Origin of the sequence: Nonomuraea sp. WAC 01424 (assembly GCF_003947315.1) — a bacterium.
GTDB lineage: Bacteria > Actinomycetota > Actinomycetes > Streptosporangiales > Streptosporangiaceae > Nonomuraea > Nonomuraea spiralis.
This window is the reverse complement of record NZ_QHHZ01000026.1, coordinates 1-111,865: the sequence shown is the minus strand read 5'-3', so window position 1 is coordinate 111,865 and position 111,865 is coordinate 1. Positions and strand designations below refer to the sequence as shown.

Below are 111,865 nucleotides of genomic sequence, written 5' to 3'. Positions count from 1 at the left end.
TCAGCCATCCCGCCGTCGAAGGCAGCGGCACCGCCGGTTCCAACCCGTTGGAGACGGCGCTCAAGGCGGGCGAGTTCGTGCTCGGCTACCGCGACGAACTCGGCGGCATCCAGTCCACGCGGCCCGAAGTGCTCGGCCGCAACGGCTCCTACGTGGTCTTCCGCAAGCTCCACCAGCGCGTGGCCCTGTTCCGGCAGTACCTGAGGGACAACTCCACCGGCCCCGAGGACGAGGAACTGCTGGCCGCGAAGATCATGGGCCGCTGGCGCGGCGGCGCGCCGCTGGCGCTCAGCCCGCTGCGCGACGACCCCGCCCTCGGATCCGACCGCACCCGCAACAACACCTTTCTGTACGAACGGGACGACCCCACCGGCTTCATCACCCCCTGCGGATGCCACATCCGCCGGGGCAATCCTCGTGACGCCTCGGTCGCCGGAGAGCCGCGGCTGCACCGCATGATCCGGCGCGGGACGGCGTACGGCCCGCCGCTGCCCGAAGGCGTCCTGGAGGACGACGGGGCCGACCGGGGCCTGATGTTCACCTTCGTCGGGGCCCATCTCGGGCGGCAGTTCGAGTTCGTCCAGTCGCAATGGATGAACGACGGCGTATTCTTCGGCGCGGGCGACGCCAGGGACCCCGTCGTCGGCGCCGCCGACGGTTCCGGCGACTTCACGATCCCCCGGCGTCCCGTACGGCGGCGTCTGGTCGGCCTGCCGCGCTTCGTCGTCACCCGCGGCGGCGAGTACTGCTTCATGCCGGGGCTGACCGCGCTGCGCCGGCTGGGCGAGCTCACCGGCTGACCTGGTTCTTACTCACGCAGCGTGACCGTCTTCATCATGCGAAATGCCGGGCCGGGTTACGCGACTTTCCCTCGAAAGAGCGGAATGATCGAGGAAACCGGTATGCCCGTAAAGAGAATGGTCACATTCGTGGGTGATCGTTTGCTATGTCGGTCGGGCTCTTCACAAGTGCGCATAGCTACGTTCTGTAATCGTGAAGATACGCTCTGGCTTGTCGGGGCCGGTGACCAGAACACCTGGCCCCAAACGACGTGCAGCCATATCCAGCATGCTCCTGATGAGCGCGATGGCAGTCGCGCTCCAGCCCGCGCAGCCGGCGGCCGCGCAACCGGTGCCGATCGTCGATGACGATTTCACCGGAGCCACCGCGATCCCGCAGTTCATCGGCGTGGGGTCGGCCTGTCTGACAGGTGCTCCGGCAGCCCCGCCGCCCGGTCCGGGCAACCATCCTCTCGGCGGATGCCCGGCGGACGCCGCGGGTCCCGTGCCGCCGACCGGAGGAGCCCCGTTCGGCTACCTCCAGCTGACCAGCGCCGATCTGGACCAGACGGCCGCCGCACTGTACAACGAGGCGATCCCGGCCGAGCAGGGCGTGGACGTCACCTTCGACCAGTGGCAGTACGGCAGCGACACGCTGGTGCCCGCTGACGGCATCTCCTTCTTCCTCATCGACGGCTCGGTCACGCTGAACCGTCCCGGCGCGTTCGGCGGCAGTCTCGGGTACGCGCAGAAGCTGCCCGACGACAACCCGGCCAACGAGTTCGAGCCCGGCGTCGACCGGGGCTACCTCGGCGTCGGCCTGGACGTCCTCGGCAACTACTTCGGGGACTGGGAGCAGCGCGGGCGTACCTGCGCACAGCGTTCGCCGGCCGGTACGGCGTTCCGGATCCCGGCTCCGGGTCCCAACATGGTGACCCTGCGCGGGCCCGGCAACGGTACGGCGGGCTACTGCTTCCTGACCGCCACCACCGACAACTTCACCACCACCGGGCCGTGGCCCTCGACGTTGCCGGGCGAGCTCCAGGGCCCGACCATGTCGGTGCCGAACGACCCGGAGGAGGCGCAGGAGGTCCTCGAGGAGTCGCGCCGCAGGGTCAACGTACGGATCTCGCCGGCGCCGAACCCCGTGGTCACGGTGTCGATCGACTTCAACGACGGCAACGGCATGCAGCAGGTGCTGACCACGCCCGCGCCGACGCCGGTTCCCGCGACGTACAAGTTCGGGTTCGGCGCCTCCACCGGTCTGTTCAACGACGTCCACCTGATTCGCAACGTGGTCGTCCGCCCGGTGGTCGAACGGCCGGAGCTGGACCTCACGAAGCGCGTCGCCGCGGGCGCCGACCTTCCGGACCAGGTCCCGGTGGGCACCGAGGTGCCCTACGAGTACGTGGTGACCAACACCGGCAACATCAACATCACCGACCTGGCGATCGAGGACGACGTGGTCGAGGAGGTGATCTGCCCACGTAGCACCTTGGACGTCGGGGAGCGGATCATCTGCCGCGGCACGTACACGGTCACCGAGGAGGACGCCGAGCGCGGCTTCGTCACCAACACCGCCGTCGCCACCGGCATGGCGGACTCGAACGAGGTGACCTCGCCGCCGTCGGAGGTGACCATCGAGGTCTCGGACGAGCGCGCGACGCTCGACCTGAACAAGACCGTCGACGACTCCCGGATCTACATGCCCGGTGACACGGTCACCTATCGCTACGTCGTCACGAACAACTCGGGCCAGACCCTGACCGATCTCCGGATCGACGACAACCTGGTGGAGAACGTCGTCTGCGAGAGCACGACGCTGGAGCCGGGCCGGTCCACGACCTGCACGGGCACCTACACCGTCACCGAGGAGGACGCCGAGCGCGGCACGGTGCTCAACATCGCCGTGGCGAGGGGCAGGAGGGACTCGACCGAGGTCTCGTCGCCGCCGTCGGAGGCCATCATCCGCGTGGAGAACGAGCGCGGCATGCTCGAACTGGAGAAGAGCGTCGACGACTCCCGGGTGTACCGGCCCGGGGACAGGGTGACCTACCGCTACGACGTCAGGAACAACTCGAACGAGACGGCGGACAACCTCCGGATCAACGACAACCGCGTGCGGAACATCGTCTGCGAGACCACGACCCTGGAGCCGGGCCAGTCCACGACCTGTACGGGCACCTTCATCGTGCCGTCGCGTACCGGTGGGAGGCCGGACTGCCACCGGGGCTGCCGCTTCACCATCACCAACACCGCCGTGGCGAAGGCGGGAAACCTGACCTCCAACCCGGCGAGGGCCACGATCCGCGTGGTGCAGAAGCCGCACGACATCTGCCCGCCCGGGAAGAACAGGCACCACTGCCGTCCGGGGAAGAGGCCGCACCACCCGGGCCACGATCACGGCCACGGTCATGACCACGGCTTCAAGCCCGACCACGGCTTCAAGCATGACCATGGGCTCAAGCCCGACCACGGCTTCAAGCCCGATCACAGGTTCCAGCCCGATCACAGGTTCCAGCCCGACCGCGGCTGGGAGCCCGAGGAGCAGATCAGGCAGGAAATGGATCAGCCCTCCTACGAGACGCGCGAGCCTGAGCGCGACTACGAGATGGACGACCCGTACGCGGGGATGGACGACATGGAAATGGCGTGGGACTCCTCCCGTTAGGCCGTTCCTTCAGCAGTTCACGTCCACCTGATGGCCCTTCCCTTCTCGGGAGGGGCCATCTTGCTGTCCCGGCACGCCGGTGCTCAGCCCCAGGGGCCGACCTCCTTGAGGAAGACGATCCCGTCGATCCCGGCGAGCTGGTCCGGGTCCAGCGGGAAATAGGCGAAGTCGTGGGAGACCCGCTTGGCGGGCGCGGCACCGGACTCAGCGGCGGACTCAGCGCCGGACTCGACGACGGACTCGGCCAGGCGGCGGGCGTCGACGACGGAGTGGTCCCACGGGAGCGTGGACAGGATGCCCTCGACGGTGTCCGGGGGCGGCGTGGCGCCCGCGGCCGTGCCGAAGGCGGAGGCCAGGAAGGCGTACCGGTCGCCGAGGCGGGTGGCGGTGATCGCACCCGCGCTCCACCACTCCAGCCGCTGCTCGCCGAGCGGCATGACGCTCTTGGCACGCTGCAGGTGGAGGTTGGCGGAGAAGACCAGGACCGGGCCGTGCTCGGCGACGGCCTGGAGGTTGGCCGCCATCATGGCGTCCCGCAGCGCCGACAGCCGGGTCCAGCGTTCCGGGGAGTCGTCGGCCATCCAGTGGTGGTAGCGGAGCAGGCCGACGGCGGTGCGCGCGTACAGTTCGGCCCGTTCCCTGTCCCGCGCGCCCAACTGCGGCGTCTGTGTGTCGAGCAGCGCCGCCAGGTCGTCGGCGATCACCCGCAGCCGCTGGGCCTCGGCGGACCGTCCGATCGACCGGGACGGGTCCATGGCCGCGGCCTCGTCGGCCCACCGGTCGTCCTGGCCCAGGAGCGTGTCGAGGGTCTCCCTGGTCACCACGGTGTCGCGGAGCGGGCCGCCGAGGAGGGCGTGCAGGCCGGTGAGGGCCTGGCGCGGGCTCGCCGCCCAGTACTCCAGGGGGCCGTCGAACCCGAAGAACCGGATCTTCTCCTCATGCTCCTCGTTGTAGGCGCGCATCCAGCGTACGAGCTCGCGGTTGGCCGGGGAGGCGCCGAAGTTGTGGCTGAAGCCGCGTTCCACGACGTCGTCGAGGGTGCCCGTGCCGGTCGTGACGTACTCGTCCACGACGAGGCCCATGAGGCAGTCGCTCTCGATGGCGAAGGCCCGGTAGCCCTCGTGCTCGACCAGGTGCCGGAAGATCTCGTTGCGCAGTTCGCCCAGCTCCCCCACGAAGTGCCTGGCCTCGCCGAGGCCGAGCAGCAGCGGCCGTACGGGAAGCGAACGCAGGAAGTCCGAGATGCCCGCGCCGTCGAGTGGCCGGGCGATTTCCATGATGTCCATTCCTTCAACGCTATCGCTGAACTTTCGGTGTAAACCTGGACGCGAAACCGCCCCGAGAGAGACGGAAAACCTTCAAACGAAGGCTCAAGATTTGAACAGTCTGTTCAAAACGTTGCGTTGACATCAGACCGTTCCGCAAGGCATCGTGGGCTCATGTCCACGAGTGCTGACCATCACCCCTTCTCGCCGCCGGACCCCGAGCAGGCGCGGGTCCGGCGCGTCCACGCGTCCCTGTTCCGGATCGCCGAGCGGCACGCGGCCACCGACGAGCAGCGCGCCCGGCAGGCCCACCCGTCCGCGATCGGCCCGCACGAGGCCGTACGGCTCGTGTCGTTCCTGCTCAGCGGGGCCGCCGCGCCGCACGACGGCGAGCCCGAGGTGGACCACGCCGACATCACCGCGGCGTTGAGTCTCGTCCCGCTGGTCCGCGGGGAGCTGGACGCGCTGGAGGCCGGGCTGCTGCGGATGGCCCGGGGGCGCGGCATGACCTGGCAGGAGATCGCCTTCGGGCTGGGGCTCGGCACCGCGCAGGCCGCCCGCCAGCGCTGCGAACGCCTCGCCGACCGCACCGACCCTGAGGACTCAGGTACGGGGGCGGTTCCACCAGAGGGACAGTGACAGGGCCACGACGACGAGGAGCGCGCCGCCCCCGGCGAAGGCGGCGGCGGTGTCCACGCGCTGGCGGATGACGGTGAAGGAGCCCGGCAGGGCGTTGAGGGCGGTCTGGAGCTGGCCGGCGTTCTCGGCGCGGTGGTAGGAGCCGCCCGTCGTCCGGGCGATCTCCTTCAGGGTGGGCTCGTCGATGACACGGGGGTTGCGGCCCCTGTCGAAGCCGCCGCGCCCGCCGTACCCGCCGCCCCACGCGCTGAAGCCGCGGCCGTCGAACTGCGAGTTGTCGCAGACCATCGGGACCGGGTTCGTGGTGCCGAAGCCGATGGTGAAGACCCGTACGCGGCGCAGCGCCGCCTCCTGGGCGGCCGTGAGCGGGTCGACGCCCTGGGTGTTGGCGCCGTCGGTGAGCACGACGATCGCCGCGCCGGCGTACCCCCGGTCCGCGGTGGTGGGGGTGGCGCCGGTTGCGGCCACCGACGGATCGACCTCGGCGATCGCGTCGATCGAGGTGAGCATGGCCTGCCCGATCGCGGTGCCGCGGTCGACGGTGAGGTTGTCCAGCGCCTCGATCAGCGCGTCGGTGTCGTCGGTGGGCGGTACGAGCAGGCCCGCGGTGCCGGCGAAGGTGACCAGGCCGATACGCGGGCCGCCGCGCTGCGACTCGATGAAGTCGGCGGCGGCCTTCCTGGCGGCGGTGAGGCGGTTGGGATCGACGTCCGTGGAGCACATGGAGCCGGACGTGTCCAGCGCGAGCAGGATCGTCGCCGACCTCATCGGCACCGGCACCGACGCCTGCGGACGGGCGGCCCCGACCGCCAGCAGCGCCAGCCCGGCGACGAAGAGCGCCACGGGGATCCGCCGCGTCCAGCGTGTACGCCCGGGAAGCGCGGCCCGTACGAGCGCGATCGAGGTGACGCGGACGGCGGCCCGCCGGCGGCGGCGACGCGCCCACCAGCGGACCGCGAAGATCAACGGGATGATCAGGGCGGACAGCAGCGCCCACGGCCATGACAACGACATTCAGATCACCCGTCCGGACCGCAGTACGGTGAGCGCCGCTCCGGCCCCGAGCAGCGCGAGGGCCAGCCCGATCAGCCCGCCGGCGAGCGGCAATGGCTCGTCGGAGACCGTGAGCCGCAGGTCGATCGTGCCGGCGACGCCGTCGAGCCGGGCGGCGTCGGAGGCGGGGTGGTAGCCGCCGCCGGTGGCCCGCGCGATCGCGGTGAGGGTGTCCGCCTCCAGCGAGGTCTGCAGGTGGTAGCCGTCCACCTGCACGGTCGCCCCGGCCTCGGTGCCGACCCCGACGGTGTGGATGTGCACGCCCGCCTTCTGGGCCACGGCGGCGGCCTGCTCGACGTCGCCGCCCCGGTTCTGCCCGTCGGAGAACATCACGATCGTCGCCGACGGCCAGTAGCCGATGTCGGGCGCGGCGCCGTCGCGGCCGATGACCACCTGCTTGCCGGTGATCGCCGTCAGCGAGGCCGTGATGGCCGGTCCGAGCGAGGTGCCGCCGGTGATCCTCAGCCGGTCGATGGCTCTGAGCGCGACGGAGTGGTCGGCGTCGGGCCGCGCGGTGGTGAGCGCACCCCGTTCGAACGCGACGACCCCGATGTCCACGCTGTCGGGCTGCGCCGCCACGAACGCGCGGGCCGCCCGCTGCGCGGCGGCCAGCCGGGTGGGCGCGACGTCGTCGGCGCCCATGCTGTTGGAGACGTCCACGGCGAGGATGACCGTGCCCGCCGTCCGCGGGACCGGCACCATGGCCGCGGGCCCCGCGGCGGCGATCGCGAGCACGCCGACGCCCGCGACCGTCAGGCCGGTCCCGAGGTACGCCCCCCGCCCGCGCGCCAGGACGACCCCCGCCGCGACCAGCGCGGACCTCCGGCGGCGCGCCGAGACGACGGCCGCCCAGGCGAGCGCGGCCGTGACGAGCAGCCCGGCGGCCAGCAGCAGCGGGGACGACAGGGTCAGGCGGTCGCCGATGATCTCGGTCATGGCGACCGGTCCCGGGTCCGGGCGACGACCTCGACGAGCGTCTCGGCCAGGTCGCGGTCGGTGCCGACCCGGTGGACGGGCACCCCGGCCCGGCGCATGCCCGCCGCGAGCCGGGTGTCGCGGGCGTCCACGGCCTCCCGGAAACGCACCCTGAGCAGCGGGTCGGTGGAGTCGACGACGAGCTGCTCGCCGGTCTCGGCGTCCTCGACCACGATCAGCCCGGCCTCGGGCAGCGCGTCGTCGGCCGGGTCCACGATGCGCAGGGCGACGACCTCGTGCCGCCGGGCCAGGCGCTGGAGCGAGCGTTCCCAGTCGCCGTCGCCGATGAAGTCCGACAACACGACGACGAGCGCGCGGCGGCGCGCGAGCCGTCCGGCGGCCTCCAGCATCTCGGCCAGGTCCGTGGTGGCGCCGGGACGCGCCGCGGCGGTGCGTTCCAGCTCGGCGCCGATCCGCAGCGCGTGCCGCCGGGAGGTGCCGGGCGGCACGACGCGCAACATCCCGGTGTCGAACAGCAGCGCGCCGACGCGGTTGCCGCCGCGCCCGAACAGCCGGGCCAGGACGAGCGCCAGCTCGGCCAGTACGTCGTGCTTGCCGCGCCCCGGCCGGCCGGCCAGCATCGACGCCGACCGGTCGAGCACCAGCCATACCGTCAGCTCGCGGTCCTCGGTGAACACGCGCAGGTGGGGCTCGTTCAGCCGGGCGGTGACGTTCCAGTCGATGTGCCGGGCGTCGTCGCCCTCGGTGTAGGGGCGCAGGCCGGTGAAGTCGATGCCGGCGCCGCGGTGGGCCGTACGGTGGGCGCCCTGGAGGCGGCCGTCCAGCCGGCGGACGACCTTCCACTCCAGGCGGAGCAGGAGTTTCTCGGGGGCGGTGGCCATGTCTCCTCAGCGGTTCCGCAGGACGACGTCGGGCGCCCGGACGGCCCCGAGCACCCTCGTGATGATCGTGTCGGCGTCGACGTCGTCCGCCAGGGCCTCGTAGGACAACACCAGGCGGTGGCGCAGCACGTCGAGCGCGAGCTCGGTCAGGTCGTGCGGCAGGACGTACTCGCGGCCGCGCAGGAACGCCAGCGCGCGGGCGCCCGTGACGAGCGCGATGGACGCGCGCGGGCTCGCCCCGTACGTGACGTACCGTTCCAGCTCGCCGAGGCCGGCGGTGCCCGGGGAACGGGTCACGGCGACCAGGCGTACGGCGTAGTCGACGACCGCCGGGTCGACGTACACCTGCCGGGCTCGGGCCCGCATCGCGACCAGGTCGTGCGTCGTCACTGTGGGCTGCGGCGGCTCGGGCGGGCGCAGCGCCCGTTCGACGATCGCCTGCTCCTCGCTCTGCGTCGGGTAGTCGACGACCACCTTCATCATGAACCGGTCCACCTGCGCCTCGGGAAGCGGGTACGTGCCCTCCGACTCGATCGGGTTCTCCGTCGCCATGACCAGGAACGGCTCCGGCACCTTGAACGTCTCCCGGCCGATCGTCACCTGGTGCTCCTGCATCACCTCCAGCAGCGCGCTCTGCACCTTGGCGGGGGCACGGTTGATCTCGTCGGCCAGCAGCAGGTTCGCGAACACCGGGCCGAGTTCCGTCCTGAACTCGCCTGACTGCTGGTGGTAGACCCGCGTGCCCACGAGGTCGGCGGGCACCAGGTCGGGGGTGAACTGGACACGCTGGAAGCTTCCGTCGATCGCGGCGGCCAGTGAGCGTACCGCGAGCGTCTTGGCCAGGCCCGGCACGCCCTCCACCAGCAGGTGACCGTCGGCGACCAGCGCCACGGCCATGCGCTCCAGCAGCGCGTCCTGGCCGACGATCGTCCGTTTGACCTCGAACAGGACCTGTTCGAGCGGGTGAGCGGGGGGCTCGGTCGAGGTCATGACGTCCCTTCTCTCGGCGCTTCGGTCAGGTGGGTGCGACCGCGGTCACTTCCGCGGTCAGAGCTGGGGTCCGTCGCCTGGTGGGCCGTCGCCGTCGTCGCCGCCCAGGGCCGCGCCGATCGGCACCGCGAACGCGATCCCGGCGAACGCCTCGTCGCCTCCCGGGTCGGCGATCGAGACCACGATCCCGACGACGAGCCCGCGCGCGTCCAGCAGGGGCCCACCGGAGCTGCCCGGATTCACGGAGGCGTCGAACTGGATCAGCCCGTTCAGGTCGCCGTCCTTGGCGGTACGGTCGGCGCGGCGGTTCAGGCCCGACACGACGCCGGTGGAGACGCTGTAGGTCAGGCCCAGCGGGTTGCCGATCGCCACGACGGGCGCCCCGACGGCCACGGCCCCGCCGAGCGTCGCCGGGACGACGATCTCCGGCAGCTTCACCGGTTTGAGAGTGGCGACGTCACGTTTGGGGTTCGACGCCGTGACGACGGCCTTCGCCCTGGTCCCGTCCGCGAACGTGAGGTCGATGTCCTTCGTGCTCTTGACGACGTGGTGCGCGGTCAGGATCGTCCCGTCCTCGGCCGCGATCACTCCCGTGCCGAGCGACTTCCCGGCCTGGATGACCACCACCGACGGCCCGACCCGTTTGAACACGTCCGTCACGGTGAGCGTCGCGCTCGGCGTCGGCGTCGGGCTCGGCCCGGCCGCGGGTGATTCGCCGCCCCCGCCGCCGCCCAGCCAGTACGCCAGCACCGCCACGACGACCAGCACCCCACCCCCGACGACAACGCGCCGAGCCTTCCCGGCCACGACCCGCCGAGGCCCCTGAGCCCCTTGAGCCTCGGCCGTACCGTCGTCCTGCGGCACGCCGTCCATGCCTCCCATATTCAGGAATCACACCGAAAACCGCCATAAAGCGCGCCTAAGAACTCTCTGAGAACCCGCCCACCCCCGCATTGGCCGCTTCCGGACGCCGGCCGGCAGGTCCGTCATGACGAGGGCCGGGTACGGGTGGAGGCGTCCGCACCTCCCATGGGAAGGGGTACGTCGTGAACTCCCTGCTCAAGCGCACGGTCACCGTCGTCGCGTCCACCGTCCTGGCGACCTCGGCCTTCGTCGCTCCGGCCATGGCCATGGACGCCAACTACACCTGCTCCAGCGGATCGCGCATCCTCATCTCCGACCTGGTCGGCTACGTCATCGTGGCGAGCGGATGCACCGGATCGGGCACCGACACCTACGGGACGATCACCATCCCGTCCGGCAGCTACTTCTGCCAGAGGGTGACGTACAGCCCGGCGATCAGCTTCGTCAACGGGCAACGCTGCTGAGACCCGCCGGGACGACTGCGATGCCGGACATCGATGCGAAACCGCCTCCACGCCTGGCCGCGACCGAACGGGAACCTCCCGGTGCCGCCGACCGGCCGCCGCTGGTGTTGCTGCACGGGCTGGGATGCGAACGCGGCCAGTTCGTCCGGCAGTGGGAGGGGCTGCGGCCGGAGTTGCGGCTGCTCGGCCTCGACCTGCCCGGCCACGGCGGCTCTCCGGGGCTGGAGAGCGGGACGTACTCGGTCCGGGCCATGGCGGACGCGGTCGCGGCCGACCTGGACGCGCGGGGCCTGCGAGGGGTCGTCCTCGGCGGTCACAGCGCCGGCGGCCTCATCGCGACGCTGGTCGCCGTGACCCGGCCCGCGCTCGTCTCCGGCGTCCTGGTGCTGGACAGCAACTTCGCGCTCACCGCCGCCGACAGGCGGGTGAACGAGGCACGGGCGCACGAGTCCGCGTCGGGCGACTGGCGGGGCCACTTCCTGGCCGCGATGAGCGACGCCTGGGGGCCGGGAGGTGCGGGCGGCGACGGGCGCACGGAGGTCTTCCGGTCGCTGGAACGCACCCCCGAGCAGGTCGTACGGCCGTTGTGGCACGACATCCTGCGCTTCGACCCCACGGACCTGTGCAGGCGGTGCCCGGTGCCGATGCTCTACGTACGCAGCCGGCGGGACACCGACCTGGCGGTCCTGCGTTCGCTGAACCCGCTGATCTCCGTGGTCGACCTGAGACCGCGCTGCCGGGGGCACTGGCCGCAGTTGCAGTGTCCCGACGTGGTCAACGACCTGATCCACACCTTCCTGACCGAGCTGACCGAGGACGCCTGATGGACCTCTCAGTGCTGATCAATGTCGGGGCCGTGATCGTCTCCATCTCGGCGGTGGTGGCCTCGTCGCGCATCGCCCGCCACCAGTTCAGGGCGCAGCGGCACGGGAACCACGTCGAGCCGCTGATCGACCTGCTCAAGGAGTTCAGATCGCTGGAGTTCCACCGCAGCTACGCCTTCATCCGTGACGAGCTGCCGAAGCTGCCCAGCGACAAGGGGATCTCGGGCCTGGACGACGACGTTCAGCGGAAGATCTACGACATCGGCTACTTCTTCCAGCTCTACGCGATCCTGGCCCACCTCGACATCATCGACAGGCGGTTCGTGAGCACCCTGCTGCACCGCCGGTACGTCGAGACGTGGCGCTCGCTGAGGCCGTTCGTGCACAAGGAACGCGAGCTCCAGGGCCTGCCCGAAGGGACGATACTCAACATCCTGGAGCATTTCGCCGCCGACCTGCTGGCCCGTCCGCCGGCGAACATGCGCACGCTGCTCGCCCAGAGCCGGCGCCGCTGACGCCGGGGGTCAGGAATCGTCCGTCTCCAGCAGGCGGTCGAGCCTGATGGCCAGGTCGAGGGTCTCGCAGCGGAGGAGGTCGAGCCGCCTGCTGATCCTCGACCGGACCGCGTCGACGTGCTCGTCGGACTCGCCGCCCAGGCCGAGCAGTTCGTCGGTCAGGGCCGTCACGCCCTGGCTCACCGCGGTCCGGAACTCGGCCACGTCGGCCCGCGCCTCGGCGACGCCGAGCGCCGCCTCCGAGCAGTCGGCGCCGCCGCACAGCGTCGCCTCCAGAGCCTGGATCCGGAGCTTGATGTCCAGGATCTCCGCCTCTACATCCACTTACCCCTACCTTTGCCGGCAGTCGGTAGGGAGCCGGCCCGGAAGGGGGAGGTGAACCGGGTCCCACTTGTTGTAAGCACATAGTGGCTACCCGTGTATACCCGAGACGACCGCCGGCAGGCAATGGGCGCCGGGCCCGGCCCGAGGCGCGGTGACGGCTCAGGCCGGGCCTCTCGCCGGGGTCAGTACACGATCGGGTTCGGGTCGTACGCCGGCGCCTCCTGCGGGCAGCCGGCGGCCGGCTCCTTGCAGCAGCGCGGCCGGTTGGACGTGAAGTGGTCGTTCATGTGTCGTCGCAGGGCTGCCAGCTCATCGCCGAGCGCGGCGAAGTCCTGTCTCATCTCCGCTCGGATGTCGGCGATGTCGGCCTGCATCTGGCTGATGCCGGCGGTCGTCGCGGTGACGTCGCCGCCGGTACGCTCGCCTGCCCTGAGCCTCCGCAGACGCAACAGCAACCTGAGGATCTGTGTTTCTAGGTCCACATATTCCTGCCTTCGCGCAGCTTGAAAGGGTCCCCGCACCGGACGCGGAAGCGGGCGCCCCACGGATGAGAAAACGGTGACACACGGCACGCCCGCCCGGGAATGATCTTGGTCGCGCCGGGTGGTGTTCCTTTACACCGGCGCCCAAGTTTCTTCTCTGTCGGCGGATATTGGCCACCGAAAGTGACGGGCCGAAACAGGTCCAGACAGGAGGAACGAGGGTGGAGGAGACGGCGTCCGTGGCCGTGCGTCACGTACGAGCCGACGCCGCCGGCCCGGCGCCGGATTTAGTCCCCTCAAAGGAGCCATGTCCCGACATAGGGCCACTCCTGTGCTCAACGACCCGTCACCTGTTCGCCTTCCGGAAAAATCTTCTTGCGCATTTCCCGGCAAATCCGCAGATCAGGGACCGAGAACAATGCGAAACGCCCTCCACGACAACGCCCGATCAAGCATCCTGAGCATGTCATCACGCTCCCCCACACCCCCCGTTTTAAGGAGCCTCCGTGACCCGGTTCGCCGTCGACCACACCCGCCACGCGCTCATCGCCACTTGGGGTACGGGGATCGGCGACATCGCCACCACCGTGGCGGAGCAAGTGCCGTCGAGTCCGGACGTCCTCCGTCTGGCCACGAGCCTCACGGAGCTGTCGCACGCCTGCTGGCGCTGCTACACCCACCCGTCCAGCGCCGCCGACCAGCACGGGCCGAACAGCGTCGGCTGGCAGCGTCAGGCCGAGCGCGACGCCTTCGCGGCGGTCATCCCGGCCCTGATGGCGCCCATCCGGCCGGCCAACGGCGCGCTCACTCTCTACTCCACCCGGGTCGAGGAGGTCGCCCACCGCGTGGGCCGTACCCTGCACACGATCAACCAGGCCCGGCTGGCCTCCTGCGTCGCCACCGACGTCACCGCCGAGCTGGCCGCCATCGAGAACGCCGAGCTCGGCGATCCGGCCGCCCTCGCCCAGCAGGCCGTCATGCTCAGCCGCGAGGACGCCTCGCCCCTTCAGGTCGCCCAGGCCGACAGCCTGCTGCACCAGCATCCGTTCGGCACCGAGTCGCTGTTCACGAAGATCGATCCGACCGCCGCCGCGATCGCGGCGGCCCACTGGCTCTACGCCGCCACGACCGTCAGCGCCCGGCACACCGGCCTGCACCCCATGCAGACGATCTCCGAGGTCGACAACATCAAGGCCCCGGCCCAGGAGAGCCTGACCGAGGTCATCTCCGCGATGGGCGGCGGCGCCTCGCCCCGCCACGCGGTCATGCCCATGATCCGCAACGCGCTCCACGTCGCCGAGGGCCACCTCTACGGCGTCACCGAGGCCAAGAACCGCATCGGCGTGGCCGAGGAGCTGATCGCCCAGGCCCGCACGGACCATCCCGAACTCGGCCTCGGGCCCAGCACCGTCTACCTGCCCATCACCCCGCTCAACCCGGCCCGTCCCGCCCTCGACCTGCTGGAGAACCTGCTCTACGGCATCCGCAGTTGCTGGCTGACGTTCGCGCAGCACGCCGACGCCCCGGCCCGCCGCGAGCCCAACCGCCCGCGACGCTCCCACCGCCACACGGAGGTCTTCCTCTCCGAGGTCAGGAAGAGGGCCGCCCTCGACCGCTCTCAGCTGCTGTAACGGACGCGCGGCCGTCCCGCTGTCGAGCACGACGAGCCGGGGCGAGGCCGGGCCGTCGCGCTACCATCGAGCATGTCCGAGAACACCGGGACACAACCCCCGTTACCGGCGCTCACCCAGACCCTGGTCGGCCCGCCCGGCAGGGTGCTGCTTCCGCTGGTCGCCGTGGTGGGGCTGATCGTGCTGCATCACACGAGCATGCCTGGCGGAGGGCCGGTCATGCTCCTGCTCGCGGGGCTCGCACTCGCCGTCGGCGTCGGGGTCGTCTGGATCGCCCGGTTCGTGGTGGCGCTGCTGCGTTCGGACGGACGTCCCGGGCTGCGTCGTCACTGGTTCCGCTGGGTGGCCGCGCCGCTGATGGGCGTGATCGTGGGCGCGCTGGTGTTCACCGGGGCGCCGTTCGGTGTCCGGTTCGCGCTGTCGGAGGCGGGGCTGGAGGAGTTCGCCCGTACGGTCGCGGCGGAGCGCGGGCCCGCCCGGTACGACGACCGATGGGTGGGCCTGTACCCCCTGACGGCGATCGGGCGGATGGAGGGCGGGGCACGCTTCCTGGTGAGCGACACCGGCCTGCTCGACCAGTACGGCTTCGCGTGGAGCCCCGGTGGCCGGCCGCCGGAGGAGTCCCACACGGCGTACACGCACCTCGAAGGCCCCTGGTACGTATGGGAGAGCCGGTTTTGAGGCTTCCGGGGTCGGTGGGCGGATGGGTGTTCACGGTCGTCGCGCTGCTGGGGCTGCTCGTCTTCGCGGGTGGGGGCGTCCTCTGGCTGATGCTGGTGGTCGCCGCGCAGGCGGCCATGATCGTGGCGGTGACGAAGGCGTACCAGGACGCGGCGCGGTGGCGGGCGCGGGAGGAGGAGCCCGGGGATGGCGGCGAGCGGGGATGAGCTGATCCCGTACGTGCGGGAGGCGTTCGGGTGGGACGGGCACGTCACGATCTCGCCGGGGCCGCGCGGCGCGCTGGGGCAGATCTGGCGGGTTGAGGCCGGTCCGGCGCGGTACGCGCTCAAGGAGATCTTCGCCGAGCCGCCGTCCGGCGCGCTGCTGGAGGCGGAGCTGGCGTTCGCACGGCGGGCGGCCGAGGCCGGGGTACGGCTGCCGGGCAACCGGGCCGACCGTCACGGGCGGCACCTGATCACCGCACCCACCGGGGTGTGGTTGCGGCTGTACGACTGGGTCGACCTGCGGCCGGTCGAGCTGTCCGCGCCGGGCACGCCGTACGAACTGGGGACGTTGCTCGCGCGCCTGCACACGTGCGCCCCGGCGGCGGCGCGCGAGCCGGACGGCGGCCCGCCCGCCTCCTGGTACGACCGCCTGGCCGACGGACCCGACTGGGACGCGGTGACCGGCACCGGCGCGGCGTGGGACGGCCGGCTCGCCGAAGTGCTGGACCGGCTGCCCGAGTTGTCGGCGGCGGTCACACCGGCCGATCCGGGCGAGCTGATCGTCTGCCATCGCGACCTGCACCCGGAGAACGTGCTGACCGGCCCCGGAGGCGACCTGGTGGTCGTCGACTGGGACAACCTCGGCCCGGCCGCGCCCGGACGGGAGCTGGCACGGGCGCTGTTCGACTGGTTCTGCGACGGCCCCGACCCGGACCTCGGCGCGATGCGAGCCATGTACGAGGCGTACGTGCGCGCGGGCGGCCCGGGGCGGGTGCGGCGGATGGCGGACTTCTCGATGCTGGTCGCGTCCCGGCTCAACTTCCTGCTGGTCCAGGCGCGGGTGGCGGTCGACGCGGAGGCCGAGCGGCGGCATCGGGACTGGGCCGAGCGGGAGATCGACGAGACGTTGCGCATCACGCCGACGCCACGGCTGCTCGCCGACGTGCTGGAGCGCGTCCGGGAGTGGGGCGAGCCCGGCCCGTCCTGAGGCGCCCGGCAGCAGGCTGATTACCGATGAGGTGTCGGCAAGGGCGATCAGGGCAGGAATCGGGCACTCGATCTGGGCAGGTTCCGGGGCAGACCTGTGAGAAGGGGGCGCCGATGCGGAGTGACGGCGAGCTGATGCTGGGCGGCATGCTGGCCGCCAACCACCTGACCGCGATGGAGGACCTGCCGCAGGTGGTCGCCGAGCACGCCGCCCTGGTGGGCTTCTCCGACACCGTCATCTATGTCACCGACCTGCAGCAACACCTGCTGATCCCGATCCCGGAGCAGCGGGACGTCTCGGGCGAGCTGCTGGTGCCGCTGCGGATCGACGGCACGCTGGCCGGTCTCGCCTTCCGCAACGCGCAGGTCGTCCAGGCGCCGACCGGGCCCGACGGCACGGTCAGGCGGTTGTGGCTGCCGCTCCTCGACGGCACCGAGCGGGTCGGCGTGCTCGGGGTGACGGTGGTGGAGAGCGGCGAGGTCGCGGAGTGGCGGGCCAAGCAGCTCGCGTCGCTGATCGCGGTGCTGGTGATCAGCAAGCGCCCGCACAGCGACTCCTACGCGCGGCTGGTCCGCGCCCGGCCGATGACCCTGTCGGCCGAGGTGCTGGTGCCGCTGCTGCCGCCTGGGACGTTCGCCGACGACGAGGTGGTGGTCAGCGCCGTGCTCGAACCGGCGTACGCGGTGGGTGGCGACGCCTTCGACTACGCCGTCGACGGCGGGAAGCTGCACGTGTCCGTCTTCGACTCGATGGGCCACGACACCTCCGCCGGGCTGACGGCCACCATCGCCGTCGGGGCGGCCCGGAACAACCGGCGGCAGGGCGCCGATCTCGTCCTCACCGGCGAGGCGATCGACGCGGCCATCGCCGAGCAGTTCACCGGCCGGTTCGCCACCGGCATCCTGGCCACCCTCGACGTGGGCACCGGGTGGCTGCACTGGGTGAACCGGGGCCATCACCCGCCGCTGGTCATCCGCGCGGGCCAGCAGGTCGCCACGCTGTCCGGCGAACCGGACCCGCCGATGGGCTTCGGGCTGCGGCCGGACACCGGAGAGCTGCGTTACCAGCTCCAGCCCGGCGACCGGCTGCTGTTCTACACCGACGGGATCATCGAGGCGCAGAGCCCGGACGGGGAGCTGTTCGGGCTGGAGCGCTTCATCGACTTCATCATCCGACACGAGGCCGACGGCCTGTCGGCGCCCGAGACGCTGCGGCGGCTGATCCAGGCCATTTTGGAGCACCAGCACGGGCGGCTCCAGGACGACGCCACCGTGCTCATGGTGGAGTGGCGCAGCAGCAGGCATCAGCGGCTGGTGATGTGAGGCCGTCAGGGCTCGCCGACGGCGACGAACCCGGTGTCGGGGCGGTAGTTGGGCGACTGGTGGCGGAAGTAGGTGTTGTAGACCTGGCAGTAGCGGCCGCCGCGGGCCAGCAGCTCGGCGTGGCCGCCCTCCTCGACGATGCGCCCGTGGTCGAGCACGATGATGCGGTCGACGTGCTCGATCGTGGACAGCCGGTGAGCGATGACGATCGAGGTGCGGCCGGCCAGCACGACGTCGAGCCCCTCCTGGATCTGGGCCTCGGTCAGCGGGTCGACGCTGGCCGTCGCCTCGTCGAGCACGACGATCGCCGGGTCCTGGATGAGCAGGCGGGCCAGCGCGACGAGCTGCCGCTGGCCCATGGACAGGGCCCGGCCGTGCTCGCCGACGTCGGTCTCCAGCCCGTGGGGCAGCGCCTCGATCCAGTCGCCGCCGCCGACCGCGGCCGCCGCGGCCAGCACCTCGTCCTCGCCGGCCTCAGGCCGCGGGTAGCGGATGTTGTCGGCGACCGTGCCGCTGAACAGGAACGGCGCCTGCGGCACCGCGCCGATCTGCCGCCGGTACGCGCCCAGGTCGAGCGAGCGGATGTCGTGGCCGTCGATCAGCAGGCGGCCTTCCTGGAACTCGTAGAACCGGGTGATCAGCTTGCCCAGCGTGGACTTCCCGGCGCCGGTGTGGCCGACCAGCGCGACCGTCTCGCCCGCCTCGATGGCCAGGTCGAAATGGCGGAGCACGGGGCTGGCCGCGTCGTAGCCGAAGGTGAGGTCGTCGAACTCGATGCGCCCGGCCAGCCGGCCCGGGTCGGCCGAGCCGGTCTGCGACACCCGGGGCGGGGCGTCGATCAGGGCGAAGACCCGTTCGGAGGCCGACAGGCCCTGCTGGAACTGCGACCAGAAGGCGGCGATGGAGGTCAGCGGCATCCAGAAGAGCGACACACCCTGGAGGAAGAGGTACCAGTCGCCGGCCGACAGGCCGCCGCCGAGCACCGACGTGCCGCCGAACTGGACGAGCGCGACCGTCGCGAGCCCGGCCACGAGGAACAGCAGGGGGAAGATGGCCGAGAAGACGAAGCCCTGCCGCAGCGTCACCCGGTAGCTCTGCTCGTTGATGGGCCGGAACTCGTCGTAGACCTGCCGCTCCTGGCGGAAGTTCTTCGCCACGGCGATGCCGCCCATGGTCTCCTGCAGATTGGCGTTGACGCGGCCCAGCGAACGCTGGGCGCGGCGCGTGCTGGACCTGGCCATGCGCCGGAACACCAGCGCGAGGCCCATCACGATCGGCGCCACCAGCAGGGTCAGCAGCGCGAGCTCGACGCTGCGCAGGAACAGCAGGACCGTGACGAAGCCCACCATCAGCACCTGGCTGATCAGGTCCATGGTCAGGGTCGAGACCGTGGCGAAGTCGTCGGTGTCGGAGGTGACGCGGCTGACGATCCGGCCCGAGGGGGTCTCGTCGTAGAAGGACAGGTCGCGTTCGAGCACGGCGTCGAAGGCGTCCTCGCGCAGGCGGAGCACGACGTCGCCGGTGACCCGCGCGCTGTACCACTGGCGGACGAAGTTGAACGCCCAGCTCAGCGCCCCGGCGAGGAGGATCCCCGCGGCGAGGAGCCAGCCGACGCCGCCGATCGTGCCGTCCTGGATCGCGTCGACGCCCTCGCTGGCCAGCAGCGGCAGGGCCGCCTGCGCCGCCGAGACCAGCACGATCATGGTCGCCACCAGGAGCATCGCGCCCAGCTTCGGCCGGAAGTAGGCCAGGATCCGGCGCAGCAGGTCGCGGTCGGTGTAGGTGCGGTCGTAGTCCTCGGCGTCGAGGCCGTCCATGATGAAGCCCATCAGTGGACCCTTTCCTGCTCGTCGAGCGTGCCGTCGCCGACCGGGACCTCGTCGTAGTGGGCGAAGATGCGCCGGTAGAGGGGACTGCTGCGGATCAGCTCGTCGTGGGTGCCGAAGGCGGCCACCTCGCCGCGCCGCAGCAGCAGGACCTTGTCGGCCCAGCGGATCTGGGAGAGCCGGTGGGTGATCAGCAGGGTGGTACGACCCTCCTGGATGCGGCCGATGGCCTGCTGGATGCGGTCTTCGGTGGCGGAGTCGATGGCGCTGGTGGAGTCGTCGAGCACCAGGATCGCCGGGTCGGTCAGCAGCGCCCGCGCGATGGCCAGCCGCTGGCGCTGGCCGCCGGACAACGTGATGCCGCGCTCGCCGATGACGGTGTCGTAGCCGTCGTCGAGCTCGGCCACGAACTCGGCGGCCTGCGCGTCCTCGGCGGCCTTGACCACGGCCGCGCGGTCGGCCCGCTGGCCGAGGCCGAAGGCGATGTTCTCGGCCACCGAACGGGAGAACAACACGATGTCCTGCTCGATCGTGGAGATCTGGGAACGCAGCGAGTCGAGGTCCCACTCGCGTACGTCGACGCCGTCGACCAGGATCCGGCCCGAGGTGACGTCGTAGATCCGGGGCACCAGCTTCGTCAGCGTGCTCTTGCCCGCCCCGGTCTCGCCGACGATCGCCACCGTCTCCCCCGGCCGCACGGTGAACGTCGCCCCGCGCAGCACGGGCTCGCCCTCGCCATAGCCGAACGTGACGTCGTCGAAGACGATCTCGCCGCCGATGGGCGCGGCGTGCCCGGCGGCCGGCTGCTCCAGCTCGGTGTCGGCGTTGACGATGTCGAGGATCCGGCGCGAGGACACGATGCCGATCTGGACCAGCGAGAACGTGAAGATCGAGATCTGCGTCGGGAAGCCGAGCATGCCCATCAGCCCCATGAACGCCACCACGTCGCCGAGCGTGAGCACGCCCGCGGCCTGGAGGTAGAGCGCGTGCCACAGCGCCCCCGCCATGGCGAACGCGAACAGCAGCGTGGGCAGGTAGCGGGCCTGGACCAGACCGTTGCGCACGAAGGAGTCGCGGTAGAGCCCGGCGAGGGCCCGGAAACGCCGCCGTTCCTGCTCCTCCTGCGCGGTCACCTTGATCACCTCGATGCCGCGCACCGCCTGGCTCAGCCCGGCGTTGAGGTCGCCGAACTCGTCGCGCATGCGGGTGGCCACCGGGTTGAGCTGGCCCATGTAGTGTCTGAGCGCGATCACGAACAGCACCCCGAACACCACCGGCACCAGCAGCAGGCGCGGGTCGATCGCGGCGATGAAGACCAGGGGCACCAGGCCGGTGAGCCCGGAGTCGACGATCAGGTCGACCCCCGGGCTGATCATGATCGAGAGCTGGCGGATGTCGTTGGCCGCCCGCGCCATCAGGTCGCCGACCCGCTGCCGGTTGTGGAAGGTCTGGCTCTTGCCGAGCAGGCCGACGTAGAGCTCGTCGCGGGCGTCGCGCTCCAGCCGCTTGGCCAGCACCTCGCTGCTCATCCGGGCGACGAGGTCGAGCAGGCCGCGGGCCGACACGATCGCCAGCAGCGCCAGAGCGACCAGGCCGAGCGCGGCGGCGGGCTCGCCCCGCCCGCCCAGCACCGCGTCGAAGGCCGAGCCGGTGAGCAGCGGGATCAGCGCGTTGAGCACCACCATCACCAGCGAGCCGCCGAGGAAGCCGATCAGCGGGAGCGGGTGGCGGCGCAGATGGGACCAGAGCCAGCGGACCGGGCCGCGCCGGTTGTAGCGCGGGCCGTCGACGGAGAACTCCGAAGTGCCGGTGGTCACGGTGAAACCCCTTGGCCGAGGGCGGGTGAACGTCGAACTCGTTTTCTATCACCGGCCACCGACAGAATCCCACGCGTTTTCCGGCCGCCCGTCCGGTCAAAGGACAGGCGTCGTCACGCAATGAGACAGTAACCTTACCCACCGTGGACCCTTTCCGTCATCAGGCCGACCTGCTGCCGCTCGTGACCCTGCAGCCCCCCGTGCGCCTCCTTCCGGCCGACGATCTCGCGGCCGTGGTCCGGGCGACGCCGATCGTCCACGACCTGCTGCGCATGGCCGCCGCCGCCGGTGACGCGGAGGCTCCCCGGCCGGAGCAGGCGCGGATGTGGAGCGTGGCGGAGGACAGCCGGCTCGTCGACGTACGCGACGGGGCCGCCATGACCGGCCCCGCGGCCGAGACCCTGCTCTCGGGGCCCGCCGACGAGGTGCTCGACACGTGGGGCGACATCCTCTACTCGCTGTTCGCCCCCGAGGCCGACCCCGCGGCCCTCGACCCCGGCACGAGCACCCTGCTGATGCTGCTCAGCCATCGCGATGCCCTGCCGGTCGCCGAGATCCCCGAGCTGACCGACCAGGCGGCCGACGAGCTGGCGGAGCTGCGGCTGATCAGGCGCGACGGCTCGTCGGTGTCGCTGACGCCGCTCGGCACCTGGAGTGCGCTCGACCTCTTCAGGACCCTCATCGGGCAGGACATCCCGGTCCACGGCGCCACGGCCGGGGTCGACGCCCCCACGCTGCTGCGGGCCCTTCGCACGTACAGCGACGAGGAGCGTGTCGAGGAGGTGCGCCTGTGGCTGGGCGCGCGCGATCCCGCGCGGGCCGCCGAGGAGATCGCCGGGGTCCTGCTCGACGTCAGCCCGCTGAGCCGGGCCGTCGGGCTGACCGTGCTGCTGGAGGACCTCGGCCGGCCGGGTCTCGACGTCGCCGCCGCGCTGCGCGAGGTGCCCCGGCTGGGGGCGCTCATCCGGGCGCGGGAGAAGGAGGACCACGGCCTCCCGCCCGCCCCGGTGGACGTGGCCTGGGTCTACGCCGACATGACCGTGGCCGCGATGGAGATCGGCGGGCCGGCCGAGTCGATCCTCCAGCTCTCCGGAAACCTGGAGGTCGACGACGTGCTGAGCATGCTCGGCATGATGACCTGCAGCGACCACCCCTACACCACGCCGATGTTGCGCTTCCTCATCGAGCACCACCCGGCGCCCCGGGTGGCCTCGGCCGCGCGCGTGGCGTTGCAGCGCTGGCGCGGGGTGCACGTACGGCCGCCGGGCGAGCGCGGGCGGCTGCCGCGCAAGCCCCGCAAGCCGGGCAAGACGACCGGGGCCCAGAAGCGACGCCGCCGCTGACCCACGCCGCCCTGGGGGTGTCCCTAGTGCGGGCGGTGTCCGGAGCCGGCCCTGTCCAGGGGGGCGGCCGTGTCGAGGCCGGCGGCGGGGCTCAGGGGGAGCATGACCTCGACGCGCGTCCCGCCGCCCGGCTCGCTGTTGACGACGCAGATGCCGCCGAGCTCGGCCGCCCGTTCGCGCATGGAGCCGAGGCCCACGCCCGCGCTGTACGTCGCCGGCAACCCCCGTCCGTCGTCGGCGACCAGCACGCGCAGCACCGAGTCCCGCTGGAGCACGATCCGGGCGCGGGAGGCCCTGGCGTGCCGCCGGATGTTGGTCAGCGCCTCCTGGACGATCCGGTAGACGGCCACCTCGACGGCGGCGGGCAGGTCGGTCAGGCCGCCCTCGACCTCCACCTCGATCTCGGTGTCCGGGGAGGACTGCCCGGCCAGCTCCCGTACGGCGCGGGCCAGGCCGAGGTCGTCGAGCGCGGGCGGGCGCAGGCCGTACACCAGCTCGCGGATGTCGTCGGTGACGGCGCCCATGCCGGTGTGCAGCTCGCGCAGCAGTTCGTCGGCGGCGTCGGGGGACTTCTTCAGGCTCATCCTGGCCATGTTGATGGTCATGGCCATCGCCGAGAGGGTCTGGCCGAGCCCGTCGTGCAGGTCGCGGCGCAGGCGGCGGCGTTCCTCCTCACGCGCCGTCAGGATGCGTTCCCGGGAGCGCTGCAGGTCGGCGGCCATGCGTACGGCGTGCGCGACGTCGGCGGCGTACGGCGTGAGCGTGGTGAGCACGCGCTCGTTGTGCGCGGCCGGGAAGCGGCGCGGGCCGGGCGGGCCTACGAACAGGCGGCCGACGAGCTCGCCGTGCCACACCAGCGGCACCTCGCGGGGGTCGGGGCCCACGCGGCCGCTCTCGACGTAGCGCGGCTCGCCGTCGGCGACCTCGACGGCCACGCCCTCGACCGCCAGCCCGTCGCGCAGCACGCTCACCACCGAGGTCAGCGCCTTGGCCGGGTCGCCGCGCCGGACGGCCTGGGTCAGGCGTTCGGCCAGCACGGAGGGGTCGCCGACGCTGCCGTACAGGAGGTGGTCGACGGCGCGTTGCAACACGCGCCGCAGCGGCTGGAAGAACGCGCCGGCGAACAGTGCGGCGGCGATGCCGGCGATCTCGTCGTAGCCGGACACGACGAGGCTGGACAGCGCGCCCGCGCCGAAGTAGACCGCGCTCACCACGGCCACGAGCCCGGCCGCGACGAAGGCCCGGCTGATCACCGTGTCGATGCCGTAGAGCCGGTAGCGCGTCACCGAGAACGCGACGGCGACCGGGATGAGCGCCGCCCACACCACGCTCGGCCATAGGAACCCGGGCAGGAACGCGGACACGATCAGGAACACGACATAACCCGCGAACGCGAACAGCGGCCACCCGATCTGCCGCCTGCCGACCGGGTCGGCCCGCCGCAGCCGCAGCGCCAGGGAGAGCGCCGTGAGCGCCATGGCGACGTAGATGCCGGTCCAGGCGACCGTGGAGACGCCTTCCAGGTACGGCCCGAGCGCGCGGACCTGGAGCGGGTTGGGGATGACGGCCGGATACGGGTAGCTCCCGAGGGGCGGGGTGGGCCGGAGCACCGCGCGGAGCAGGTCGAGCCCGAGCGAGGACGCGCCCAGCAGCAACACCCACCGCCAGCGCGGCGAGGGCAGCCGGCCGTCGGGCGAGTAGAGCGGCAGCAACATGGTGAGCGCCAGGCCGCACACCGCCCACCCGACCTGCGTGGGGTAGCGCATGAACCCGGCCGTCGCCAGGTCGCCGTCGGCGGCCAGGCGGAACATCAGCGCGCTCGACAGGTCGCTGACCGCGGCGGCGATCCCGCCCACGACCATCAGCCAGGCCATGTTCAGCCGGGGCCGGTGGAAGATCAGGAACGCGCCGACCGCGGGGAAGGTCAGGGCGGCGGCCGTCTGGGGCGTGGCGGTCCTGTCGGGTGTCCACGCCTCCGGCAGGTGGGCGTAGAGGAGCAGCGCGGCGATCGTGAGAACCGGGGACGCCACCGCCATGACGACGGCCGCGATCCGCGCGAGCGTGACGCCGCGCCCTCCGGGGCCGTGCCCGGGGTCGTTCCCGGAACCTTCTGCTAGCTTGGCCTCTTCGGCGATCTCGGCGAACCCAGCCATCTCATCACCGCCTCCCCCGACACTTGAACAGGATTATGGTCCCTGGAATGGGATAATCCGCCCATTGTGTCCGGGCCGTTACCGTTCGGCGGCCAGGGCCGCCCGGCGTCCCCCGAGGCGGTGCGTGGTTTCCTATACGCATGCCCGAACCTGATCTCGTGATCGACGGCGGCGACAAGATGTGCGTCCAACTGCTCATCGAGCTGCGCGGGCACGTGCTGCGCGCCGGTCCCGGCGCCGTGATCCACCTGATCGCCACCGACCCGGCCGCGCCCGTCGACCTGCCCGCCTGGTGCCACCTGACCGGCCACGCCTACCTCGGGCCGGTGCCCGGAGCCGAGCGTCCGACGTTCGCGGTGCGGGTGGCGGACGCCGCCAAGCAGACCGAGCCCACCCGCCCCTGGCACGCGGCCTGAACGGTCACTCCTCCGGCGGCTTGACGTCCCGGCCTCACGGCGGACACGCGGCGGAGCGGTTGCTTGCCTTGATCGAGGGTGAGGGCGTGCCGCCCTTCGGGGGCCGGGCGCTCGTTCCCATCCCGCGCGGCAACTCGGGCCCGACGCCCGCCTGACCTCACATCGCCCCACGCAGGATCGGCGCAGCGGCGACGACCGCGTTCACCCCGGAGGCGAAGGCCACGCGGGCCGCCTCGGCGACGCCGGGCCCATCCATGGCGTCCCATCGGGCTCCGGGCGGGGTGCCGGTCCGGCGCGGGCGTGGGCGCCCGGGCTGGCGCGGGGGCGGGCGCGGGGCCTGGGGGTGCTTACGGCACGTGCCGGGGATCGGGCGGGCGGCTGGCAGACCGCGCGTCCTCGTCCACGGCACGTGCCGTCCCCTCCTCATCGCGGCACGCGACACGGGAGCCGCCCCAGCGTCCCCCGCGCTCGGGACGACTCCACCCGGTAAGAGCGCGAAGGTGCACGCATGAGTACATCCCCACCCAAGATAATCCTTGACAAATATTTTTGTCGGTAGATACGGTGGGCATCACGAAACGGAGGACACCATGAGCAGCATGATCAAATCCGCGGACGGCACCCCCATCGCATACGAACGCGCAGGCCAGGGCCCGGCGGTCATCCTCGTGGACGGCGCGCTCAGCTTCCGGGGCTCCAGCATCAACGGCGACCTCGCCACGGCACTGGCCCCCGACTTCACGGTCTACACCTACGACCGGCGAGGGCGGGGCGAGAGCGGCGACACCGCGCCGTACGCGCCGGAGCGGGAGATCGAGGACCTGGCCGCGCTCGCCGAGGAGGCCGGCGGCCGGGTCCGCCTGTACGGCACCTCCTCCGGCGCCGCCCTGGCCCTGGCCGCGGTCGCGAACGGACTGCCCGTCGAGCGGCTGGCCCTGTACGAGCCGCCGTTCGTGGTGGACTCCACCCGCCCGGCGCTCGGCGACGACTACGTCCGGCGGCTCGGCGCCCTGGCGGCCGGCGACCGCCGGGCCGAGGCGGTCAGGCTCTTCATGCGCGAGGGCGTCAACCTGCCGGCGATCGTGGTGGCGATGATGCGGTTCATGCCCGCCTGGGGCAGGCTCAAGGCCGTGGCCCACACCCTGCCGTACGACACCGCGCTGGTCGCCCCCTACCAGCGGGGCGAGCCGTACCCGGAGGACGAGTGGGCGGCGGTGACCGTTCCGGCGCTCGTCATCGACGGCGGCAAGAGCCCGCAGTGGATGCGCAACTCCGTCGGCGCGCTGGCGAAGGCCCTGCCCGGGGCCGACTACCGCACGCTCGACGGACAGACCCACATCGTCAAGCCCGAGGCCCTGGCGCCGGTACTGAAGGAGTTCTTCGCATGAGGTTCACCTGCACGATCGAGCTGAACGGCAAGACCGCCACAGGCATGGAGGTCCCGCCCGAGGTGGTCGAGGGGCTGGGCGCCGGGCGACGCCCGGCCGTGACCGTCACCCTGAACGGCTTCACCTACCGCAGCACCATCGCGCCCATGGGCGGGCGGTTCATGATCCCGCTCAGCGCGGCCAACCGGGAGGAGGCGGGGGTGGCGGCCGGGGACACGGTGGCGGTCGAGGTCGAGCCGGACACCGCGCCCCGGGAGGTCGCGGTGCCCGCCGACCTGGCCAAGGCGCTCGACCTGGTCCCGGCCGCCCGGACGTTCTTCGACGGGCTGTCGTACTCACGCAAGCGGCGTTACGTGCTGCTGGTCGAGGGCGCGAAGAAGCCGGAGACCAGGCAGCGGCGCGTCGAGGACGCCGTCGCCAAGCTCGCCGCCGGCATCGCCTGAACGGCACGGCCGGGAAGGCGGCGGGGTCAGGCAAAGGCGAGGTCAGGCGAAGGCGAGGGCGAGCCAGTCGCGCCAGGCCGCCTCCAGGGCGGCGCCGTCCACCGGCGTGTACGCGTGATGTTCCACCACCGCCGCGCCGCGGGCCTGGATGAACATGTAGAGGCCGTCGTCCGTGCGGACGGCCACGAACGTGCCGGGGTCCGTCACCCACTCCACGACCCCGGGCTCCGGCTCGCGCCCCGCGATCGCGACCGTCACCTTCTCCCCCGCCACCGGCCGTCCGGCGAGGCCGAGCGCGGCGCCGAGCGCGGCCCAGAAGCGTTCCTCCGTCGCGTTCGGGGCGACCAGGAACAGGTTGTGGGCGGAGATCCTGCCGGGGAAGTGCTTGAGGTAGACGGCCAGCTTGTACAGGTACTGGAGGTCGCCGCGCTGGAGGTCGTCGTACTCGGACTCCCAGTCGTCGCCGAGGAAGCCGCTGTGGACGAAGCGGAGCACCGTGCTGGCCGAGCCGCGGCCTTCCAGGAGGTACTCGAAGGCCATGAAGGTGCCGTCGGGGTTCTCCACACCTCGGTGGGCCAGGCGTCTGCCGGGCTCCCAGGCGGTCACCACCGACTCGGTGGCCTCGTCGGTGCCGAAGGTCTGCGTGCCCGTGCCGCCCACGCGCGGTTCGAGTTCGGTACGGCCCATGAACCACGAGTCGATGCCCGGCCCCTCCGCGATGGCCCGCCAGACCACGTCCGGAGCGGCGTCCAGCGGGATCTCGTGGCGGATCTCGAACTCGTGCGGCATGCCTGTCTCCCTGTCACGGCCTCGGGCTGTAGTGCGGCTGAGGGTTTCACCGACAAGTTCAATTGTCAAGGATTGCCGGCCGGGGCCGCCCCAGGGAGTGAGCGGCATCCCTCTTGAGAGCGAGGCGGAGGATCGCTCGGCACGGCGATCACATCGGGAGCGGAAAACCGCAGGATAAGTGCATCGCACCACCCACTGAGGAGAACCCCCGATGAACACCCGAAGCGCTTACATCGCCGCCCCGCTGCTCGTCCTGGCGTACGGCCTCATCCGGATCGCCGACGGCTTCGACGGAACCCGAGGGCCCGGATTGGCCTGGACAACCGGCCATCTCGCCTTTTCAGCCGCTCTCATCCTGTTCATCGTGATATTTCGGGATATGTGGCGGATGCTCGACCGCAACCGCATCGCCACCACCAGTCTCGTGATCGGACTGGTCGGCATCGTGTGCGCGTTCGCCCAGTTCGCGATCGACATCGTCGTAGGGTTCATGTCCGCCGACCACGACGCGATGTCAGTGCTGTGGGAGCAGATCCAAGCGGTCCCGGGAGTGTCGCCGGCCGTCTACTCCGTCGGCCCGGCCCTGTTCTACCTCGCCCAGCTCGCCCTGGTGATCCACCTCGCCGTCCGCCGGCAGGTCAAGCCCTGGATGCCGGTCCTCGTCCTGCTCAACGTCGTCGTCCCCCTCGTCAGCCTGGACCTGATCCCGGTCGGCGCCGTCATCATGCTGGTGGCGTTCTGGCCGCTGGCCCGCCGCCAGGCCAAGTCCGGTGCCCGGCACACGCTCGTCCATGCGTGAGGAACAATGGGACCCCGTGTCCGATCTGACGCTTATCGACCTACTTCGTCGCAGGCTCCGAGCGCTCCCCCACCTCTGGGTGGACGGGGCGCTCGCCCTGTTGATCGTCGTCGTCCAGGTCTGGCCGCTAGCCTCCAGCCTCGACCCGTACGGCGGCAGATGGGACTGGTGGGGCTACGCGAGCGCGATCGGCGCCTCGCTCCCCCTCATCTGGCGGCGCAGGTGGCCGGTGGCCATGCTGATCACCAGCCTGTCGGCGGGCGCGCTCTACGACCTGTCCGACAACGTCGCCCGCCAGCCCGTCTGGTACGGCGCCCTCGTCGCGTTCTACACGGTCGCGGCCTGCAGCCCCCGCCTGCCCCGGATCATCATGCTCGTCGCGACCCTCGTCGGCGGCCTGGCCTTCGTAGGGTCATGGGAGACCGCGATGCGCGGGGTCGCCCTGTTCACCGCCGCGTACGCCATCGGCAGGGCCGCGGCCACGTCCCGCGCCCATGCCGCCGAGCTGGCCGAGCGGGCGGCCCGGCTGGAGAAGGAGCGTCAGTTGGAAGCCGAGCGCGCGGCCGAACGTGAGCGAGCCAGGATCGCCCGGGACATGCACGACATCCTGGCCCACGCGGTGAGTCTCATGGTGGTCCAGGCCGAGGCGGGGCCCGTCGTCGTACGCAGCAACCCGGCCAGGGCCGAGGCCGCCTTCGACGCCATCGCCGCCGCGGGACGCGACGCGATGGTGCAGCTCCGCCGCATGCTCGGCGTACTGAAGGAGGATGAGCCGGAGGCGCCGCGGGCGCCGCAGCCGACCCTCGCGGACCTGCCCGCGCTGGCCGGGCAGGTGGCCGGAACGGGCCTCGACGTGCGGTTCGCCGAGTCGGGCGAGCCGCGCGCGATCGGCCCCGACAGCGCGGTGGCCGCCTACCGCATCACGCAGGAAGCACTCACCAACATCGTCAAGCACTCCGGCGCCGACCACGCCGAGATCCGGCTCACCTGGGAGGACGACCACCTGATGATCGACGTCACGGACAACGGCCGCGGCGGCGGCCGGGCGCTGCCCTCGGGTGGCAACGGGCTGATCGGCCTGCGCGAGCGCGCCGCTGCGTGCGGCGGCAGCGCGACCGCCGGCCCGCGCACGGACGGCCCCGGCTTCGCGGTGTCGGCGCGGCTGCCGCTGGGGGCCGGCCGATGAGCGTGCGCGTCGTGGTGGCCGACGACCAGGAGCTGGTCAGGGGCGGGTTCGCGATGATCCTCGACGCCCAGCCCGACATCTCCGTGGTGGCCGAGGCGAGCGACGGGGTCGAGGCCGTCGCCGCCGTACGGGCCCACGAGCCCGACGTGCTGCTGCTCGACATCCGCATGCCCAGGATGGACGGCATCGAGGCGGCCAGGATCGTGTGCGCCGAGACCGGCTGCCGGGTGCTGATGCTGACCACGTTCGACCTGGACGACTACGTGTTCGACGCGCTGCGGGCGGGCGCGAGCGGGTTCCTGCTGAAGGACGTGCGACGGGACGACCTGGTGAGCGCGGTGCGCGTGGTGGCCGCGGGCGAGTCGCTGCTGGCTCCGACCGTGACCAGGAGGTTGATCGCCGAGTTCACCTCCAGGCCCGTGGCGGCGGGCACCCCGGCCCGGACGCTGGAGTCGCTGACCGCCCGCGAACGCGAGACGCTGCAGCTGATCGCGCGCGGGCTGTCCAACGCGGAGATCGCCGAGGCCATGGTGGTCAGCGAGCACACCGTGAAGACGCACGTCAGCAATGTGCTGAGCAAAATGGGCCTGCGGGACCGGGTGCAGGCGGTGATCGCGGCGTACGAGTCGGGGCTGACCGTTCCCGGGGCGTAACGCGAGGTCCGGGCGGGTAAGCGGCCCATATGACTGAGGGTTTCGACACGAACACGCTCTGGAACGAGTTCCATCGCGCGGTCAACATGAACTCCGAGGAGCTGCGCGGCTACCTGCTGGCCGAGGCCTCGGACGAGGAGGGCTTCCCGCCCGACCCCGACATGGGCATCGACGAGCTGGGCCGGGGCGTGCTGCACGTCCTGAGCAAGCGGAAGGGCGACCTGACCAAGACCGACCTGGACGTGATGCGCCAGGTGATCGAACTGGTCGAGACCATGGGCGACCGTACGGACGACGACTCGCGGCGCGAGCTGATGTCCGTCGGACACGACCCGCTACGGGCGTAACGTCCCGAATTCAACGAATGATGGATGTGGGACGACGCAAAGTGATGGAATGGACGGAGCAGACTTCATCCGAGGAGATCCGTTGAGAGACAACCTCGACCTCGCCGCGAGCGCCCAGCAGCTGGCCGACGCCGCCCCGACGGGATCGATCGACCGTGCCGCGGCCTCGTCCGTGGCGATCACGCTGGCCACGACGCGTGACATCGCCGACGCGCGGCAGGCCCTTGACGGGTTGTCCCCCGCGGAGGTGCGGCAGGCGGCGCTCGACCTGTTCGACCGCCTCGCGGCGAGCTAGCCCGCGCGCGTTCAACCGCCGAGCCGGGCCCGTACGGCCCGCCGCGCCCGTTCCGGGGCCATCGGGTCGCGATGGAGCTGGATGGCGTGGTTCGTCGCCATGAGCAGCCCGAGTAGCTCGAACACGAGCTGGTCGGGGTCGGTGCCGGGCGGCAGGTCGCCCGCGTCCGCCGCGCGGCCCGCCTCCTTGCGCAGCCGCCCGCGCCAGGCGTCGAACAGCGACACGACCGCGTCCCGGACGGCTCCCGCGCGCCCGTCGAACTCGTGGGAGGCGGCCACGAAGAAGCAGCCGCCCGGGAAGACCTCGCGTTCGAGGTAGGAGATCCACGCCTCGCAGAGCACGCGCAGCCTGGGCAGGCCCGGCTCGGCGGGGATCGCGGGCGCCCACACCTCGGCGCGGAAGATCTCCCCCGCCCGCCCGAGTACGGCGAGCTGCAACGCCTCCTTCGTCCCGAAGTGCCCGATCACGCCGGACTTGCTCATCTCCAGCTCGAAGGCCAGCCGGCCGATGGTCAGCCCTTCGAGCCCTTCGGCGGAGGCGATGGCGACCGAGCGCTCCAGGATCGCCGTACGGGTGCCGAGTGCTTCGGCGGCGGACTTGCGCATGCGGGCACTTTAGCGTCCGAACGTTCGGTTGCTATAGTCCGGCCGCATGAACGGATCCCGCATCCTCGCCACCGGTCACCACCAGCCCGCCACGATCCTGACCAACGACGAGCTGGCCGCCATGGTGGACACCAGCGACGAATGGATCAGACAGCGGGTCGGGATCCGTACCAGGCACGTGGCCGGTCCCGACGAGAGCGTGACCGACCTGGCCACGCACGCCGCCGCCAAGGCCCTGGCCGCGAGCGGCCTCGACCCGGCCGCCGTCGATCTCGTCCTCGTCGCCACCTGCACGCAGACCGAACGCGCGCCGAACGTCGCCTCCCGCGTCGCCGCCCGGCTGGGCGTGCCCGGCGGCGCCCTGATGGACGTCGGCGTCTCCTGCTCCGGCTTCACCCACGCGCTGGCGCTGGCCGACCACGCCATCCGGGCCGGCGCCGCCACGAACGCCCTGGTCGTGGGCGCGGACCGGATGACGGCCGTCACCGACTGGACCGACCGGACCACCTGCGTGCTGACCGGCGACGGCGCGGGCGCGGTCGTGGTCGGCGCCGCCGCCGAGGCGGAGATCGGTCCCGTCCTCTGGGGTTCGGCGCCCGAGCTGGGGGACGCGGTGCGGATCGAGGGCGAACCGGCCCGGTTCGCGCAGGACGGGCAGACCGTCTACCGCTGGGCCACGACGCGGCTTCCCGACATCGCGCGGCAGGTGTGCGAGCGCGGCGGGGTCCGGCCGGAGGAACTGGCCGCCGTGGTGCTGCACCAGGCGAACCTGCGCATCGTCGAGCCCCTCGCCCGCAGGCTCGGCGCGGTCAACGCGATCGTCGCGCGGGACGTGGTGGAGTCGGGGAACACCTCGGCCGCCAGCGTGCCGCTCGCCCTGTCGAAGCTGCTCGAACGGGGTGAGGTGGCGAAGGGCGCGCCGATGTTGTTGTTCGGATTCGGCGGGAACCTGTCGTACGCGGGCATGATCGTACGCTGCCCGTGACGCCGGGCGCTGCCCGGTCCGTACGGTGCGTACGGTAGGGGCATGCGGATCGGGGTTCTGGGGCCGCTCCAGGTGGCTGGGGCCGAGATCGGCGGCGCCCGCGTACGCGCCCTGTTCGTACGGCTGGCGCTCGACCCCGGCCGGGTGGTGACGGCCGACCGGCTGATCGACGACCTGTGGCCCGGCGAGCCGCCCGCGCATCCGACGGCCGCGTTGCAGTCCCTGGTGTCGCGGGCCCGCCGGGAGGCCCCCGGGCTGATCGCCTCCCATCCCGCGGGCTACCTGCTGGACGTGCCGCCCGCCGAGGTGGACTCGTGGGCGTTCGAACGGCTGGTACGGGCCGGTGACCCGCGCGGCGCGCTGGCGCTCTGGCGCGGGCCCGCGCTGGCGGACGCGGCCGGTCTGCAGTTCGCCGCCGCGCCCGCGGCCCGCCTGGAGGAACTGCGCCTCACGGCCCTCGCCACCGCGATCGCCGCCGACCTGACGACCGAGCAGGAGGGCGAGGGCGGCGGGCCGGGGCTGGTGGCCGAGCAGGGGGGCGTGTCGGAGGGCGGCGGGCCGGGGTTGGTGGCCGAGTTGGAGGGGCTGGTCGCGGCGCATCGGCTGCGGGAGCCGTTCCATGCCCTGCTCATGCGGGCGTTGGTGGCGCGGGGGCGGCGGGGCGAGGCACTGAAGGTCTTCGAGCGCATCAGGGCCGATCTCGCCGCGGAGCTGGGCGTCGACCCCGGCCCCGAGCTGCGCGAAGCCCATCTGGCGGCGGTGCGGGAGCCCGCTCCCGCACCGCGGGGCAACCTGCCCGCCCGGCTCACGAGTTTCGTCGGCCGTTCCGGCGACGTCGCGAGGCTCCGGGAGCTGCTGGGCGGCCAGGACGCGCGGCTGGTCACGCTCGTCGGCCCCGGCGGCGTGGGCAAGACCCGCCTGGCCGTGGAGGCGGCGTCGGCGCTCGACGTGCCGGACGGGGTGTGGCTGGTCGAGCTGGCCTCCGCCGCCGGGGTGCGGGCGGCCGTCGAGAGCGTGCTGAGAACGACCGACGTGATATGTGCGCTGCGCGGCACCTCGCCCCTCATCGTCCTGGACAACTGCGAGCACGTCGTCGAGGAGGCCGCCGTGGTCGCGCGGTGGCTGCTGTCGGAGGTCTCCGGGCTGCGCGTCCTGGCCACCAGCAGGGAGCCGCTCGACGTCCCCGGCGAGACGCTGCACCCGGTGCGGCCGCTGCCCGAGGCCGTCGAGCTGCTCAGGGAGCGGGCCGCGGCGGCCAGGCCGGGGCTTGGGCTGGGCGAGGCGGACGCGGCGCGCATCTGCGGCGAGCTCGACGGCATCCCGCTGGCGATCGAGCTGGCCGCCGCCCGGCTGCGTACGATGCCGGTGTCCGTACTGGTCCGGCAGCTCGGCGACCGGCTGGCCTTCCGCGGGGGCCGTACGTCGGAGCCGCGTCACCGCACGCTGCGCGACGTCATCGACTGGAGCTGGAACCTGTTGTCGGCGCGCGAGCGCGAGCTGCTGCGCGGGCTGACGGTCTTCTCCGGCGGCGCGACGTACGAGGCCGTCGCGGAGATCTGCGGCGGCGACCCTGACGATCTCGCCTCGCTCGTGGACAAGTCGCTCATCTCCGTCTCCGGCGACCGCTACGTGATGCTGGCCACCATCAGGCAGTACGCCGCCGCCGACCTGCCCGCCCTCAGGCAGGCCCACGCCGGCTACTACACGCGGCTGGCCGAGACCGCCGAGCCCCACCTGCGTACGGGCGAGCAACTCGCGTGGCTGGAGGTGCTGGACGCCGAGCAGGACAACCTCGACGCCGCCCTGCGTCACTCCGACGACCCGCTCAGGCTGGTGCTGCCCCGGTTCTGGCCGTGGATCATGCGCGGGCGGCGGCGGGAGATGAGCGAGCAGGCGGCGGCCGTGTTGCGCCGTACCGGCGAGGTGCCCCCGCCGGGGCGCGAGCTGGCGCACGGGCTGTGCCGGGTGCTCACGGGCGGCGAGCCGTCCCCGGCCGTGCTCGACTCCGACCATCCGGCCGCGCTCAACTTCTGGGCCATGAGCGGCGCGCAACGCCCGCCCGGCGACGTCGTCGAGCTCACCGAGCACACCGTCGAACGCCTGCGCGACTCCCCCGACCCGTGGACGCGCTCGGCCGCGCTGCTGGTCGGCGGCATCGTCCGGTTCGAGTACGGCGCGGTGGCCGGCGCCGAGGACCTGCTCGGCCCGGCGCTCGACGGCTTCCGCCGCACCGGCGACCGCTGGGGCCAGTGGGCCGCGCTCTACTGGCTCTCGCTGGTCGCCGAGAACCGGGGCGACTTCGCCGCCGCGCTCGCCCTGGCCGAGGAGCCCGGACGCCTGGCCACCGAGTTGTCGGGGCTGGACGCGCCGCTCGGCCCGATGACGTTCCTGCTGCGGCTGGGCCAGCTCAGGGCGCGGGCGGGCGACCACGAGGGGGCCGCGGCCACGCTGGAGGAGGCGTGGTCATCGGCGCTGCGGGCCGACGACGCCGTGACCCAGGCCAGGGTCCTGCACGCCCGTGCCGAGCTGGCCCGGCGTACCGGCGACAGGGCGCGGGCGGCCCGGCTGCTCGACCGGGCGCTGTCGCTCGGCAGCGGGGAGGGGCCGGCGCAGTTCAGGGCGTTCATGCACGTCGAGCTGGCCCGTGTGGCGGAGCCGGGGCCGCCGCTGCGCGCGGCTCTGGAGCTGATGGAGACCTGCGGTGACCGGACGGCCCGCGCGACCGTGCTCGAAGGCGTGGCCGAGCACCTGCGGCCCCGGGCGGCGGCCGAGCTGCTCGGCGCGGCCCGCGCGCTGCGCGGCGTCGGCGACTCCGCCGATCCCCTGCTGGCCGCGCTGGACGGGCGGTGCCGGTCCGCGCTCGGCCCGGACGCCTTCCACGACGCCCTGACCAGGGGAGCCGCGCTGCCGTCCCCGGAGCGACACGCGCTCGGACTGCTCGCCTGAGAGCGTCCTGCGCACGGCATCCCGTCACCGCACGTAAGGTCGGGGAAGGGGCCGCGGAACCGACGACGAAACCCCTGGTTCGCGGCAGTCCGGATGAGCACAGAACACCTTCCGGTTTCGCGGCGAATACGCCAGGGTTGTGGCAACTTTCACCGCAATGTGAGGAGATCTGTGGCCAATCCAAGTGTGGTCGACACCCGGGGCAGTGACTTCGCCCGACTAGCCCGCCGAATCTCGGACGCCGGTCTCCTCGACCGGCGTCCCGTTTATTACGCGGTGCGGCTCAGCATCGTCGTCGTCGCGTACCTCGGTTGCTGGGCGCTGTTCGCCTGGGTGGGCGACTCGTGGTGGCAACTCCTCGTCGCGGTGGCGCTGGCCGTGGTCTTCGCGCAGATCGGCTTCGTCTCCCACGACCTGGGCCACCGGCAGGTGTTCAGGACGCGGCGGCCGAGCGACGTGACCGGGCTGCTTCTGGGCAACCTCGGCATCGGCCTGGGCTGGGGATGGTGGACCAGCAAGCACAACCGCCACCACGCCAACCCCAACCACGAGGACCACGACCCCGACGTCTCGCCCGCGGTCATCGTCTGGTCGACCGAACAGGTGGAGCGCAGCAGCGGCCTGCCCCGCTTCCTCGCCAGACACCAGGCGTTCTGGTTCTTCCCGCTGCTCACCCTGGAGGCCTGGCACCTGCACGTGGCCAGCTTCAAGGCGCTGCTCGCGCCCGCGACCAAGCGGCCGTGGATGGAGCTGGTGCTGCTGACCGGGCACGTCGTGCTCTACTTCGGCGCGGTCTTCACCGTGCTGCCGTTCGGCAAGGCCCTGGTGTTCCTGGTCGTCCATCAGGGGCTGTTCGGCCTCTACCTGGGCTCGACGTTCGCGCCCAACCACAAGGGCATGCCCGTCCTGACCAAGAACGACAAGCTGGACTTCCTCCGCAAGCAGGTGCTGACCTCCCGCAACGTCAGGGGCGGCCTGTTCACCGACGTGGCGCTCGGCCAGCTCAACTACCAGATCGAGCACCACCTGTTCCCGAACATGCCCGCGCCCAACCTGCGCAAGGCGCAGCCCATCGTCGAGCGTTACTGCGCCGAGGTCGGCGTCAGCTACCTGCAGACCGGGCTCTTCGACTCCTACGGCCAGGCCCTGCGCCACCTGCACGAGGTGGGCGCGGCGCTGCGCCGCTGACCCTCACCCCTCTTCCTTGACCCGCCTCTCCAGATCGGCACGGCGCCGTTCGAGCTCGGCGATCAGCTCGGACTGCTCGTCGGCCTGGGCGATCATGGCCGAGATCTCGATCTGGTCGGTCGCGCCCATGTCGCCCACCTGGTCGCGCACCTCCTGGTTCTCCGCCTTCAGCCGGGCCAGGTCCGCTTCGACCTGCCGGAGCTCATCCTTTGTACTCATCCCGACCAACTACCCCATCAGCCGCGTGACCATACAGAATGGAGCACATGCGCAGGTTGTCGGCGAGCACCACGGTGTCACTCGTGGTGGTCGCCGTGGTGCTGGCCGGCACGCTGGTCGCCGCGTTCACCAGCGGCCGGACCCCCAACGTGCTCGATGTGGTGCTGCCGGTCGTCTCGTGCGGCGCGCTGATGTTGCGGCGGCGCCTCCCGGTCGCGTCGCTGATCGTGGTCGTCGTGTCGGTGTCGGTCTACTACCCGTTCGCCCGGCTTGACGGGCCCCTGATCGTCCTGGTGTTCGTGGCCCTCTACACCGCCGCGGACCAGGGCAGGCTGGTCGCCGCCATCGCCACCGGGGCCGCGGTGTTGCTGGCCATGGGGTTCGGCGAGGCCCGCGGGGTCCGGCACGTGGACGACAGCATGTTCGGCGCGATCACCGGCTGGGTGGTGGCGGCGATCGCGTTCGGCGGGGTCACCAGGAACCGGCGGGCGTACCTGCTGGAGGCGCAGCAGCGCGCGCTGGACGCCGAGCACTCCAAGGAGGAGGAGGCCAGGCGGCGCGAGAGCGAGGAGCGGCTGCGCATCGCCAGGGAGCTGCACGACGTGCTCGGGCACAACATCTCCATGATCAACGTGCAGGCGTCGGCCGCGCTGCACGGGCTCGCCAAGCGTCCGGAGAAGGCCGAGGCCGCGCTGCGGACGATCAAGGAGACCAGCAAGGAGACGCTGCGCGAGCTGCGTACCACGCTCGGCGTACTGCGCCAGGTGGACGAGGACGCGCCGACCGCGCCCGCGGGCAGCCTGGCGCGGGTGCCGGAGCTGGTGGCGACGTCGGGGCTGGAGGTCGCCACCGACCTGTCCGGGCCGCTCGACGCGCTGCCGACCGAGGTCGACCTGGCCGCCGCCCGCATCATCAGGGAGTCGCTGACGAACGTCGCCCGCCATTCCGGTACGAAGAAGGCCACGCTCACGGTCAGCAACTCATCCGGAAATATCATGATCCGGGTGGATGATGACGGCCCGGGCGCCACGTACACCGATGGCAGCGGTTTCGGCCTCCAGGGCATGCGCGAGCGCGCCACCGCGCTCGGCGGCGACCTGGAGGCGGGCCCGCGCCCCGAGGGCGGCTTCCGCGTCGTCGCCCGCCTGCCACTGAACGGAGCACGATGATCCGCGTACTGCTCGCCGACGACCAGACCCTGGTACGAGCCGGGTTCCGGTCGATCCTCTCCGACGAGGACGACATCGAGGTCGTCGGCGAGGCCGCCACCGGCGCGGCGGCCGTGGCGGGAGCCCACGAGCACCGGCCCGACGTCGTGCTCATGGACATCCGCATGCCCGAGCTCGACGGTCTGGAGGCCACCCGGCGCATCGCGGGCGATCCGCGGCTCGACGGCGTCAAGGTCATCATCCTGACCACCTTCGACCTCGACGACTACGTCTACGGCGCGCTGCGCGCCGGCGCGGGCGGGTTCCTGGTCAAGGACACCGAGCCGGCCGAGCTGATCCACGCGGTCCGGGTCGTGTCCAGGGGCGACGCGCTGATCTCGCCCTCGGTGACGCGGCGGCTGATCGCGGAGTTCGCCGGCCGCGTCAAGCGTCCGGAGCCGGGCCCCGAGCTCAACGCGCTCACCGAACGCGAACGCGAGGTCATGGGCCTGGTGGCGGCCGGGCTGTCCAACGACGAGATCGCCGCCCGGCTCGTGCTCAGCCCCGCCACGGCGAAGACGCACGTCAGCCGCATCATGACCAAGCTCGGCGTGCGCGACAGGGCCCAGCTCGTGATCATCGCCTACGAGGCCGGGATGATCACGCCGGGCTGGCTTACATCCTGAGTCGTACGACTTTAGTGATCTTCGACCCGGGGTTGTACGCCGGATTGCAGACCGGAGCATGACGCGGCGGAGCAGCCCGTAACGCCAAGCTTTCGGCATGGACACCGTCGACCTCGCCCGGCTGCAGTTCGCGCTCACCGCGGGCGCGCACTTCCTCTTCGTCGCGCTGACGCTCGGCCTGGCGACGCTGGTGGCCGCCGTCCAGACCTGGGCCACGTTCAGCGGCAACCCCGTCCACCTGCGGATGACGAGGTTCTGGGGCCAGCTCTACATCATCAACTACGCGATGGGCATCGTCACCGGGCTGGTCATGGAGTTCCAGCTCGGCCTGTCGTGGAGCGGCCTGACGGAGTACGCGGGCAACGTCTTCGGCGCCTCGCTGGCGATCGAGACGCTGGTGGCCTTCTTCGTCGAGTCCACGTTCCTGGGGCTGTGGATCTTCGGCTGGAACCGGCTCAACCGCTGGGCCCACCTGGCGCTGATCTGGGTCGTCACGCTGACCGCCTACGCCTCGGCGTTCTGGATCATGATCTCCAACGGCTTCCTGCAGAACCCGGTCGGCTACGCCCTCGACGGCGACACGCTGCGGCTCACCGACTTCGGGGCGCTGGTCGCCAACCCGGCCGCGCTGGTCGCGTTCGGCCACGTCCTGGGCGGCGCGATGATCGTCGGCGGGTTCTTCATGGCCGGGGTGAGCGCCTACCACCTGCGCCGGCGCACGGCCGAACACGACCTGTTCAGGAAGTCGTTGCGCATCGGCGTCGGCCTCGCGCTGCCGGCCACGTTCGTCACGGTGACGTTCGGCGGGCTCGGGTTCGCGACGCTGCAACCGTCCAAGGCCGCGGCCTGGAGCGGCGGCGCCGAGCGGCTGGCCGCCGTGCAGGCGGAGGCCGCGGCCGCGTACGGGCCGGGCGACTACCTGCCTCCGGCCGGCTGGGTGCAGGCGGCCGGGATCACGATGATGATCCTCTGGGTGGTGATGACGGTCGTGGCGGGTCTGAGCCTGCTGCTGATGCTCTTCCGGCCGGTCGTACGCAGGTTCCGGGCGTGGCACTGGCTGCTGACGCTGATGATCCCCGTGCCGTTCGTCACCATGCTCGCCGGGTGGACCTTCCGCGAGCTGGGGCGCCAGCCCTGGGTGGTCTACGGGCTGCTGCGGACGTCCGAGGCCATGTCGCCGGTGACGGCGGGCCAGATGCGGTTGTCGCTGACGGCGTTCGTCTCGGTGTTCGCGGTGCTGATCGGGGTCAACTACTGGCTGCTGGCCAGGGCGGCCAGACGCGGGCCGGGCGCGGTGGCGCTCGGCGACAGCCCGGTCGAGACCGCCGCCCCCGCCGTCCCCGCCTTCTGAGGAACGATCATGGAAATCTTCGTCCTGGCCTTCTTCGCGCTCGGCTACCTCGTCCTGGGCGGGGCCGACATCGGGGTCGGCATGGCCCTGCCCTACCTCGGGCGGTCGGCGGGTGAGCGGCGCGAGGTGATCGCCGCGATCGCGCCCTTCTTCCTCGGCAACGAGGTGTGGCTGGTGGCCTCGGCCGGGGTGCTCGCGGGGCTCTTCCCCGACCTGGAGGGCCGGCTGCTGAGCGGGAACTACGTGGTGGTCGTCGCGCTGCTGCTGTCGTGGGTGGTCAGGGACATGGGCCTGTGGTTGCGGGGGCGAGTGCCCGGCGCGCGGTGGCAGGCGTTCTGGGACGGCGCGACCGTGGCCGGGAGCTGGGGTCTGGCGCTGAGCTGGGGGTTGCTGCTCGGCGAGGTGCTGCTCGGCATCGAGGGGCCGCTCGTGTCGCTGGCCGCGCTGGCGGTGGCGGCGTTGTTCGCGGTGCACGGGCTGGCGTTCGCGGCGCTGGGGCTGCGCGGGCCGTTGCGGGAGCGGGCCACGGTGTTGTCCGGCGGAGCGGGCGAGGGCCGCACCTACGCGCTGACGGCCGGCGCGCTGCTGGTGGTCGGGGTGCTGGCCGGGAGCCGGCTGCCGCTGGAGCCAGGGTCGTCGGGGGCGGTGCTGGTGCCGGTGGTCCTCGTCCTGATCCCGCTGCTGGTGGCCTCGCAGGGGTGGGTGTGGTGGACGTTCAGGCACCGGGTGACCGGCCCGTCGTACCTGTGACAGGGCGGGCACCCAGGCCGGGCACCCGCCCTGTCACGGACGGCGGCTCAGAACAGCGGAGCCCCGTCGCGGGTCAGCTTCCAATTGGCGGAGGCGAAGTCGGCGGGGTTGATCGTGCCCTTGGCGGTGGCGTACTCGATCAGCGCCTGGCGGATCTCCACCTGCGCGTTGTACAGCACAGGAGCGCTGGTGACGTGCGGGAAGCCGCCACCGCCCGACTGGCGGTAGTTGTTGATCGCGACCACGAACTCCTTGCCGGCCGGGATCGGCGCGCCCTCGAACGTGAGGTTGGCGATGCGCTGCCCGGCGGGCTTGGCCACGTCGATGTCGTACGACACGCCCGAGAGCTGGTCGTAGTTGTAGTCCGGGGTGTTGGCGGCGTTCGTCAGCTTGGTGACGTCCACCGGGTCGCCCGGGTTGAGCTGGTTGAAGTACCGGGCCGAGTACTCCAGATAGTCCTTGATCTGGGCGCCGGTCAGCTTGATCGCCAGCAGCGTGTTGTCGTAGACGTAGAGCCCGGCCACATCCCTGACGCGCACGTCACCGGCGGGGAAGACCGCGGTGCGGCTGAACGGCGCGGCGATGGACAACACCGGCAGCGTGTTGTCCGGCAGGGCCGCCTTCACGGTCTCGGTCTGCACCTGCTGGATGTAGTCGAGGATCGGCGTGTCCTTGTACGGCGACTCGGCCGCCGACAGTTCCTCGGCCGACTTGGCGACGACCTTGTTGACGTAGCCGATCGTGGTGTCGTGCTGCGGCTTCAGCAGCGAGACGATCTTCGGGTCCTCCGTGACCGTGTTGGTGTTGAGGGTGGCGGAGGTCTTCCCGGTCACGACCCACTTGCCGCGCTGCTTGGTGAGGGTGAAGTCGAGCCGCGACAGCCGCTGGCCCCACTTGCCCGGCTCGGTGAGCAGTACCTGCTGCCCGGTGACCTTGTTGGTCACAAAGCGCTGGGCGACCTCGTTGTGCGCGTGGCCGAACAGCACGGCGTCGATGCCCGGCACCTGCTCGGCGACCAGCGCCGAGGCGTTCTCCACCGGCAGGTCGGTGCCGTAGGAGGACATGCCGCTGTCGCCCGCGTGGGCGGTCACCACGACCACGTCCGCGCCGAGGCCGCGGATCACCGGCACCCACTTTCTGGCCGACTCGACCAGGTCGGTGAAGCGCAGCTTGCCCTCGACGTTCGCCTTGTCCCAGATGGCCACGCCCGGGTTGGTCAGGCCGAGCACGCCGACCTTGATCGGCTTGTCGCCCTTGACCTTCATCGTCTTGATCACGAACGGCTCGTACGCCGGCAGCCCGCTCTTGGCCTGCACCGCGTTCGCGCCCAGCACCGGCGCCCGCATCTGCTTGATCCAGGTGGCCAGCAGCGGCAGACCGTAGTTGAACTCGTGGTTCCCCAGGGTGACGGCGTCGTAGCCGATGGCGTTCATGGCCTTGGCCATCGGGTGGGTCCGGCCGGTCTCGGTGATCGGCTCGACCTTGGCGTAGTAGTACGCCAGCGGCGTGCCCTGGATGGTGTCACCCGAGTCGAACAGCAGCGTGTGGTCCGCCCCGCGCTCAGCCCTGACCTTGTTGACCAGCGACGACACCTGCGCCAGGCCGATGGTGTTGCCCTGCTTGTCGGAGTAGGCGGCGTCCTTGAAGTAGTCCCAGTTGAGGGCGTTGCTGTGGATGTCCGACGTCCCCATCACGGTTACGGTGACGCTCTTGTCCCCGTTCGCGTGGGCGGGCAGCGCCACCAGGGCCAGCGCCGCCACCGCGGCGGCCCCGGAGACGGCGAGCTTCTTGGTCTGCATGTGCCTGGAGGGTAACCAGGACAAATTACTCGTTGGTTACGAAATCGCGGATCAGGGCTGTCACCTCGGCGGGACGTTCGTGCAACACCACGTGGCCGCTGTCCAGCTCGGCGTACCGGCTGCCGGGCAGCGCGGCGTGCAGGGCGCGGGCGTGCTCGACCGGGACGAGGTGGTCCTGCGTGCAGCCGATGACCAGTGTGGGCGCGGTGATCGCGGGCAGCAGGTCCCGGATGTCGGTCCTGAGGTCCAGTTCGATCTGGCGTACGGTGCCGGGCGGCGGGTCGCCGGCCAGCATCGCCTTCAGGCCGTCCTCGCCCAGGCCGCTCACGAAGGCCGGGCTGAAACCGACCAGCGGGCCGTACGCCGTGTAGCTCTCGGGGTCGGTGGCCGCCAGGCGCGCCCAGGTGTGCAGGCCGAGCTGGAGGCGGGGGTCGCCGGCGTGCGTCCAGCCCGCGATCAGCACCAGCCGCCTGACCAGCTCGGGATACCGGGCCGCGAGCCCGGCCGCCACCACGGCGCCCAGCGAGAAGCCGACGAGGTCGGACGGGCCGCCTTCGGGGAAGGTCGCCGCGACCTGTTCGATCAGCAGGTCGAGCGTGAGGTCGCCACCGGGGTCGGTGGTCTCGCCGCTGCCCGCGTAGTCGGGGGTGATCACCGTGCGGATGTCGGCGAGGTTCGGGACGAGGTGGGCGTAGTTGGTGGCGGCGTCGCCGCCGGTGCCGTGCACCATGACCAGGCCGGGGCCGCTGCCCGCCCGGTTGAAGTGCACGTGACCGCCGTCGTGGATGACCGAGGGCATGATCTGTCTCCTAGAGGTTTCCGCCGCCGGTGGCGTCGAGGGTGGTGCCGGTGATGAAGCTCGCCTCGGGCGAGGCGGCGAACGCGACCACGTTCGCGATCTCCTCGGGCAGGCCGATCCGGTTGAGCGCGTGCCTGCTCGCCGCGTACGCGAGGGCCTCGGGGTTCCCCCGCAGCCAGCCCGCGTTGACGTCGGTGTCGATGATGCCGGGCGCGACGTTGTTGACCGTGATGCCACGCGGGCCCAGCTCCTTGGCCAGGGCCAGCGTGAACACCTGCACCGCGCCCTTGGTCATCGAGTACCCGATGGCCTCGGGGAAGGCGATGCGGGCCACGCCGGAGGTGATGTTGACGATCCGGCCGCCGTCCGGGATCAGCGGCAACACCTGCCGGGTGAGGAAGAACAGGCCCTTGACGTTGACCGCGAACAGCCGGTCGTAGCCCTCCTCCGTCTCCTGCGCGAGGGGCTTGGACGTGCCGATGCCCGCGTTGTTGACCAGCACGTCGAGCACGTCCGTCTCGTCGGCCACCCGCTCGGCGAGCCGGGCGACGTCCTCGGGCACACCCAGGTCCGCCCGGACGGCGACCGCGTTCGCCCCGATCAGCCTCACGACCTCCTCGGCCGCCGCCGCGTCCCTGGCGTAGTTGACGATCACGCGGAACCCGTCCTTGGCGAGGCGCAGCGCGATGGCGCGGCCGATCCCCCTGCCGGCACCCGTGACCAGGGCAGTCTTCATCGCTCGAACCCTTTCTTTAGCGATCGATACAGAAACAATAACATAGCGATCGCTATAGAATGTGGACATGGCCAGGCAACGAGCTTTCGACAGGGACACCGCACTGGAGAGCGCGCTGCGCGCGTTCTGGCGGCACGGCTACGAGGCGACCTCGATCGCCGAGCTGACCGCCGCCATGGGCATCAAACCCCCCAGCCTGTACGCGGCCTTCGGCGACAAACGGCGGCTGTTCGAGGAGGCGGTACGGCGCTACCAGCAGACCTACGGCGCCTTCACCACCAGGGCGCTGGCCGAGGAGCCCACCGGCCGGCAGGCCATCGAGCGTGTGCTGCGCGAGTCCGCGGCCGAGTACGCGGACGCGGGCCACCCGCCCGGCTGCCTGATCATCAGCGCGGCGGTGAACTGCGGGCCCGAGTCCGCCGAGGTGGAGGAGCTGCTGCGCGGGTTCAGGGAGAAGGCCAAGGCGGCGCTGCGGGGACGGATCGACGACGACGTCGCGGCCGGCCGCCTGGCCCCCGGCACCGACACGGGAGCCCTGGCCACCTACTTCGCCTCGGTGATCCAGGGCATGTCCACGCAGTCACGCGACGGCGCCCCCTACGCCGACCTGCTGAGCATCGCCGAGCTCGCCATGTCGGCCTACCCGCCCCCCGCGCCCTGAGCCTTCACTGCGACATGACCGAGGCGTCCTCCGGGGGCAGCTCGGGAGGGGAAGCACGCAGCCAGCGGCAACCGTGCGGATCCAGCGCGAGCTTGACCGTGCCGTCGGACGACACCTTCAGCGTGCCGTCCACCAGCAGGTCCGTGAGGTCGCAGTGCTCCAGGCCGTCCAGTCGCAGCTCGACGTCCCTGGCCGTGTCGCACAGGTTGTGGGCGACCACGACCGTCGCGCCGTCGGCGTCGCAGCGGTGCACGAAGACCGCGTCGTCACCGGCGTCCAGCACGGTGTACTGCCCCCACGCCAGCTCAGGGCACTCGCGATACCGCTCGATGAGCAACTGGAACCAGCGCAGCAGCGAGTCGGTGTCCCGTCGCTGGTCGGCCACGTTCACCCGGTCGGGCGCGAAGGAGCCCTCCGGGACCTCGCGGACCGTGTCGGGAGACTGGCTGAAGCCGCCGTCCTCGGACCACTGCATGGGGATGCGGACCGCCAGCCGCCCCTCCTCGTCGAGGTTCTCCCCCATGCCGATCTCCTCGCCGTAGAAGATCACGGGGGTGCCGGGGAGGGAGAACAGCAGGCTGTAGGCCATCTTGACGCGCCGCAGGTCCCCGCCGAGCATCGTCGGCAACCTCCGGCGCAGGCCGCGACCGAAGATCTGCATGTCCTTACGGGGGCCGAACGCCTCGAAGATCTCCTGGCGTTCCTCCTCGGTGAGCTTGTCGAGGGTCAGCTCGTCGTGGTTGCGCAGGAACATCGCCCACTGGCAGTCCTTGGGAGCACGGGGACGGTCCTTCAAGGCGTCCATCAGGGGACGGGCGCTGTTGCGGGCCAGGGAGAGCCAGCTGTTCTGCATGCCGATGAAGTCGAAGCACATGGTGAGCTGGTCACCGAGCCCCTCACCGAAGAACCGCAATAAGTCCCGGTACGGGAGGTTGACCTCGCCCAGCAGGATCGAGCCGCCCTTGCGCCTGGTCATGAACGCCCGCAGGTCCGCCAGGAACTCGTGCGGGTCGGCCAGCTCGGGGGCGACGTTCTCAATGAGGAACGGCACGGCGTCCACGCGGAAGCCCGCCAGCCCGAGCTCCATCCAGAAGCCGAGGATGCGGGTGATCTCGTCCCTGACCTCGGGGTTGCCGACGTTCAGGTCCGGCTGGTGGCGGTAGAAGCTGTGCAGGTAGTACTGGCCGCTGCCCTTGTCGTACTGCCAGACGGAGTTCTCCTTGTCGGGGAAGACCACCTGCTTGGGGTCGTCGGGCTCCGGTTTGTCGGACCAGACGTACCAGTCGCGCATCGGCGAGTCCTTGCTCCTGCGCGACTCCTTGAACCATGGGTGCTGGTCGGAGGTGTGGTTGACGACCAGGTCCGCGATCACCCGCAGGCCCCTGTCGTGGGCGGTCCGCATGAACTCCACGAAGTCGCCCAAGGTCCCCAGGCGGGGGTCGATGCTGTAGAAGTCGGTGATGTCGTACCCGTCGTCCCGGTTGGGGGTGGGGAAGAACGGCATCAACCACAGGCAGGTCACGCCGAGCCCCGCCAGATAGTCGATCTGCTGGGTCAAACCGCGGAAGTCGCCCACGCCGTCGCCGTTACCGTCCTTGAACGTCTCGACGTCCAAGCAGTACACGACGGCATTTTTCCACCACAGGTCAGAGGTGTACGTCAGTCGCATGGCGCCGTGCTACCCAGCTAAACGGGACAAATGCCCTTTTAATCGCCAAGCGCGAGCGCTGGGTGCGGACGGCAGCCCCGCCCCGGCCACGATCGCCGCCACCTCGGAGTCGGTCCAGGCGTTGAACTCCGCGTAACACCGGGCCACCGAGCGCGTGCTCGTGCGCACAATAGTTCGCTAGCCGAACTGTTTATGCTAAACTGATCTTATGGCCAAGCACGAGGAGCAGTTGGGAGTCGTCCCCGCCCTGGTGCGGTCGACCTTCCTGGTCAACGCCGTCTACGCCGAGTCCGCCCGCGAGTACGGGCTGACCTCCCAGCAGGGCCAGCTCCTGTGCGTGCTGATGGCGCAGCCGTACGGGATGAGCGAGCTGGGCGCGATGTTGCGCCTGGCCAAGTCCAGCCTCACCGAGCTGGTCGACCGTACCGCGCAGCGCGGCATGGTGCGCCGCGAGCCCAACCCCAAGGACCGTCGCGCGGTCCAGGTCAAGCTGACCGAGCAGGGCGCCAAGCTCGCCGACGAGTTCTACACCGAGACCTGCCGGCGCATCGACGAGCTGCCCTCGGGGCTGGACGAGACCGAACGCGCCACCCTCGCCGACCTGCTCTCCCGCCTGGTACGCGACAACAACGCCCCGACGGTCTTCATCGAACGCAACGACGCCCCCTGACCGAGGCGCCCAGGCGCTCAGAGGAGGGTGCCGCCGGTCACCTCGAACCTGGTCAGCGCCTCGTCGATCCTGCTCAGGGTGTCCGCGTGGAGGACGAGGTCGGCGGCTGCCAGGTTCTCCTCGATGTGGGCCGGCGTGCGGCTGCCCGGGATCGCCACCACGTGCTCGTCCTGGTGCAGGAGCCAGGACAGGGCCAGTTGGGCGGGGCTGATGCCGAGGTTCGTGGCCAGGGTGCGGATCGGGGCGTAGCGGTCGTTGTTGCTCGCCAGGTTGTCCGCCGAGAACCGGGGCGCGTTGTGGCGGAAGTCGCCTTCGTCCAGCCGCTGCACCGTACCGGTGAGGAAGCCGTTGCCGAGGGGGCTCCAGGCGACCAGGCCGACACCCAGTTCGCGGGCCGTGGCCAGCAGTTCGGGGTCCACCGGGCGCCACATCGACCACTCGTTCTGCACGGCCGTCACGGGATGCACGGCGTGGGCGGCCCTGAGCTGGTCCGCCGTGACGTTCGACAGGCCGATGTGCCTGACCAGGCCGTCGCGCACCAGGTCCCCCATCGCGCCGGCCGTCTCCTCCAGCGGGACGCCCGGGTCCGGGTAGTGCAGGTAGTACAGGTCGATCACGTCGGTGTCCAGGTTGCGCAGGCTGCGCTCGGCGTAGCGGCGGACCAGGCGGGGTTCGGCGTTCACGCGGAGTTCGTTGAAGGCGTAGCCGACCGGGTACGAACGGCTCGGCTCGCCGTCCGGGATCGCCAGGCCGAACTTGGTGGCCACCACGACCTCGTCCCGGCGGCCCTTCAGGGCGCGGCCGACCAGGCGTTCGTTGTGGCCGTCCGGGCCGTAGGCGTCGCTGGTGTCGATATGGGTGGCGCCGCCGTCCAGTGCCGCCTGCAACGCCGTCTGCGCACGGGTGTCGTCGATGTCGCCGTACACACCGGGAGAGAGCACCATCGCGCCGAAACCGAGGGCGGGGACCTGCAGTGTTCCGAGCTCACGTGTCTTCATGCCGGAGATCGTGCCGCGCGGGGGCGGTCGGCGTCCAAGACCCTTTGCTATAACCAACGGTTATGGACGTGCACCTGCGGGAGCTCCGCTACTTCGTCGCGGTGGCCGAGGAGCTGAACGTGACGCGCGCCGCCGAGCGGCTCTTCGTCTCGCAGCCCGCCCTGTCCAAGCAGCTCAGGGTGCTGGAGCGGCAGCTCGGGTTCGCCCTGCTGGAACGCGTGCCCAGCGGCGTGACGCTGACCCGGCAGGGCGAGGCGCTGCTGCCCGTGGCACGGGAACTGCTCGAACGCTGGGCCGCCGGGGTGGAGACGGCGCGCGCCGCCGCCGCCACGGGGACGCTGGTCATCGGGATGCAGACGGCCGTCGGCAGGGGGTTGCAGCAGGAGGCGCTGCGGCTGTTCCGCCGGGCCCTGCCGGGCTGGGAGGTCTCGCTCCGGCTCGTGGGCTGGGACGACCCCAGCGGCGGCCTCGCCGACGGGTCCTCCGACGTGGCGTTCATCTGGCTGCCCGTGCCGCCGGGGCTGGAGACGTACGTGCTGGTCACCGAGGGGCGGGGGGTGGCGATGCCGGCCGACCACCGGTTGGCGGAGCTGGCCGAGGTCCCGTTCGCCGAGTTGCGGGACGAACCGTTCGTCGCGCTGCCCCCGGCCGCCGGCCCGCTGCGCGACTTCTGGCTCGCCCGGGACGCGCGGGACGACGATCCGGTCGTCGGCGTCACGGCGAACACGCCGGAGGAGGTGTTCGAGGCGGTGATCAGCGGGCTGGGCGTCGTGCTGGTGGCCGAGGGGAACGCGACGCTCTACAAGCGGCCGGGCATGGTCTACCGCCCGGTGGCCGGCCTGCCCCCGGGACAACTCGCCATCGCCTGGCGCCGGGGGGACGCCCGCCCCCAGGTCACCACCTTCGTGGACGCCCTCCGGCAGGCCGCCGCGAGGCCCTGACCCGGCGTACCCGTGCGTGTGGTCAGTCGAGCGGACGTCGGTACCGGACCTCGGTGAGCACGAAACCCCGGCTGTCGTCGTCCTTGACCACCCCGTCGTCGTGCCATCCGGCGGCCTCGTAGAACCGCCTGGCGCGCACGTTGGCGTCCAGGACCCACAGAACGGCCTGCCGGTAGCCGGCCCGGGTCAGCGCGGCGACGGCCGCGTCCATGAGCGCCCTGCCGATCCCCTGCCCCCAGCTCTCGGGCACGAGGTAGATCGTGGCGACCTCGGCCACGGACGCGCCGTCCTCGTCCTCGTCCCGTGCGGGCAGCAGCCCGGTGAACCCGACCACCTGCCCGTCGGCCTCGGCCACGAGGGTTCCCTCCCTGGGCCAGGCCGTACGGGCCGGCCATCGTTCCCACGCGGGCCGGCGGGCGGCCGCGTTCATGCCGTCGAGGTGGTCCTGCGGGACGAGCCCACGGTAGGCGGCCTGCCAGGACCGTACGTGGACCTCGGCGATCGCCCCCGCGTCGGCCGAGGTCGCCTGTCGAATACGCATCTGTACGTCGTACTCGTCAGATGACCCGGCTGTCGAGCCGTCGGAATGCGGAGGAGGGCGGATTTTGTCCCGATTCGATGTTCCGCCGAATTCATCGGCAGGTTCGGGGAAGTCGCCACTAAGGTCTGACCCGACGCACCGGTAACACCAGAAAGGCACCCCCAATGAGCGATCACGCCCTCACCTTCGACCTCATCGACGCCGACAAGGACGGCCGTATCTCCGCCGTCGAACTCGTCCGCCTGATGGAGGTGCTCGGCCAGCCCGTCACCTTGGAAGCCGCGCAGGAAGGCGTGCGAAAGCTGGACAAGGACGGCGACGGCCTGATTGACGTGGAGGAGTTCGGCGCGTTCTTCCAGAAATGACAAGAACAAGCTCTTGCTAGGCAAACTCTTGTCGCCTACGTCACAATGGCGACAGGAGGGACGATGGCCATCAAGAGTGACATCAGCGAAACCCGGCTCCCCGCGGACATCGTGAGAACGCTCAGGGCTGGCATCGGAAAGGTCTCGGCCGAGGTGATCGAGGAGATCCAGACCCGGATCCCCGAGTACGCCAGACCGACGGACGAGATCTACATCAAAGTCGTGAAGAAGGCGGTCGAGGAGGCCATCGACGGTTTCCTCGACCGTATCGAGAACCCGTGCGCCCCCTGGGACCCCGAGCCGTTCCGCATGATCGGCAAGGGCGAGGCGGCCGAGGGCCGCAACCTGGAGCCGCTGCAGGCGGCGATGCGGCTGGGCGCCCGGGTGAGCTGGCGGCGGCTGACGGAGATCGCCGACCCGCTCGGCCTGACCCCGCAGTCCCTGTACGACCTGGGCGAGGCCATCTTCGTCTACCTCGACCAGCTCGCCGACGCCGCCGCCGAGGGCTTCGACGAGGCCAGGGCGCACGCGTCCGGCGTGATCGAACGCCGCCGCAACCGCCTGCTCGACCTGCTGCTGAGCCGGCCGCCCGCCGCCCCCGAGGCCATCGCCGACCTGGCCAAGGCCGCCGGATGGCGGTTGCCCAGGACCGTCGCGGGCGTGGCGCTCGACGACCAGCACGGGACGTACCGGGCGCCCGCGCTGCCGCCCGACGTGCTCGGCGGGCTGGAGCGGCCCGCGCCCTGCCTGCTGGTGCCCGATCCGGACGGGCCGGGGCAGGCTCAGCTGCTCGACCACGCGCTGCGCGGCCGGCGTGCCGCGATCGGGCCGGCCGTACCGCTGGCCGCGGCGGCGACGTCCCTGAGGTGGGCGCGCGAGGCGCTGGAGTTGTCGCGGCGCGGCGTGTTGCCGAGCGGGCTGCTGCGCTGCGCCGACCACATGGCCGCGCTCGTGGTGTTCAAGGACGAGGAACTGGTCGGCTCCCTGGCCGAGGTACGCCTCGCACCCCTCGCGCACCTGCGGCCCGCCCAGCAGGACCGGCTGGCCGAGACGCTGCTCGCCTGGTTACGGCACGGCCGGGGCGCCGCGGAGGTGGCCGCCCGGCTGCACGTGCACCCGCAGACCGTGCGCTACCGGCTGCGGCAGCTCGAAGAGCTCTACGGCGACCAGCTCGCCGATCCCGACGTCAGGTTCGAGCTGGAGATCGTGCTCCGCGCCCGCCAGGCCCTCATCGCCGCCCGGCCCTGACCGCCCCCGGCCCGTCCGGTCGAGGGCGGACGTTCCAGGTCAGGCGGTGTGCAGGTAGACCTGGCCGAAGACCTCGGACAGGTTCTTGATGTCCGTGGCGACGTCGGTCTCGGGGCTGCTGTAGTCGTAGACGGTGGCCAGCCTCGGGCGTACGGTGCCGAGCTTCTTGAGCTGGTCCCAGGTGGCGTTGGCGGCCCACTTCTCGCCGTACACGCGGTTGACCTGGCCCTGCGCGTCCTGCCAGCGGCTCCACAGGACGACCGTCTCGGCGGCGTCGGCCTGGAGCGGGGCCGCGACGCGGTCGGTGATGGCCTGGGCGTCGTGCTCGGCGGTGAGCGCGGAGCTGCCGGCCGCGGTGAACCCGGCGTCTTCGGCCGCGATCTGCGCGTAGGCGTCCCAGGCGCGGGCGCGGACCTGGATCCACTGGTTGCGCTGGGCCTCCTTGGCGTCGATCTTCCAGGTGGCGTACTCGGTGGCGAGGTGGGCGGTGTCCAGGGTCAGCTGGTCGATCTGGCCGGCGGAGAGCCAGGCGCCGATGCGGGCGGGGTCCAGCAGCGGGTACTTCTTGGTCATCTCGGCCTTGCAGGCGTCGTTGGCGCCGCAGCCGAACAGCGGGACCACCGTGTGCGCGGCCAGCTTCTTGCCGGGCACGAGCTTGCGCAGCGCGGTCGTGGTCTCGGCGACGAACTTGTCCAGCTCCTCGGCCGTGGCGAAGGTCTGGTTGTAGCCGAGCTGCGAGGTGAACCTGATCCCGGCGACGCCGGGCTGCGCGGCCAGGCCAGCGACCTTCTTGGCGGCCTCCTCAAGCTTGCCCGCCTTGTAGTCGTCGGCCAGCTCGGTCTCGATCCACGTACGCAGGCCGGCCTGGACCGCGCTCTTCACGGCCTGGCCCGCGGGGCTCTCGGCGGCGGCGGTCTTGGCGGCGGCCGAGATCTCGTCGGGGTCGATGTAGCACTTCTGGCCGTCCTGGCAGTTGTCCGGCGTGCCGCCGTCCTCGGCGCCGTCCACGTCCGGGGAGCCGACGTCGTGCATCTCGCCGTCGCCCTCGGAGTCGGTCGCGCACTCGTTGCCCGCCTCGGTGCAGTCCACCACGATCTCGTGCATCGGGCCCGAGTCGATCATGTTCTTGCCGTCGTTCTCCAGCCAGAACCGGGCGATGTCGGCGGCCTCGTCGGGGGTGGCCAGCCAGCGGCAGACCACGTACGCCGGGGTGTCGCCGGACATCAGGTCGTTGCAGCCTCGTGGATCGTCCTCCGACCAGGCTGGAACTCCGACGCCGAGCAACGACAGGGCCAGTCCGATGACGAAGATCTTCCGCAGTCGCATGACGCCTTTACTCCCAAGGGGGGCGATCGTGGGCAGATAGCACAATATCTGGACGATCAACAACCTTCAATGAGATCCACGGCGATCCTCACGCCGCTCTCGACACGCGGTAGCCGTCCCAGTCGGGCGAAACTGTCGCGGCGCGCAGCCCGGAGCCGGGTCGCGCCGGCCGGCGTACGAGGGGTGGCCGGGATGCTCACGTGTCCACGTCCACCCAGGTCCAGCCCGATCCGTCGGGGTCCGCCCGCACCACCCTCGTACGGCCCCGCGTCACCCGCACCCAGCCGGGACGCGTCTCGGCCCGCCGCTCCACCGGGGAACTGCAGGGGCGTTTGAAAACAGGCACGTCTCCCCCTGAACCGGCGGACGGAAGCGGATCCTGCTCGACCACCGGAAGGCAGGACGACCGCCGGTGAACGGCCCTCACGAGACACCTCGCGACCAGCAACACCAGCGAGCCGATCACCCCGCCGGCCACCAACGCCATCCAGGGCAGCATGGCGCGCCCGTCCTTCGACCTCGTGGACCGGTACGCGGCCGGCAGCACCCGGAGCGGGCCGCCCACCGCGGGACGCCGGTACAGGACGGCGGCGTCGTACGAGGTGGCGGGGTGAGTGCGCGGGACCTCGAAGCCGCCGCCCATCCGTCCGAACGGCCCCGCCCCCAGGGGCACGGCGAGCACGGCCACCGCCAGGGTCAGCACCACCAGCATCCACCTGCCGCGACGGACCAGGCGACCCGCGGACTCCGACCAGGGCACCCTCGCCACCGGACGTCCCCCGCACGGCCGTGTGTCAGGCACGCCTGGCCTCCTCGCCGTCCACGGGAGCAAATTACGGGAGAAGCAGGCGCGATTCTTGCCAGCAAGCAGCACTTTTCCCGACATTTCCTGTCACCGCCATGACAAATATTGGGACGACACCACCCCGCGAATGACGGCAGAATGATGCAGATTTGACCGTTTTCGAGGGGACCAGCCCAGTGCACAGCTATCTCCACGATCTTGGGCTGCTCCGCGACCGCAAGTTCGCCCTGCTGCTGTCCGCACGGACCATCTCCGTGCTCGGCAGCGCCTTCGCGCCCGTGGCGCTCGCCTTCGGCGTGCTCGGCCTGCCGGGCGCGGACGCCACGACGTTGTCGGTGGTGCTCACCGCCCAGTCGCTGCCCATGATCGCGTTCATGCTGGTCGGTGGGGTGATCGCGGACCGGCTGCCACGGCAGCGGGTGATGATGGCCGGCGAGCTGCTCATGGCGCTGGGCTACTTCGCGCTGGCCGCGATGATGTTGTCCGGCTGGACCCCGCTGACCGCCATGGGTGTGGCGGCGGCGGCCACCGGCGTGGGCACCGCGATCATGTTCCCGGCGCTGAGCGGCATCATCCCCGAGGTCGTGCCCGCCGATCGGCTGCAGGCCGGGAACGTGCTGCTCGGGCTGGGCGCGAACGCCTCGCGCGTGGCCGGGGTGGTGCTGAGCGGCGGCACGGTGATGTTGTTCGGCGGCGGGTGGGCCCTGTTGGTCAGCGGCGCGATGTTCGCGCTGGCCGGGGTGCTGATCGCGATGCTGCGCCTGACCTCCGCCGAGCGCGCGCGGGCGGAGCGGCACTCGGTGCTGGCGGACCTGCGCGACGGGTGGCGGGAGTTCAGCTCCCGTCAGTGGCTCTGGGTGGTGGTCGCCCAGTTCTCGGTGCTGGTGATGGCGCTCCAGGCCGGGCACGGCGTGCTCGGGCCGCTGCTGGCCAAGGAGAGCCTGGGCGGTCCGGCGGCCTGGTCGGCGTTCCTGGCGGGCGAGGCCGTGGGGACGATCGCCGGGGTGCTGGTGTCGTTGCGGCTGCGTCCGAGCCGGCCGATCCTGCTCGGGACGCTGATCTGCCTGCCGACGGCGCTGCCGTACCTGCTGCTCGGGTTGGACGCGCCGCTGTGGGCGACCGTGGCGGGGGCGTTCGTGCTGGGTGTGTGCTTCGACGTGTTCGGCGTGTTGTGGCAGACGACGATGCAGCGGGAGGTGCCGCCGGAGTCGCTGTCGCGGGTCAGCTCGTACGACATGCTCGGGTCCCTGATGTTCGGGCCGATCGGGCTGATGCTGGCCGGTCCCGCGGCGAAGGTCTTCGGCACCGAGGGGGCGTTGCTCGGCTGCGCCGCCCTCGTCGTGCTGTCCACGCTCGCCGCGCTGCTCGCGCCCGGGGTGCGCAACCTGCGCGCGCCCGAGCCGGTCTCACGCTGACCGGAACCAGGCGTTCGCCCTCGGCTGGAACATCAGCGTCACGGCCCCGAGCACGGCCGTCAGATGCAGGGCGCGGCTGATCGTGAAGAGCCAGGCCACCGCGTCGGCCCCGGCGGCGGCCTCCGCGATCGAGCCGCCGTGCAGCAGCCACTGGACGGGCCCCACGACCAGCGACAACGTGCCGAACACGCCGAGCGTGACGGCCAGCGTCAGCCTGGCCCAATTGCTGCCCCCGCGCATCCGCAGCGCCAGGAGGACCGCCGCGGTGAAGACGGCCACCCGCAGACCGGCGCCGGGCAGCAGGTCGATGACAGAGGCGCCCTCGCTCAGCTCCCTGCCGACCGCGAGCACGGTCTCGAACACCCCCGCCGCGACGGCGGACAACCACAGCAGTGCGGCGGCGTGCACGACGGGCGGCGGGCCGGACGGCTGAGGCCGGCGGGACTTCTGGTCGAGTGCGGTGGTCATGGTGGGCTCCCTGTTCGTTCGGTTACAGGGGAAGTCTGCGTCGCGCGGGCGCGCGGATCACGCCCGCCGTCCCCCGAATCCTGGTGAGGCCGGCCCTACCCCGAGATCACCGCTCGTGCGCAGGCCGCGGGCGACGGCGCGCTCGTGGCCGAGCCCGAAGCGCGGCTCGGGCACGCGCTCGCCGTCGAGGATCGCGGCCACGTACGCGGCCAGGGCGGGGGCGTGCTTGAACCCGTGCCCGGAGTCGCCGCCGAGCAGCCACACGCCGGGCGACTCCTCGGCGATGATCCATTCCGCGTCGGGCGTGAGCGTGTACTGGCAGACCTGGCTGAACAACACCGGCGCGTCGGCCAGCGAGGGGAACCTGCGCCGCAGGTAGCCCCGGGCCTGCTCGACGGAGGAGGCGTCCACCACGCGGCTGCCGCCCTCCGGCTCGTACGGCCCCCCTTCCGCGTCGGACGTGGCCTTCATGCCCACCCCGTCCACGTCGCCGTGCCCGTAGACGGAGGCGCCGTAGTCCACCCAGGCGGGCGTCTCGGGGACCGACCACGCGGCGGGCACCGCGAAGTGCAGCGTGTCCTGCTTGGTCACCGCGACCGGTACGTCGAACAGGCCCGGCAGCCAGGCCCCGCACGCCCACACCACCCGGTCGGCCCGCCGGACCTCGCCGTCCACCTCGACCGCGCTCTCCCCGGGCACGGGCACGGCCCGCCCCCTGACCAGGCGTACGCCGGCCGCGAGGGCCAGCCCGGCGGTCGCCTGCGTGGCCCGCCTGGCCCTGAGCACGCCGGCGTGCGGCTCCCAGAGCAGGAAGCTCAGGTCGTCGCCGCGGTAGTCGGGGAAGAAACGCCGGCCGTCGGCCGGGTCGAGCACCTCGCCGGGGATGTCCAGGTTCTTCAGCACCCGGGCGCTGGCGTGCTCCCATCCGTCCGGCCGGCCCGCGAACCACACCATGCCCGACTCCAGGAACAACTCCTCGCCGGCCCGTTCGCCCAGCCGCCGCCAGCCCTCCCGCGCCTCCCAGGCCAGCCGCGCGTACCACTCGTCGTCGCCGTGCGCGCAGCGCAGGAGCCGCGTCTCGCCCGCGCTGGCTTGCCGTACGTGTCCGGGTTTGTGCTGTTCGACCAGGGTCACCTGCCAGCCGGTTTCGGCCAGCCGCAACGCCAAGGACGACCCCCATATACCGGCTCCGACCACAATGACCGATTTCATGGAACCACCGTGACCGCAGAACCCGCGCCCGCGCAAGGGCTCAAACGATGATCAACCGCACCACGACGCCCGCGCAGTTGCCCGCCACGCAGATGCGCACCGGCACCTCGGAGATGCCGGCCGCCTCGGGCACCCCGCCCACGTGACCGTCGGGGCCGATCGACACGCCCCCGGGCAGCTTGGCGTGGTCGGTCACGGTGAAGGTCGGGGTCACACCCTGCGGGCCGCCGTTGACACCGATCTCACCGTTGATCGTCGCGCCGACCCGGCCGGGGAAGGTCAGCTCGCGCGGCTCCCACGGCACGTTGCCGAACACGACGAGAGTGATGAGCTGCTCCTCGCACGACTCCCCGGCGCAGATCCGGACCGGGGCGATGAACGTGCCCACCCGCGAGGGCGTGCCGGTCAGGTGCCCGCCCGCGTCGATCCTGACCCCCACGGCGACGTAGCCGGCCCGGAAGGTCACCCCCTTGGCGACGGGCAGCAGCCACTGGCTCACCGAGATGCCCTGGGTGAGGTAGAAGGTGTCCTCGACCAGCCGCTCGCCCGCCGGATCTGCCGGCGGGTCGATGAGGGTCTCCCTCGCCATGTACGCGAGCGGCGTCGTGAGCGACGGCACGGCCGGCGGCAGGGCGCACAGGGCCAGCCCGGCAACCAGGAACAGCCACCTTTGCCGCATCATTACCCCCCGACGCTTCTCGTCCCTACGTACCCCCTCACCGTGCTCTTTCACTGGCCGCCCGCCACTCCATAATCGATGCCATGGCCGCCGAATCCGCCCAGACCCTCGAACGCGGGCTGCGCCTGCTTCGCCTGCTCGCCGACGGCAAGGGCGGGCGCACCCCGACCGAGCTGAGCACCGAGTTGTCACTGAGCCGGCCGGTGGTCTACCGGCTGCTGACGACGCTGCTGAACGAGGGGTTCGTCCGCCGGGACGCCGAAGGGCGGGTGCATCTGGGGTTCGGGCTGCTCGTGCTGGCCCAGGCCGTACAGCCGTTGTTGCGGGCGGCGGCGGTGCCGACGCTGCGGCGGCTGGCCGAGCAGGTGGGGGCGACCGCGCACCTGACGGTGGCCGAGGGCGACGACGGGCTGGCGGTGGCGGTGGTGGAGCCGTCCTGGACCGACATGCACGTGGCCTATCGCGAGGGGTCGCGCCATCCGCTGGCGAAAGGCGCGGCTGGCCGGGCGATCCTGGCCTTGCGCGAGGGGCGCGACGAATACCTCGTGACGGAGGGGCAGTTGCAGGAGGGGGCGCGGGGCATCGCCGCGCCCGTGACCGGACTGCCGTGGCTGGAGGCCTCGGTGGGGGTGGTGACGTTCGGACCGCTGGAGGAGGAGACGGGACCGCTCGTGGTGGCGGCCGCCGCCGAGCTGAGCGCGGCCCTGGGTTGACATCTCCACACCGATGGCAGACGGTAGGCACGTATAGAGGACACATTCGTCCGTTAATCGGACACCATGGAGGGCGGATGCCGTACTACCGCGTCGTTGGAGAAGTGCCCCGCAAGCGGCACACGCAGTTCAGGCGGCCGGACGGCGGCCTCTACGCCGAGGAGCTGATGGGCGAGGAGGGGTTCTCGTCGGACTCCTCGCTGCTCTACCACCGCTACCTGCCCACCGCGATCATCAAGGCCGAGGCGGTCACGCCGCCCGCGTCCGGCACCCGGCTGGAGCCCAACCTGCCGCTCTCGCCGCGCCACTTCCGCACCCAGGAGCTGGCCGGCGCGGGTGACCTGGTGAACGGCCGCATCCTGCTCGCCGGCAACGGCGACGTCCGGTTGTCGTACGCGACCAGCGACCGGCCCAGCGAGCTCTACCGCAACTCCATGGGCGACGAGTGCGTATACGTGCAGCGCGGCTCGGTCCGCTTCGAGTCCACGTACGGGGTCATCGAGGCCGGCGAGGGCGACTACGTCGTCGTCCCGACCGGCACGATCCACCGCTGGGTGCCCGACGGGCAGGTCAACGTGCTGGCCATCGAGGCGTCCGGGCACATCAGGCCGCCCAAGCGCTACCTGTCCCAGTACGGGCAGCTCCTGGAGCACGCGCCGTACTGCGAACGCGACCTGCGCGGGCCGTCGCAGACCCTGCTCGTCGAGGGCGAGGAGGTGCCCGTCCTGGTGCGCACGCGGGGCGGCCTGACCAGGCTCGTCTACCGCAACCACCCGTTCGACGTGGTCGGCTGGGACGGCTACCTCTATCCGTACGCCTTCAACATCAACGACTTCGAGCCGATCGTGAAGAAGACCCACGCGCCGCCGCCGGTGCACCAGACGTTCGAGGGGCCCGGGTTCGTGGTCTGCTCGTTCTGCCCGCGGCCGCTCGACTACCACCCCGAGGCCATCCCGATCCCGTACAACCACCACAACGTGGACTCCGACGAATTCATGTTCTACGTGGGCGGCGACTACACCGCCCGCCAGGGCTCGGGCATCGACGTCGGCTCGGTCTCGCTGCACCCGGCCGGGTTCACGCACGGGCCGCAGCCCGGCGCGGTCGAGGCGGTGATCGACGCGGTCTCGCGCGGGGTCAACACCACGAGCGAGATGGCCGTGATGGTCGACACCTTCCGCCCGCTCGACCTCGCACCGGGCGCCCTGTCCTGCGAGGATCCCGGCTACGCATGGACCTGGGCACGATGACCCTCTACACCGAACTGGTCGACGACGCCGGACTGTTCCCGCCGACCTCGCTGCACATGGACGAGGCGCTGGCCCGCAACCAGCGCGACCTGGAGCACGGCGACGACGTGCTCACCCACCGGTTCCTCTGCCCGACCGGCCGGCTCGACCGGCTGCGCGCGCACGCCTACCGGCCGCGGCGCATCGGGCTGATCGTGGACACGCCGCAGCTCCCCGAGTTCGGCGACCTGCCGGTGGACTTCGTGGAGATCCGGCTCGACGACGACGAGTCCGTCGCCGACCTGGCCCGGCGCCTCGACGTGCCCGCCCACGTACGGCTGTTCGTCGAGGTCTCGCCGCAGAAGCGGATCACCGGGGTGCCCGACGGCGTGGGGCTGAAGGTGCGCTGCGGCGGGCTGAAGGCCGAGGCGTTCCCGGCGGTGGAGCACCTGGCGGCGTTCATCCGGTCCTGCGTCGAAGGCGACATCCCGTTCAAGGCCACGGCCGGGCTGCACCACGCGGTACGCCACTTCGACCCGGCGCTCGGCGTCGACCGGCACGGCTTCCTCAACCTGCTGCTGGCGGTCTGCGAGGCGGTCGAGGGACGCGACCCCGCGCCCGTGCTGCGCACCACCGACGTCGGCCACCTGGTACGCCTGGCCGAGGCCGTGACGGAGGAGACCGCCAAGCGGGCACGGCGGCTGCTGGTCAGCTACGGCTCGTGCAGCACCAGCACGCCCATCGAGGACCTGCGGACACTAGGAGTGATTCAGTGAGCTGGGGAGTGGACAACCTGCCCTACGGAGTGTTCTCCCGTCAGGGCGAGCCGCCGAGAGTGGGCGTCAGGTACGGCGACAAGGTGCTCGACCTGGCCGCCGCGCTGCACGACGAGGTGTTCGCCGCCCCCTCGCTCAACCCGTTCATGGCCAGGGGCCGTACGGCCTGGCACGACACCAGGGTGCTCATCCAGAACAAGCTGACCGGCGACTCCTCGGTCACCGAGAGCCACCTGATCCCGCTCGACCAGGTGCGGCTGCACATGCCGTTCGAGGTGGCCGACTACGTCGACTTCTACTGCTCGCTGGACCACGCGAGCAACATCGGCCGCATCTTCCGTCCCGACTCCGAACCGCTGCTGCCCAACTGGCGTCACCTGCCCGTCGGCTACCACGGCAGGTCGGGCACGGTCGTCGTGTCGGGCACGCCGGTCCGCCGCCCTCACGGGCAGCTCAGGGCCGGTGCCTACGGGCCGTGCGCCAAGCTCGACATCGAGGCCGAGCTGGGGTTCGTGGTCGGCGTGCCGTCCGAGCTCGGCTCGCCGGCCGGGGCGTTCGAGGACCACGTGTTCGGGGTGACGCTGGTCAACGACTGGAGCGCGCGCGACATCCAGGCGTGGGAGTACGTGCCGCTCGGCCCGTTCCTGGGCAAGTCGTTCGCCACCTCGGTCTCGCCGTGGGTCACGCCGCTGGAGGCGCTGCCGAGGATCCCCGGCCGCCCGCAGGACCCCGAGCCGCTCGACTACCTGCGCAGGCGGAGCGACTGGGGGCTGGACATCGCCGTCGAGGTCGTGCTCAACGGCGAGGTGATCTCGCGTCCACCGTACCCGAGCATGTACTGGACGCCCGACCAGATGCTCGCCCACATGACCGTGAACGGCGCCTCGCTGCGCACCGGCGACCTGTTCGCCAGCGGCACGATCTCCGGCCCCGAGAGCGACGAGCGCGGCTCGCTCATCGAGCTGACCTGGAACGGCGCCGACCCGATCAAGCTGCCGGGCGGCGAGACCCGCACCTTCCTCCAGGACGGCGACACGGTGACGATCCGGGCCACCGCCGGCACCCTGACATTGGGCGAGGTGACCGGAAAAATCGTATAGGTAACTCAAGGTGCTCAAGCCGTCGCTCACCGCTACCCTGGGAACTCCCCTTCCCTCGGAAAGCCCTCGGAGAGTGACATGCGGTGGGCCGCGATCGTATGTGTCGCCTTTCTCCTGGCCTGCTGCGGTTGCGGTCCCGTCTCGGAGTCGCCGGGCGCGCCCGCCGTCGTGCACGTCTCCCCCGCCCTCGACTCCAAGCACGCCCGTCCCGACAAGGGCCTGGTCATCACGGCACAGGGCGGGCGGCTGACCCAGGTCCTGGTCTACGCGGGAGGCGAGCACGTCCCGGGCCGGCTCGACGCCTCCCACATCACCTGGCGCTCCGACTGGACGCTCAAGCCCGCGACCGAGTACACGGTGACCGCCACGGCCGCGGGCGAGAACGGCCCGTCCACGGTCGCCATGGGCCGCCTGCGCACCCGCGCCGCCGAGCACACGTTCGGGGTGGCCTCCTTCGCCCCGCTGCCCGGCGAGACCGTCGGCGTGGGCATGCCGGTCATCCTCGACTTCGACAGCCCGATCCAGGACAAGGCGGCCGTCGAACGCGCGCTGGAGGTCACCACGAAGGCCCCGGTCGAGGGCGCGTGGCGGTGGACCAGCGACACCCAGGTGGTCTACCGCACCCGGCGGTTCTGGGCCTCCGGCCAGCAGGTGATGGTCAGCGCCCACCTGGCCGGCGTGCACCCCGCGCCGGGCGTCTACGGCACCCTCGACTCCACCTTCGCCTTCACCGTGGGCCGCAGGCAGACCAGCACCGTCGACACCAGGTCACACCAGATGGTCGTGCGCCGCGACGGCAAGGTCGTGCAGCAGATGGCCATCAGCGCCGGCATGGCCACCACCCGCGAATACACCACGACCAGCGGCATGCACCTGACCATGGACAAGGGAAACCCGGTCCGCATGATCTCGCCCGGCCGTTCCAAGGGCGACCCCGGCTACTACGACCTGCTGATCGAGCACGCCGTACGCATCTCCAACAGCGGCGAATACGTGCACGCCAAGGACAACGTCTGGGCACAGGGCAGGGAAAATGTCAGCCACGGCTGCATCAACGCCCGTCCCGACCAGGCGACCTGGTTCTACGCCGGTTCGCTGCGCGGCGACCCCGTCCTGATCACCGGCACGTCCCGCGAGCTGGAATGGGACAACGGATGGGGTTACTGGCAGCTCCCGTGGGACAAATGGCTCCTGGGAAGCGCGTTGCGCGCCCCCTGAGAGGGGGTGACGGGTGCCGTGACCGAGATTCCGGGATTACGGTGGTAAGGGGGGAACCAGGCCCGTACACAGGCCCGTTATACCTTCAGGAGGGCCGGAGCATGGATGAATGGATCATCTGGGTAATCCTCGCAGTCGTCCTCGGCGTGGCCGAACTGTTCACTCTCACGGCGGCGCTGGGGCTCCTGGGCGTGGCCGCTCTCCTGACTGCCGTGACCGCCGCCATCGGGCTGCCCGTTCCTCTGCAGATCCTCGTGTTCGCCCTGTCGTCGGCGGCCGGCATGGTGGTGCTCCGCCCGCTCGCCATCCGCCACCTCCAGCAGCCGCAGTTGCCGCGCTTCGGCGTGGAGGCCCTCGTCGGCAAGCCCGCGTACGTGGTCTCGGAGGTCACGGGCCGCGACGGGCGGGTCCGCATCGGGGGTGAGGAGTGGTCCGCACGCGCATATGACGAGACCCTGGTGATCCCCGCCGGGGCGACCGTCGACATCATCGAGATCGAGGGCGCCACGGCCCTCGTGTATCCACGGGAGTGACCACATGGACCCGTTGCTGATAGTCGGACTGCTGATCATCCTTTTCGCCGCGTTCACCGTGCTCAAGGCGGTGCGGATCGTGCCGCAGGCCCGTGCTCGCAACGTGGAGCGGCTCGGCCGCTACCACCGCACGCTCAAGCCGGGTCTCAACTTCGTCATCCCGTACGTCGACCGCGTCTACCCGATGATCGACCTGCGCGAACAGGTGGTGACGTTCCGCCCGCAGCCGGTCATCACCGAGGACAACCTGGTCGTCGAGATCGACAACGTCCTGTACTTCCAGGTCACCGACCCCCGGGCGGCGGCGTACGAGATCGCCAACTACATCCAGGCAATAGAGCAGCTCACGGTCACCACCATGCGTAACGTGATCGGCTCGATGGACCTGGAGAAGACACTCACCTCGCGCGACACCATCAACAGCCAGTTGCGCGGCGTGCTCGACGAGGCCACCGGCAAGTGGGGCATCCGCGTCAACCGCGTCGAGGTCAAGGCCATCGACCCGCCCAAGACCATCAAGGACGCGATGGAGAAGCAGATGCGGGCCGAGCGCGACAAGCGGGCCGCGATCCTCAACGCCGAGGGCCAGCGCCAGTCGCAGATCCTCACCGCCGAGGGTGACAAGCAGAGCCGCATCCTGCGCGCCGAGGGCCAGCGTTCGGCCGCCATCCTGGAGGCCGAGGGCCAGTCGCGCGCCATCGACCAGGTCTTCCAGGCCGTCCACCGCAACGACCCCGACCCCAAGCTGCTGGCCTACCAATACCTCCAGGTGCTGCCGCAGCTCGCCCAGGGCAGCGGCAACACGTTCTGGGTCATCCCGAGCGAGGTCACCTCGGCGCTCCAGGGCGTCTCGAAGGCGTTCACCGAGGCCCTGCCCAAGTCGGCCGCCACCCGCGAGGAGGAGCCGCGGCCGTCGGAGGAGCTCGACAAGGAGATCGAGGCGGCGTCGGAGGCGGCGGCCGAGGCGGTCGCCGACGCGCAGGACGCCGAGGGCCACAAGGGCCCGCGCCAGCTCACCCAGGCCGTCGACGAGCCGTCCCCGTTCCCGGGCATGGACCGCGACCGCGACCGCGACCGCAAGGACGCCGAGCGCTGATCCCGCGGGCCGCGCGGGTTCCCCCGCGCGGCCCGCGGCGGCTCAGCGCTGGCCGTTGTCGAAGTACGCGGCCAGCTCCGGGTCGAGCGGCGGCACGTCGTACGGCATGCCGCCGTCGCGCAGCGACATCGTGGCCATGTACCCGGCGGCCACGCTCATCCTGGCCGCCACGGGTGAGGTGTCGGTCGCGCCGCCGTCCCTGACGAACCTGCAGAACTCGTCCATGACCTGCGTGTCGGCGCCGCCGTGCGAGCCCTGGGCGGCCGGCACCCGGTAGGCGATGTCGCAGTCGTCCCGGTAGGAGGTGGGGCCGGTGTTCCACACCTTGACCGTGTCCCCCGGGCCGTCGCCGAAGTTCTCCAGGCGGCCCTCCGTGCCGATGACCGTGTAGTTGCGCACGTAGTCGGGGCTGAAGTGGCACTGCTGGTAGGCGGCGATGACGCCGTTGTCCAGGCGCATGTTCATGACCGACACGTCCTCGACGTCGATCACGTGGTGCAGGTTCTCCCGCTTGGTGGGCGGCCACTCGAACTCCTGCAACCAGCCCTCCGGCCGGGGCGTCCCGGGCGCGCGGCGCGGCAGGTCGCCGTAGAGCATCAGGTCGCCGAGGGCGTTCACGCGGGTGGTGTAGCCGCCGGCCAGCCAGTGGATCACGTCGAGGTCGTGCGCCGCCTTCTGCAGCAGCAGGCCCGTGGTACGGGTGCGGTCGGCGTGCCAGTCCTTGAAGTAGTAATCACCGCCGTAGGACACGAAGTGGCGCACCCAGACGGTCTTCGGCTCGCCGATGACGCCCTTGGCGATGATGTCGCGCATCAGCCGTACGACGCCCATGTGGCGCATGTTGTGCCCCACGTACAGGCGGGTGCCGCTGTCACGGGCGGCGCGCAGGATGTTGTCGCAGCCCTCGACGGTGATGGCCATCGGCTTCTCCAGGTAGACGGCCTTGCCGGCCTGGAGTGCGTCGATCGCGAGGCGCTCGTGCGTGTCGTCGGGGGTGTTGACGACGATCGCGTCGAGATCCGGCCGGTCGAGCAGTTCGCGGTAGTCCCCGGTCAGGAACTCCGCCTCGAACCGCCCTGCCTGCTTCTTGAGCGCTGCCGGGTCGGAGTCGCACAGCGCGGTCACGACCGAGCCCTTGCCGGGCCGGTTCGCGGCCACGGCGAGACTCGTCCGCAGCCCCAGGCCGATGACTCCGATGCGCAGGTCTTCCACAAGTGTCCTTTCAAACGGTAGATCGGTCAGCCCTTGGCGATGGAGGCCTCGTACTCGGCCCGCATCGCGTCGCCGCCCTTGCTCAGCCACTTCTTGACGAACGCCGGCCAGTCCGACATCGACTTGCGGCCGGTCACGATGTCGTCGACCATGTCCTTGCCCATGGTGCTCAGCTCGCCGTTCTTCTGGGTGTAGGCGTCCGAGAAGTGGCCGGTGGTGACGCGCTCCTGAAGCATAGGTGCGATCTTGGTCTCGAACTCGTGGATGAGCTTCGTACGCTCCGGCTGGCCGGGCAGGAAGAGCGCGGACGGCGACCCGATCACGAACGAGAGCGGCTGCTGCGTGGTCGGCACCTCGGCCGTGCCCTTGTCGGTGAAGGCGAGGTCGCCGTCCTTCTTGGTGAAGTGGGTGCCCTCGACGCCGAAGTTGACGAGCTGGTACTCCTCCGTGCCGAACGGCGCGGTCAGGTAGTTGAGCACGCCGAGCAGGGTCTCGATGCGCTTGGGGTCCACCTTCTTGCTGATGGAGGTGAAGCCGACCGAGCCCAGTCCGGCGTTGTAGACAGGCTTGGACGACGGCGTGGCCGCGAAGGGCACGATCGCGCCCAGGTTGTACTTCTGGGTCTTGGCGTCGTTGAGGAAACCGGGGAACGACTCGACGTACGCGCCGATCTGGCCGTTGGCGACCTTGTCCTTGATGGTGGCCAGGGCCGGGTCGGGCCAGAACAGGTTCGCCTTGAAGCACTTGACCGCGAGCTCCAGCGCGGCCTGGTACTCCGGCGTCTCGAACTGGTGCGTCAGCTTGCCGCCGGCCAGCCGCCAGGTGTTGGGGGCGCCGTACCAGTGGCTGAACATGTGCACGTGGTTGTAGTAGGACGGTTCGAGCGGGTACTTGTTCTTCTTCACGTCGAGCAGCTGCTTGGCCTTGTCCAGGAAGTCGTCGGCGCTGGTGAACGCCGTGCCGCCGACCGGCTGCCAGTAGTCCTGGTTGACCAGGAACACCTGCCCGAACCTGCTGTACGCCACCGCGACGCCGTACAACTTCCCGTCGGTGACCGCGGACTTCCAGGTCACGTCGCCCAGGTTCGCCAGGTTCGGATACTTCTTGATCGCGTCGCCGCTCAGGTACGAGGTCAGGTCGTGGAACTTGGCCTCCAGCAGCTCGGGCACCCGCTGCAGGCCCTGGTTCGGCGGGAACCAGACCAGGTCGGGCAGGTCGTCGCTGGCGATGATGGCGTTGAACTTGTCGGGGTAGCCGTCGCCGACCACGATGTTCATGCTCCACTCGGAGCCGAGGGCCTTGCCCAGCTCCTGGAGGTAGGTGTTCTGGCCGGGTGCGGGCGGCGCGACGTCCCAGGTCTGGGTGAGCGAGGTGATCTTCTTGCCGTCGCCCGGCGCGGCGGCGACGGACTTGACCAGCTCGTTCGGGTACTTCAGGTACGCCGGGTCCTGGCCCGCGTCGATCGGCAGGTCGGGCGTGGGGATCTTGGCAGCCGTGTACGTCGGCAGCACCAGCTTCTTGGACAGCTCGGCGCCGCCCTTCTTCACGCCTGCGGCGCCGCCGCCTTCACCTCCGCAGGCCGACAGCCCGGCGACCGTGACGCCGGCGAGCGCGAGTCCGAGGAATCCACGACGGGACATGATGGATGACATTTGGTGCTCCCGGGTTCTCAGCCCTTGATGGCGCCGGTGAGGACGCCCTTGGTGAAGTACTTCTGGAGGAAGGGGTAGGCGAGCAGGATCGGTACGAGCGCGATGATGAGCACCGGCATCTGCACCGACGAGGCGGGCAGGTCGCGCACGATCGCGACGTCGGAGCCCGTGGCCGAGGTGCCGCGGAAGATGAACTGCCGCAACACGACCTGGATCGGATGCTTGGTCTGGTCGTTGATGTAGAGGATCGCGTTGAAGAAGGTGTTCCAGTACGAGACCGCGTAGAACAGGCCGACGACGGCGATCACCGCCTTGGACAGCGGGATCGCGATGCGCCACATCATCCGGAACTCGCCGCATCCGTCCATGCGGGCGGCCTCGAACAGCTCCTCGGGCAGGTTCTGGAAGAACGACCTGACGACGACCACGTTGAACGCGTTGACCAGCACCGGGACGATGAGCGACTGATAAGTGTCGATCATCCCGAGTTCCTTGACCATGAGGTAGCTCGGGATCATGCCCGGCGTGAACAGGAACGTGGCCAGCACCATGAGCAGGATCGGCTTGCCGCCGAGCATGCCGCGCCGGGACAGCGCGTAGCCGAGGAAGACCGTGCAGATCAGGCTGAGCGCGGTGCCGGTGAGCGTGATGCCGATGCTGATCAGCACCGACCGGGTGACCGCGCCGCCGGACAGGATCAGCGAGTACGCCTCGAAGGTGGGGTGCGTGGGCCAGAGCACGTAGCTGCCGCCGTTGGCGATGCTCTCCGCGCGTCCCATCAGGCTCGTGCCGACGGCCAGCCCGAACGGGTACAACACGACCACGGTGATCGCGGTCAGCACGACGAACTTGAGCGTGCGCCCGGCCACGGTCGGGCGCTCCATCCACGGCCGCCTCATCGATAGATCCCCTGCTCTCCGAAGCGGTGCGCGAGCTTGTTCGCCGCGTAGATGAGGGCCGCGCCGATGAGGCCCTTCATGAGGCCGGCCGCGGTGCTCATGCCCCAGTCACCGTCACGGATGCCGTGGTAGTAGACGTAGGTGTCGATGACCTCGGCCGCTCCGGCGCCGACGGCCTCCCGTTGCAGGACCATCTGCTCGAAACCGACGGACAGGATGTCGCCCAGGCGCAGGATGAGCATCATGAGGATGACCGAGCGGATGCCGGGCAGCGTGACGTGCCACAGGCGGCGCTTCCAGTCGGCGCCGTCGATCGCGGCGGCCTCGTACTGGCTCATGTCGATCGCGGTGATCGCGGCCAGGAAGATGATCGTGCCCCAGCCGCAGTCCTTCCAGATCACCTGGGCGGTCACGAGCAGCTTGAACGTGTCCGCGTTCGACATCAGGTTGCCGATGGTGATCCCGTGCGAGTTCAGGAACGAGCTGACTGTGCCGGCGCCACCGATGACCTGCTGGAACATCGCGACCACGACCACCCACGACAGGAAGTGCGGCAGGTAGACGACGGTCTGGATGAACCGCTTGATGCGATGGCCGATCAGGGAGTTCAGCAGGAGCGCGAGCGCGATCGGGGCCGGGAAGTAGAGGACGAGCTGGAGCGCCGTGATCTGCAGGGTGTTGCCGACCGCGCTCCAGAACTCGGGCTCCTCCAGCAGCATCACGAAGTTGTCCAGGCCCACCCAGGGGCTGCCCACGATGCCGAGGAACGGCGCGTAGTCCTTGAACGCGATGACGTTGCCCAGCAGGGGCACGTAGAAGAAGGCCACGAAGTACAGGACGCCGGGCAGGCACAGCGCCAGCAGGGTCCAGTCGCGCTTCAGCCGCTCAAGCAGGGTGACAGCGGCCACACGCTCACCTCCAGTCGGGTCGGGATGGCTGGAGGCTAGTACCGATTTATGCAAATAACTAGCTTAAAGCGATCAGATCTGAGCATGACTGCTGGATCGATGTCGCTCAGCGACATGGCCGTGACAGAACGGTTACCTAATTAACCAAGTCGTCTACGTAAAGAGCAGGCGATCGGCCTGGTCGAGAGCGAAGCGGACCGCGCCCAGGGTGATGCACTCGCTGCCCAGCCCCGACGCCACCACCTCCGGCGGGTAGAGGCAGTACTCCTCGAACAGCTCGCGTACCGGCTCGACCAGCAGGTCTCCGGCCGAGGACAGGCTGCCGCCGATGACCACCATGTCCGGGTCGAGCGGGTTGACCACCGTGATCAGGCCGGCCGCCAGGCCACGAGCGAACTCCCTGACCGCCTGGCCCGCCCGCGCGTCCCCGGCGCGGGCCCGGGCGATCGCGAACTCGGCGCTCTGCCGGCTGGAACGCAGTTCCCCCGGCTCGACGGCCATCGCGTACTCCAGGACGTGCCGGAAGGCGATCCAGTTGTTGTGCGGCTGGGCGCCGATCTCGCCCCCGGCCGCGTGCGCCCCCCGGTACGGCCGCCCGCCGATGAGCAGGCCCATGCCGATGCGGTCGCCGGTGAACAGGTAGACGACGTCGTCACGGCCCCGGGCCGCGCCGCGCCAGTGCTCGGCCAGGACGGCGAGGCGCATGTCGTTCTCGACGAGGACCGGCGCCGGGATGCGTGCCGACAACTCGCCTTGGAGGTCGAGGCCGGTCCAGTCGGACAGGGCGATGCTCTTCACCACGCGCCCCGAGCCGTCGACCGTGCCGGTCGTGCCCACGCCGACGGCGGTGACGTCCGCGAGGGCCAGCCCGGCCAGCGCGCCGGTGGCCTCGGCCAGCGCGACGACCGCGTCGAGCCGCTCGGAGGCCGGCATGTCACGGTGGTTGGGCGCGCGTCGGGTGGCCGTGATCGTGCCGTTCAGGTCGGCCACCATCGCGCGCAGGCTGGACCCGCCGATGCCCACGCCCAGCACGTGGCCGGACGAGGCCCGGAACCTGAACCGCTTGGCCGGACGCCCCCGCTGGCGGTCGCCGGCCTCCTCCTCGCACTCCTCGGCCCAGCCCTCGGTGACCAGGTCGTCGACGATGACCTCGGCCGTCGGCCTGGACACGCGGGCCGCCCTGGCCAGCTCGGACAGCGTGGCCACGTCGGCCCCGCGCAACACGCGCAGGACGGCCGCCGAGTTGAGCTTGCGCAGAAGGGAGGCGTCGCCGCTCTGCTGTCGCACCGATACCTCCGAGTCGACTGCCAGGTCATCTTCAAGCTTATTTCGTAATTGTGCCTGGTCCCGCTGTCGCGTGAAGCTGAGCTGTGGGGGCACTTAAGAATCCCTCGATGGACAGGTCCGGAGGGGAGCGGGCACAGTGCGTTAGGTTCGGAACAGGGGGAATTGAACGATGAAAGCGCTGGTCAAGCAGAAGGCCGAGCCCGGTCTTTGGCTGGTGGACGTGCCGGAGCCCGAGATCGGTCCGGGCGAGGTGAAGATCCGGGTGCTGCGTACCGGCATCTGTGGCACCGACCTGCACATCCGCAAATATGACGACTGGGCGCGGCACACGCTGAAGCTCCCGCTCGTCGTCGGGCACGAGTTCTGCGGCCACGTGGTCGAGGGCGCGCCCGGCGTGGAGGACATCTCCGTCGACGACCTGGTGAGCGGCGAGGGCCACATCGTCTGCGGCAAATGCCGCAACTGCATGGCCGGACGCCGGCACCTGTGCCGCAACACCGTCGGCCTCGGCGTGAATCGGGACGGCGCGTTCGCCGAGTTCGTCACGCTGCCCGCCTCGAACGTCTGGGTGCACCGGGTTCCCGTTCATCCCGACGTGGCGGCCATCTTCGACCCGTTCGGCAACGCCGTGCACACCGCGCTGTCGTTCCCGCTGGTCGGCGAGGACGTGCTGATCACCGGCGCCGGCCCGATCGGGCTGATGGCGGCGGCCGTGGCCGCGCACGTCGGCGCCCGCAACGTGATGATCACCGACGTCAGCGACGAACGCCTCGCACTGGCCGGCAAGCTCGGCGTCTCGCTCGCGCTCAACATCTCCAGGTCCTCGATCGGCGAGGGCATGAGCCAGCTCCGCATGCGCGAGGGCTTCGACGTGGGCCTGGAGATGTCGGGTAACCCTGATGCCATGCGGTCCATGATCGCGAACATGACGCACGGAGGGAAGATCGCGATGCTCGGCCTTCCCGCCGAGGAGTTCCCGATCGACTGGGCCACCGTCGTGACCTCGATGCTCACCATCAAGGGCGTATACGGGCGCGAGATGTTCGAGACCTGGTACAACATGTCCGTCCTGCTGGAGAAGGGCCTCGACCTCTCCCCGGTGATCACGGACCGGTTCCCGTACCACGACTTCGACGCCGCCTTCGACACGGCCGCCAGCGGCCGTACGGGCAAGGTCATCCTGGATTGGAGCGCTTGATGTTCACGAACGTGCGCGAGCAACTGCGTACGACGCTCGACGAGATCACCGAGGCCGGGCTGCTCAAGCCCGAGCGGGTGATCACCACCCCCCAGAGCTCGCAGGTCGGCGTGGCCGGCCACGAGGTGCTGAACTTCTGCGCCAACAACTACCTGGGCCTGGCCGACAACCCCGAGGTGGTCGAGGCGGCCAAGCAGGCGCTCGACCGCTGGGGCTTCGGCATGGCCTCCGTACGGTTCATCTGCGGCACCCAGGAGGTGCACAAGGAGCTGGAGTCGCGTCTTTCGGACTTCCTGGGCATGGAGGACACCGTCCTCTACAGCTCGTGCTTCGACGCCAACGGCGGCGTGTTCGAGACCCTGCTCGACGCCCAGGACGCGGTGATCTCCGACGCGCTCAACCACGCGAGCATCATCGACGGCATCAGGCTCTCCAAGGCCCAGCGCTTCCGCTACGCCAACCGCGACATGGCCGAGCTGGAGGCCAGGCTCAAGGAGGCGTCCGACGCCCGCCGCCGGCTGATCGTCACCGACGGCGTCTTCTCCATGGACGGCTACCTCGCCCCGCTGCGCGAGATCTGCGACCTGGCCGACCGGTACGACGCCATGGTCATGGTGGACGACTCCCACGCCGTCGGCTTCGTCGGCCCCACCGGCCGCGGCACGCCCGAGCTGCACGGCGTGACCGACCGGGTCGACATCATCACCGGCACCCTCGGCAAGGCGCTCGGCGGCGCCAGCGGCGGTTACGTCGCGGCCCGCAAGGAGATCTGCGACCTGCTGCGTCAGCGCTCGCGGCCGTACCTGTTCTCCAACTCCCTGGCCCCCGTCATCGCCGCCGCCTCGCTGCGCATCCTCGACCTGCTGGAGACCTCCAGCGAGGCCCGCGAGCAGCTGCGCGCGAACACCGCGCGGTTCCGGAGCGCGATGACCGAGGCCGGGTTCGACATCCTGCCGGGCGAGCACCCGATCGTGCCCGTGATGATCGGTGACGCCGCCGAGGCCGGGGCCATGGCCGAACGTCTCCTCGACCTGGGCGTCTACGTGATCGGCTTCTCCTACCCCGTCGTGCCGCACGGCCAGGCCCGGATCCGGGTGCAGCTCTCGGCCGCCCACTCGGCCGAGGACGTCGACCGGGCCGTGGCGGCCTTCGTGCAGGCCCGCCGAGGTTGAGTATTCTCCCCCGAGAAGGTGCCGTCGCCTGAAGCAGCGGCGGTGGCGAGGCGCCCTGAGCGGGGGAAGGCGGCGGCGGATGGCGAGCGAGGCCGCCTCACGCGGTGAGGGTCGCGCGTGATCGACCCGCGGCGGTTGCGGACCCTGCGGGCGGTGGCCGACCACGGCACGGTCACCGCAGCCGCGGCCGCGCTGCACCTGACCCCGTCGGCGGTCTCCCAGCAGCTCGTGGCGCTGGAGCACGAGGTGGGCCACCGGCTGTTCACGCGCGACGGCCGCGGCGTGCACCTCACCGCCGTGGGCAAGATCATGCTGGGCCACGCCAACGAGGTGCTGGCCCAGCTCGAACGCGCCGAGGCCGAGGTGGCCGCGTACACGACGGGCGAGGCCGGCGAGGTGACCGTGGCCTGCTTCGCCACCGCGATCAGCGCCGTGCTCTCCCCCGCCATCGCCGTCCTGCGGGCCACCTCGCCCCGCCTCCAGGTCCGGGTGCTCGACGCCGAGGGCGACCACAGCCTCGCCATGTTGCTCGACGGCAGGGTCGACCTGGCCGTGACGGTCGAGTACCGGGGCGGCCCCGACGCCGCCGACCAGCGGCTGTCGCGCATCCCGCTCTACGCCGAGCCGTTCGACCTCGTCCTGCCCGAGGGGCATCCTGGGGCGGAGTCGGCCACGCTGGTGTCGCTCGCCGCCGACACCTGGATCGGTCCGTACCCGGGCAATCCCGTACATGACGTCATCACGTTCGCCTGCCAGCAGGTGGGTTTCACGCCCAATGTCGTCCACTGCTCCGATGACTTCCGCGCGGTGGTGGCGCTGGTGGGGGCGGGCGCGGGGGTGGCGCTCGTACCTCGGCTCGCGCTTCGGGACATGGCGCTGCCGGGCGTCGTGGTACGCCACACGCAGGGGCCCGACCGCCGCGTCTTCGCCGCGACCCGCCGAGGCTCCGACGCCCACCCACTGCTCCGCCCACTGCTCTCGACCCTGCGCACAGTGGCCACCACCCTCGCCCCCACCTGACCCCAACCCCTCCGCGTGTGTGAGCGGGGTCGAGGGTGGGATCTTGGGGTAAGCGTGGGGTTATGGGATGGAATGTGCCATATCGTGCGCTGGTTCGGCTGCCCGGCGTGGGCCCGCAGGCCGTGTTCGGCTTTCTGTCCCAGCTCACCCAGCAGGTCGCGCCCGTGGGGATGGTGCTGGTCGTCCAGGCGGAGCTCGGGTCGCTGGCGCTCGCGGGCACGTGCGCGGCGGCGTTCTCGGTCGGCGCGGGTGCGGCCAGGCCCGTGCAGGGGCGGCTCATCGACCGGCGCGGCGCTCGGGCGGTGCTCGCTACGACGGCGTTCCTGCACGTCGCCGCACTGATCGCGCTGGTCGCCGGGGCGGCGGCCGGATGGCCGGTGTGGGCGTACGTGGTGCTGGCCGGGGTCGCGGGGGCGGGGTTGCCGCCGATCTCGGTGAGCATGCGCGTCGAGTGGGGGCGGCGAGCGGCCGACGCCGGTCGCACCGCCGTCTACAGCCTGGTCTACCTGGTGCAGGAGCTGGCCATGCTGGTCGGGCCGCTGCTGTTCGGGCTGGTGATCGCGGTGGCCTCGTCCTCGCTGGCGCTGGGGGTGGTGGCGGTGGCCACCGGGGCGGGCACGCTGGCCTTCTCCCGGGCGCTGCGGGTGGGCGGGGCGCCTCTCGTACGGGAGGGCGGGCGGGTCTTCAGGGACCGCGGGATGTTCGTGTTGCTGGCCGTGGTGTTCCTGCTCGGCGGGACCATCGGCGCGCTCCAGGTGGGGGCGCCCGCGCTGGCCGCGGCCCGGGACGTGCCCGCCGCCGCCGGGCTGCTGGTGGCGGCACTCTCGCTGGGCGGCATCGCGGGGGCGGCCGGGTACGGGGCGCGTACGTGGGCGTCCTCGCCTGGGGCGCGGCTGGTGGGGTTGATGCTGGTGCTCGGGGTCGTGCTCGCGCCGCTGGCGGTGGCCGGGTCGTTACCGGTGTTCTGGGTGGTGCTCTTCGCCGGCGGGCTGGTGCTGAACCCGGCACTGACCACGTCGTCGCTGCTGGTGGACCGGTTCGCGCCGGGGGCGCAGGGGGAGGCGTTCGGGTGGTTGTCCACGGCCGTGGGGATGGGCGCCGCGGGCGGGTCGGGGGTGGCGGGGGTGGCCGGGCAGTGGTTCGGGGAGTCGGCGCCGTTCCTGGTGGGCGCGGGGTCCGCCCTGCTGGGGGCGCTGCTCGCGGCCCCGCTGCTCACCCGCGACCGGGCGCGGTGAGGCGAGGTGGTCAGGAGCGGGCGATGGTGACGGCTTCGGTGAAGTGGGTGTAGCGGGCCAGTTCGGCCGCCACCGGGGCGAGCACGTACTCCTCGCCGACCTGGCCGATCGCGGCGCGCAGGGCCCGTGCCGTACGTCTGGCCCGGCGCCGCCCGCCCGCCCACGCCGCCAGGCGGGACAACATCGCGATCAGCACCCCGGCCAGCGCGCCGCCCGCCAGCAACACGGTCGGCCACGGCACCGCGCCCACGGTCGGGAGCGGCGGCTGCGGCAGGCGCAGGTAGTCCATCCCGAACAACACGCCCAGCCACAGGGCGCCCGCCGCCATGGCGGCGAAGACCAGCCATTGCAGCACGTTCACCATCCGCCACCAGCGCGGCCGGCGGGTCGCGCCGGTGGCGGTCCGGCCCACGGCCCGGTCCACCGCGTCGGCCAGCTCCGGGGAGCGCGAGCGCGCCGCCTGCCGCACCGCGGCCGCCCACGGGCCGGGCAGGTCCACCGCGGCCGCCTCGCCGACGTCCCTGATCGCCGTCTCGACCTGCGCCCGCTGTACGGCCGACGCCGCCGGCACGGACGTACGCCCCACGATCTCCTTGTCCGGCTTCCCCACCCCGATCCTGAGCCTGCGCAACGGATCGGGACGGAACCTGCGCAACCACCGGGTAACCGGCCAGCCGGTGGCGACCACGGCCCGGTGCCGGTGCCCCTTGGCCACGGCCTCTAGGACGAGCGGCACCCCGGCGGCGGCCGACAACGCGCCCGTGAGCCGCCGGTCCAGCCCGGCCGCCTGCTTGGCGGGAACCGTACGCGAGCCGTCCACGGCCAGGTGACCGGCGGCGGGCCGGTCGTCGGCGGCCAGGCGGGCGGCCCACGACTCGCGTTCGGCGACCCGGTCGGCCAGGATCGAACGCAGTTCCGGCACGCCGGCGCCCGTCCTGGCCGAGACCGCCAGCACGGGCACGCCCGTGAGCCCGTCCTCCTCCAGCAGGCGGCGCAGGTCGGCCAGGCAGCGGTCCACAGCCTGTGGAGGCAGGCGGTCCACCTGGTTGAGCACCACCAGCATCACGTCGCGGTGTGCGGCCAGCGGGCGCAGGTAGCGCTCGTGCAGCGCCGCGTCGGCGTACTTCTGGGGGTCGACGACCCAGATCAGGAGGTCGACCAGCGCGACCAGGCGGTCCACTTCCAGGCGGTGGGAGAGCCGGATGGAGTCGTGGTCGGGCAGGTCGAGCAGCACGAGACCGGACATCCCGGGCGCTTCGGGGGCGGAGTGGCGGAGCGGCACGTCGAGCCAGTCCAGCAGCGGGCCCGCGCCCTCGCCGTCCCACAGGGCGGCCTGGGCGGTGGAGGTCGTGGGCCTGGTGACACCCACGGCGGCCAGGTCCTCCCCGGCCAGGACGTTGTACAACGAGGACTTCCCGCTGCCGGTCGCGCCCGCCAGGGCGGCCACGGTGTGGTCCACCGAGAGGCTGCGGCGGGTCCCGGCCCGTTCCGCGACGGACCTGGCGGCGGACACGTCCTGCTCGGGCAGGCGTCCCTCGCCCAGTTCGGCGGCCTCCAGCAGGGCGGCCAGCCGGGAGTCGAGCGAGGGCCCCTCCTTGCGGCGCAGCAGCTTCACGCCTCCTCCCCGAGGTCGGGAGCGGGCAACTCGACCGTGGGTGCGGTGGGGGCGGGGAGTTCGGTACGGCGGTCGCGGACGGCGTGGGCCGCGGCGCGCAGGGCGTCGGCCGTGCCCCGGGGCGGTTCGACGGTCTCCAGCCGGACGGTGAACCGGGCGGCCTCCTCCTCCAGCAGCACCCGTACGCGTTCCCGCAGGTCCTCGCGGGCCCGCGTGGTCAGCGAGCGCACGGCCTGGTCGCCGAACACGGCCTCCAGCAACTTCTGCGACAACACGCTCGTACCGCCCGCGATGCCGACCTCGATCCCGGTCAGCCCGCCGGTCGAGGCGAACACCGCCAGCATGAGCAGCAGCCCGGCCCCGTTCACCCCGAACGAGGCGATCCGGGCGGTGGTGCGCTTCTCCGCCCCCTCCTCGCGTACCAGGTCGAGGACGAACTCCTGCCAGCCGCGCACCGCGGCCTCAGCCCGTTTTCCCAGGTCGGGCGAGGCACGGCCGAGCCGCGCGGCCTCGACGGCGCCGATCCGGTCGAGCAGCCCGCCCCCGCCCGGCGCGGCGGACCAGCCTTCGAGCGCGCGTTCGGCGGCGCCGTCGGCCGCGCCCCTGATCAGCGGCTCGACGCCGCTCTCCAGGGCGTCCTTGAGCTCGGCGGCGGGGGCGCGGCCGGTGAAGAAGCCGACGATCCGGTCACGCAGCCACCCCACCCGGCTCTCCAGGGAACGCATGAGGTCGCCGGTGCCGATGAAGTCCTGCCAGCGGGCCAGCACCTCGCCGCGCAGCAGCGACCCGTCGCGCATGCCCTCGTCGAAGTCGGCCATGCCGCCCGCGTACGCGCCGGTCACGATCGTCCGCAGCCCGTCGAAGGCGGCCTGCTGGCGCTCGACGGCCGTGGCCAGCGCGGGGACGCGGGTGTCCAGGCTGTCCAGGGCGCCCGACAACGTCTGGCGGACGACCCGGGAGCGTTCGGCGGCGTCGGCGGCCAGCCCCGTGAGCCAGGAGACGATGGGCCGTACGGACTCCTCCGGCAGCCGCGCCTTCTCGTCGGGCAGCGCGGCCTCCGGCACGGTGAACAGCCGGGTGCCCGACAGGCCGTTCTCCGCCAGGAGGCGGTCAAGGTCGCGGGAGAGGGGCTCGACGGCCTCGGGCGCGATCCGGTCGAGGACGACGGCGAGGGCCGTGCTGCGTTCGCGGGCCGAGCGCAGGAAGCTCCAGGGCACCTCGTCGGCGTACCGGGCGGCGGTGGTGACGAACAACCACAGGTCGGCGGCGGCGAGGAGCTGGGCGGCCAGCTCCCGGTTCGCGGTCACCACCGAGTCGATGTCGGGCGCGTCGAGCAGCGCCAGCCCGGCGCCGAGCGCGTCGGAGGGGCCCACGCGCAGCGCGCCCGCTCCGCCCGGACCGCCGGTGCCGCGGGACAGGCCGGGCAACACGTTCTGGCCCACGAACCAGTCGCGGTCGGCCGGATTGACGACGAGCGTGGGCACCAGCGTGGTGGGCCGCAGGACGCCCGGCTCGGCCACGTCGGCCCCGACCAGCGAGTTGACCAGCGTGGACTTGCCCGCCCCGGTGGACCCGCCGACGACGGCGAGCAGCGGCGCGTCGATCGCCCGCAGCCTGGGCAGCAGGTAGTCGTCGAGCTGACCGGCCAGCTCGCGCAGCGCACGCCGGTCGGCCGCGGCCTCGCCGATCGCCAGCGGGAACAGCTCGCGATCGAGCGGGCGGCGCAACGACTCCAACGCGCCCAGCAGATCCATAGGTGCCAACCCCGCTTCCCGCGGTACGCCGCTCGACACCTGCGGCCCGCAGGTCCACGCTACGGTGAGTGCCCGGGACGGTCCACAGGGCGTGACCGCGAGTCGGGGCCTATCCGGCGGGCGGGGGCTCCCTGAGCACGTACCCGACGCTGCGCAGGGTGTGGATCAGGCGGGGTTCGACGTCGTCCACCTTGCGCCGCAGGTAGGAGACGTACGACTCCACGACGCCCGCGTCGCCGCCGAAGTCGTAGTTCCACACGTGGTCGAGGATCTGCGCCTTCGACAACACCCGGCCGGCGTTGACCATGAAGTAGTGCAGCAGCTTGAACTCCGTCGGCGACAGCCGGACCTGGCGGCTGGCCCGCCACACCTCGCGGGCGTCCTCGTCCAGCTCCAGGTCGGCCACCTTCAGCCGGCTCGCGGGCGCGCCCTCGGTCCTGGTACGCCGCAACACCGCCCGGATCCTGGCCTGCACCTCCTCCAGGCTGAACGGCTTGGTGACGTAGTCGTCGCCCACCCGCAGCCCGGCGATCTTGTCCTCGGTGGCGTCACGGGCCGTGAGGAACAACACGGGCGCGTCGATGCGCTTGGCCACCTCGAACCCGTCCAGATCGGGCAGCATGACGTCGAGCACCACCAGGTCGGGCGCGGCGCGTTCGGCGACCTCGACGGCCTCCTGCCCGTCGCCGGCGGTCAGCACCTCGAACCCGGAGAATCGCAGGCTGGCGGAGAGCAGGTCCCTGATGCTGGGCTCGTCGTCCACCACCATGATCAGCGCCTCGCGGACCTCGCGGAGCTCGGGTTTCGTCACACACCCAGAGTGACGCAGGCACCTGAGGGTTAGCTGAAGGGTCACTCCAAGGCGAGTGGGAGTTCGACCCTGAAGGTGGAGCCCTCCTCGGGCGAGCTGGTCAGCGTCACGGTCCCGCCGTGGGCCTGGACGAGCGCCTGCACGATGGCCAGGCCGAGCCCGCTGCCGCGGTCCTCGGAGGAGCGGCGGCGGCTGCGCGCCGAGTCGGCGCGGTAGAAGCGTTCGAAGACCCGCTCGACCTGGTCGGGGGTCAGGCCGGGGCCGCTGTCGGCGACCTCGGTGAAGACCGTGTCGTCGGTCGCGCCGGCGCGTACGACGATGGGGGTGCCGGGCTCGGTGTGCACGATCGCGTTGGTCATGAGGTTGCTGATGACCTGCCGCAGGCGTACCTCGTCGCCGGAGACGATGAGGGCCGCGCCGCCGAGCACGTCCAGCTTCACCGTACGGTCGGGCGCGAGGATCCGGGCGTCGTGCACGGCGTCGGCGACCAGGGCCAGCATGTCGACCGGGCGCATCCGCAGCGGGCGCTGCTGGTCCACCCTGGCCAGCAGCAGCAGGTCGTCCACGAGCAGGCTCATGCGTCCCGCGGCCTTCTCCACGCGCTGCATCAACTCGGCGGGGTCGGCGCTGGGATTCTGGCGGGCGTACTCGGCGAAGCCGCGGATCGAGGTCAGCGGGGTGCGCAGCTCGTGGGAGGCGTCGCCGACGAACTGGCGCATGCGGTCCTCGGAGCGGCGGGCCGCCTCCTCGGACGCCGAGCGCGCGGCGAAGGCGGTCTCGATCTGGGCGAGCATGCCGTTGAGCGCCCTGGCCAGGCGGCCCACCTCGGTACGGGGGTCGGCGTCCGGCACCCGGCGGCCCAGCTCGCCGCCCGCGATGGCCTCGGCCGTACGCTCGATCTGGCCGAGCGGACGCATGCTGCGGCGCACGATCGTGACGCCCGCCACCGCCAGGATGAGCAGGATGCCGCCGCCGCCGAGCAGCTCGATCAGCACGAGCCGCCGGGTGATGGCGTCCACCTCCTCCAGGTCCACGGCGACGACCAGCGTGCGCCGCTGGATGACGCTCTGCAGCACCCGCCACTCGCCGTCGCCGCCGACGGCCGGCGCGGTGTAGGCGTCGGTCCCGGGTGACTCACGCAGTACGGGCTTGGGCTTGACGTCCACGTCGCGGTCGCGCAACATCGGGACGAACTGCTCGCCCGGCTCCTTGACCAGCGCGATCGCGTCGGACTCGATGAGGATCGGGCGATCCGGGGTCTCCCGGTCCCTGCGCCAGTCGCTCACGACCTTCTTGTGCATGCGCACGCTGAGCAGGTTGAGCTGGCTGTCCACCCGGTCCATGAGGTAGCCGTGCAGCACCGAGACGCTGACCAGGCCGACGAAGGTCATGCCGCAGCCGAGCAGGGCCAGCATCGCCGCGATCAGCTTGACCCTCAGCGGCAGGGCTCTCATCAGGGGCTCGGCGGCAGGCGCAGCACGTATCCGACGCCCCGCAGGGTGTGGATGAGCCGGGGGCTACGGTTGTCGATCTTCCTGCGCAGCACGGAGACGTACGACTCCACGATGCCCACCTCGCCCCTGAAGTCGTAGTCCCAGACGTGGTCGAGGATCTGGGGCTTGGACAACACGCGCCCGGCGTTCGTCATGAAGTAGCGCAGCAGCTTGAACTCGGTCGGCGAGAGCGAGACGGCGTTGCCGCCGCGCCAGACCTCGTGGCTCTCCTCGTCCAGCTCGATGTCGGCGAAGGTCAGCCTGGGCGGCGCGGCCTGCGCGTCCCCGCTCGTACGGCGGAGCACCGCGTGGATCCTGGCCACGACCTCCTCCAGGCTGAACGGCTTGGTGACGTAGTCGTCGCCGCCGATCGTGAGCCCGCGGATCTTGTCCTCGGTCTCGTCGCGGGCGGTCAGGAACACCACGGGCGTGTGCAGCCCGCCGCTCCGCATCCGCCGGACGATCTCGAACCCGTCCAGGTCGGGCAGCATGACATCGAGCACGACGAGGTCGGGCCGGTGCCGTTGCACGGCGCTGACGGCGTCGAGGCCGCTCTTGGCCGTGGTCACGTCGAAGCCCGCGAACCTCAGGCTCGCGGCGAGGAGTTCGAGGATGTTGGGGTCGTCCTCGACGATCAGCAGGCGTGATTCCATCACATCCAAGGATGCCCTCATCGGGAGAGTGCTGGAACAATTCCGGCAATATGCCGGGCAATTGCCAGACTTGAGGTCGCCGCCGGCGAGGGCGCGTTGCGGACCAGGACGACGCCGCCCTGGACGTCCACCACGAAGTCGTCGACCAGCCGGCCGTCCCTGGCGACGGCCTGGGCGCGTACGCCGCCGCCGGTCCTGACGAGGTCGGCGGCGGTGAGCTCGGGCACGTAGCGGCGGGCGGCCTTGACGAAGGCACTCTTGACGAGAGAGCCGTAGACCTCTTTGATCCCGGTACGCCAGTGGGTGCGAGCCATGCGAAGCGTTCCCGGCCAACGCACAATTTGACCGAAATTTCGCATATTTCGCCATGTGTAGCCTTCGTAGGCCAGGGCCAGCACCGCGTTCGGCCCCACCAGCACCTCGTCGTCGATGTGCCGGGTCAGGTGCACCCCCAGGAACGGGTAACGCGGGTCCGGCACCGGATAGATCAGCCCGCGTACCAGCTCCCTGGCCGCCCCCGCCAGCGCGTAATACTCGCCCCGGAACGGCACGATCCGTACGTCCCCCGGCGCCCCGGCCATCCTGGCGACCGCGTCCGTGCCGAGCCCGCCGCAGACCACGAGCCGGTCGAAGGTGAACCTCTGGCCGCCCGCCAGCACCTGGACGCCCCTCGACGTCTCGCGGATCGCCCTGACGGGGTGCGACAGGCGTACCGAACCGCCCAGTTCCGCCACGTCGAGGGCGAGCGCGCGGGCGACGGCGGGGAAGTCGGCGATGGCGGTGTGCGGCGAGTGGATCGCCGCGACGCCGACCGCGTGCGGCTCGATCTCGCGCAGCGCGAGGGCGTCCAGCTCGGCGACGCCCGGCACGCCGTTGGCCCGCGCCCGCTCGGCCAGCGCGCGCAGCGGCGCGCGCTCGGCCCGGGTACTGGCCACGACCAGCTTGCCGACCTCGCGGTAGGGCAGCTTGCGCTCGGCGCAGTACGCCTTGAGCAGCGCCACGCCCTCCCGGCACAACCTGGCCTTGAGCGAGCCCGGCGGGTAGTAGATCCCGGCGTGCACGACGCCGCTGTTGTGCCCGGTCTGGTGCGCGCCGACGCGGGCCTCCTTGTCCAGGACGGTCACCTCCGCGCCCCTGGAGGCGGCGAGCTCGCGCGCCACGGCCAACCCGACGATCCCCGCCCCCACGACACCGATTTTTTCCGTCACACACCTGATTTTCCTGGTAAAGGCCCCCCTGCCGCCATACCTCCGCGAATCGAACATGAGTACGATGGCCCCCATGTACGTCCCGCCAGAGTGGCCCGCCGAGGTCCGCCCGCCCAGCGTCCCCGACTGGGAGACCTCGGCGGTGGCCCGGCTGCTCGACGCGGTCCCGCCCGACTACCGGGCCTACGAGGTGCTCAGGCGCCACCCGGTGGCGCTGGCCCGCATGGCCAGGCACCACGTGCGGTCCGCGGTCGAGGCGGCCAGGGCGGGTTATCGCGGCGCGGCCGTCGACCTCAAGGGCCACCTGCCGCCGCACGCCATCGAGGCCGTGCTCGACACCTACCGCGAGGAGGGGCCGCGGCTGGTGCGCCTGTCACGCTCGATCGACGTGGTCGAGCGCGCGCTGCGCGGCGACATGTTCACCGCCACCATGCGCAACCCGTGAGACCCCGGCTCAGCGGGTGCGGCGGGCGATGAAGGTGATCACCCCGGTCGCCCCCGCCGCCGCGGCCAGCCAGATCAGCACGTCCTTGGCGGACAGGCCGCCCCCGTCGGTGGTGTCGGACGGGCGCGCGCTCTCCTCGGCGGCGACGGGCTTCGGCGTGGGGGTGCGCGTGGCCTGGGCGCGTTGAGGCAGCGGCACACGGTAGACCGGGCTGTTCGGGCCCTCCGAGCCGACCAGCAGCGCCTTGCCGTCGGCGGTGTAGGCGATCGACTCCGCCTGCCGCAGCTCCGGCATGGTGACCCTGGCCAGCGTCTCCCCCGAGGGGCGGAAGAGGGTGGCCGAGAAGTACGTGCGGATGACGTAGGAGGAGCCGTCGGGGGCGTAGGCGGCGTCCGTGGCCATGATCGGGGCCGCGGCGACCCGGCGCAGCACGTTGACCTTGGTGGTGCTGAGCTTCTTGGGCGCGGCGTAGACCGACCCGGAGAACTCCTTGGACACGACGTACAGGCGGCCGGTGCGTGGGTTGATCATGATGCCCTCGGCGTTGCGTCCGCCGCCCGCGTACCGGAAGCGGTAGCGGGTGGCCGGCAGCGTGGCGTCCTTGAGCGTGCGGGGCTCGGTCACCTTGTAGATCGACACGTCGGGCCAGGCGCCGTCGAGGTTGTCGCCGATGTCGGCGAACCAGAGTGCGCCCTGGCCGGTGGCGGGGTCGCGGCTCGCGGCCATGGCCTCCCAGTCGCGGGCCTGGGCGCCCCGCAGGTGGAAGGTCGCCTTCGTACGGCCGTCGCCGCCGACCGCGTAGAAGACGGGGGCGGCCGAGCTGTCGTTGTGGGTGTAGTAGACGTTCGCGTGGGTGGGCGAGACCGCCAGGCCGCTCGACTCGGTGATGTCGCGGTCCTTGAACGTGAACAACTTCTCCGGCCCGTCGTCGTCCGCCCACGCCGGAGCCGCCGGCAACGCCGACAGCGCGAACGTCGCCGCCACGGCGGCCAGAATCCGGAACACGACATCCCCCACCTCGCCATCATGCCCCACGACTCCGCCCGGAACGCTCAGGCCGCCGCCTCGGCCACGCCCACGCGGGCGCTGTGGCGGTGGAACCCGGCTCCCTGGAGCACCACGAGCAGGATGTTGGCCACCGCCATGGCCACCCAGAGCCCGGTGATGCCCCACGTCCGCGCCACCGGTACGGCGGCCGCCAGCAGCCCGCCGTAGCCGAGGACGAAGTAGGCCAGGCTCGCCCCGGACCGCTTGAGCGCGGTGAGCCCGATGCCCTGCACGGCCTGCGCGGCGTCGGCCAGCGACGACAACAACATCAGGGGCAGCAGCCCGAGAGCCCGCTCGCGTACGGCCGCGTCACCGGTGAACAGCCCGAGCACCTGCTCGCCCAGCAGGAGCAGCACCAGGGCCCCGGCCAGCGTGCCGGCGACGGCGAGCAGCGCGGCGGTGCGGTTGGCCCGCCGCGCCCCGGCCACGTCCCGGGCGCGGGCCACCTCGGGCACCGACGCCTGCGCCACGGACAGGGAGGCCAACATGAGGAGCCCGGTGAGCGTGGTCAGCACCGCGTGGGCGGCGGTGTCGCGGGCGCCGGTGGTGCTCGCGGCGAACGTGACCACCCCGAGCACCCCGAACTTGATCAGCACGGTCGCCGCCAGCGGCACGCTGACCCTGGCCAGGCGGACGATCTCACGTACCCGGGGCCGCGCCTGCCCGATCGGCCGCCCGAGCGCCCGGCGCAGGTCCCCGCTCGCCACGACCGCGGCGATCACCCCGGCGACCACCCAGGCCACGCCCACGCCGTCGAGGCCGAGCGGCGGCACCAGCACCACGGTCAGCGCGCTCAGCACCAGGCCGAAGACCAGGCTCGGCCAGAGCACGGCGCGGCTGCGCCCGAGCGCCACCAGGATCGTGCTCGCACCGCCGGTCGAGGCGAAGACCAGCAGGTAGGCGGCGAGACACCAGGGCAGCAGGCCCAGCTCGCCGACCACCTCGCCGGGCACCCCGCTGACTCGCGCGAGCACGGGCACGCAGACCACCGCGACCGCCCCCAGCGTGCCCATGACCAGGCTGAGCCAGCGCGCGTCACGTACGACGGGCACCGCCGCGCCCGGATCGTCCCGGTACGGCGCCACGAACGGCCCCAGCCCCCGCAACGCGCCCTGCACGGCGGCACTGGCGGGATTGAGCACCGCGGCCATCACCGCGAACGCGGCCAGCGCGACCGTGTCGTGATTGCCGAGCACGGACGTGACCACCAGCGTGCCGACCATGCCCGTGACCATCGCCAGGAAGAGCGGCACCGCGGCCCGGAGCAGGACGATCACGACGACCACGCGGAGATCATGGTTCCAACCTATGGCCTGGAGCGCGCTCCAGGTATTTAGTGTGGACCCCATGGACTATGTCAACCTCGGACGCAGCGGCCTCCAGGTGAGCCCGCTCTGCCTCGGCACGATGAACTTCGGCCCGCTGACCTCGGAGGAAGACTCCTTCGCGATCATGGACAAGGCCCACGAGCTGGGCATCAACTTCTTCGACACCGCGAACGTCTACGGCTGGAAGAAGGGCGAAGGGGTCACGGAGAACATCCTGGGCCGCTGGTTCGCCCAGGGCGGAGGCCGCCGCGAACGTACGGTCATCGCGACCAAGCTCTACGGCGACATGGGCGACTGGCCCAACGAGCGCCGCCTGTCGGCGCTGAACATCCGCAGGGCCTGCGACGCCTCGCTGAAGCGCATGCAGACCGACTACATCGACATCTACCAGGCCCACCACGTGGACCGGAACACACCTTTCGAGGAGTTCTGGGAGGCCATGGAGATCCTGCGCCAGCAGGGCAAGGTCATCTACGTCGGCTCGTCCAACTTCGCCGGCTGGCACATCGCGAAGGCCCAGGAGACGGCGGCGCGGCGCGGCACGTTCGGGCTGACCAGCGAGCAGAGCCACTACAACCTGCTCACCCGCGCGGTGGAGCTGGAGGTGCTGCCCGCCTGCGAGGACTACGGCATCGGCGTGATCCCGTGGAGCCCGCTGGCCGGCGGCCTGCTCGGCGGCGTCCTGCGCAAGATCGACAAGGGCCGTTCGGCCTCCGACACCATGGTCAGGGAGCTGGACAAGCACCGGGACAAGATCGAGGCGTACGAGAAGCTCTGCGACGAGCTGGGCGAGGACCCGGCGTACGTGGCGCTGGCCTGGCTGCTCAGGCAGCGCGCGGTCACCGCCCCGATCATCGGCCCGCGCACGCTGGAGCAGCTCGAAGGCAGCATGCACACCCTGGAGATCGACCTGGACGAGGCCACTCTGGCCCGGCTCGACGAGATCTTCCCCGGTCACCGCACCGCGCCGGAGGACTACGCCTGGTGATCCCGTACGCGGGCGTCAGGTCAGCAGGGCGCCGAGGACGACGATCAGGAGCAGCAGGCCGAGCACGACGGGCAGCAGCCAGGGGCGAGGACGGTCCACGCCCTGGAGCCTAGTCCCGCTTCACGGGTGCGAGCGCCCATTCTCCGAGTGACTCGTACCTCACCTGGGGGCCGGTGTGGCTGCGGAACAGGTGCAGCCGCTCGGCCTGCCAGGGCGTCCCGGCGAACCCGGCCAGCGACTCCACCAGGTCCCGCAGGTCCAGGTCCGTCCGGGCCCTGGCCAGCGTGAGGTGCGGATGGAACCGTTTCTCGTCGGTCTGCACGGCCCCCGCGCGGCGACCGGCCGCGCGGGCCGAGTCGGCCAGCCGGGTCAGCGGGTCGCCCGTGACCCCGGCCCACAACACCCGGGCCCGCCGCGCGGAGGAGAACGCCCCGGCCCCGGCGAGGGCCACGTCGAGCACCGTGTGCCGGTGGGCGGCCCGCGCCAGGCGCGTCTCCAGGTCGGGCAGCGCCCGGTCGGGCACCTCGCCGTAGAAGGCCAGCGTGAGGTGCCAGGTCGGGCGGCCCGGCCAGCGCAACCCGGGCACCTGCCCGACGTACGGCGCCACGGCCCGCTCGACCTCGTCGAGCACCTCGTCCGGCGGGACCACAGCCGCAAACAGCCTCATGTCAAGCGATTGTCCCCGGCCGCACCCCGGATCACGCCCCGGATCACGTTCTGGATCACGCCCCGGTCATGCCATCGCCAGCGCCGGCCTGGCCATCCGGTTGCCGATCAGCCTGGTCATCAGCACCGCGAGCCCCGTACCCACGAGGACGAGCACGCCCGACAACAACACGCCCGTACGCGGCCCGCCCAGCTCCGACAACCACCCGATCAGCGGCGCCCCGACAGGCGCTCCGCCGGTGAAGACGAGCATGTAGATGCCCATGACCCGGCCCCGCATCTCGGGGGACGTGGCGATCTGCACGCTGGCGTTCGCGGCCGTGTTGATGGTGATCAGCGCGATCCCGGTCGGGACGAGCAGCAGCAGATAGACGGGGTAGAAGGGGGCCAGCCCGGTCAGCACCTGGAACAGCCCGAACCCGATCGCCCCGGCGAAGAGCACCTTGCGCGAGAGCCTGGCCCGCCGCGCCGCGAGCAGCGCGCCGCCCAGCGCGCCCACCGCGAACATGCTGGACGCCAGCCCGAACGACGACGCCCCCGCGCCGAACTCCTCGCGGGCCATCAGCGCGATCGACATCGAGAACGACTGCGAGAACATCGACACGAAGGCGATCAGCAGGATCGGCATGAGCAGTTCCTGCCGCCCCAGGACGTACCGCAGCCCCTCCCGGAGCTGCCCCTTGGCCCGCGGCACCGGCTCGGACAGGTTGAGCTCGGACTTCCGCATGAAGATCAGACTGGAGATCACCGCGCCGAACGTGAGCGCGTTGATCAGGAAGATCGGTCCCGTGCCGCCCAGCACGGAGATCAGGATTCCGGCCAGCGCCGGGCCGACCACGCGGGCGAGGTTGAAGATGGAGCTGTTCAGGGCGATGGCGTTGGGCAGGTCCTGCCGCCCGACCATCTCGACCACGAACGCCTGCCGGGTCGGCACCTCCACGCAGGAGATCATGCCGAGCAGGAACGCCATCACGAACACGTGCCAGACCTGCGCGGTGCCGGTCATCGTCAGCACGCCGATGGTGAGCGCGAGCACCGCCATCATCGACTGGGCGGCGATGAGGATGGGCCGCTTGGGGTAGCGGTCGGCCAGCACGCCGCCGAAGAGGCCGAACAGCAACATGGGCAGGAACTGCAGCGCGGTCGCCAGGCCGAGGGCCGCCGCGCTGCCTCCCACGCCGTGCGGGCCCTTGGTCAGGTCGAGCACCAGCCAGTCCTGGGCGGTGCGCTGCAGCCAGGTGCCGACGTTGGAGACGGCGCCACCTGCCGCGAACATGCGGTAATTGCGAACCTTGAGCGACCGGAACATCCCGGTCTTGGGTTGCTCAGGCTCTATATCCTGCTGAGCTTCTCCAGGATCGGCGCCGCCTGCCGCAGGATCGACCGCTCCTCCGGTGAGAGCTCCTTCAGCCGCTGTGTCAGCCACGCCTCCTTGCGACGGCGTTCCTCCTTCAGCAACGTCAGGGCGGCCTCGGTCACGGTCACGGTCACCTGGCGCCGGTCGGTCGGATGCGGGGTGCGGGCGACCAGGCCGCGTTCCTCTAGCGTGGCGATCACGCGCGTCATCGAGGGCGGCTGCACCTTCTCTAGCTCGGCCAATTCGCCGGGGGTTATCCCGGAATGCCGTTCCACGGCGGCGAGCGTCGCGAACTGGGTGGGCGTCAGCGAGTGCGCCGCCGCCTGACGCCGGAGTCGCCTGGTCAGCCTTGCGTTCGACACGCGCAGGGCTGAGGCCAGGCCCGCGTCGCTGCGCAGGTCCATCTTGGGCTGGTTGTTCATTAGCACGTCTCATTACCTTTGCTAACTATATGCGAAGGCAAGATATTTCCCTAGGTAGGTTCGTCTCACTCCTTGATACCCAGAAGCCGCCCCACTCGCGCGGGGCGGCTGCTGATTTCCGGAGATCAGACTCCCAGCGCGGCCCGGATCGGGCCGATGGCGAAGTAGACGACGAACAGCGCGGTCACGCCCCACAGCAGCGGGTGGACCTCGCGCGCCTTGCCGCGTACGACCTTGATCAGCACGTAGCTGATGAAGCCGGCGCCGATGCCGTTCGAGATGGAGTAGGTGAACGGCATGACCACGATGGTGAGGAAGGCCGGGATGGCGATCTCGTAGTCGTCCCAGTCGATGTCGCGGATGGCGGTCATCATCAGGAAGCCGACGACGACCAGCGCGGGCGTGGCGGCCTCGTAGGGCACGACGGCGACCAGCGGCGCGAAGAAGATGGCCACCAGGAACAGCACGCCGGTGACCACGCTGGCCAGACCGGTCCGCGCGCCCTCCCCGACGCCGGCGGCCGACTCGATGTAGGTGGTGTTCGAGGAGACCGAACCGGCGCCGCCGGCCGCCGCGGCGATCGAGTCGACGAGCAGGATCTCCTTGGTACGCGGCAGCGTGCCGTCGGCCTGGACCAGCCCGGCCTGGCGGCCGACGCCGACGATCGTGCCCATCGTGTCGAAGAAGTCGGTGATCAGCAGGGTGAACACGAACAGCACGGCCAGCAGCACGGAGATCCGGCTGAAGGCGCCGAACGGGTCGAACTCCGTGAACAGCACGAGCGGGTTGTGGAAGCCGAAGATCTGGTCGGCGGCGGGAAGGGCGGGGACGTTGAGCTGCCAGCCGCCGGCGTTCTCCGGCGAGGCCGCGCCCACCTTGGTCAGCGCCTGGACGACGATCGCCAGCACGGTCGAGCCGACGATGCCGATCAGGATCGCGCCCTTCACCTTCCGCGCCACCATGGCCGCCGTGGCCAGCAGGCCCACGATGAACACGAGAACGGGCCAAGAGGTGAGCTGGCCACCGATGCCCAGCTCCAGCGGCGTGCCCGCGGCCTTGCGCACGAACCCGGCGTCCACGAAGCCGATCAGCGCGATGAACAGGCCGATGCCGACACTGATCGCGGTCTTGAGCTGGGCCGGGATGGCGTGGAACACCGCCGTGCGCAGCCCGGTCAGCACCAGGATCGCGATGATGACGCCTTCGAGGAAGACCAGGCCCATGGCCTCCTCCCAGGTCATCATCGTGGCGATGTTGAAGGTCACGAACGCGTTCAGCCCGAGCCCGGCGGCCATCGCGAACGGCACCCGGCCGACCACGCCCATGATGATCGTCAGCACGCCGGCCACGAACGCCGTGCCCGCGGCGACCAGCGGCACCTGCGGGGTCGTGCCGTCGCCGATGACCTGGCCCTCGATGTCCTTGCCGTAGGCGAGGATGATCGGGTTCAGCACCACGATGTAGGCCATCGTGAAGAACGTGGCCAGGCCGCCGCGCACCTCACGGGAGATCGTCGAGCCTCGTTCAGAGATTGCGAAGAAACGGTCTATTGCATTACGCATGTCACTCACGCGCCGAAGAGTGACAGTAGTGGTGAACTGGGAAAAGTGTCCGCAATCGGATCGAGACCCGATTGGAAGCTAGGCTGGACACGTGAAGCAGCAGTGGCACCCCGATCCCGAGCCGATCAAGACCAACGACACGGCCGCCGTCGGGGTCGGCACCGCCCTGTGGGCCGTCGCGCTGATCGTTCTGCTGATCTTCCGTCCGGCCCCCGAGAACACGTGGTGGATCTGGACCTGCGCCACCGGGGTCGCCTTCGGCCTGTTCGGCATGTGGTTCGTCCGGCGCCCGCACCGCGGTTGACATTCATCATCTTCCGGACATCTCCGAAGTCATCAGATACCGATGTCTCTCCCCACTACCTGGGCGAACGCCGTCCCACGAGGCTGGTCAGCATGAAGAAGGCCGTGTTGACGATCCTTTTGGGCGCCGCCGTACTCGCGGGCTGCGGCACCACGGGTGAGCCCGCGAAGCAGGCCGGCCCCGGCAAGGGCGGCGTCGCCTGGAGCCGGTGCACCGGGCTGACCGGGCTCGACGGCCGGCCGCTGCCCGCCGACGCGGCGATCGAGTGCGGGGCCGTACAGGTGCCTCTGGACTACGACGAGCCCGGCGGCCGGAAGATCGACCTGGCGCTGATCCGGGTCAAGGCCACCGGCGACCCCCTCGGCTCGCTGGTCTTCAACTTCGGCGGGCCGGGGGCGTCCGGTGTTGACACGCTGGCCATGGCCGCCAAGGCGTTCGGCAGCCTCGGCACCCGCTACGACCTGGTCAGCTTCGACCCCCGCGGCGTCGAACGCAGCTCGGGCGTCAAGTGCGGCGGCGAACTCGACGCCCTCCTCGCCGCGCCCACGGGGGCCGACGGCGACGCGATGTCGAAGAAGTTCGCGGCCGCCTGCGAGAAGGACTCGGGCGAGATCCTGCCCCACGTGGGCACCGTGAACGCCGCCGAGGACCTCGACCGCATCAGGGCCGCCCTCGGCGACCGGCGGCTCAACTACTTCGGCTTCTCCTACGGCACCCACCTCGGCGCCGTCTACGCCACCCGCTTCCCCGCGAACGTCGGCCGCTTCGTCCTCGACGGCGCCTTCGACCCCACGGTCACCTACGAGGAACGCGCCGTCACCCAGGCGACCGGCTTCGCCCACGCCTTCGACGCGTTCGCCCGAGACTGCGTGGCGCGGACCTGCGAGCTCGGCACGGACCCGGCCGCCGTGCGCGGCGCCGTCGAGAAGCTGCTCGACGGCCTCAAGACCAAGCCGCTCGACGTCGGCGACCGGCAGCTCACCTACGGCCTGGCCCAGCTCGCCGTCATCACCCCGCTGTACGCCAAGGCCGCCTGGCCGGTGCTGGAGCAGGCCGCCGCGGCCGGGATCAAGGGCGACGGCACCGCCCTGCTCACCCTGGCCGACTCCTACACCGGACGCCGCCCCGACGGCACCTACTCCACCTCGATGACCAGCATGCAGGCCATCACCTGCGCCGACAGCACCGAACGCCCGACCGCCGCCGACATGACCCGGATCGACGACAGGATCAGGAAGGTCTTCCCGATCCTGTCCGCGGACGGCACCGCCACCGCCTGCGGCCACTGGCCCGTGCCCGGCGACGACGCCGCCAAGCGCATCGACGCCACCGGTTCGGCGCCCATCGTGGTCGTCGGAGGCAAGGGCGACCCGGCCACGCCGTACGAGTGGGCGACCCGGCTCAACGCCAAGCTCAGGACCGGCGTGCTCCTGACGTACGAGGGCGAGGGGCACGGGGCGTACCTGAGCGGGGACGGGTGCGTGACGCGCACGGTGGACGCGTACCTGCTGAACGGGAAGGTGCCGGCCGCCACGACCTGCCCGGCGGCCTGACCGAAGGGCCGCCCCGCCCAGAGGGCGGCCCACCGGACTCAGGACAGGTCGGCCTCGGCCAGCAGCAGCGGCACCGCCTCCGGGTCGCGCAGCAGCGCGGCCACGGCCAGCCGGTCGTTCCACTGGCCCGTCGCCCAGGCCAGCCCCCGGGCCAGCCCGTCGACGCCGGTGCAGTGGACCGCGCCCTCGAAGAACCGCCACGTGCAGGCGACCCCGTCGACCAGCAGCTTCTCGTGCTCCACGTACGTCTCGGGAGCCACCGGCAGCAGCGAGCGCACCTGCGGCGGCACCTGGCGCACCTCGCCCTGCGAGGTCACCTCGCCGGCCGCCAGCTCACCGGCCAGCGGCAGGTCGAGCAACTCCGTCAGCGCCTCGGCCAGGTCGTACGGGGCCAGCACCAGCGGCCGGTCGGTGACGAGCTGGAGCAGGTCGGGCGCCTCGACCACCACCGCGTCCTCGGCGGCGGCCACCACGATGTCGCCGCCGAGCACCGCGCGCACCCGCGCGGGCGGCTCGACCCGGGCCGGGTCGACGGCGGCCAGCGCGATCCACAACGCCCGGAGCTGCGCCCTGTCGACCTCGATCGCCGGGTCGGCCATCAGCTCCAGCAGCTCCTCGGGACCGCCGTGGGCGGCCAGCAGCTCGGCGAGCGTGGTGCGCACGCCGAGCATCGACAGCGCGGCCTCGTCGAGCCCGGCCGGCGCGTCGGCGTAGAGGCCGTGCAGGAGCGGGTCGGCGCCGGGCAGCCGCAGCTCAAGCGGCTTGCGCCCGCCGAGCACCGGATGGTTGGCCAGCCACCACGCGGTGTAGGAGGGCACCTCCACGCCCTCGACCCGCAGCGGGTGCAGCGCGGCCCGCAGCGGCGGCCTGGTCAGCAGCGTGAGCGCGGCCTCCCAGTCGGCCACCAGCTCAAGGTCGCGCACCGCCGCGAACTCGGCCACGACCGGCGGCACCGCGAGGTCGGGCAGCAGGTCGAGCACGTGGTCGAGCCATACGTCCTCGCCGTCGAGGTCGTGGTCGCAGTCGTCCTGGTCGAGCAGCACGTCGGAGTCGTGCGCCACGGCGAACCCGACGAGCACGCCCGCCGCCGCGAGCACCCGCGGCCCGTAGGTCTCCACCAGCTCGGGCGCGGCCATCCCGAGGTGGCTGTCGGGGGCGAGCAGCCCGGCCAGGGCCCCGTCGGCGAGCATCAGCTCACCGGCCGGGTAGAGCTCGCCGTCGGCGCCGCGCAGCGCCAGCTCGGCCAGCCACGGCGCCTCGCCGGCGACCAGCCCGGACGCCGCCACCAGCGACAACACGGCCTGCGCGACCGGCTCGGGGTCGGGGCTGTCGAGCGACTGCGCGACGGCGGCCTTGGTCAGCGGGTCTTCGAGCACCGTGCGGGGCGTGGCCTCGGCGGCGCCCAGCCTGAGCAGCGCCTGATGGGCCGCCTCCGGATGCACGATGCGCAGCCCGAGCGGGGTGAGGTCGAAGTCGGCCCCGCCGTCGGTCAGGATGAGCGTGCCGCGCGGGCCGCGTACCAGGCGGCCGTCGGTCAGCGGCACCGGCAGCGCGCCCAGCGACTCGGGGTCGTCGGCGGGCAGCACCTCGTACAGGGAACGCCACCAGGACGGCTCACGCGCCTCCACGGCCTCGCCGGACAGCAGGTCGACCACGTCGGCCAGCTCGACCCGGCGCACGCCCAGGGCGACCATGGCGGGATGCCTGGCGGGCCACCCGGCCGGCAGCAGCCCCGGCACGAAGTCGGCCACGGTGGTCAGCAGCTCGGCGGTCGCGCCGGCCACGACGGCCGCCTCCCGGCCCGCCACCACCCAGCCGTCGCCCTCCGGCTCCCGCGCCGGATGCTCGACCTGCCACTCGGCGTCGGGCTCGTAGACCTCGGCCTCGGCGAAGGAGGGGGTCTGGACCGCGGGCGCGGGCGCCGACAGCGCGGGCAGCAGCGGCGCGGACGGCAGACGTTCGAGCACGGCCCGCCGGACGCGGGCGTCGAGCTCGCCCTTGCCCATGAGGGAGGGCACCAGGTCGAGCAGCCTGGACGTGCGCGGCAACTCGCCCAGCAACCGGACGTAGGCGTCGGCCACCCGCTCGACCAGGAAGTCGGTGAGCGGCCCCTTGGCGACGTGCCGCCGGTCGGTGGCCATCGGGAAGGACGCGATCAGCAGCGCGGGCAGGTCGATCGGCTCGTCGCTGGGCGTCGGCGCGTGCACGACGGGCGGCACGGCGGCGGGCAGCGGGCCGGGCTCGCCGGTGCCGGTGACGGGCACCGCCCAGCGCAGCGACCAGAAGGGACGGGCCCGCTCCTCGGTCGGCCGGTCGGCGAACAGCCTGGCGACCTCGTCGGGGGTGAACTCGCCCGACTCCGACACGACGTGCCAGCCGTCGGCCACGACCGTACGGGTGGCGCCGTCGAGGTCGATCTCGATGGCCTCCAGCGCAGGCAGGCCGAGCAGCAGCGCCGGGCTGGTCTCGGCCAGCATCGCGCGTACGGCGTCGACCGCCGCGGCGTCGCGCAGCGGCAGCCGGACGAGCGTGTCGAAACCCTCCGGCACCTCCAGCGGCGGCGCCTCGAACGGCAGCCGCAGCAGCGGCACGTGACCCGCCCGGCCGGCCAGCTCACCGGCCAGCACGGGGACGCCGGCGACCAGCTCGGTGGTCTCGGCGCGCGACCAGCGCACCGCGTCGCCGCCGCGCGAGCCGATGGCCGGCTCGTCGCAGACCGAGACGACGGCCGCGAAGCCCACGCCGAACCTGCCGGCCGCGCCGATCTCGTCGCGCTTGCCCGACACGCGCAGCGTGGACAGGCCCTCCACGCCGGTCGCGTCGAGCGGGGCGCCGGTGTTGGCGGCCGTCAGCACGTCGCCGCGCAACGTCAGCCGCAACACCCCTGGCACCCCCGCGCGCAGCGCCGCGTCCGCGGCGTTCTGGGCGAGCTCGACGATCAGCCGGTCGCGGTAGCCGCCGAGCGCGAAGTCCTCCTCGGCGTTGGCGTCCTCGCGGAAGCGGGCGGGCGAGGCCGTCCACGCGGAGAGGACGGCGGCTCGCATCCGGTCAGTGCCAAAGGTGTCGGTCATCGATCACGATCCTGGTCGAGTGAAGAGGGGCCAGGGTAGGTTAGCCGCCCGGACCGACGGAAAACCCGCTCTCGGCCCGCCACTCCCTACTCGTGCCTGGTCAGGAGTGGCCGGGCTCGTCGTCGGCGGATGCGTCAGCGGATGCGTCAGCGGATGCGTCGGCCGAGCCCTCCTCCTCTTCGATCAGGTCGTAACCCAGGTCGTCGAGGATCGGGATGGCCTGTTCGGCCGGCGGGGGCAGCACGGCCGCCTCCGAGTGGGCGCCGCAACCGTGGTCGGCGGCGACGACCTTGCCGTCGTCGGGGGCGTACTCGTTGGTGCAGACGCCGAACGACAGCCGCAGCTCACCGGAGAGCAGCCAGTAGAACCCGCAGGTGGAACACTGCGCGGGCGCGGCGTGTGCGATCGGAGTATGCGGCCCGTGCTCGCCCGCGTGCCAGCGTCTGGCAGCCCGGTCTCTGCCGATGGCCGAGAGCACACGGGCTCGACCCAGGCCGTACTCGAAAACCATCTGACGATCGGCGTCTTCGTCGAGCTCGGTGAAACCGGGCGCCAGCCTGTCGTCGTCGTCGGGGGTCGGCAGCAGGTCGCCGACGCCCAGGTCACCCGGTCGCAGCCGCTCGCTCCACGGCAGCCACTCGGGGGCGAGCAGCGCCCCCGCGCCGGGCAGCAGCACCGCCTCGCTGACCGTGACCTTCTTCGCGCGCGAGGCGCGGGTGACCGTGACGGCCCACCGCCAGCCGCGATAGGCCCGGTCGAGGCAGGCGAAGTAATGGGTGACGATCCGGTCGCCCTCGCTCTCGAAGCCGAGGTGCTCGCCGGGCTCGCCCGGGTGCGCCAGCTCCTGCGCCGCGGCGCGCGCCAGATCGACTGCGGCGACACAGGCCTGGTCGGGAGCGGGGACGCGGGCCCGGGTGCGGCTCATCGGACCGCCTCCGCCTGAAGGTGCTGTTCGCTCACACTTCATTCTCACCCATGGGCGGACCGGGCAGGCCCATAACCGCCGATCCGGGGCTGATAACAGGGGTGAATCGGGTAAGACTGGTAGGCGTGGGGGGCGGCTGGGAACAGGCTCGGGACATCTCGCGGCGGGTGGCGCACGCCATCGCCGGCGCGGGCCGGGCCGGCGTGCGCGCGAGCCGGGCCGGCGCGAACGGCACCGTCCGCGCGGGCCGCGCCACCGCCAGGGGCGCTCACAAGGTGGGCAGGGCGACCCGCCGGCTCACGTACGCGGGCGGCGCGGGGCGTACCGGGCTCGGCCGGCTGATCGAGTTGTCGGCGGGCAACAGCGCCGCCGACGCCCTCGTCACGGTCGCCCTGGCCAGCACGGTGTTCTTCGGCGTGCCGGTCGGCGAGGCGCGCTCGTCGGTCGCGCTCTACCTGGTCATCACGATGTTGCCGTTCGGGCTGCTCGCGCCGTTCGTGGGGCCGATCCTCGACCGGTTCAGGTCGGGCCGCCGGTACGTGATGGCGGGCACGCTGTTCGGCCGGGGGCTGCTCTGCTTCGCGATGGCCGCCGGCGTGGGGGCGGGCGACCTGCCGACGTTGTTCATCGGCGCGCTGGGCGTGCTGGTGTTGTCGAAGGCGTACAACGTGTCGAGGGCGGCGATCATGCCGAGTGTGTTGCCCGCCGACATCACGCTGGTCTCGGCCAACGCGCGGGTGGCACTGTTCACGCTGGTGAGGGCGGGGGCGGCGGTGTCGGCCGGCGCGGGCCTGACCGCGTGGCTGGGCAGCGCGGTGGTGCTGCGCGTGGCGATGCTGGGCTTCCTGTTGCTCGGCGTCCTCGCCGTACGGCTGCCGCGGCACATCGACTCGCCCGACCAGGAGGAGGAGGGTGAGGCGCCGCGCTGGCGCACCCTGCTCAAGGTGGGCCCGGCGGTGGCCGAGGCGGTCTGGGCCAACCTGGCGCTCCGGATCTTCTCCGGGTTCCTGGTGTTCTTCCTGCTCTTCCTGGTCCAGGACAAGGCGGTGCCGTGGCTGGCCCAGCCGGTGGCGGCCCTCTCGTTCTTCGACGTGCCGAAGACGATCGGGCTGCTCGCGCTCGCCGCCGGGCTGGGCGGCCTGGTCGGCGCCGCGGTGGCCAACTGGACGCGCAACAACGCGCCGCAGGTGATCGTGCTGGTCACGCTGGCGGTGACGGCCGCGACCACGATCGCCGCGGCGGTCTTCTTCGGCCTGTGGGCCGCGCTGGCGGTCTCGCTGGTCACGGCGTTCGCACAGGAGCTGGGCAAGCTCGCCCTCGACGCGATCGTGCAGCGGGAGATCGGCGAGGAGGTGCGCTCGTCCACGTTCGGGGTGGTGGAGGCGGTGTTGCAGCTCGCCTGGGTGTTCGGCGGCCTGGTCGGGCTGGTGTTGTCACTGACCCGCAGCGCCCTGGCCGGGTTCGTCGCGCTGGCGGTCGTGCTGACCGGCGCCCTCGGCTGGCTGCTGGTCACCCGGCGGGGACGGGTGCGCGCGGCCAACGCCAAGCTGGCCAGGCAGCGGGCCGAGGCCCCCGATCAGCAACGGACCGAGACCCTCGACCACACCAAACCCCTGACGAACCCCAACGGTTAGGCGTCGAGGTCGTCCGCGACGGCCCTGAGCACCTGAGCGATCTTCTTGGCGTGCGCCGCCTCGGGCTGCTTGCCCCGCTGGTACGAGGTCGAGACGCCGTCGAGCAGCTTGATCAGGTCTTCGACGATGACGACCATCTCGTCGGGCTTCTTCCGCTTGCCCTTGGGCTTCGTCTTGGCCAGGGTCGGCGGCTGTTCCAGGATCCTGACCGAAAGCGCCTGCTGGCCCCTGCGTCCCTCGGCCACGCCGAACTCCACCTTCTGGCCTGGTTTGAGCGGCCCGGCGTTTGTGGGAAGCGCGGAGGAATGCACGAAGACCTCACCGCCGTCGTCGCGGGTGAGGAAGCCGAAACCCTTGTCGGCGTCGTACCACTTGACCTTGCCACTCGGCACAGGAGGACCTCGTTCAAACAGTCGAAAAGGATGAATGGATGTAGGTTATGCCCCGAAGGGCGCCGAGGCGACCGGGAAAATACCGGCAATTACCGTAGTTCGTCGCGCGTACGCCATCCGGCGAACCAGTCCGCGAATTCGGTCAGGTCGCCGAGCGCCACATCGGCTCCGTGCTCACGCAGCTCTCCCACCGTGTAAGGGCCCGTCGCGACGGTCACGCTCATGGCGCCACCCGCGCGCGCCGCCTCGATGTCGGCGACATGGTCACCAACATAAGCCGCCGCGCCGAAGCGCGCGAGTGCCGATCCTTTGGCGGCGCCGAACACCGATCCGACCACTTCGTCCACCTCAAGGCCGAGCAGTTCGACGGTTCCCGCGGCGTCGCGCGGGTTCTTGCCCGTCACCACGATCACCCGGCCCCCGCGGGCCCGTACGGCGGCGATGGCCTCGTACGCGCCCGCCATCGCGGTGTGCACGGGAACGCCCACGGCGGGATAGATCTCCCGGAACAACGTGGCCGCCGCCGGAATGGCCTCGGCCGGCATCCAGTTGGCCAGCTCGTACTCCAACGGCGGCCCCAGCCGGGTGATGATCTGCCCGCTGTCGATGGGCAGGCCCAAACGGCTTGACAGCTCGTCGTAAACAGCCGCGATGCCGGATCGTGTGTCGGCCAATGTCATGTCCAGGTCGAAACCCACCGAGGTACTCACCCGTGCAGGATGCCAAACGCCGCTTCGATGGCGGTAACGACCCTTGTTGCGGGACTCCGGGAATGGGAAGAAAGGAATTACTTATCGGAGAGGAGTGTCCGTGTCAGAGACCCCCGGGACACCCGGCACACAGGATCGGCTCGTCGCCACCGACCCACGTCCCCACCGGCCCGCCCGGCCGGGCGGCACGCCGGTCACGGTCCGGCGGCGCGTGGTGGCGTCCGTGGCGTACGTGGTCCGGGTCGCGTCGAGGACGGCCGCGCTGGCCCTGGCGCTGTACGCCCTGTTCACGGTCTTCCGGGCGAACCCGGCCAACGCCTGGTACCAGCTCGTCGAGTCGCTCGCCTCATGGTTGTCGCTGGGCCTGGCCAACCTGTTCCAGCTCGCCGACCCGCGCTGGACCACGCTCGTCAACCTCGGGCTGGCCGCGGTCGTGTGGCTCGTGGCGGGTTCGGCGTTGGCGAGCCTCATCAAGCGTGCCGCGCCCTAACGACTACTCTCATTGCGGAGGTATCTGCATAGACATGACCAGATCGACCCGTGAGCGGATCATCGACGAGGCCCTGCGGCTGTTCGCCGAGCGTGGCTACTCCGCCACGTCCGTGGCCGAGATCGAGGCCGCCTCAGGGCTCTCCCCCGGCGCGGGAGGGCTCTACAGGCACTTCAAGTCCAAGTACGAGGTGCTGGCGGCCGCGATCAACGAGCATGCCACCCGTACGAGGAGTCAGGTCGCCGAGAGCCTGGCCGAGCTGAACACCCTGGAGGCCGCCGCCGGCCTGGAGGAGCGCCTGTCGCTCGTGTGCCGGGCGGGCCTGGCCAAGGTCCGGGAGGAGTCGGAGCTGACCCGGGTGTTCTTCCGCGACCTGAGCCAGTTCCCCGAGCTGGTCGCGGTGGTGCGCGAGGGGCTGCTCCAGCCCATGTTCGACGCGATCACCACCTGGTTCCGCGCCCAGCCCGAGTACGCCGACTCCAAGGTCGACTGGGCGGGCATCGCCGCGGTGCTCGGCGGCTCGGTGGTCCACTATCGGCTGTTCCAGGAGACCGTGGGCGAGATGCCGGGCCACGCGGAGAAGGACCAGTTCGTCGCCGCCTGGGTACGCCTGGCCGTCGGCCTGCTCCCCAGCCCCGCGCCGGTCAGCTGACGCCGAGCAGCCGGTAGCCGAGCCAGAGCGCGCCCGGGCGTTCTCACTCCCTCGCCGCTCGGCCTCGATCCCGGCCCGCAACCGTCGCGCGAAGTCGAGCCGCTGGTCGGGCCTGAGCACGCCGTGCGCGGCGTCGGCCGCCTTGCTGACGTAGTTCAGGACCAGTTGGTCCGCGCGCTCTATCACGTCTGGCAATGCTGCCCCAATCAGGGGGGACATACCATGGCAACGATGGAGTTCACGGAGTGGATCAGGGGGCGCACCGACGAACAGCTTCGGGCGCTCGTCTCCGCGCGCCCCGAGTTGATCACTCCGGTGCCCGCGCATCTTGAGGGTCTGGCCGTACGCGCCGCCAGCCCTTCGGCGATCGGCAGGGTGCTCGACCGGCTCGACCGGTTCACGCTGGCGGTCGTCGAGACGCTGGCCGTACAGGAGGGGCCGGTGACGAAGGCGGCGCTGCGCGGCCTCGTCGGACGGGCGCTGGCGGCGGGCCGCCCGGAGCCCGCGCTCTCCGCGGCCCTCGACCGGCTGCGTGACCTGGCCCTGGTCTTCGGCCCCGACAACGCGCTCGACCTCGGGCCGGGCGTGCGCAAAGTGCTGGAGGAGCCCGCCGGGCTCGGGCCACGGGCGGTCGAGGTGTTCCGGCACCACCCGCCCGAGCAGCTCGACGAGATGGCCGACGACATCGCCCCCGGCTCGTCAGGGCCTGGCAAGGAGCGGCTGGCCGCCGCGCTGGCCAGCCCGCCGGCGCTGGTCGAGGCGGTCTCGCCCGAGGCCAGGGGCGCGCTCGACCAGCTCGTGTGGGGGCCGCCGACCGGCCGGGTGCCCAACGCCAGGCGCGAGGTACGCGTGGCCTCGGCGCGTTCGCCGATCGAGGAGCTGCTGGCGCGTGGGCTGCTCGCGGCCACCGGCGAGGAGAGCGTGACGCTGCCCCGCGAGGTGGGTCTCCACCTGCGCGGCGGGCGCGTCCACCGTGACCTGCTGGCCGTGCCGCCCGCCCTCGCCGGGACCGCGCGCGACCACGAGCTGGCCGACCGTACGGCGGCGGGCCAGGCGTTCTCGTTCGTCAGGTCCGTGGAGGAGATGTGCGAGCGGTGGAGCGTCGATCCGCCGGGCGTGCTGCGCACCGGCGGGCTCGGCGTACGTGACATGAAGCGCACCGCGACCGAGCTGGACCTGCCCGAATGGGCGGCGGCGCTGGTCGTCGAGGTGGCGCACGCGGCGGGGCTGATCGCGGCGGGCGGCGGCGTCGACGGCGAGTGGCTGCCCACCTCCGGCTACGACCTGTGGCGGGTCAGGGCCACCGCCGACCGCTGGGTGACGCTCGCGGCGACCTGGCTGCACATGGACCGCGTGCCCGGCCTGGTCGGCGAGCGCGACGACCGCGACCGGCCGCTCAACGCCCTGCACACCGACCTGCGCCGGGCCTCCGCGCCCGGGGTGCGCACGGCCGCGCTCGGCGTGCTGGCCGCCGCGCCGGGCCTCGCGCCCACCCGCGACTCCGTGCTCGAACGCCTGGCCTGGGAGCAGCCGCGCCGGCGCGGGCCGCTGCGCGAGCAGCTCACCGACTTCGCGCTGCGCGAGGCCGAGCAGGTCGGCGTGACCGGGCTCGGCGCGCTGTCCGGCCACGGGCGGGCGCTGGTGGAGGGCGGCGACGCGGCCGGCGTGCTCGCGCCGCTGCTGCCCGAACCCGTCGACCACGTGTTGTTGCAGGCCGACCTCACCGCCGTCGCCCCCGGGCCGCTGACCAGCGAGCTCAACCGCTGGATGACGCTCACCGCCGATGTCGAGTCCAAGGGCGGCGCGACCGTCTACCGGTTCGGCGAGAGCTCGATCCGGCGTGCCCTCGACGCCGGGCACGGCGGCGAGGAGCTGCTGGCGATGCTGGCCCGCCATTCGGCCACGCCGGTGCCGCAGGCGCTGTCCTACCTGGTGACCGACGTGGCCCGGCGCCACGGGCGGATCCGGGTGGGCACCGCGAGCGCGTACGTGCGGTGCGACGATCCGGCGCTGCTCGACCAGATCACCGCCGACCGCCGCTCGGCCGCGCTGCGCCTGCGCCGGCTGGCGGCCACGGTGATCGCCTCGCGCTCGTCCAGGGCGGCGCTGGTCGACTCGCTGCGGGCCATGGGGTACGCCCCCGTCGCCGAATCGCTCGACGGTGACGTGATCATCTCCCAGCTCGACAGCAGGCGTACCGAGGGGGTGGCGCCCGTACGCGCGGTGGCCTCGGTCAACGGGCTCGATCCCGAGGTCGCGTCGGCGGCCGTACGCGCGTTGCGCGCGGGCGACGCGGCCCACCTATCGCGGCGCGAGCCGGTCGACGCCCCGGGCGGTGCGGTGCCACGGGGGCCCGCGACGGCGACGATCTCGGCCCTCCAAGATGCCATCAAGCAGGGCGTACGGGTATGGATCGGCTACCTCGACTCCCAGGGCAACGCCACCTCGCGCATCCTGGAGCCGGCCCGGATGGAGGGCGGCTACCTGACCGCGTACGACGAGACCAGGGCGGCCGTCCACCGCTTCGCCCTCCACCGCATCACCGGCGTCGCCGGCCTCTGACGACGACCCGCCCGGCCGGGGCAGTCAGTGTTCCGAGGTGAGGCGGCGCATCGTGCGGGCGTGCTCGTCGTCGCGCTCGCGTGCCTGCGCCGCCAGCAGGGTGAGCGCGCGGGCGGCCACCCCGGCAGCGGGCCCCTGGCCGGCGGCCAGCCGCCACAGACGGCTCACCGCGTCGGCCGGGTAGCGCAGGGACAACCCGCCGCACAACGCCACCGCCGCCGCGACCGCCCGCGGGTCCGTCGGGTCCCGCGACCAGGCGAGCGCGAGCCGCAGCGCCTCGGGGGCGAGGGCGTCGTCGGCGCACATGTACGACAGCGCGCAGCCCGCCGCCAGCCGCTCGTCCGGCCCGCCCTGGGCCCATACCTCCAGGAACTCCTGCTGCGCCTCCCTGAGCGAGCAGGCGGCCAGCAGCGCCACCCCTTCGGCCGCCCCCATCCGTACGCCGGGCTCCTGACCGGCCAGCGAGCGCACCCATTCGCGCAGCGGCTGCCACAACCAGAAGCCGTACCGGGCGACGAGTTCGCCGAGCACCTGGGCACGGTGGTGCGGCACGCGGAAGACGGTGTCGCCGTCGCGGACGCCGATCAGGGGGTGGGGCGCGCCGGTCGGCTGCGGTCCGGCCTCGTGGGCCTGCCAGATCCGCTCGAACCCGGCGAGCTGGCGGGCGAACTCCGGCTCGGGCAACCCGTGCGCGAACACCAGCGCCGCCACCGTGCGTACCTCGTGCATCGGCGGTTTGGTGTCGAACCAGGCCGGTACCTCCTCGCCGACCGGCTCGTCGGCGCGTACCAGGCGGGTGGCCAGGCGGACGACCTCGGCGGGCGTGGGCAGCGCCAGCGCGCGGACCCGGGCGGTCGCGGCGGCGGCCGGGACGCTGCGACCGCCGAACGAGCTCAGGTACAGGTCGAACAGGTCGCCGGGGTCGGGGGCGCGCCACGGCTGTTCGACCTCGACCGCCTGCGAGGGGGCGCCGCTCCTGGTGATCACCAGGTACGAGCCCAGCTCGGCGAGCTTGCGGGCCAGGTTGAGCAGCTCGGCCCGGTCGGTGCTCCCGGCGATCCAGTCGTGCAGCAGGTACGCCCGCCCCGGCCCGTACTCGGTCCTGGACAGCAGGTCGGCGGCGCTGCCGGCCGGCGAGAGCACGGTGATCCTGCCCTCGGCCAGCGACATGCGCGACAACAACGCGATGGCGCCGAGCCGCCTGCCCATGTCCTCCTCGCCCACCAGTACGAGCAGGTGGCGTACGGACAGCCGGCGCACCGCGTCGGGGAAGCCTGCGGGCTCCAGGTAGGAGCGCAGCAGGGTGTCGGCCGCGCGCCGGTCGAGGTCGCGGGTGACCGGGTGGGCCACGGGCCGGAGCTGTTCGGTGATGGCGATGATGCTCTCCGTGAACGATTTGTCGTCGAGGTCGGCGGCGCCCGGTTCAGGCGTGTCGGTCACGAAGTCACCTCAGGCCTTACTGGAAAGTTTTCTTCGGAAGATGTTTTTGCCGGAACTTTTTGTCCGGCGAGTTTCCGCGGCTTATGCAGTGAGCGTGCGTCGCTCGGTCGCCGCCGTTCTGACCAGGTGTTCCTCTCGATGCTCGCGGCAATGGCCGCCGGCGCGCACATGTCGATCACGTCCTCCATCGCTCTCGGCGACGAGCCGGTAACAAAACCGAAGGGAACAGTCAGGCAGCACGAGATCTTAGTTCTCCAACCATTACACGACTTCGCGCCACCCGAAAACTCGAATGATCCTCTAGGTTGAAATAGGGTCATTTACCGGGCATGAGAGCATCAGCCACAATCCTTAGTCAAGACCAGTCGCGGGAACATGCAGGGTTGACTGCGTGCGGCCACTCCCCTCAGGTTGTGCATGTGACCGAGCAAACGCTGGGCCAGCTGGCCGAGGAGTCCTGGAACCGCTTCGACGACCACGAGTCGGTGTTCTACGAAGGGGTCTGGCACCGCAGCCACACACTCGCCGAACGCGCGCGCCGGATGTGCGGCGGATTCGTCGAGGCGGGGATCAGGCCCGGCGACCGGGTGGTCGTGATGATGGCGACCTCTCCCGAGGTCCCGCTCATCTACCAGGCGTTGTGGGCGGCGGGCGCGGTGGTGACGCCCGTGGTCTTCCTGGTGGGGGTCGAGGAGCTGCGGCACATCCTGGCCGACAGCGGCGCGTCCGCCGTCGTCACCTCGCCCGAGCTCGCGGAGACCGTACGGGCCGCCGCCGCCGACGTCCCCGTCTTCGTGGACACCGCCGGGCTGGAGAGCGCCGCCGAGCACGGACGGGTCCGCAGGGACCCCGGCGACCTGGCCGCGCTCATGTACACCGGCGGCACCACGGGCGCCGCGAAGGGCGTCATGCTGAGCCATCACGGGTTGTGGCAGGTGGCGAAGGACGCCTACAAAATGTCCCACCAAGACGGGAAAAATCGTGCAATTGTGCCCGTGCCACTTTCGCATGCGTACGGGTTGATCATCACTGTGGCCGGCATGCACGCGACCGAGCCGCAACAAGCCGTGCTCATGCGCTGGTTCGAGCCGGAGGCGTTCCTGGAACTGGCCGCCGAGCAGCACGTCCAGTACGGCACCGTCGTCCCCGCCATGATCCAGATGCTCCTCGCCCAGCCGCTGGAGTCCCACCCGCTCCCCGACCTGGCCTACCTCACCTGCGGCGCGGCGCCGCTGGGCCGCGAGGCGCTGGAGGAGTTCGAGCGCCGGATGCCCGGCGTACAGATCCTGGAGGGCTACGGCCTGACCGAGACCAGCGCCGTCACCACCTTCAACCCGCCGGGCAGGCGCAGGGCCGGCAGCGTCGGCCTGCCGCTGGCCGGCTACACGATCACCGTCCGCGACTCCGAGGGCGAGGCGGTGGAGGCCGGTGACGTCGGCGAGATCTGCGTCGCCGGCGACTCCCTGATGCTCGGCTACTGGGGCGAGCACGAGCCCGACCCCGAGGGCACCGCGCTGGTCGGCGGCGAACTGCGCACGGGCGACATCGGCTGCGTGGACGACGACGGCTACCTCTACATCGTGGACAGGAAGAAGGACCTGATCATCCGCGGCGGCTTCAACGTCTTCCCCCGCGACGTCGAGGACGCCCTCAACCAGCATCCCGACGTGGTCATGTCCGGCGTCGTCGGCCGTCCCGACCCGCGTGTGGGCGAGGAGGTCGTGGCGTTCGTGCAGCTCAGGCCCGGGGCCGAGGCGAGCGCCGAGGAGCTGGCCGAGTGGGCGCGCGACCGGGTCGGGCGGGTGAAGTACCCGCGCGAGGTGCGGTTCGTGGAGTCGATCCCGGTCACCAGCGTGCTCAAGCTCGACAGGAAGGCGCTGCGCGGCCGGCTCTGACGGGCCCACGCGATCCGGGCCCCGGCGCGCACACCGGGTCAGCCACGTCTGCATTCCGTGATAAACGTTGACGTGTCTGGAGGTGAGCGTGAGTCAAGAGGACCCGGCGGGTAACCCCCACCTGCCCTACGGAGCGCCCTACGGCGAACAACCGCCTCCGCAGTACGGCTACGGCTACGGCCCGCCGCCGCGGCGCGACGAGGGCCCGCAGACCAGCGCCATCGTCGCGGTCGTGCTCAACTTCCTGTCCCTCGCCTCCTGCTGCAACGTGTTCGGCCTGCCCGGCGGCATCCTCGCCACGGTCGCGCTGACGCGGGCCCGGGAGCGGCCGGCCAGCGCGCGTTCACTGCTGCTCTGGAGCTGGGTGTTGTTCGGCTCCGGTCTCGTCCTGAACGTCGCGCTCTTCCTCTTCCTGGGGCTCACCGGCCGCCTCGACGACTGATCGATTACCCGTTCCGGGACTGTTCCTGCCCTCGTGTGTGTTGGATAAGGGTCAACCGTAGGAAGGGATGTCCGTGAACGACGGCCCGCTCATCGTCCAGTCGGACAAGACACTGCTGCTCGAGGTCGACCACGAGAAGGCCGACGCGTGCCGCAAGGCGATCGCGCCGTTCGCCGAGCTTGAACGCGCGCCAGAACACGTCCACACCTACCGCGTCACGCCACTCGCCCTGTGGAACGCGCGGGCCGCCGGCCATGACGCCGAGCAGGTCGTCGACGCGCTGATCGGCTTCAGCCGCTACCCGGTGCCACACGCGCTGCTCGTCGACATCGCCGAGACCATGGCGCGCTACGGCCGCCTGCGTCTGGAGAAGGACCCGGTCAACGGCCTGGTCCTGACCTCGACGGACCGCGCGGTGCTCGAAGAGGTGTTGCGGTCCAAGAAGATCCAGCCGATGCTGGGCGAGCGCCTCGGCGCCGACTCGGTCATCGTGCACCCGAGCGACCGCGGCAACGTCAAGCAGGCGCTGCTCAAGCTGGGCTGGCCCGCCGAAGACCTGGCCGGCTACGTCGACGGCGAGCACCACCCCGTCAAGCTGCTGCAGGACGGCTGGGAGCTGCGCCCCTACCAGCGCGAGGCGGCCGACGCCTTCTGGCACGGCGGCTCCGGCGTGGTCGTGCTGCCCTGTGGCGCGGGCAAGACCATCGTGGGCGCGGCGGCCATGGCCCACGCGCAGGCCACCACGCTGATCATGGTGACCAACACGGTCAGCGCCCACCAGTGGAAGACCGAGCTGCTCAAGCGCACCTCGCTGACCGAGGACGAGATCGGCGAGTACTCCGGCACCAAGAAGGAGATCCGCCCGGTCACCATCGCCACGTACCAGGTGATGACCACCAGGCGGAAGGGCGTCTACAGCCACCTGGAGCTGTTCGACGCGCGCGACTGGGGCCTGATCGTCTACGACGAGGTCCACCTGCTGCCCGCGCCGATCTTCAGGATGACCGCCGACCTCCAGGCCCGCCGGCGGGTGGGCCTGACCGCGACGCTCGTGCGCGAGGACGGCCGCGAGGGCGACGTGTTCTCGCTCATCGGCCCCAAGCGCTACGACGCGCCCTGGAAGGAGATGGAGAACCAGGGCTGGATCGCGCCCGCCGACTGCGTCGAGGTCAGGGTCACACTGACCGACGAGGAGCGGCTGGCGTACGCGATGGCCGAGTCCGAGGAGCGCTACCGCTTCTGCGCGACCACGCCGTCCAAGACGTACGTGACCGAGGCGCTCGTCCGCCGCCATCTGGGTGAGCAGGTGCTGGTCATCGGCCAGTACATCGACCAGCTCGACGAGCTCGGCGAGCACCTCAACGCGCCGGTCATCAAGGGCGAGACCAGGGTCAAGGAGCGTGAGCGTCTCTACCAGGCGTTCCGCGACAAGGAGATCCAGGTCCTGGTGGTGTCGAAGGTGGCCAACTTCTCCATCGACCTGCCCGAGGCGGCCATCGCGATCCAGGTGTCGGGCACGTTCGGGTCGCGGCAGGAGGAGGCCCAGCGGCTCGGGCGGGTGTTGCGGCCCAAGGCCGACGGCGGCGGCGCCCGGTTCTACACGGTGGTCAGCAGGGACACCGTCGACCAGGAGTTCGCGGCGCACCGGCAACGCTTCCTGGCCGAACAGGGGTACGCCTACCAGATCATCGACGCCGACGACGTGCTCGGCGGGGTGTGAAAGCCGAGGTTGATTGCCCGGCCGCTCGTTCCTGAGCGGCCAGGCACGGCGTCACGTCACGTCCACGAGACTCCACGGGTCGTCGACATCGAACCACCCCCCTCACCTGCGTACTATCACGCCGCCTGCGACATACCCTCATGATCCGACAAACGCACCTGAAATGCCCGACTTTTTCGGTATTCACAGGTTCACTACCAGTCACGGATTTTGCCGGGTTCGTCAGCGCACCAGCAGGCCGCCGAGGAACAGCACTCCCCCGGCGACGACCCACGAGGCGACCCCCGCCCCCATGACGCGGCCGAACGTGCGCGGGTCGTGCCGGAAGGCGGGGAACAACCAGGCGGCCACCGTGGAGCAGGCGGCCAGGACGGCGAACAGGCCCGACACCGCGGAGACCGTACCGAGGCGCTGGGAGCACGTCGTCGGGGGCTCGCCGCCCGCGCAGAACGCCTCCAGCCCCCACCCGGCGAACACCGACAACCCCCAGAGAGCCGCCAGCAGGAAACTCGCGACCGTGGGGATGATCGGCGAGAAGCCGAAGCGAAGCCGCGCCACCTTCCGTCCTTACCCCGCCGCGCCTCGGGAAATGCTTTGGAGCCACTGGAGGGTGGCCGTTAAACTAGTCGATTCGCTGCCTTGACCACCTCCGTTTCCGACCATGGGAGGCGCTTTCGCATGCCCGCACACCAACTCGCTCCCGACATACCCTCTGACGTGCTCGCCGCCGAGCAGACCCATCTGGCCGAGTCCAGGGCCGCGCTCAAGGCGATGCGGGCCCACGCCCAGTCGTTGTCGGCCGACGCGGCCGGCGACTGGGTCTCGCAGCAGATCCTCCAGTCGCTGCTGGACCAGCGGGTGGCCGCCCTGGCCGACCACCCGGACACGCCGCTGTTCTTCGGCCGGCTCGACCGCGAGGCGGGCGACGACCTGCCCGTCACGATCTACGTCGGCCGCCGCCACGTGCACGACGGCACCAGCAGGCCGCTGGTCATCGACTGGCGCGCGCCGGTGTCCCGCGCGTTCTACCAGGCCAGCCCCGCCGAACCCATGAGGGTCGTACGTCGCCGACGCTTCGGCTACCACGGCGGCGCGCTGACCGCGTTCGAGGACGAGCCGCTCGGCGAGGGCTCGGAGGTCGGCCCGTCGAAGATCCTCACCGAGGAGATCGAACGCCCGCGCACCGGCCCGATGCGCGACATCGTGGCCACCATCCAGCCCGACCAGGACGAGATCGTCCGCGCGACGCTGGCCCAGACCGTGTGCGTCCAGGGTGCGCCCGGCACCGGGAAGACCGCCGTGGGGCTGCACCGGGCGGCCTATCTGCTGTTCACCCACCGCGAGCGGCTGGCCAGGTCGGGCGTGATGATCGTGGGGCCAAACCGGGCGTTCCTGTCCTACATCTCCTCCGTCCTGCCCGCGCTGGGCGAGGTCAAGGTCGACCAGACCACGGTGGCCGGGCTGATCGGCGAGCACGCCGCCGAGGAGGACCCGATGGTCGCCGCGGTCAAGGGCGACGCCAGGATGGCCCCGGTGCTCGAACGGGCGCTCTGGATGCACATCGTCAAGCCCGAGGACGGCCTGGTGTTCACGAAGGGCGCCTACCGCTTCCGGGTGGCCGACTACGAGGTGCGCGAGATGGTGGCGTCCCTGCGCGGCACCACCCGCTACCTCCCGGGGCGGGCGGCACTGGCCCAGCGCCTGGCCCACCAGGTGCTCGTCAGGATGGAGCAGCGCGGCGAGTCCCCCGACGACCGGGTCCAGGACGCCGTTGCCCGGTCGAAGCCGGTCAAACAGCTCGTCGAAACGGTGTGGCCGAAACTGACGCCCGAACAGGTCCTCCACCGACTTCTGTCAGACCCGGAATTCCTCCTAAAGGCCGCCAAATCCGATTTGTCGCCTGACGAGCAAGAAATGCTGCTTTGGCGGAAGCCATATCGGAGCTGGAAATCCGCCAAATGGTCGGCCGCCGACGCCGCCCTCCTCGACGAGCTGCGCGACCTCATGGAACGCACCCCGTCCCTGGGCCACCTCGTCGTGGACGAGGCCCAGGACCTGTCCGAGATGCAGCTCCGGGCGCTCGGCCGGCGCTGCCGCAACGGCTCGGCCACCGTGCTCGGCGACCTGGCCCAGGGCACCACGCCGTGGTCCACCAGCTCGTGGGAGACCGTGCTGAAGCACCTCGGCCAGGACGAGGGCGAGGTGACCGAGCTGACGCTCGGCTTCCGCGTGCCGCGCGAGGTGCTCGACTACGCCGCCCGCCTGCTGCCCTCGATCGCCCCCGAGCTCGCGGCCCCGCGCTCCCTGCGTCCAGGCGCGGGCTCGCTCACCGTACGGGCGGGCGGCACGGTCGCCGAGGCCGCCCGGCAGGTCCTGGCCAGGGAGGGCTCGATCGGGGTCATCGTCCCCGACGCGATGGTGGCGGCGGTCTCCGAGTCGCTGTCCGGCCTCCCGCACGCGGTGCTCGACCCCGACGCGACGCAGGAACACCGCCTGCTGATCGTGCCCGCCACCCTCGCCAAGGGCCTGGAGTACGACCACGTGATCGTCGTAGAGCCGGCCGACATCGTCGAGGCCGAGCCCCACGGCCTGGCCCGCCTGTACGTGGTCCTGACCCGAGCGGTCACCTCGCTCACGGTCCTGCACGACAGGCCGCTCCCGGCGCAGCTCGGCGCCTGAAGGAAGGCGGGCACGGCCACTCCTAGGATGGCCTGAAGGAGCTGTCAACCTAGGAGGATGCCGTGCCCGCACCGCTTCCGCATGAACACCTGCCCTCCGTCCCCGCGCTCGTGGTGGAGAGCGACGACATCCAGGACGGCGAGCGGCTGAACGACCTCCACGTCTTCAACGACTGGGGGATGACCGGCGGGAACCTCTCGCCCCAGCTTCGCTGGTCGGGCGCCCCGGAGGGCACCCGCGGCTACGCCGTCACCTGCCACGACCCCGACGCCCCCACGGGCAGCGGCTTCTGGCACTGGGTGCTGTTCGACCTGCCCGCCGACACCGCCGAGCTCCCGAGGGGCGCGGGCACCGGCCCCGACTTCAAGGGCCTGCCCGGCGGGGCCGTCCACGCCCGCAACGACTACGGCACCAAAGACTACGGCGGCGCCGCTGCCCCGCCCGGCGACCCCCACCGCTACGTCTTCACCGTGCACGCGCTCGGCGTCGACAAGCTGGGTGTCGGCAGCGACGCGAGCCCGGCCGTGGTGGGCTTCAACATCACCGCCAACACGCTGGCCCGCGGCCACGTCATCGCGCACTTCGGCGTCTGAGGCCGGCACAACACCGCGGCGAAGGCGCCCCGCTCGCGTACGGGGCGCCTTCGTCGTGGTGCCGCGTCGGGTTTCCTACGCCCGGTGCGACCTCGACGAGGATCAGCCGTTCCCCTGCACCACTTCGTCCGACAGCGTGATGTCTCCGGGGGCGTCCGACGACAGGTCCCCACGCGCGTACGGCGACGCGCCCTCGAAGGCGTCCGACAGGTCCCCGCGCTCGTCGGACGACGTCGACCTCGACGGTGAGGCGCAGAGGTCGCGGTCGTACAGCTCCAGGTAGCCCGTGCAGTAGGGCACGTCCACGTATTCCAGGGCCTCGTCCAGATAGCCGTGATCGTCATCGGCCTGGGCGGGCAACGTCATCGTGGCAGCCGCGGCCAGGATGACTGCGCCGAGCCCGAGAACGCGCGCGGTGCGGGAATTCATGTAACTACTCCTTTGTGAGGTGAATCGTTCACTTCATGTCGTTACTTTCCGTAGTTAATAACTACTAAACGTAATCGGATCCGGACACAACAAAAGGCGGCCGGATCCTGAGAGATCCAGACCGCCTTCTGATGCGTCAGCGACCAGGCGGAGCCTAGAAGTCCATGTCGCCGCCGCCGGGCATGCCGGCCGGAGCAGCAGGGGTCTTCTCGGGCTTCTCGGCGATGACGGCCTCGGTGGTGAGGAAGAGCGCCGCGATGGAGGCGGCGTTCTGCAGCGCGGAGCGCGTCACCTTGGCCGGGTCGATGATCCCGGAGTCGAACATGTTGACGTACTCACCGGAAGCGGCGTTGAGGCCCTCGCCGGGGGTCAGGTTGCGCACCTTCTCCACCACGACGCCGCCCTCAAGACCGGCGTTGACCGCGATCTGCTTGAGCGGCTCCTCCAGAGCCTTCTTCACGATCGCCGCACCGGTGGCCTCGTCGCCCGCCAGCTCCAGCTTGTCGAACGCCTTCGCGCCGGCCTGCAGCAGCGCCACGCCACCACCGGGGACGATGCCCTCCTCGACGGCCGCCTTGGCGTTGCGCACGGCGTCCTCGA

General features: G+C 71.4%; 107 protein-coding genes (1 of these 107 cut by a window edge). 57 read left to right on the top strand and 50 right to left on the bottom strand.

The window, feature by feature from the left end:
• A protein-coding gene (locus tag DMB42_RS48580) for a Dyp-type peroxidase (protein WP_125647691.1) crosses the window boundary here: on the top strand, window positions 1-800 show its 3' portion. It extends 535 nt beyond the left edge of the window; the window shows 800 of its 1,335 coding nt (coding positions 536-1,335); the start codon falls outside the window, past its left edge; it ends in the stop codon at window positions 798-800.
• Window positions 801-1,077: 277 nt separating this feature from the next.
• Window positions 1,078-3,450, top strand: coding sequence for a DUF11 domain-containing protein (locus tag DMB42_RS48575; RefSeq protein WP_125647688.1), 2,373 nt, complete (start codon window positions 1,078-1,080; stop codon window positions 3,448-3,450).
• Window positions 3,451-3,533: 83 nt separating this feature from the next.
• On the opposite strand, the gene DMB42_RS48570 is transcribed toward DMB42_RS48575, so the two are convergent.
• Window positions 3,534-4,736 (bottom strand): erythromycin esterase family protein, encoded by a 1,203-nt coding sequence (locus DMB42_RS48570; protein WP_125647685.1) that lies wholly within the window; start codon window positions 4,734-4,736, stop codon window positions 3,534-3,536.
• A gap of 153 nt (window positions 4,737-4,889) precedes the next feature.
• Here DMB42_RS48570 and DMB42_RS48565 point away from each other — a divergent pair, with 153 nt between their 5' ends.
• Entirely contained in the window at window positions 4,890-5,354 is a 465-nt protein-coding gene (locus tag DMB42_RS48565) for a DNA-binding protein (RefSeq protein WP_125647682.1), read from the top strand.
• Here the strand turns inward: DMB42_RS48565 and DMB42_RS48560 are convergent.
• The 5 genes from DMB42_RS48560 to DMB42_RS48540 are packed head-to-tail and all read right to left on the bottom strand — an operon-like array spanning window position 5,319 to window position 10,087.
• Window positions 5,319-6,368: a VWA domain-containing protein gene (locus DMB42_RS48560; RefSeq protein WP_125647680.1), complete on the bottom strand. Its 1,050-nt coding sequence runs from the start codon at window positions 6,366-6,368 to the stop codon at window positions 5,319-5,321. The genes DMB42_RS48565 and DMB42_RS48560 overlap by 36 nt on opposite strands.
• A complete protein-coding gene (locus DMB42_RS48555; RefSeq protein ID WP_260478380.1) occupies window positions 6,369-7,343 on the bottom strand; it encodes a VWA domain-containing protein in 975 nt (324 codons plus the stop codon).
• On the bottom strand, window positions 7,340-8,224 hold the full coding sequence (locus tag DMB42_RS48550) for a DUF58 domain-containing protein (protein WP_125647677.1): 885 nt from the start codon (window positions 8,222-8,224) through the stop codon (window positions 7,340-7,342). Before DMB42_RS48550 ends, DMB42_RS48555 begins: the two co-directional genes overlap by 4 nt.
• A gap of 6 nt (window positions 8,225-8,230) precedes the next feature.
• Window positions 8,231-9,214, bottom strand: a complete 984-nt coding sequence (locus tag DMB42_RS48545; protein ID WP_125647674.1) for a MoxR family ATPase — start codon at window positions 9,212-9,214, stop codon at window positions 8,231-8,233.
• A gap of 57 nt (window positions 9,215-9,271) precedes the next feature.
• Entirely contained in the window at window positions 9,272-10,087 is an 816-nt protein-coding gene (locus DMB42_RS48540) for a S1C family serine protease (RefSeq protein ID WP_125647671.1), read from the bottom strand.
• A 173-nt stretch (window positions 10,088-10,260) separates the two neighbouring features.
• Here DMB42_RS48540 and DMB42_RS53880 point away from each other — a divergent pair, with 173 nt between their 5' ends.
• Genes DMB42_RS53880 through DMB42_RS48530 form a run of 3 tightly spaced genes read left to right on the top strand, consistent with a single transcriptional unit; the run spans window position 10,261 to window position 11,881 of the window.
• Window positions 10,261-10,542 carry a hypothetical protein gene (locus DMB42_RS53880; RefSeq protein WP_185845262.1) on the top strand — a complete coding sequence of 94 codons (282 nt, stop codon included), beginning with the start codon at window positions 10,261-10,263 and terminating at the stop codon, window positions 10,540-10,542.
• A gap of 20 nt (window positions 10,543-10,562) precedes the next feature.
• The gene (locus DMB42_RS48535) at window positions 10,563-11,366 is read left to right on the top strand and encodes an alpha/beta fold hydrolase (protein WP_185845261.1); all 804 of its coding nucleotides are present in this window, start codon (window positions 10,563-10,565) and stop codon (window positions 11,364-11,366) included.
• Window positions 11,366-11,881, top strand: coding sequence for a hypothetical protein (locus DMB42_RS48530; RefSeq protein WP_125647665.1), 516 nt, complete (start codon window positions 11,366-11,368; stop codon window positions 11,879-11,881). Before DMB42_RS48535 ends, DMB42_RS48530 begins: the two co-directional genes overlap by 1 nt.
• Window positions 11,882-11,890: 9 nt before the next feature.
• Here the strand turns inward: DMB42_RS48530 and DMB42_RS48525 are convergent, their stop codons facing one another.
• On the bottom strand, window positions 11,891-12,205 hold the full coding sequence (locus tag DMB42_RS48525) for a hypothetical protein (RefSeq protein ID WP_125647662.1): 315 nt from the start codon (window positions 12,203-12,205) through the stop codon (window positions 11,891-11,893).
• Between the two features lie 182 nt (window positions 12,206-12,387).
• On the bottom strand, window positions 12,388-12,687 hold the full coding sequence (locus DMB42_RS48520; protein WP_185845260.1) for a hypothetical protein: 300 nt from the start codon (window positions 12,685-12,687) through the stop codon (window positions 12,388-12,390).
• Window positions 12,688-13,193: 506 nt separating this feature from the next.
• Here DMB42_RS48520 and DMB42_RS48515 point away from each other — a divergent pair.
• The 5 genes from DMB42_RS48515 (at window position 13,194) to DMB42_RS48495 (ending at window position 17,512) form a co-directional block, all read left to right on the top strand.
• On the top strand, window positions 13,194-14,318 hold the full coding sequence (locus tag DMB42_RS48515; RefSeq protein ID WP_125647656.1) for a hypothetical protein: 1,125 nt from the start codon (window positions 13,194-13,196) through the stop codon (window positions 14,316-14,318).
• A 72-nt stretch (window positions 14,319-14,390) separates the two neighbouring features.
• Complete coding sequence (locus tag DMB42_RS48510; RefSeq protein ID WP_125647653.1) at window positions 14,391-14,999, top strand: hypothetical protein; 609 nt, start codon at window positions 14,391-14,393, stop codon at window positions 14,997-14,999.
• Complete coding sequence (locus DMB42_RS48505) at window positions 14,996-15,205, top strand: hypothetical protein (protein ID WP_125647650.1); 210 nt, start codon at window positions 14,996-14,998, stop codon at window positions 15,203-15,205. Before DMB42_RS48510 ends, DMB42_RS48505 begins: the two co-directional genes overlap by 4 nt.
• A complete protein-coding gene (locus DMB42_RS48500; protein WP_125647647.1) occupies window positions 15,186-16,190 on the top strand; it encodes a phosphotransferase enzyme family protein in 1,005 nt (334 codons plus the stop codon). Before DMB42_RS48505 ends, DMB42_RS48500 begins: the two co-directional genes overlap by 20 nt.
• Before the next feature lie 113 nt (window positions 16,191-16,303).
• Window positions 16,304-17,512 (top strand): PP2C family protein-serine/threonine phosphatase, encoded by a 1,209-nt coding sequence (locus DMB42_RS48495; RefSeq protein ID WP_125647644.1) that lies wholly within the window; start codon window positions 16,304-16,306, stop codon window positions 17,510-17,512.
• A 5-nt stretch (window positions 17,513-17,517) separates the two neighbouring features.
• Here the strand turns inward: DMB42_RS48495 and DMB42_RS48490 are convergent, their stop codons facing one another.
• Window positions 17,518-19,341, bottom strand: a complete 1,824-nt coding sequence (locus tag DMB42_RS48490; protein WP_125647641.1) for an ABC transporter ATP-binding protein — start codon at window positions 19,339-19,341, stop codon at window positions 17,518-17,520.
• The gene (locus DMB42_RS48485; RefSeq protein WP_125647638.1) at window positions 19,341-21,155 is read right to left on the bottom strand and encodes an ABC transporter ATP-binding protein; all 1,815 of its coding nucleotides are present in this window, start codon (window positions 21,153-21,155) and stop codon (window positions 19,341-19,343) included. Before DMB42_RS48485 ends, DMB42_RS48490 begins: the two co-directional genes overlap by 1 nt.
• 143 nt (window positions 21,156-21,298) lie before the next feature.
• Between DMB42_RS48485 and DMB42_RS48480 the strand changes: the two genes are divergently transcribed.
• The gene (locus tag DMB42_RS48480; RefSeq protein WP_125647635.1) at window positions 21,299-22,498 is read left to right on the top strand and encodes a hypothetical protein; all 1,200 of its coding nucleotides are present in this window, start codon (window positions 21,299-21,301) and stop codon (window positions 22,496-22,498) included.
• Window positions 22,499-22,521: 23 nt separating this feature from the next.
• On the opposite strand, the gene DMB42_RS48475 is transcribed toward DMB42_RS48480, so the two are convergent.
• Window positions 22,522-24,651, bottom strand: coding sequence for a sensor histidine kinase (locus tag DMB42_RS48475; protein ID WP_125647632.1), 2,130 nt, complete (start codon window positions 24,649-24,651; stop codon window positions 22,522-22,524).
• A 140-nt stretch (window positions 24,652-24,791) separates the two neighbouring features.
• On the opposite strand from DMB42_RS48475, the gene DMB42_RS48470 reads away from it, so the two are divergent.
• The 3 genes from DMB42_RS48470 (at window position 24,792) to DMB42_RS48460 (ending at window position 26,898) form a co-directional block, all read left to right on the top strand.
• On the top strand, window positions 24,792-25,067 hold the full coding sequence (locus DMB42_RS48470) for a sulfurtransferase TusA family protein (protein ID WP_125647629.1): 276 nt from the start codon (window positions 24,792-24,794) through the stop codon (window positions 25,065-25,067).
• Window positions 25,068-25,666: 599 nt separating this feature from the next.
• Complete coding sequence (locus DMB42_RS48465; RefSeq protein WP_260478379.1) at window positions 25,667-26,455, top strand: alpha/beta fold hydrolase; 789 nt, start codon at window positions 25,667-25,669, stop codon at window positions 26,453-26,455.
• Entirely contained in the window at window positions 26,452-26,898 is a 447-nt protein-coding gene (locus tag DMB42_RS48460) for a YdeI/OmpD-associated family protein (protein ID WP_125647624.1), read from the top strand. The genes DMB42_RS48465 and DMB42_RS48460 overlap by 4 nt, the downstream gene beginning before the upstream one ends.
• A gap of 42 nt (window positions 26,899-26,940) precedes the next feature.
• On the opposite strand, the gene DMB42_RS48455 is transcribed toward DMB42_RS48460, so the two are convergent.
• Entirely contained in the window at window positions 26,941-27,687 is a 747-nt protein-coding gene (locus DMB42_RS48455) for an SRPBCC domain-containing protein (protein WP_125647621.1), read from the bottom strand.
• A 211-nt stretch (window positions 27,688-27,898) separates the two neighbouring features.
• On the opposite strand from DMB42_RS48455, the gene DMB42_RS48450 reads away from it, so the two are divergent.
• The 5 genes from DMB42_RS48450 to DMB42_RS48430 all read left to right on the top strand — a co-directional run bounded on the left by DMB42_RS48450 (window position 27,899) and on the right by DMB42_RS48430 (window position 30,967).
• Window positions 27,899-28,486, top strand: coding sequence for a hypothetical protein (locus DMB42_RS48450; protein ID WP_125647618.1), 588 nt, complete (start codon window positions 27,899-27,901; stop codon window positions 28,484-28,486).
• 16 nt (window positions 28,487-28,502) lie between these two features.
• Window positions 28,503-29,672 (top strand): sensor histidine kinase, encoded by a 1,170-nt coding sequence (locus tag DMB42_RS48445; RefSeq protein ID WP_125647615.1) that lies wholly within the window; start codon window positions 28,503-28,505, stop codon window positions 29,670-29,672.
• Window positions 29,669-30,325, top strand: coding sequence for a response regulator transcription factor (locus DMB42_RS48440; RefSeq protein ID WP_125647612.1), 657 nt, complete (start codon window positions 29,669-29,671; stop codon window positions 30,323-30,325). The genes DMB42_RS48445 and DMB42_RS48440 overlap by 4 nt, the downstream gene beginning before the upstream one ends.
• 29 nt (window positions 30,326-30,354) lie before the next feature.
• On the top strand, window positions 30,355-30,672 hold the full coding sequence (locus tag DMB42_RS48435; protein ID WP_125647609.1) for a DUF3140 domain-containing protein: 318 nt from the start codon (window positions 30,355-30,357) through the stop codon (window positions 30,670-30,672).
• A gap of 82 nt (window positions 30,673-30,754) precedes the next feature.
• Window positions 30,755-30,967: a hypothetical protein gene (locus tag DMB42_RS48430; protein WP_125647606.1), complete on the top strand. Its 213-nt coding sequence runs from the start codon at window positions 30,755-30,757 to the stop codon at window positions 30,965-30,967.
• 11 nt (window positions 30,968-30,978) lie between these two features.
• Here the strand turns inward: DMB42_RS48430 and DMB42_RS48425 are convergent, their stop codons facing one another.
• Entirely contained in the window at window positions 30,979-31,572 is a 594-nt protein-coding gene (locus tag DMB42_RS48425; RefSeq protein WP_125647603.1) for a TetR/AcrR family transcriptional regulator, read from the bottom strand.
• A 46-nt stretch (window positions 31,573-31,618) separates the two neighbouring features.
• On the opposite strand from DMB42_RS48425, the gene DMB42_RS48420 reads away from it, so the two are divergent.
• The 3 genes from DMB42_RS48420 to DMB42_RS48410 all read left to right on the top strand — a co-directional run bounded on the left by DMB42_RS48420 (window position 31,619) and on the right by DMB42_RS48410 (window position 36,691).
• Window positions 31,619-32,557, top strand: coding sequence for a beta-ketoacyl-ACP synthase III (locus DMB42_RS48420; RefSeq protein ID WP_125647600.1), 939 nt, complete (start codon window positions 31,619-31,621; stop codon window positions 32,555-32,557).
• 42 nt (window positions 32,558-32,599) lie between these two features.
• Window positions 32,600-35,503, top strand: a complete 2,904-nt coding sequence (locus tag DMB42_RS48415; RefSeq protein ID WP_125647597.1) for a BTAD domain-containing putative transcriptional regulator — start codon at window positions 32,600-32,602, stop codon at window positions 35,501-35,503.
• Between the two features lie 171 nt (window positions 35,504-35,674).
• A complete protein-coding gene (locus DMB42_RS48410) occupies window positions 35,675-36,691 on the top strand; it encodes an acyl-CoA desaturase (protein ID WP_260478378.1) in 1,017 nt (338 codons plus the stop codon).
• Window positions 36,692-36,694: 3 nt separating this feature from the next.
• Here DMB42_RS48410 and DMB42_RS48405 read toward each other — a convergent pair whose 3' ends face one another.
• Complete coding sequence (locus DMB42_RS48405) at window positions 36,695-36,910, bottom strand: hypothetical protein (protein WP_125647592.1); 216 nt, start codon at window positions 36,908-36,910, stop codon at window positions 36,695-36,697.
• Between the two features lie 47 nt (window positions 36,911-36,957).
• Between DMB42_RS48405 and DMB42_RS48400 the strand changes: the two genes are divergently transcribed.
• The 4 genes from DMB42_RS48400 (at window position 36,958) to DMB42_RS48385 (ending at window position 40,845) form a co-directional block, all read left to right on the top strand.
• The gene (locus DMB42_RS48400) at window positions 36,958-38,079 is read left to right on the top strand and encodes a sensor histidine kinase (protein WP_260478377.1); all 1,122 of its coding nucleotides are present in this window, start codon (window positions 36,958-36,960) and stop codon (window positions 38,077-38,079) included.
• Window positions 38,076-38,744, top strand: a complete 669-nt coding sequence (locus tag DMB42_RS48395; protein WP_125647586.1) for a response regulator transcription factor — start codon at window positions 38,076-38,078, stop codon at window positions 38,742-38,744. The genes DMB42_RS48400 and DMB42_RS48395 overlap by 4 nt, the downstream gene beginning before the upstream one ends.
• Before the next feature lie 97 nt (window positions 38,745-38,841).
• On the top strand, window positions 38,842-40,095 hold the full coding sequence (locus tag DMB42_RS48390; protein WP_125647583.1) for a cytochrome ubiquinol oxidase subunit I: 1,254 nt from the start codon (window positions 38,842-38,844) through the stop codon (window positions 40,093-40,095).
• Between the two features lie 9 nt (window positions 40,096-40,104).
• A complete protein-coding gene (locus tag DMB42_RS48385; protein WP_125647580.1) occupies window positions 40,105-40,845 on the top strand; it encodes a cytochrome d ubiquinol oxidase subunit II in 741 nt (246 codons plus the stop codon).
• 47 nt (window positions 40,846-40,892) lie between these two features.
• Here DMB42_RS48385 and DMB42_RS48380 read toward each other — a convergent pair whose 3' ends face one another.
• The 3 genes from DMB42_RS48380 to DMB42_RS48370 are packed head-to-tail and all read right to left on the bottom strand — an operon-like array spanning window position 40,893 to window position 44,179.
• Window positions 40,893-42,644 carry a bifunctional UDP-sugar hydrolase/5'-nucleotidase gene (locus tag DMB42_RS48380; protein WP_125647577.1) on the bottom strand — a complete coding sequence of 584 codons (1,752 nt, stop codon included), beginning with the start codon at window positions 42,642-42,644 and terminating at the stop codon, window positions 40,893-40,895.
• Window positions 42,645-42,669: 25 nt separating this feature from the next.
• Window positions 42,670-43,443: an alpha/beta fold hydrolase gene (locus tag DMB42_RS48375; protein WP_125647574.1), complete on the bottom strand. Its 774-nt coding sequence runs from the start codon at window positions 43,441-43,443 to the stop codon at window positions 42,670-42,672.
• A 10-nt stretch (window positions 43,444-43,453) separates the two neighbouring features.
• Window positions 43,454-44,179: an SDR family NAD(P)-dependent oxidoreductase gene (locus DMB42_RS48370; protein WP_125647571.1), complete on the bottom strand. Its 726-nt coding sequence runs from the start codon at window positions 44,177-44,179 to the stop codon at window positions 43,454-43,456.
• A 67-nt stretch (window positions 44,180-44,246) separates the two neighbouring features.
• On the opposite strand from DMB42_RS48370, the gene DMB42_RS48365 reads away from it, so the two are divergent.
• The gene (locus tag DMB42_RS48365; protein ID WP_125647568.1) at window positions 44,247-44,840 is read left to right on the top strand and encodes a TetR/AcrR family transcriptional regulator; all 594 of its coding nucleotides are present in this window, start codon (window positions 44,247-44,249) and stop codon (window positions 44,838-44,840) included.
• A gap of 4 nt (window positions 44,841-44,844) precedes the next feature.
• Here the strand turns inward: DMB42_RS48365 and DMB42_RS48360 are convergent, their stop codons facing one another.
• On the bottom strand, window positions 44,845-46,509 hold the full coding sequence (locus tag DMB42_RS48360) for an alpha-amylase family protein (protein WP_125647565.1): 1,665 nt from the start codon (window positions 46,507-46,509) through the stop codon (window positions 44,845-44,847).
• A 208-nt stretch (window positions 46,510-46,717) separates the two neighbouring features.
• On the opposite strand from DMB42_RS48360, the gene DMB42_RS48355 reads away from it, so the two are divergent.
• Complete coding sequence (locus DMB42_RS48355; RefSeq protein ID WP_125647562.1) at window positions 46,718-47,179, top strand: MarR family winged helix-turn-helix transcriptional regulator; 462 nt, start codon at window positions 46,718-46,720, stop codon at window positions 47,177-47,179.
• Window positions 47,180-47,196: 17 nt separating this feature from the next.
• On the opposite strand, the gene DMB42_RS48350 is transcribed toward DMB42_RS48355, so the two are convergent.
• Complete coding sequence (locus DMB42_RS48350; RefSeq protein ID WP_125647559.1) at window positions 47,197-48,177, bottom strand: aldo/keto reductase; 981 nt, start codon at window positions 48,175-48,177, stop codon at window positions 47,197-47,199.
• Between the two features lie 62 nt (window positions 48,178-48,239).
• On the opposite strand from DMB42_RS48350, the gene DMB42_RS48345 reads away from it, so the two are divergent.
• Window positions 48,240-49,118 carry a LysR family transcriptional regulator gene (locus tag DMB42_RS48345; protein WP_125647556.1) on the top strand — a complete coding sequence of 293 codons (879 nt, stop codon included), beginning with the start codon at window positions 48,240-48,242 and terminating at the stop codon, window positions 49,116-49,118.
• A gap of 22 nt (window positions 49,119-49,140) precedes the next feature.
• Here the strand turns inward: DMB42_RS48345 and DMB42_RS48340 are convergent, their stop codons facing one another.
• The gene (locus DMB42_RS48340; RefSeq protein ID WP_125647553.1) at window positions 49,141-49,659 is read right to left on the bottom strand and encodes a GNAT family N-acetyltransferase; all 519 of its coding nucleotides are present in this window, start codon (window positions 49,657-49,659) and stop codon (window positions 49,141-49,143) included.
• A gap of 164 nt (window positions 49,660-49,823) precedes the next feature.
• On the opposite strand from DMB42_RS48340, the gene DMB42_RS48335 reads away from it, so the two are divergent.
• Both DMB42_RS48335 and DMB42_RS48330 read left to right on the top strand, forming a co-directional pair.
• A complete protein-coding gene (locus DMB42_RS48335; RefSeq protein WP_125647551.1) occupies window positions 49,824-50,024 on the top strand; it encodes an EF-hand domain-containing protein in 201 nt (66 codons plus the stop codon).
• 63 nt (window positions 50,025-50,087) lie between these two features.
• A complete protein-coding gene (locus tag DMB42_RS48330; RefSeq protein ID WP_260478376.1) occupies window positions 50,088-51,272 on the top strand; it encodes a helix-turn-helix domain-containing protein in 1,185 nt (394 codons plus the stop codon).
• A gap of 39 nt (window positions 51,273-51,311) precedes the next feature.
• Here DMB42_RS48330 and DMB42_RS48325 read toward each other — a convergent pair whose 3' ends face one another.
• Together DMB42_RS48325 and DMB42_RS48320 are read right to left on the bottom strand one after the other, a co-directional pair.
• Window positions 51,312-52,598 (bottom strand): hypothetical protein, encoded by a 1,287-nt coding sequence (locus tag DMB42_RS48325; RefSeq protein WP_125647548.1) that lies wholly within the window; start codon window positions 52,596-52,598, stop codon window positions 51,312-51,314.
• Between the two features lie 196 nt (window positions 52,599-52,794).
• Window positions 52,795-53,400, bottom strand: a complete 606-nt coding sequence (locus tag DMB42_RS48320) for a hypothetical protein (protein WP_125647545.1) — start codon at window positions 53,398-53,400, stop codon at window positions 52,795-52,797.
• Between the two features lie 179 nt (window positions 53,401-53,579).
• On the opposite strand from DMB42_RS48320, the gene DMB42_RS48315 reads away from it, so the two are divergent.
• Window positions 53,580-54,818, top strand: a complete 1,239-nt coding sequence (locus DMB42_RS48315) for an MFS transporter (RefSeq protein ID WP_125647542.1) — start codon at window positions 53,580-53,582, stop codon at window positions 54,816-54,818.
• Here DMB42_RS48315 and DMB42_RS48310 read toward each other — a convergent pair.
• From DMB42_RS48310 to DMB42_RS48300, 3 genes are read right to left on the bottom strand one after another with little or no spacing between them, the layout of a single operon-like run.
• Window positions 54,810-55,286, bottom strand: coding sequence for a hypothetical protein (locus DMB42_RS48310; protein ID WP_125647539.1), 477 nt, complete (start codon window positions 55,284-55,286; stop codon window positions 54,810-54,812). The two genes, DMB42_RS48315 and DMB42_RS48310, sit on opposite strands and share 9 nt — an antisense overlap.
• Before the next feature lie 57 nt (window positions 55,287-55,343).
• The gene (locus DMB42_RS48305) at window positions 55,344-56,498 is read right to left on the bottom strand and encodes an FAD-binding oxidoreductase (protein ID WP_125647536.1); all 1,155 of its coding nucleotides are present in this window, start codon (window positions 56,496-56,498) and stop codon (window positions 55,344-55,346) included.
• Between the two features lie 40 nt (window positions 56,499-56,538).
• Complete coding sequence (locus tag DMB42_RS48300) at window positions 56,539-57,180, bottom strand: hypothetical protein (protein WP_125647533.1); 642 nt, start codon at window positions 57,178-57,180, stop codon at window positions 56,539-56,541.
• An 80-nt stretch (window positions 57,181-57,260) separates the two neighbouring features.
• Between DMB42_RS48300 and DMB42_RS48295 the strand changes: the two genes are divergently transcribed.
• From DMB42_RS48295 to DMB42_RS48265, 7 genes are all read left to right on the top strand, one after another.
• Window positions 57,261-57,890, top strand: coding sequence for a helix-turn-helix domain-containing protein (locus DMB42_RS48295; protein WP_125647530.1), 630 nt, complete (start codon window positions 57,261-57,263; stop codon window positions 57,888-57,890).
• 77 nt (window positions 57,891-57,967) lie between these two features.
• Window positions 57,968-59,140, top strand: a complete 1,173-nt coding sequence (locus tag DMB42_RS48290) for a homogentisate 1,2-dioxygenase (RefSeq protein WP_125647527.1) — start codon at window positions 57,968-57,970, stop codon at window positions 59,138-59,140.
• Window positions 59,122-59,895 carry a hypothetical protein gene (locus DMB42_RS48285; protein WP_260478375.1) on the top strand — a complete coding sequence of 258 codons (774 nt, stop codon included), beginning with the start codon at window positions 59,122-59,124 and terminating at the stop codon, window positions 59,893-59,895. The genes DMB42_RS48290 and DMB42_RS48285 overlap by 19 nt, the downstream gene beginning before the upstream one ends.
• Complete coding sequence (fahA, locus tag DMB42_RS48280) at window positions 59,892-60,995, top strand: fumarylacetoacetase (protein WP_125647524.1); 1,104 nt, start codon at window positions 59,892-59,894, stop codon at window positions 60,993-60,995. The genes DMB42_RS48285 and fahA overlap by 4 nt, the downstream gene beginning before the upstream one ends.
• Window positions 60,996-61,073: 78 nt before the next feature.
• The gene (locus tag DMB42_RS48275; protein ID WP_125647521.1) at window positions 61,074-62,213 is read left to right on the top strand and encodes an Ig-like domain-containing protein; all 1,140 of its coding nucleotides are present in this window, start codon (window positions 61,074-61,076) and stop codon (window positions 62,211-62,213) included.
• Between the two features lie 101 nt (window positions 62,214-62,314).
• Window positions 62,315-62,746 (top strand): NfeD family protein, encoded by a 432-nt coding sequence (locus DMB42_RS48270; RefSeq protein ID WP_125647518.1) that lies wholly within the window; start codon window positions 62,315-62,317, stop codon window positions 62,744-62,746.
• Between the two features lie 4 nt (window positions 62,747-62,750).
• The gene (locus DMB42_RS48265) at window positions 62,751-63,842 is read left to right on the top strand and encodes an SPFH domain-containing protein (protein ID WP_125647515.1); all 1,092 of its coding nucleotides are present in this window, start codon (window positions 62,751-62,753) and stop codon (window positions 63,840-63,842) included.
• 42 nt (window positions 63,843-63,884) lie between these two features.
• Here DMB42_RS48265 and DMB42_RS48260 read toward each other — a convergent pair whose 3' ends face one another.
• The 5 genes from DMB42_RS48260 to DMB42_RS48240 all read right to left on the bottom strand — a co-directional run bounded on the left by DMB42_RS48260 (window position 63,885) and on the right by DMB42_RS48240 (window position 69,800).
• Window positions 63,885-65,054, bottom strand: coding sequence for a Gfo/Idh/MocA family protein (locus DMB42_RS48260; protein WP_125647511.1), 1,170 nt, complete (start codon window positions 65,052-65,054; stop codon window positions 63,885-63,887).
• 26 nt (window positions 65,055-65,080) lie between these two features.
• A complete protein-coding gene (locus tag DMB42_RS48255; RefSeq protein WP_125647509.1) occupies window positions 65,081-66,706 on the bottom strand; it encodes a hypothetical protein in 1,626 nt (541 codons plus the stop codon).
• Between the two features lie 17 nt (window positions 66,707-66,723).
• A complete protein-coding gene (locus DMB42_RS48250; RefSeq protein WP_260478374.1) occupies window positions 66,724-67,590 on the bottom strand; it encodes a carbohydrate ABC transporter permease in 867 nt (288 codons plus the stop codon).
• Window positions 67,591-67,601: 11 nt separating this feature from the next.
• The gene (locus tag DMB42_RS48245) at window positions 67,602-68,513 is read right to left on the bottom strand and encodes a sugar ABC transporter permease (protein WP_260478373.1); all 912 of its coding nucleotides are present in this window, start codon (window positions 68,511-68,513) and stop codon (window positions 67,602-67,604) included.
• Between the two features lie 153 nt (window positions 68,514-68,666).
• Window positions 68,667-69,800, bottom strand: coding sequence for an ROK family protein (locus DMB42_RS48240; protein WP_125647503.1), 1,134 nt, complete (start codon window positions 69,798-69,800; stop codon window positions 68,667-68,669).
• Between the two features lie 169 nt (window positions 69,801-69,969).
• Here DMB42_RS48240 and tdh point away from each other — a divergent pair, with 169 nt between their 5' ends.
• The 4 genes from tdh to DMB42_RS48220 all read left to right on the top strand — a co-directional run bounded on the left by tdh (window position 69,970) and on the right by DMB42_RS48220 (window position 74,425).
• Complete coding sequence (gene tdh / locus DMB42_RS48235; RefSeq protein ID WP_125647500.1) at window positions 69,970-70,998, top strand: L-threonine 3-dehydrogenase; 1,029 nt, start codon at window positions 69,970-69,972, stop codon at window positions 70,996-70,998.
• Entirely contained in the window at window positions 70,998-72,170 is a 1,173-nt protein-coding gene (locus DMB42_RS48230) for a glycine C-acetyltransferase (protein ID WP_125647497.1), read from the top strand. Before tdh ends, DMB42_RS48230 begins: the two co-directional genes overlap by 1 nt.
• 117 nt (window positions 72,171-72,287) lie before the next feature.
• Window positions 72,288-73,190: a LysR family transcriptional regulator gene (locus tag DMB42_RS48225; RefSeq protein WP_125647494.1), complete on the top strand. Its 903-nt coding sequence runs from the start codon at window positions 72,288-72,290 to the stop codon at window positions 73,188-73,190.
• A gap of 74 nt (window positions 73,191-73,264) precedes the next feature.
• Window positions 73,265-74,425 carry an MFS transporter gene (locus tag DMB42_RS48220; RefSeq protein WP_185845258.1) on the top strand — a complete coding sequence of 387 codons (1,161 nt, stop codon included), beginning with the start codon at window positions 73,265-73,267 and terminating at the stop codon, window positions 74,423-74,425.
• A 10-nt stretch (window positions 74,426-74,435) separates the two neighbouring features.
• On the opposite strand, the gene DMB42_RS48215 is transcribed toward DMB42_RS48220, so the two are convergent.
• The 6 genes from DMB42_RS48215 to lhgO all read right to left on the bottom strand — a co-directional run bounded on the left by DMB42_RS48215 (window position 74,436) and on the right by lhgO (window position 82,016).
• A complete protein-coding gene (locus DMB42_RS48215; RefSeq protein ID WP_125647489.1) occupies window positions 74,436-76,040 on the bottom strand; it encodes a YfjP family GTPase in 1,605 nt (534 codons plus the stop codon).
• Complete coding sequence (locus DMB42_RS48210; protein ID WP_260478372.1) at window positions 76,037-77,794, bottom strand: ABC transporter; 1,758 nt, start codon at window positions 77,792-77,794, stop codon at window positions 76,037-76,039. Before DMB42_RS48210 ends, DMB42_RS48215 begins: the two co-directional genes overlap by 4 nt.
• A 109-nt stretch (window positions 77,795-77,903) precedes the next feature.
• Window positions 77,904-78,563, bottom strand: coding sequence for a response regulator transcription factor (locus DMB42_RS48205; RefSeq protein WP_125647791.1), 660 nt, complete (start codon window positions 78,561-78,563; stop codon window positions 77,904-77,906).
• 83 nt (window positions 78,564-78,646) lie between these two features.
• Window positions 78,647-80,059, bottom strand: coding sequence for a HAMP domain-containing sensor histidine kinase (locus DMB42_RS48200; protein ID WP_125647486.1), 1,413 nt, complete (start codon window positions 80,057-80,059; stop codon window positions 78,647-78,649).
• Window positions 80,059-80,751, bottom strand: coding sequence for a response regulator transcription factor (locus DMB42_RS48195; protein WP_125647483.1), 693 nt, complete (start codon window positions 80,749-80,751; stop codon window positions 80,059-80,061). Before DMB42_RS48195 ends, DMB42_RS48200 begins: the two co-directional genes overlap by 1 nt.
• Before the next feature lie 17 nt (window positions 80,752-80,768).
• The gene (gene lhgO, locus DMB42_RS48190; RefSeq protein ID WP_125647481.1) at window positions 80,769-82,016 is read right to left on the bottom strand and encodes an L-2-hydroxyglutarate oxidase; all 1,248 of its coding nucleotides are present in this window, start codon (window positions 82,014-82,016) and stop codon (window positions 80,769-80,771) included.
• Between the two features lie 16 nt (window positions 82,017-82,032).
• Here lhgO and DMB42_RS48185 point away from each other — a divergent pair, with 16 nt between their 5' ends.
• Entirely contained in the window at window positions 82,033-82,404 is a 372-nt protein-coding gene (locus DMB42_RS48185; RefSeq protein WP_125647478.1) for a hypothetical protein, read from the top strand.
• A gap of 9 nt (window positions 82,405-82,413) precedes the next feature.
• Here DMB42_RS48185 and DMB42_RS48180 read toward each other — a convergent pair whose 3' ends face one another.
• Both DMB42_RS48180 and DMB42_RS48175 read right to left on the bottom strand, forming a co-directional pair.
• The gene (locus DMB42_RS48180; protein WP_260478370.1) at window positions 82,414-83,409 is read right to left on the bottom strand and encodes a hypothetical protein; all 996 of its coding nucleotides are present in this window, start codon (window positions 83,407-83,409) and stop codon (window positions 82,414-82,416) included.
• Between the two features lie 47 nt (window positions 83,410-83,456).
• The gene (locus tag DMB42_RS48175; protein WP_185845256.1) at window positions 83,457-84,737 is read right to left on the bottom strand and encodes an MATE family efflux transporter; all 1,281 of its coding nucleotides are present in this window, start codon (window positions 84,735-84,737) and stop codon (window positions 83,457-83,459) included.
• Window positions 84,738-84,798: 61 nt separating this feature from the next.
• Here DMB42_RS48175 and DMB42_RS48170 point away from each other — a divergent pair, with 61 nt between their 5' ends.
• Complete coding sequence (locus tag DMB42_RS48170) at window positions 84,799-85,767, top strand: aldo/keto reductase (RefSeq protein ID WP_125647469.1); 969 nt, start codon at window positions 84,799-84,801, stop codon at window positions 85,765-85,767.
• Between the two features lie 109 nt (window positions 85,768-85,876).
• Here the strand turns inward: DMB42_RS48170 and thpR are convergent, their stop codons facing one another.
• The 4 genes from thpR to DMB42_RS48150 form a co-directional block, all read right to left on the bottom strand.
• Window positions 85,877-86,434, bottom strand: a complete 558-nt coding sequence (gene thpR, locus DMB42_RS48165) for an RNA 2',3'-cyclic phosphodiesterase (RefSeq protein ID WP_125647466.1) — start codon at window positions 86,432-86,434, stop codon at window positions 85,877-85,879.
• A 66-nt stretch (window positions 86,435-86,500) separates the two neighbouring features.
• Complete coding sequence (locus DMB42_RS48160; RefSeq protein WP_125647463.1) at window positions 86,501-87,742, bottom strand: MFS transporter; 1,242 nt, start codon at window positions 87,740-87,742, stop codon at window positions 86,501-86,503.
• A 23-nt stretch (window positions 87,743-87,765) separates the two neighbouring features.
• The gene (locus DMB42_RS48155) at window positions 87,766-88,212 is read right to left on the bottom strand and encodes a MarR family winged helix-turn-helix transcriptional regulator (protein ID WP_221762696.1); all 447 of its coding nucleotides are present in this window, start codon (window positions 88,210-88,212) and stop codon (window positions 87,766-87,768) included.
• A gap of 125 nt (window positions 88,213-88,337) precedes the next feature.
• Window positions 88,338-89,774 (bottom strand): NCS2 family permease, encoded by a 1,437-nt coding sequence (locus tag DMB42_RS48150; protein WP_125647787.1) that lies wholly within the window; start codon window positions 89,772-89,774, stop codon window positions 88,338-88,340.
• 91 nt (window positions 89,775-89,865) lie between these two features.
• On the opposite strand from DMB42_RS48150, the gene DMB42_RS48145 reads away from it, so the two are divergent.
• Both DMB42_RS48145 and DMB42_RS48140 read left to right on the top strand, forming a co-directional pair.
• Complete coding sequence (locus DMB42_RS48145) at window positions 89,866-90,078, top strand: DUF2530 domain-containing protein (protein ID WP_125647460.1); 213 nt, start codon at window positions 89,866-89,868, stop codon at window positions 90,076-90,078.
• A 92-nt stretch (window positions 90,079-90,170) separates the two neighbouring features.
• Entirely contained in the window at window positions 90,171-91,631 is a 1,461-nt protein-coding gene (locus DMB42_RS48140) for an alpha/beta hydrolase (RefSeq protein ID WP_125647457.1), read from the top strand.
• 38 nt (window positions 91,632-91,669) lie between these two features.
• On the opposite strand, the gene DMB42_RS48135 is transcribed toward DMB42_RS48140, so the two are convergent.
• The gene (locus tag DMB42_RS48135; protein ID WP_125647454.1) at window positions 91,670-94,702 is read right to left on the bottom strand and encodes a sacsin N-terminal ATP-binding-like domain-containing protein; all 3,033 of its coding nucleotides are present in this window, start codon (window positions 94,700-94,702) and stop codon (window positions 91,670-91,672) included.
• A 100-nt stretch (window positions 94,703-94,802) separates the two neighbouring features.
• On the bottom strand, window positions 94,803-95,627 hold the full coding sequence (locus DMB42_RS48130; RefSeq protein ID WP_125647452.1) for a DUF3027 domain-containing protein: 825 nt from the start codon (window positions 95,625-95,627) through the stop codon (window positions 94,803-94,805).
• Between the two features lie 125 nt (window positions 95,628-95,752).
• On the opposite strand from DMB42_RS48130, the gene DMB42_RS48125 reads away from it, so the two are divergent.
• The gene (locus DMB42_RS48125) at window positions 95,753-97,261 is read left to right on the top strand and encodes an MFS transporter (protein WP_125647449.1); all 1,509 of its coding nucleotides are present in this window, start codon (window positions 95,753-95,755) and stop codon (window positions 97,259-97,261) included.
• Here the strand turns inward: DMB42_RS48125 and DMB42_RS48120 are convergent.
• Both DMB42_RS48120 and DMB42_RS48115 read right to left on the bottom strand, forming a co-directional pair.
• On the bottom strand, window positions 97,258-97,653 hold the full coding sequence (locus DMB42_RS48120) for a cold-shock protein (RefSeq protein ID WP_125647446.1): 396 nt from the start codon (window positions 97,651-97,653) through the stop codon (window positions 97,258-97,260). The genes DMB42_RS48125 and DMB42_RS48120 overlap by 4 nt on opposite strands.
• Window positions 97,654-97,742: 89 nt before the next feature.
• Window positions 97,743-98,363 (bottom strand): HAD family hydrolase, encoded by a 621-nt coding sequence (locus tag DMB42_RS48115; protein WP_221762695.1) that lies wholly within the window; start codon window positions 98,361-98,363, stop codon window positions 97,743-97,745.
• A 100-nt stretch (window positions 98,364-98,463) separates the two neighbouring features.
• Here DMB42_RS48115 and DMB42_RS48110 point away from each other — a divergent pair, with 100 nt between their 5' ends.
• The 3 genes from DMB42_RS48110 (at window position 98,464) to DMB42_RS48100 (ending at window position 102,067) form a co-directional block, all read left to right on the top strand.
• A complete protein-coding gene (locus DMB42_RS48110; RefSeq protein WP_125647443.1) occupies window positions 98,464-98,853 on the top strand; it encodes a hypothetical protein in 390 nt (129 codons plus the stop codon).
• Between the two features lie 34 nt (window positions 98,854-98,887).
• Window positions 98,888-99,505, top strand: coding sequence for a TetR/AcrR family transcriptional regulator (locus tag DMB42_RS48105; RefSeq protein WP_125647440.1), 618 nt, complete (start codon window positions 98,888-98,890; stop codon window positions 99,503-99,505).
• 231 nt (window positions 99,506-99,736) lie between these two features.
• Window positions 99,737-102,067: a helicase-associated domain-containing protein gene (locus DMB42_RS48100; RefSeq protein WP_125647437.1), complete on the top strand. Its 2,331-nt coding sequence runs from the start codon at window positions 99,737-99,739 to the stop codon at window positions 102,065-102,067.
• 24 nt (window positions 102,068-102,091) lie between these two features.
• On the opposite strand, the gene DMB42_RS48095 is transcribed toward DMB42_RS48100, so the two are convergent.
• Complete coding sequence (locus DMB42_RS48095) at window positions 102,092-103,507, bottom strand: hypothetical protein (protein ID WP_125647434.1); 1,416 nt, start codon at window positions 103,505-103,507, stop codon at window positions 102,092-102,094.
• Window positions 103,508-103,926: 419 nt separating this feature from the next.
• On the opposite strand from DMB42_RS48095, the gene DMB42_RS48090 reads away from it, so the two are divergent.
• The 3 genes from DMB42_RS48090 (at window position 103,927) to DMB42_RS48080 (ending at window position 107,564) form a co-directional block, all read left to right on the top strand.
• Complete coding sequence (locus tag DMB42_RS48090) at window positions 103,927-105,402, top strand: class I adenylate-forming enzyme family protein (RefSeq protein WP_260478369.1); 1,476 nt, start codon at window positions 103,927-103,929, stop codon at window positions 105,400-105,402.
• Between the two features lie 88 nt (window positions 105,403-105,490).
• Window positions 105,491-105,844 (top strand): hypothetical protein, encoded by a 354-nt coding sequence (locus DMB42_RS48085; RefSeq protein WP_125647427.1) that lies wholly within the window; start codon window positions 105,491-105,493, stop codon window positions 105,842-105,844.
• 67 nt (window positions 105,845-105,911) lie between these two features.
• The gene (locus DMB42_RS48080) at window positions 105,912-107,564 is read left to right on the top strand and encodes a DNA repair helicase XPB (protein WP_125647424.1); all 1,653 of its coding nucleotides are present in this window, start codon (window positions 105,912-105,914) and stop codon (window positions 107,562-107,564) included.
• A gap of 222 nt (window positions 107,565-107,786) precedes the next feature.
• Here DMB42_RS48080 and DMB42_RS48075 read toward each other — a convergent pair whose 3' ends face one another.
• On the bottom strand, window positions 107,787-108,122 hold the full coding sequence (locus DMB42_RS48075) for a hypothetical protein (RefSeq protein WP_125647421.1): 336 nt from the start codon (window positions 108,120-108,122) through the stop codon (window positions 107,787-107,789).
• Between the two features lie 120 nt (window positions 108,123-108,242).
• Here DMB42_RS48075 and DMB42_RS48070 point away from each other — a divergent pair, with 120 nt between their 5' ends.
• Together DMB42_RS48070 and DMB42_RS48065 are read left to right on the top strand one after the other, a co-directional pair.
• Window positions 108,243-110,243, top strand: a complete 2,001-nt coding sequence (locus DMB42_RS48070; RefSeq protein WP_125647418.1) for an AAA family ATPase — start codon at window positions 108,243-108,245, stop codon at window positions 110,241-110,243.
• 62 nt (window positions 110,244-110,305) lie between these two features.
• Window positions 110,306-110,836: a YbhB/YbcL family Raf kinase inhibitor-like protein gene (locus tag DMB42_RS48065; protein WP_125647415.1), complete on the top strand. Its 531-nt coding sequence runs from the start codon at window positions 110,306-110,308 to the stop codon at window positions 110,834-110,836.
• Between the two features lie 102 nt (window positions 110,837-110,938).
• Here DMB42_RS48065 and DMB42_RS48060 read toward each other — a convergent pair whose 3' ends face one another.
• A complete protein-coding gene (locus DMB42_RS48060) occupies window positions 110,939-111,265 on the bottom strand; it encodes a hypothetical protein (RefSeq protein WP_125647412.1) in 327 nt (108 codons plus the stop codon).
• A 154-nt stretch (window positions 111,266-111,419) separates the two neighbouring features.
• A partial coding sequence (locus DMB42_RS48055; RefSeq protein WP_312024810.1) for a TCP-1/cpn60 chaperonin family protein occupies window positions 111,420-111,865 on the bottom strand: 446 nt, incomplete at its 5' end.

What these genes read in the sequence shown, in the direction of transcription:
- DMB42_RS48420 (WP_125647600.1), top strand. Translation starts at nt 31,619, where the DNA reads ATGAACGGATCCCGCATCCTCGCCACCGGTCACCACCAGCCCGCCACG.
- DMB42_RS48375 (WP_125647574.1), bottom strand. Translation starts at nt 43,443, where the DNA reads ATGCCCTCGGTCATCCACGACGGCGGTCACGTGCACTTCAACCGGGCG.
- DMB42_RS48140 (WP_125647457.1), top strand. Translation starts at nt 90,171, where the DNA reads ATGAAGAAGGCCGTGTTGACGATCCTTTTGGGCGCCGCCGTACTCGCG.
- DMB42_RS48435 (WP_125647609.1), top strand. Translation starts at nt 30,355, where the DNA reads ATGACTGAGGGTTTCGACACGAACACGCTCTGGAACGAGTTCCATCGC.
- DMB42_RS48250 (WP_260478374.1), bottom strand. Translation starts at nt 67,590, where the DNA reads ATGGAGCGCCCGACCGTGGCCGGGCGCACGCTCAAGTTCGTCGTGCTG.
- DMB42_RS48400 (WP_260478377.1), top strand. Translation starts at nt 36,958, where the DNA reads ATGCGCAGGTTGTCGGCGAGCACCACGGTGTCACTCGTGGTGGTCGCC.
- DMB42_RS48540 (WP_125647671.1), bottom strand. Translation starts at nt 10,087, where the DNA reads ATGGACGGCGTGCCGCAGGACGACGGTACGGCCGAGGCTCAAGGGGCT.
- DMB42_RS48385 (WP_125647580.1), top strand. Translation starts at nt 40,105, where the DNA reads ATGGAAATCTTCGTCCTGGCCTTCTTCGCGCTCGGCTACCTCGTCCTG.
- DMB42_RS48490 (WP_125647641.1), bottom strand. Translation starts at nt 19,341, where the DNA reads ATGGGCTTCATCATGGACGGCCTCGACGCCGAGGACTACGACCGCACC.
- DMB42_RS48545 (WP_125647674.1), bottom strand. Translation starts at nt 9,214, where the DNA reads ATGACCTCGACCGAGCCCCCCGCTCACCCGCTCGAACAGGTCCTGTTC.
- DMB42_RS48205 (WP_125647791.1), bottom strand. Translation starts at nt 78,563, where the DNA reads ATGGTGGTGGACGACGAGCCCAGCATCAGGGACCTGCTCTCCGCCAGC.
- DMB42_RS48070 (WP_125647418.1), top strand. Translation starts at nt 108,243, where the DNA reads ATGCCCGCACACCAACTCGCTCCCGACATACCCTCTGACGTGCTCGCC.
- DMB42_RS48470 (WP_125647629.1), top strand. Translation starts at nt 24,792, where the DNA reads ATGCCCGAACCTGATCTCGTGATCGACGGCGGCGACAAGATGTGCGTC.
- DMB42_RS48465 (WP_260478379.1), top strand. Translation starts at nt 25,667, where the DNA reads ATGATCAAATCCGCGGACGGCACCCCCATCGCATACGAACGCGCAGGC.
- DMB42_RS48455 (WP_125647621.1), bottom strand. Translation starts at nt 27,687, where the DNA reads ATGCCGCACGAGTTCGAGATCCGCCACGAGATCCCGCTGGACGCCGCT.
- tdh (WP_125647500.1), top strand. Translation starts at nt 69,970, where the DNA reads ATGAAAGCGCTGGTCAAGCAGAAGGCCGAGCCCGGTCTTTGGCTGGTG.
- DMB42_RS48565 (WP_125647682.1), top strand. Translation starts at nt 4,890, where the DNA reads ATGTCCACGAGTGCTGACCATCACCCCTTCTCGCCGCCGGACCCCGAG.
- DMB42_RS48160 (WP_125647463.1), bottom strand. Translation starts at nt 87,742, where the DNA reads ATGTTCCGGTCGCTCAAGGTTCGCAATTACCGCATGTTCGCGGCAGGT.
- DMB42_RS48415 (WP_125647597.1), top strand. Translation starts at nt 32,600, where the DNA reads ATGCGGATCGGGGTTCTGGGGCCGCTCCAGGTGGCTGGGGCCGAGATC.
- DMB42_RS48105 (WP_125647440.1), top strand. Translation starts at nt 98,888, where the DNA reads ATGACCAGATCGACCCGTGAGCGGATCATCGACGAGGCCCTGCGGCTG.
- DMB42_RS48460 (WP_125647624.1), top strand. Translation starts at nt 26,452, where the DNA reads ATGAGGTTCACCTGCACGATCGAGCTGAACGGCAAGACCGCCACAGGC.
- DMB42_RS48270 (WP_125647518.1), top strand. Translation starts at nt 62,315, where the DNA reads ATGGATGAATGGATCATCTGGGTAATCCTCGCAGTCGTCCTCGGCGTG.
- DMB42_RS48495 (WP_125647644.1), top strand. Translation starts at nt 16,304, where the DNA reads ATGCGGAGTGACGGCGAGCTGATGCTGGGCGGCATGCTGGCCGCCAAC.
- DMB42_RS48405 (WP_125647592.1), bottom strand. Translation starts at nt 36,910, where the DNA reads ATGAGTACAAAGGATGAGCTCCGGCAGGTCGAAGCGGACCTGGCCCGG.
- DMB42_RS48275 (WP_125647521.1), top strand. Translation starts at nt 61,074, where the DNA reads ATGCGGTGGGCCGCGATCGTATGTGTCGCCTTTCTCCTGGCCTGCTGC.
- DMB42_RS48365 (WP_125647568.1), top strand. Translation starts at nt 44,247, where the DNA reads ATGGCCAGGCAACGAGCTTTCGACAGGGACACCGCACTGGAGAGCGCG.
- DMB42_RS48475 (WP_125647632.1), bottom strand. Translation starts at nt 24,651, where the DNA reads ATGGCTGGGTTCGCCGAGATCGCCGAAGAGGCCAAGCTAGCAGAAGGT.
- DMB42_RS48155 (WP_221762696.1), bottom strand. Translation starts at nt 88,212, where the DNA reads ATGAACAACCAGCCCAAGATGGACCTGCGCAGCGACGCGGGCCTGGCC.
- DMB42_RS48555 (WP_260478380.1), bottom strand. Translation starts at nt 7,343, where the DNA reads ATGACCGAGATCATCGGCGACCGCCTGACCCTGTCGTCCCCGCTGCTG.
- DMB42_RS48335 (WP_125647551.1), top strand. Translation starts at nt 49,824, where the DNA reads ATGAGCGATCACGCCCTCACCTTCGACCTCATCGACGCCGACAAGGAC.
- DMB42_RS48530 (WP_125647665.1), top strand. Translation starts at nt 11,366, where the DNA reads ATGGACCTCTCAGTGCTGATCAATGTCGGGGCCGTGATCGTCTCCATC.
- DMB42_RS48350 (WP_125647559.1), bottom strand. Translation starts at nt 48,177, where the DNA reads ATGAAGACACGTGAGCTCGGAACACTGCAGGTCCCCGCCCTCGGTTTC.
- DMB42_RS48440 (WP_125647612.1), top strand. Translation starts at nt 29,669, where the DNA reads ATGAGCGTGCGCGTCGTGGTGGCCGACGACCAGGAGCTGGTCAGGGGC.
- thpR (WP_125647466.1), bottom strand. Translation starts at nt 86,434, where the DNA reads ATGAGGCTGTTTGCGGCTGTGGTCCCGCCGGACGAGGTGCTCGACGAG.
- DMB42_RS48130 (WP_125647452.1), bottom strand. Translation starts at nt 95,627, where the DNA reads ATGAGCCGCACCCGGGCCCGCGTCCCCGCTCCCGACCAGGCCTGTGTC.
- DMB42_RS48575 (WP_125647688.1), top strand. Translation starts at nt 1,078, where the DNA reads ATGAGCGCGATGGCAGTCGCGCTCCAGCCCGCGCAGCCGGCGGCCGCG.
- DMB42_RS48345 (WP_125647556.1), top strand. Translation starts at nt 48,240, where the DNA reads ATGGACGTGCACCTGCGGGAGCTCCGCTACTTCGTCGCGGTGGCCGAG.
- DMB42_RS48500 (WP_125647647.1), top strand. Translation starts at nt 15,186, where the DNA reads ATGGCGGCGAGCGGGGATGAGCTGATCCCGTACGTGCGGGAGGCGTTC.
- DMB42_RS48330 (WP_260478376.1), top strand. Translation starts at nt 50,088, where the DNA reads ATGGCCATCAAGAGTGACATCAGCGAAACCCGGCTCCCCGCGGACATC.
- DMB42_RS48200 (WP_125647486.1), bottom strand. Translation starts at nt 80,059, where the DNA reads ATGAGAGCCCTGCCGCTGAGGGTCAAGCTGATCGCGGCGATGCTGGCC.
- DMB42_RS48185 (WP_125647478.1), top strand. Translation starts at nt 82,033, where the DNA reads ATGTACGTCCCGCCAGAGTGGCCCGCCGAGGTCCGCCCGCCCAGCGTC.
- lhgO (WP_125647481.1), bottom strand. Translation starts at nt 82,016, where the DNA reads ATGTTCGATTCGCGGAGGTATGGCGGCAGGGGGGCCTTTACCAGGAAA.
- DMB42_RS48560 (WP_125647680.1), bottom strand. Translation starts at nt 6,368, where the DNA reads ATGTCGTTGTCATGGCCGTGGGCGCTGCTGTCCGCCCTGATCATCCCG.
- DMB42_RS48100 (WP_125647437.1), top strand. Translation starts at nt 99,737, where the DNA reads ATGGAGTTCACGGAGTGGATCAGGGGGCGCACCGACGAACAGCTTCGG.
- DMB42_RS48135 (WP_125647454.1), bottom strand. Translation starts at nt 94,702, where the DNA reads ATGACCGACACCTTTGGCACTGACCGGATGCGAGCCGCCGTCCTCTCC.
- DMB42_RS48300 (WP_125647533.1), bottom strand. Translation starts at nt 57,180, where the DNA reads ATGATGCGGCAAAGGTGGCTGTTCCTGGTTGCCGGGCTGGCCCTGTGC.
- DMB42_RS48255 (WP_125647509.1), bottom strand. Translation starts at nt 66,706, where the DNA reads ATGTCATCCATCATGTCCCGTCGTGGATTCCTCGGACTCGCGCTCGCC.
- DMB42_RS48370 (WP_125647571.1), bottom strand. Translation starts at nt 44,179, where the DNA reads ATGAAGACTGCCCTGGTCACGGGTGCCGGCAGGGGGATCGGCCGCGCC.
- DMB42_RS48510 (WP_125647653.1), top strand. Translation starts at nt 14,391, where the DNA reads ATGTCCGAGAACACCGGGACACAACCCCCGTTACCGGCGCTCACCCAG.
- DMB42_RS48360 (WP_125647565.1), bottom strand. Translation starts at nt 46,509, where the DNA reads ATGCGACTGACGTACACCTCTGACCTGTGGTGGAAAAATGCCGTCGTG.
- DMB42_RS48310 (WP_125647539.1), bottom strand. Translation starts at nt 55,286, where the DNA reads ATGACCACCGCACTCGACCAGAAGTCCCGCCGGCCTCAGCCGTCCGGC.
- DMB42_RS48570 (WP_125647685.1), bottom strand. Translation starts at nt 4,736, where the DNA reads ATGGACATCATGGAAATCGCCCGGCCACTCGACGGCGCGGGCATCTCG.
- DMB42_RS48265 (WP_125647515.1), top strand. Translation starts at nt 62,751, where the DNA reads ATGGACCCGTTGCTGATAGTCGGACTGCTGATCATCCTTTTCGCCGCG.
- DMB42_RS48195 (WP_125647483.1), bottom strand. Translation starts at nt 80,751, where the DNA reads ATGGAATCACGCCTGCTGATCGTCGAGGACGACCCCAACATCCTCGAA.
- DMB42_RS48535 (WP_185845261.1), top strand. Translation starts at nt 10,563, where the DNA reads ATGCCGGACATCGATGCGAAACCGCCTCCACGCCTGGCCGCGACCGAA.
- DMB42_RS48450 (WP_125647618.1), top strand. Translation starts at nt 27,899, where the DNA reads ATGAACACCCGAAGCGCTTACATCGCCGCCCCGCTGCTCGTCCTGGCG.
- DMB42_RS48210 (WP_260478372.1), bottom strand. Translation starts at nt 77,794, where the DNA reads ATGGATCTGCTGGGCGCGTTGGAGTCGTTGCGCCGCCCGCTCGATCGC.
- DMB42_RS48285 (WP_260478375.1), top strand. Translation starts at nt 59,122, where the DNA reads ATGGACCTGGGCACGATGACCCTCTACACCGAACTGGTCGACGACGCC.
- DMB42_RS48340 (WP_125647553.1), bottom strand. Translation starts at nt 49,659, where the DNA reads ATGCGTATTCGACAGGCGACCTCGGCCGACGCGGGGGCGATCGCCGAG.
- DMB42_RS48550 (WP_125647677.1), bottom strand. Translation starts at nt 8,224, where the DNA reads ATGGCCACCGCCCCCGAGAAACTCCTGCTCCGCCTGGAGTGGAAGGTC.
- DMB42_RS48305 (WP_125647536.1), bottom strand. Translation starts at nt 56,498, where the DNA reads ATGAAATCGGTCATTGTGGTCGGAGCCGGTATATGGGGGTCGTCCTTG.
- DMB42_RS48150 (WP_125647787.1), bottom strand. Translation starts at nt 89,774, where the DNA reads ATGCGTAATGCAATAGACCGTTTCTTCGCAATCTCTGAACGAGGCTCG.
- DMB42_RS48425 (WP_125647603.1), bottom strand. Translation starts at nt 31,572, where the DNA reads ATGCGCAAGTCCGCCGCCGAAGCACTCGGCACCCGTACGGCGATCCTG.
- DMB42_RS48060 (WP_125647412.1), bottom strand. Translation starts at nt 111,265, where the DNA reads ATGAATTCCCGCACCGCGCGCGTTCTCGGGCTCGGCGCAGTCATCCTG.
- DMB42_RS48170 (WP_125647469.1), top strand. Translation starts at nt 84,799, where the DNA reads ATGGACTATGTCAACCTCGGACGCAGCGGCCTCCAGGTGAGCCCGCTC.
- DMB42_RS48395 (WP_125647586.1), top strand. Translation starts at nt 38,076, where the DNA reads ATGATCCGCGTACTGCTCGCCGACGACCAGACCCTGGTACGAGCCGGG.
- DMB42_RS48295 (WP_125647530.1), top strand. Translation starts at nt 57,261, where the DNA reads ATGGCCGCCGAATCCGCCCAGACCCTCGAACGCGGGCTGCGCCTGCTT.
- DMB42_RS48290 (WP_125647527.1), top strand. Translation starts at nt 57,968, where the DNA reads ATGCCGTACTACCGCGTCGTTGGAGAAGTGCCCCGCAAGCGGCACACG.
- DMB42_RS48355 (WP_125647562.1), top strand. Translation starts at nt 46,718, where the DNA reads ATGGCCAAGCACGAGGAGCAGTTGGGAGTCGTCCCCGCCCTGGTGCGG.
- DMB42_RS48230 (WP_125647497.1), top strand. Translation starts at nt 70,998, where the DNA reads ATGTTCACGAACGTGCGCGAGCAACTGCGTACGACGCTCGACGAGATC.
- DMB42_RS48380 (WP_125647577.1), bottom strand. Translation starts at nt 42,644, where the DNA reads ATGCAGACCAAGAAGCTCGCCGTCTCCGGGGCCGCCGCGGTGGCGGCG.
- DMB42_RS48080 (WP_125647424.1), top strand. Translation starts at nt 105,912, where the DNA reads ATGTCCGTGAACGACGGCCCGCTCATCGTCCAGTCGGACAAGACACTG.
- DMB42_RS48325 (WP_125647548.1), bottom strand. Translation starts at nt 52,598, where the DNA reads ATGCGACTGCGGAAGATCTTCGTCATCGGACTGGCCCTGTCGTTGCTC.
- DMB42_RS48390 (WP_125647583.1), top strand. Translation starts at nt 38,842, where the DNA reads ATGGACACCGTCGACCTCGCCCGGCTGCAGTTCGCGCTCACCGCGGGC.